This window comes from Streptococcus sp. DAT741, from assembly GCF_009866825.1.
In the GTDB taxonomy this organism is placed as follows: Bacteria; Bacillota; Bacilli; order Lactobacillales; family Streptococcaceae; genus Streptococcus; species Streptococcus ruminantium.
In genome coordinates, this window is sequence record NZ_CP019557.1 from 1498436 (window position 1) to 1613778 (window position 115343).

At 40.4% G+C, this 115343-nt stretch carries 119 protein-coding genes and 2 riboswitches (2 of these 121 running past the window's edge); of the genes, 37 read left to right on the forward strand and 82 right to left on the reverse strand.

What is annotated here, in order from left to right; genetic code table 11:
- From tpiA to BZG42_RS07065, 3 genes are all read right to left on the reverse strand, one after another.
- Positions 1–609, reverse strand: the 5' portion of a protein-coding gene (tpiA, locus tag BZG42_RS07055; RefSeq protein WP_024531540.1) for a triose-phosphate isomerase. It extends 144 nt beyond the left edge of the window; the window shows 609 of its 753 coding nt (coding positions 1–609); the start codon lies at positions 607–609; its stop codon lies beyond the left edge, outside the window.
- A gap of 334 nt (positions 610–943) precedes the next feature.
- Positions 944–1216: a hypothetical protein gene (locus tag BZG42_RS09960; RefSeq protein ID WP_178085286.1), complete on the reverse strand. Its 273-nt coding sequence runs from the start codon at positions 1214–1216 to the stop codon at positions 944–946.
- 107 nt (positions 1217–1323) lie between these two features.
- Positions 1324–2874 (reverse strand): YSIRK-type signal peptide-containing protein, encoded by a 1551-nt coding sequence (locus tag BZG42_RS07065; protein WP_155996322.1) that lies wholly within the window; start codon positions 2872–2874, stop codon positions 1324–1326.
- 293 nt (positions 2875–3167) lie between these two features.
- On the opposite strand from BZG42_RS07065, the gene BZG42_RS07070 reads away from it, so the two are divergent.
- Genes BZG42_RS07070 through BZG42_RS07080 form a run of 3 tightly spaced genes read left to right on the forward strand, consistent with a single transcriptional unit; the run spans position 3168 to position 4152 of the window.
- Positions 3168–3740: a hypothetical protein gene (locus BZG42_RS07070; protein WP_155996321.1), complete on the forward strand. Its 573-nt coding sequence runs from the start codon at positions 3168–3170 to the stop codon at positions 3738–3740.
- Between the two features lie 5 nt (positions 3741–3745).
- Positions 3746–3964 (forward strand): helix-turn-helix transcriptional regulator, encoded by a 219-nt coding sequence (locus tag BZG42_RS07075; RefSeq protein ID WP_024531544.1) that lies wholly within the window; start codon positions 3746–3748, stop codon positions 3962–3964.
- Positions 3961–4152, forward strand: a complete 192-nt coding sequence (locus tag BZG42_RS07080; RefSeq protein WP_120171993.1) for a hypothetical protein — start codon at positions 3961–3963, stop codon at positions 4150–4152. Before BZG42_RS07075 ends, BZG42_RS07080 begins: the two co-directional genes overlap by 4 nt.
- A gap of 185 nt (positions 4153–4337) precedes the next feature.
- Here the strand turns inward: BZG42_RS07080 and tuf are convergent, their stop codons facing one another.
- The 6 genes from tuf to ftsW all read right to left on the reverse strand — a co-directional run bounded on the left by tuf (position 4338) and on the right by ftsW (position 13246).
- Positions 4338–5534, reverse strand: a complete 1197-nt coding sequence (gene tuf / locus BZG42_RS07085) for an elongation factor Tu (RefSeq protein WP_024531546.1) — start codon at positions 5532–5534, stop codon at positions 4338–4340.
- Positions 5535–5656: 122 nt separating this feature from the next.
- Positions 5657–7408 (reverse strand): glycoside hydrolase family 13 protein, encoded by a 1752-nt coding sequence (locus tag BZG42_RS07090; protein ID WP_155996320.1) that lies wholly within the window; start codon positions 7406–7408, stop codon positions 5657–5659.
- A 127-nt stretch (positions 7409–7535) separates the two neighbouring features.
- Entirely contained in the window at positions 7536–8507 is a 972-nt protein-coding gene (locus BZG42_RS07095) for an anti sigma factor C-terminal domain-containing protein (protein ID WP_024531548.1), read from the reverse strand.
- A complete protein-coding gene (locus tag BZG42_RS07100; protein ID WP_120171996.1) occupies positions 8488–8991 on the reverse strand; it encodes an RNA polymerase sigma factor in 504 nt (167 codons plus the stop codon). Before BZG42_RS07100 ends, BZG42_RS07095 begins: the two co-directional genes overlap by 20 nt.
- A gap of 329 nt (positions 8992–9320) precedes the next feature.
- Positions 9321–12017, reverse strand: coding sequence for a phosphoenolpyruvate carboxylase (gene ppc / locus BZG42_RS07105; protein WP_155996319.1), 2697 nt, complete (start codon positions 12015–12017; stop codon positions 9321–9323).
- A 14-nt stretch (positions 12018–12031) separates the two neighbouring features.
- Complete coding sequence (ftsW, locus tag BZG42_RS07110; protein ID WP_024531551.1) at positions 12032–13246, reverse strand: cell division peptidoglycan polymerase FtsW; 1215 nt, start codon at positions 13244–13246, stop codon at positions 12032–12034.
- Between the two features lie 247 nt (positions 13247–13493).
- On the opposite strand from ftsW, the gene BZG42_RS07115 reads away from it, so the two are divergent.
- The 7 genes from BZG42_RS07115 to BZG42_RS07145 all read left to right on the forward strand — a co-directional run bounded on the left by BZG42_RS07115 (position 13494) and on the right by BZG42_RS07145 (position 19773).
- The gene (locus BZG42_RS07115; protein WP_155964556.1) at positions 13494–14348 is read left to right on the forward strand and encodes a glycoside hydrolase family 25 protein; all 855 of its coding nucleotides are present in this window, start codon (positions 13494–13496) and stop codon (positions 14346–14348) included.
- Between the two features lie 21 nt (positions 14349–14369).
- Positions 14370–14467: riboswitch (TPP riboswitch) on the forward strand.
- Positions 14468–14528: 61 nt separating this feature from the next.
- Positions 14529–15080 carry an energy-coupled thiamine transporter ThiT gene (thiT, locus tag BZG42_RS07120; protein ID WP_155965358.1) on the forward strand — a complete coding sequence of 184 codons (552 nt, stop codon included), beginning with the start codon at positions 14529–14531 and terminating at the stop codon, positions 15078–15080.
- Between the two features lie 265 nt (positions 15081–15345).
- Complete coding sequence (locus BZG42_RS07125) at positions 15346–16188, forward strand: DUF368 domain-containing protein (protein WP_155996318.1); 843 nt, start codon at positions 15346–15348, stop codon at positions 16186–16188.
- Positions 16188–16667, forward strand: a complete 480-nt coding sequence (locus BZG42_RS07130) for an aminoacyl-tRNA deacylase (protein ID WP_155962755.1) — start codon at positions 16188–16190, stop codon at positions 16665–16667. The genes BZG42_RS07125 and BZG42_RS07130 overlap by 1 nt, the downstream gene beginning before the upstream one ends.
- A 263-nt stretch (positions 16668–16930) precedes the next feature.
- Positions 16931–18421: a lysine--tRNA ligase gene (gene lysS / locus BZG42_RS07135; protein ID WP_120172002.1), complete on the forward strand. Its 1491-nt coding sequence runs from the start codon at positions 16931–16933 to the stop codon at positions 18419–18421.
- Between the two features lie 879 nt (positions 18422–19300).
- Positions 19301–19534 (forward strand): hypothetical protein, encoded by a 234-nt coding sequence (locus BZG42_RS07140; protein ID WP_155962759.1) that lies wholly within the window; start codon positions 19301–19303, stop codon positions 19532–19534.
- Positions 19531–19773, forward strand: coding sequence for a hypothetical protein (locus BZG42_RS07145; protein ID WP_120172004.1), 243 nt, complete (start codon positions 19531–19533; stop codon positions 19771–19773). Before BZG42_RS07140 ends, BZG42_RS07145 begins: the two co-directional genes overlap by 4 nt.
- Before the next feature lie 90 nt (positions 19774–19863).
- Here BZG42_RS07145 and BZG42_RS07150 read toward each other — a convergent pair whose 3' ends face one another.
- Entirely contained in the window at positions 19864–20928 is a 1065-nt protein-coding gene (locus BZG42_RS07150) for an LLM class flavin-dependent oxidoreductase (protein ID WP_155996317.1), read from the reverse strand.
- Positions 20929–21211: 283 nt separating this feature from the next.
- On the opposite strand from BZG42_RS07150, the gene gorA reads away from it, so the two are divergent.
- Positions 21212–22561 carry a glutathione-disulfide reductase gene (gene gorA, locus BZG42_RS07155; protein ID WP_155996316.1) on the forward strand — a complete coding sequence of 450 codons (1350 nt, stop codon included), beginning with the start codon at positions 21212–21214 and terminating at the stop codon, positions 22559–22561.
- A 198-nt stretch (positions 22562–22759) separates the two neighbouring features.
- Positions 22760–23299 (forward strand): biotin transporter BioY, encoded by a 540-nt coding sequence (locus BZG42_RS07160; protein WP_155996315.1) that lies wholly within the window; start codon positions 22760–22762, stop codon positions 23297–23299.
- A gap of 66 nt (positions 23300–23365) precedes the next feature.
- On the opposite strand, the gene BZG42_RS07165 is transcribed toward BZG42_RS07160, so the two are convergent.
- Positions 23366–23581, reverse strand: coding sequence for a YdbC family protein (locus tag BZG42_RS07165; protein ID WP_004194749.1), 216 nt, complete (start codon positions 23579–23581; stop codon positions 23366–23368).
- Positions 23582–23675: 94 nt separating this feature from the next.
- Here BZG42_RS07165 and BZG42_RS07170 point away from each other — a divergent pair, with 94 nt between their 5' ends.
- Positions 23676–23999 (forward strand): hypothetical protein, encoded by a 324-nt coding sequence (locus tag BZG42_RS07170; protein WP_024532265.1) that lies wholly within the window; start codon positions 23676–23678, stop codon positions 23997–23999.
- A 149-nt stretch (positions 24000–24148) separates the two neighbouring features.
- On the opposite strand, the gene BZG42_RS07175 is transcribed toward BZG42_RS07170, so the two are convergent.
- Positions 24149–25435, reverse strand: coding sequence for a peptidase U32 family protein (locus BZG42_RS07175; protein ID WP_155996314.1), 1287 nt, complete (start codon positions 25433–25435; stop codon positions 24149–24151).
- 180 nt (positions 25436–25615) lie between these two features.
- Entirely contained in the window at positions 25616–26545 is a 930-nt protein-coding gene (locus BZG42_RS07180) for a peptidase U32 family protein (RefSeq protein WP_120172009.1), read from the reverse strand.
- A 161-nt stretch (positions 26546–26706) separates the two neighbouring features.
- On the opposite strand from BZG42_RS07180, the gene BZG42_RS07185 reads away from it, so the two are divergent.
- Positions 26707–27021: a DUF3270 domain-containing protein gene (locus BZG42_RS07185; protein ID WP_024532262.1), complete on the forward strand. Its 315-nt coding sequence runs from the start codon at positions 26707–26709 to the stop codon at positions 27019–27021.
- A gap of 254 nt (positions 27022–27275) precedes the next feature.
- On the opposite strand, the gene BZG42_RS07190 is transcribed toward BZG42_RS07185, so the two are convergent.
- Positions 27276–28211 carry a manganese-dependent inorganic pyrophosphatase gene (locus BZG42_RS07190; RefSeq protein WP_120172010.1) on the reverse strand — a complete coding sequence of 312 codons (936 nt, stop codon included), beginning with the start codon at positions 28209–28211 and terminating at the stop codon, positions 27276–27278.
- 136 nt (positions 28212–28347) lie between these two features.
- Here BZG42_RS07190 and BZG42_RS07195 point away from each other — a divergent pair, with 136 nt between their 5' ends.
- The gene (locus BZG42_RS07195) at positions 28348–30045 is read left to right on the forward strand and encodes a M3 family oligoendopeptidase (protein ID WP_155996313.1); all 1698 of its coding nucleotides are present in this window, start codon (positions 28348–28350) and stop codon (positions 30043–30045) included.
- Positions 30046–30424: 379 nt separating this feature from the next.
- Positions 30425–33082, forward strand: coding sequence for a mucin-binding protein (locus BZG42_RS07200; protein ID WP_159780114.1), 2658 nt, complete (start codon positions 30425–30427; stop codon positions 33080–33082).
- A gap of 403 nt (positions 33083–33485) precedes the next feature.
- On the opposite strand, the gene pflA is transcribed toward BZG42_RS07200, so the two are convergent.
- From pflA to BZG42_RS07215, 3 genes are all read right to left on the reverse strand, one after another.
- A complete protein-coding gene (gene pflA, locus BZG42_RS07205; protein WP_120172013.1) occupies positions 33486–34277 on the reverse strand; it encodes a pyruvate formate-lyase-activating protein in 792 nt (263 codons plus the stop codon).
- A 123-nt stretch (positions 34278–34400) separates the two neighbouring features.
- Positions 34401–35738, reverse strand: a complete 1338-nt coding sequence (locus BZG42_RS07210) for a hemolysin family protein (RefSeq protein ID WP_120172014.1) — start codon at positions 35736–35738, stop codon at positions 34401–34403.
- 303 nt (positions 35739–36041) lie between these two features.
- Positions 36042–36596, reverse strand: a complete 555-nt coding sequence (locus BZG42_RS07215) for a class I SAM-dependent methyltransferase (RefSeq protein WP_120172015.1) — start codon at positions 36594–36596, stop codon at positions 36042–36044.
- Between the two features lie 222 nt (positions 36597–36818).
- Between BZG42_RS07215 and BZG42_RS07220 the strand changes: the two genes are divergently transcribed.
- The 3 genes from BZG42_RS07220 (at position 36819) to nadE (ending at position 39867) form a co-directional block, all read left to right on the forward strand.
- Positions 36819–37463 (forward strand): prepilin peptidase, encoded by a 645-nt coding sequence (locus BZG42_RS07220; protein ID WP_155995518.1) that lies wholly within the window; start codon positions 36819–36821, stop codon positions 37461–37463.
- Positions 37464–37568: 105 nt separating this feature from the next.
- The gene (locus BZG42_RS07225; RefSeq protein ID WP_155995516.1) at positions 37569–39029 is read left to right on the forward strand and encodes a nicotinate phosphoribosyltransferase; all 1461 of its coding nucleotides are present in this window, start codon (positions 37569–37571) and stop codon (positions 39027–39029) included.
- A gap of 13 nt (positions 39030–39042) precedes the next feature.
- The gene (gene nadE / locus BZG42_RS07230) at positions 39043–39867 is read left to right on the forward strand and encodes an ammonia-dependent NAD(+) synthetase (protein ID WP_155972360.1); all 825 of its coding nucleotides are present in this window, start codon (positions 39043–39045) and stop codon (positions 39865–39867) included.
- Between the two features lie 769 nt (positions 39868–40636).
- On the opposite strand, the gene BZG42_RS07235 is transcribed toward nadE, so the two are convergent.
- From BZG42_RS07235 to BZG42_RS07300, 14 genes are all read right to left on the reverse strand, one after another.
- Complete coding sequence (locus tag BZG42_RS07235; RefSeq protein WP_024533153.1) at positions 40637–41155, reverse strand: VanZ family protein; 519 nt, start codon at positions 41153–41155, stop codon at positions 40637–40639.
- Entirely contained in the window at positions 41152–42264 is a 1113-nt protein-coding gene (rlmN, locus tag BZG42_RS07240) for a 23S rRNA (adenine(2503)-C(2))-methyltransferase RlmN (RefSeq protein WP_155995514.1), read from the reverse strand. Before rlmN ends, BZG42_RS07235 begins: the two co-directional genes overlap by 4 nt.
- Before the next feature lie 8 nt (positions 42265–42272).
- The gene (locus BZG42_RS07245; RefSeq protein WP_155964235.1) at positions 42273–42929 is read right to left on the reverse strand and encodes a YutD family protein; all 657 of its coding nucleotides are present in this window, start codon (positions 42927–42929) and stop codon (positions 42273–42275) included.
- 130 nt (positions 42930–43059) lie between these two features.
- Entirely contained in the window at positions 43060–44109 is a 1050-nt protein-coding gene (locus BZG42_RS07250) for a SepM family pheromone-processing serine protease (RefSeq protein ID WP_155995512.1), read from the reverse strand.
- Complete coding sequence (gene coaD / locus BZG42_RS07255) at positions 44096–44584, reverse strand: pantetheine-phosphate adenylyltransferase (protein WP_024533097.1); 489 nt, start codon at positions 44582–44584, stop codon at positions 44096–44098. The genes BZG42_RS07250 and coaD overlap by 14 nt, the downstream gene beginning before the upstream one ends.
- A complete protein-coding gene (gene rsmD, locus BZG42_RS07260; RefSeq protein WP_120172021.1) occupies positions 44574–45113 on the reverse strand; it encodes a 16S rRNA (guanine(966)-N(2))-methyltransferase RsmD in 540 nt (179 codons plus the stop codon). Before rsmD ends, coaD begins: the two co-directional genes overlap by 11 nt.
- Before the next feature lie 476 nt (positions 45114–45589).
- On the reverse strand, positions 45590–46315 hold the full coding sequence (locus tag BZG42_RS07265; RefSeq protein ID WP_120172022.1) for a serine protease: 726 nt from the start codon (positions 46313–46315) through the stop codon (positions 45590–45592).
- Positions 46316–46372: 57 nt separating this feature from the next.
- Positions 46373–46759: a rhodanese-like domain-containing protein gene (locus tag BZG42_RS07270; RefSeq protein ID WP_120172023.1), complete on the reverse strand. Its 387-nt coding sequence runs from the start codon at positions 46757–46759 to the stop codon at positions 46373–46375.
- A complete protein-coding gene (locus tag BZG42_RS07275; RefSeq protein ID WP_024533101.1) occupies positions 46759–46977 on the reverse strand; it encodes a YqgQ family protein in 219 nt (72 codons plus the stop codon). Before BZG42_RS07275 ends, BZG42_RS07270 begins: the two co-directional genes overlap by 1 nt.
- 311 nt (positions 46978–47288) lie before the next feature.
- Positions 47289–47891, reverse strand: a complete 603-nt coding sequence (locus BZG42_RS07280) for a response regulator transcription factor (RefSeq protein WP_120172024.1) — start codon at positions 47889–47891, stop codon at positions 47289–47291.
- The gene (locus BZG42_RS07285; RefSeq protein WP_155964939.1) at positions 47888–48952 is read right to left on the reverse strand and encodes a sensor histidine kinase; all 1065 of its coding nucleotides are present in this window, start codon (positions 48950–48952) and stop codon (positions 47888–47890) included. The genes BZG42_RS07280 and BZG42_RS07285 overlap by 4 nt, the downstream gene beginning before the upstream one ends.
- A gap of 48 nt (positions 48953–49000) precedes the next feature.
- On the reverse strand, positions 49001–49732 hold the full coding sequence (locus BZG42_RS07290) for an ABC transporter permease (RefSeq protein WP_120172026.1): 732 nt from the start codon (positions 49730–49732) through the stop codon (positions 49001–49003).
- A complete protein-coding gene (locus BZG42_RS07295; RefSeq protein WP_120172027.1) occupies positions 49729–50607 on the reverse strand; it encodes an ABC transporter ATP-binding protein in 879 nt (292 codons plus the stop codon). The genes BZG42_RS07290 and BZG42_RS07295 overlap by 4 nt, the downstream gene beginning before the upstream one ends.
- 330 nt (positions 50608–50937) lie before the next feature.
- The gene (locus BZG42_RS07300) at positions 50938–51462 is read right to left on the reverse strand and encodes a Dps family protein (protein ID WP_024532543.1); all 525 of its coding nucleotides are present in this window, start codon (positions 51460–51462) and stop codon (positions 50938–50940) included.
- A gap of 217 nt (positions 51463–51679) precedes the next feature.
- On the opposite strand from BZG42_RS07300, the gene BZG42_RS07305 reads away from it, so the two are divergent.
- From BZG42_RS07305 to BZG42_RS07320, 4 genes are all read left to right on the forward strand, one after another.
- On the forward strand, positions 51680–51892 hold the full coding sequence (locus tag BZG42_RS07305) for a CsbD family protein (protein WP_024532544.1): 213 nt from the start codon (positions 51680–51682) through the stop codon (positions 51890–51892).
- A 51-nt stretch (positions 51893–51943) separates the two neighbouring features.
- A complete protein-coding gene (locus BZG42_RS07310) occupies positions 51944–52363 on the forward strand; it encodes a low molecular weight protein-tyrosine-phosphatase (RefSeq protein ID WP_024532545.1) in 420 nt (139 codons plus the stop codon).
- Between the two features lie 149 nt (positions 52364–52512).
- The gene (locus BZG42_RS07315) at positions 52513–52935 is read left to right on the forward strand and encodes a membrane protein (RefSeq protein WP_024532546.1); all 423 of its coding nucleotides are present in this window, start codon (positions 52513–52515) and stop codon (positions 52933–52935) included.
- Positions 52925–54724, forward strand: a complete 1800-nt coding sequence (locus BZG42_RS07320; protein ID WP_155995510.1) for an acyltransferase family protein — start codon at positions 52925–52927, stop codon at positions 54722–54724. Before BZG42_RS07315 ends, BZG42_RS07320 begins: the two co-directional genes overlap by 11 nt.
- 625 nt (positions 54725–55349) lie before the next feature.
- Here BZG42_RS07320 and BZG42_RS07325 read toward each other — a convergent pair.
- The 14 genes from BZG42_RS07325 to BZG42_RS07390 form a co-directional block, all read right to left on the reverse strand.
- Positions 55350–56003: a phosphatase PAP2 family protein gene (locus tag BZG42_RS07325; protein WP_024532770.1), complete on the reverse strand. Its 654-nt coding sequence runs from the start codon at positions 56001–56003 to the stop codon at positions 55350–55352.
- Positions 56004–56024: 21 nt separating this feature from the next.
- Complete coding sequence (locus BZG42_RS07330) at positions 56025–56582, reverse strand: ECF transporter S component (RefSeq protein WP_120172033.1); 558 nt, start codon at positions 56580–56582, stop codon at positions 56025–56027.
- 61 nt (positions 56583–56643) lie between these two features.
- Positions 56644–56843, reverse strand: a riboswitch (FMN riboswitch).
- A gap of 52 nt (positions 56844–56895) precedes the next feature.
- The gene (locus BZG42_RS07335; RefSeq protein ID WP_120172034.1) at positions 56896–57441 is read right to left on the reverse strand and encodes a tRNA (cytidine(34)-2'-O)-methyltransferase; all 546 of its coding nucleotides are present in this window, start codon (positions 57439–57441) and stop codon (positions 56896–56898) included.
- A gap of 846 nt (positions 57442–58287) precedes the next feature.
- Entirely contained in the window at positions 58288–58524 is a 237-nt protein-coding gene (gene yidD / locus BZG42_RS07340; RefSeq protein WP_120172035.1) for a membrane protein insertion efficiency factor YidD, read from the reverse strand.
- Positions 58524–59255 carry a pseudouridine synthase gene (locus tag BZG42_RS07345; protein ID WP_120172036.1) on the reverse strand — a complete coding sequence of 244 codons (732 nt, stop codon included), beginning with the start codon at positions 59253–59255 and terminating at the stop codon, positions 58524–58526. Before BZG42_RS07345 ends, yidD begins: the two co-directional genes overlap by 1 nt.
- Positions 59242–59814 carry an SMC-Scp complex subunit ScpB gene (gene scpB / locus BZG42_RS07350; protein ID WP_155996387.1) on the reverse strand — a complete coding sequence of 191 codons (573 nt, stop codon included), beginning with the start codon at positions 59812–59814 and terminating at the stop codon, positions 59242–59244. Before scpB ends, BZG42_RS07345 begins: the two co-directional genes overlap by 14 nt.
- Entirely contained in the window at positions 59798–60517 is a 720-nt protein-coding gene (locus BZG42_RS07355) for a segregation/condensation protein A (protein WP_155962801.1), read from the reverse strand. Before BZG42_RS07355 ends, scpB begins: the two co-directional genes overlap by 17 nt.
- A complete protein-coding gene (gene xerD, locus BZG42_RS07360; RefSeq protein ID WP_120172038.1) occupies positions 60517–61248 on the reverse strand; it encodes a site-specific tyrosine recombinase XerD in 732 nt (243 codons plus the stop codon). Before xerD ends, BZG42_RS07355 begins: the two co-directional genes overlap by 1 nt.
- Positions 61245–61703, reverse strand: a complete 459-nt coding sequence (gene cbpB / locus BZG42_RS07365) for a cyclic-di-AMP-binding protein CbpB (RefSeq protein ID WP_024532762.1) — start codon at positions 61701–61703, stop codon at positions 61245–61247. Before cbpB ends, xerD begins: the two co-directional genes overlap by 4 nt.
- A complete protein-coding gene (locus BZG42_RS07370) occupies positions 61700–62227 on the reverse strand; it encodes a metallophosphoesterase (protein WP_120172039.1) in 528 nt (175 codons plus the stop codon). The genes cbpB and BZG42_RS07370 overlap by 4 nt, the downstream gene beginning before the upstream one ends.
- A complete protein-coding gene (locus tag BZG42_RS07375; RefSeq protein ID WP_120172040.1) occupies positions 62200–63207 on the reverse strand; it encodes a nucleoside-triphosphate diphosphatase in 1008 nt (335 codons plus the stop codon). The genes BZG42_RS07370 and BZG42_RS07375 overlap by 28 nt, the downstream gene beginning before the upstream one ends.
- Entirely contained in the window at positions 63204–63998 is a 795-nt protein-coding gene (gene racE, locus BZG42_RS07380; RefSeq protein ID WP_024532759.1) for a glutamate racemase, read from the reverse strand. The genes BZG42_RS07375 and racE overlap by 4 nt, the downstream gene beginning before the upstream one ends.
- Before the next feature lie 256 nt (positions 63999–64254).
- On the reverse strand, positions 64255–64491 hold the full coding sequence (locus tag BZG42_RS07385) for a YneF family protein (protein WP_024532758.1): 237 nt from the start codon (positions 64489–64491) through the stop codon (positions 64255–64257).
- Between the two features lie 102 nt (positions 64492–64593).
- Positions 64594–65841, reverse strand: coding sequence for a diaminopimelate decarboxylase (locus tag BZG42_RS07390; RefSeq protein ID WP_155996385.1), 1248 nt, complete (start codon positions 65839–65841; stop codon positions 64594–64596).
- A 138-nt stretch (positions 65842–65979) separates the two neighbouring features.
- On the opposite strand from BZG42_RS07390, the gene pepC reads away from it, so the two are divergent.
- A complete protein-coding gene (pepC, locus tag BZG42_RS07395) occupies positions 65980–67311 on the forward strand; it encodes an aminopeptidase C (RefSeq protein ID WP_024532756.1) in 1332 nt (443 codons plus the stop codon).
- A gap of 52 nt (positions 67312–67363) precedes the next feature.
- Here the strand turns inward: pepC and BZG42_RS07400 are convergent, their stop codons facing one another.
- The gene (locus BZG42_RS07400) at positions 67364–68065 is read right to left on the reverse strand and encodes a Bax inhibitor-1/YccA family protein (RefSeq protein ID WP_024533137.1); all 702 of its coding nucleotides are present in this window, start codon (positions 68063–68065) and stop codon (positions 67364–67366) included.
- Positions 68066–68227: 162 nt separating this feature from the next.
- On the reverse strand, positions 68228–68968 hold the full coding sequence (locus tag BZG42_RS07405) for a TrmH family RNA methyltransferase (protein ID WP_024533136.1): 741 nt from the start codon (positions 68966–68968) through the stop codon (positions 68228–68230).
- 165 nt (positions 68969–69133) lie between these two features.
- Between BZG42_RS07405 and BZG42_RS07410 the strand changes: the two genes are divergently transcribed.
- Entirely contained in the window at positions 69134–69415 is a 282-nt protein-coding gene (locus tag BZG42_RS07410; RefSeq protein ID WP_120172043.1) for an acylphosphatase, read from the forward strand.
- A gap of 65 nt (positions 69416–69480) precedes the next feature.
- A complete protein-coding gene (gene yidC / locus BZG42_RS07415) occupies positions 69481–70392 on the forward strand; it encodes a membrane protein insertase YidC (RefSeq protein WP_024533134.1) in 912 nt (303 codons plus the stop codon).
- A gap of 161 nt (positions 70393–70553) precedes the next feature.
- On the opposite strand, the gene greA is transcribed toward yidC, so the two are convergent.
- The 8 genes from greA to BZG42_RS07455 all read right to left on the reverse strand — a co-directional run bounded on the left by greA (position 70554) and on the right by BZG42_RS07455 (position 79721).
- On the reverse strand, positions 70554–71036 hold the full coding sequence (greA, locus tag BZG42_RS07420) for a transcription elongation factor GreA (protein WP_024533133.1): 483 nt from the start codon (positions 71034–71036) through the stop codon (positions 70554–70556).
- An 85-nt stretch (positions 71037–71121) separates the two neighbouring features.
- Positions 71122–72933: an endolytic transglycosylase MltG gene (gene mltG / locus BZG42_RS07425; protein ID WP_155996383.1), complete on the reverse strand. Its 1812-nt coding sequence runs from the start codon at positions 72931–72933 to the stop codon at positions 71122–71124.
- Between the two features lie 71 nt (positions 72934–73004).
- Entirely contained in the window at positions 73005–73490 is a 486-nt protein-coding gene (locus tag BZG42_RS07430; protein WP_120172045.1) for a GNAT family N-acetyltransferase, read from the reverse strand.
- 54 nt (positions 73491–73544) lie between these two features.
- On the reverse strand, positions 73545–74876 hold the full coding sequence (gene murC / locus BZG42_RS07435) for a UDP-N-acetylmuramate--L-alanine ligase (protein WP_155964247.1): 1332 nt from the start codon (positions 74874–74876) through the stop codon (positions 73545–73547).
- Between the two features lies 1 nt (position 74877).
- A complete protein-coding gene (locus BZG42_RS07440) occupies positions 74878–75540 on the reverse strand; it encodes a hypothetical protein (protein WP_024533129.1) in 663 nt (220 codons plus the stop codon).
- Positions 75541–75731: 191 nt separating this feature from the next.
- Positions 75732–78824, reverse strand: a complete 3093-nt coding sequence (locus tag BZG42_RS07445; RefSeq protein ID WP_155996395.1) for an SNF2-related protein — start codon at positions 78822–78824, stop codon at positions 75732–75734.
- Between the two features lie 233 nt (positions 78825–79057).
- On the reverse strand, positions 79058–79381 hold the full coding sequence (locus BZG42_RS07450; protein ID WP_120172048.1) for a hypothetical protein: 324 nt from the start codon (positions 79379–79381) through the stop codon (positions 79058–79060).
- Position 79382: 1 nt separating this feature from the next.
- Complete coding sequence (locus tag BZG42_RS07455) at positions 79383–79721, reverse strand: MFS transporter (RefSeq protein WP_120172049.1); 339 nt, start codon at positions 79719–79721, stop codon at positions 79383–79385.
- Between the two features lie 69 nt (positions 79722–79790).
- On the opposite strand from BZG42_RS07455, the gene BZG42_RS07460 reads away from it, so the two are divergent.
- Together BZG42_RS07460 and BZG42_RS07465 are read left to right on the forward strand one after the other, a co-directional pair.
- Complete coding sequence (locus tag BZG42_RS07460) at positions 79791–80111, forward strand: transposase (protein ID WP_155996381.1); 321 nt, start codon at positions 79791–79793, stop codon at positions 80109–80111.
- Positions 80108–80992, forward strand: a complete 885-nt coding sequence (locus BZG42_RS07465; protein ID WP_155996379.1) for an IS3 family transposase — start codon at positions 80108–80110, stop codon at positions 80990–80992. The genes BZG42_RS07460 and BZG42_RS07465 overlap by 4 nt, the downstream gene beginning before the upstream one ends.
- Positions 80993–81050: 58 nt before the next feature.
- On the opposite strand, the gene der is transcribed toward BZG42_RS07465, so the two are convergent.
- The 17 genes from der to rsmH form a co-directional block, all read right to left on the reverse strand.
- The gene (gene der / locus BZG42_RS07470) at positions 81051–82361 is read right to left on the reverse strand and encodes a ribosome biogenesis GTPase Der (RefSeq protein ID WP_155996377.1); all 1311 of its coding nucleotides are present in this window, start codon (positions 82359–82361) and stop codon (positions 81051–81053) included.
- A gap of 223 nt (positions 82362–82584) precedes the next feature.
- Positions 82585–83298 (reverse strand): nitroreductase family protein, encoded by a 714-nt coding sequence (locus BZG42_RS07475; RefSeq protein ID WP_165437179.1) that lies wholly within the window; start codon positions 83296–83298, stop codon positions 82585–82587.
- Entirely contained in the window at positions 83295–84194 is a 900-nt protein-coding gene (dnaI, locus tag BZG42_RS07480) for a primosomal protein DnaI (protein WP_024532838.1), read from the reverse strand. The genes BZG42_RS07475 and dnaI overlap by 4 nt, the downstream gene beginning before the upstream one ends.
- The gene (locus BZG42_RS07485) at positions 84194–85342 is read right to left on the reverse strand and encodes a replication initiation/membrane attachment protein (RefSeq protein ID WP_155964995.1); all 1149 of its coding nucleotides are present in this window, start codon (positions 85340–85342) and stop codon (positions 84194–84196) included. Before BZG42_RS07485 ends, dnaI begins: the two co-directional genes overlap by 1 nt.
- 4 nt (positions 85343–85346) lie before the next feature.
- Complete coding sequence (gene nrdR / locus BZG42_RS07490; RefSeq protein WP_024532840.1) at positions 85347–85820, reverse strand: transcriptional regulator NrdR; 474 nt, start codon at positions 85818–85820, stop codon at positions 85347–85349.
- 72 nt (positions 85821–85892) lie between these two features.
- Positions 85893–87023 (reverse strand): AI-2E family transporter, encoded by a 1131-nt coding sequence (locus BZG42_RS07495; RefSeq protein WP_024532841.1) that lies wholly within the window; start codon positions 87021–87023, stop codon positions 85893–85895.
- Positions 87024–87489: 466 nt separating this feature from the next.
- Positions 87490–88179, reverse strand: coding sequence for a response regulator transcription factor (locus BZG42_RS07500; protein WP_024532842.1), 690 nt, complete (start codon positions 88177–88179; stop codon positions 87490–87492).
- A 431-nt stretch (positions 88180–88610) separates the two neighbouring features.
- Entirely contained in the window at positions 88611–90038 is a 1428-nt protein-coding gene (gene gndA, locus BZG42_RS07505) for an NADP-dependent phosphogluconate dehydrogenase (RefSeq protein WP_155996375.1), read from the reverse strand.
- 290 nt (positions 90039–90328) lie between these two features.
- On the reverse strand, positions 90329–90877 hold the full coding sequence (locus tag BZG42_RS07510; RefSeq protein WP_155964255.1) for a YceD family protein: 549 nt from the start codon (positions 90875–90877) through the stop codon (positions 90329–90331).
- A gap of 9 nt (positions 90878–90886) precedes the next feature.
- Positions 90887–91804 carry a thioredoxin-disulfide reductase gene (trxB, locus tag BZG42_RS07515; RefSeq protein WP_120172054.1) on the reverse strand — a complete coding sequence of 306 codons (918 nt, stop codon included), beginning with the start codon at positions 91802–91804 and terminating at the stop codon, positions 90887–90889.
- A 13-nt stretch (positions 91805–91817) separates the two neighbouring features.
- A complete protein-coding gene (locus tag BZG42_RS07520) occupies positions 91818–92042 on the reverse strand; it encodes a DUF4059 family protein (RefSeq protein WP_120172055.1) in 225 nt (74 codons plus the stop codon).
- A 29-nt stretch (positions 92043–92071) separates the two neighbouring features.
- On the reverse strand, positions 92072–93415 hold the full coding sequence (locus BZG42_RS07525; RefSeq protein ID WP_155996373.1) for a DEAD/DEAH box helicase: 1344 nt from the start codon (positions 93413–93415) through the stop codon (positions 92072–92074).
- Between the two features lie 78 nt (positions 93416–93493).
- On the reverse strand, positions 93494–94327 hold the full coding sequence (locus tag BZG42_RS07530; protein ID WP_156009241.1) for a hypothetical protein: 834 nt from the start codon (positions 94325–94327) through the stop codon (positions 93494–93496).
- Positions 94328–94419: 92 nt separating this feature from the next.
- Complete coding sequence (gene mraY / locus BZG42_RS07535) at positions 94420–95418, reverse strand: phospho-N-acetylmuramoyl-pentapeptide-transferase (protein ID WP_155996371.1); 999 nt, start codon at positions 95416–95418, stop codon at positions 94420–94422.
- A 1-nt stretch (position 95419) separates the two neighbouring features.
- The gene (gene pbp2x / locus BZG42_RS07540; protein WP_120172059.1) at positions 95420–97669 is read right to left on the reverse strand and encodes a penicillin-binding protein PBP2X; all 2250 of its coding nucleotides are present in this window, start codon (positions 97667–97669) and stop codon (positions 95420–95422) included.
- A complete protein-coding gene (gene ftsL / locus BZG42_RS07545) occupies positions 97669–97992 on the reverse strand; it encodes a cell division protein FtsL (protein ID WP_024532850.1) in 324 nt (107 codons plus the stop codon). The genes pbp2x and ftsL overlap by 1 nt, the downstream gene beginning before the upstream one ends.
- A 10-nt stretch (positions 97993–98002) precedes the next feature.
- Positions 98003–98953, reverse strand: a complete 951-nt coding sequence (gene rsmH, locus BZG42_RS07550) for a 16S rRNA (cytosine(1402)-N(4))-methyltransferase RsmH (RefSeq protein WP_155996369.1) — start codon at positions 98951–98953, stop codon at positions 98003–98005.
- A gap of 243 nt (positions 98954–99196) precedes the next feature.
- On the opposite strand from rsmH, the gene BZG42_RS07555 reads away from it, so the two are divergent.
- The 4 genes from BZG42_RS07555 to BZG42_RS07570 are packed head-to-tail and all read left to right on the forward strand — an operon-like array spanning position 99197 to position 101044.
- Positions 99197–99406 carry a helix-turn-helix transcriptional regulator gene (locus BZG42_RS07555; RefSeq protein WP_155964260.1) on the forward strand — a complete coding sequence of 70 codons (210 nt, stop codon included), beginning with the start codon at positions 99197–99199 and terminating at the stop codon, positions 99404–99406.
- The gene (locus BZG42_RS07560; protein WP_024532853.1) at positions 99403–99603 is read left to right on the forward strand and encodes a hypothetical protein; all 201 of its coding nucleotides are present in this window, start codon (positions 99403–99405) and stop codon (positions 99601–99603) included. Before BZG42_RS07555 ends, BZG42_RS07560 begins: the two co-directional genes overlap by 4 nt.
- 10 nt (positions 99604–99613) lie before the next feature.
- Entirely contained in the window at positions 99614–100696 is a 1083-nt protein-coding gene (locus BZG42_RS07565) for a DUF3278 domain-containing protein (protein ID WP_120172061.1), read from the forward strand.
- A 12-nt stretch (positions 100697–100708) separates the two neighbouring features.
- Positions 100709–101044: an MFS transporter gene (locus BZG42_RS07570; protein ID WP_120172062.1), complete on the forward strand. Its 336-nt coding sequence runs from the start codon at positions 100709–100711 to the stop codon at positions 101042–101044.
- A 141-nt stretch (positions 101045–101185) separates the two neighbouring features.
- Here BZG42_RS07570 and BZG42_RS07575 read toward each other — a convergent pair whose 3' ends face one another.
- On the reverse strand, positions 101186–101560 hold the full coding sequence (locus BZG42_RS07575; RefSeq protein ID WP_439709968.1) for a hypothetical protein: 375 nt from the start codon (positions 101558–101560) through the stop codon (positions 101186–101188).
- A 119-nt stretch (positions 101561–101679) separates the two neighbouring features.
- On the opposite strand from BZG42_RS07575, the gene BZG42_RS07580 reads away from it, so the two are divergent.
- Positions 101680–102108 (forward strand): NusG domain II-containing protein, encoded by a 429-nt coding sequence (locus tag BZG42_RS07580; RefSeq protein WP_024532857.1) that lies wholly within the window; start codon positions 101680–101682, stop codon positions 102106–102108.
- A 40-nt stretch (positions 102109–102148) separates the two neighbouring features.
- On the opposite strand, the gene menA is transcribed toward BZG42_RS07580, so the two are convergent.
- The 5 genes from menA to BZG42_RS07605 all read right to left on the reverse strand — a co-directional run bounded on the left by menA (position 102149) and on the right by BZG42_RS07605 (position 107670).
- Positions 102149–103105, reverse strand: coding sequence for a 1,4-dihydroxy-2-naphthoate polyprenyltransferase (gene menA, locus BZG42_RS07585; protein ID WP_165436990.1), 957 nt, complete (start codon positions 103103–103105; stop codon positions 102149–102151).
- Positions 103098–104147, reverse strand: a complete 1050-nt coding sequence (locus BZG42_RS07590; RefSeq protein WP_155996367.1) for an FAD:protein FMN transferase — start codon at positions 104145–104147, stop codon at positions 103098–103100. Before BZG42_RS07590 ends, menA begins: the two co-directional genes overlap by 8 nt.
- A 71-nt stretch (positions 104148–104218) precedes the next feature.
- The gene (locus BZG42_RS07595; RefSeq protein WP_024532860.1) at positions 104219–104701 is read right to left on the reverse strand and encodes an FMN-binding protein; all 483 of its coding nucleotides are present in this window, start codon (positions 104699–104701) and stop codon (positions 104219–104221) included.
- Positions 104702–104778: 77 nt separating this feature from the next.
- Complete coding sequence (locus tag BZG42_RS07600) at positions 104779–105768, reverse strand: polyprenyl synthetase family protein (protein ID WP_120172065.1); 990 nt, start codon at positions 105766–105768, stop codon at positions 104779–104781.
- A gap of 18 nt (positions 105769–105786) precedes the next feature.
- Positions 105787–107670: an NAD(P)/FAD-dependent oxidoreductase gene (locus BZG42_RS07605; protein ID WP_120172066.1), complete on the reverse strand. Its 1884-nt coding sequence runs from the start codon at positions 107668–107670 to the stop codon at positions 105787–105789.
- 284 nt (positions 107671–107954) lie between these two features.
- Between BZG42_RS07605 and BZG42_RS07610 the strand changes: the two genes are divergently transcribed.
- From BZG42_RS07610 to BZG42_RS07625, 4 genes are all read left to right on the forward strand, one after another.
- Positions 107955–108494, forward strand: a complete 540-nt coding sequence (locus BZG42_RS07610; protein WP_120172067.1) for a Gx transporter family protein — start codon at positions 107955–107957, stop codon at positions 108492–108494.
- Between the two features lie 236 nt (positions 108495–108730).
- Positions 108731–110080, forward strand: a complete 1350-nt coding sequence (locus BZG42_RS07615; RefSeq protein ID WP_024532864.1) for a TrkH family potassium uptake protein — start codon at positions 108731–108733, stop codon at positions 110078–110080.
- 12 nt (positions 110081–110092) lie between these two features.
- Positions 110093–110758, forward strand: coding sequence for a potassium channel family protein (locus BZG42_RS07620; RefSeq protein WP_024532865.1), 666 nt, complete (start codon positions 110093–110095; stop codon positions 110756–110758).
- Between the two features lie 67 nt (positions 110759–110825).
- Entirely contained in the window at positions 110826–112163 is a 1338-nt protein-coding gene (locus tag BZG42_RS07625; protein WP_155996365.1) for an MATE family efflux transporter, read from the forward strand.
- A gap of 185 nt (positions 112164–112348) precedes the next feature.
- Here BZG42_RS07625 and BZG42_RS07630 read toward each other — a convergent pair whose 3' ends face one another.
- From BZG42_RS07630 to glyQ, 4 genes are all read right to left on the reverse strand, one after another.
- On the reverse strand, positions 112349–112606 hold the full coding sequence (locus BZG42_RS07630) for a DUF896 family protein (RefSeq protein WP_155964264.1): 258 nt from the start codon (positions 112604–112606) through the stop codon (positions 112349–112351).
- Positions 112607–112724: 118 nt separating this feature from the next.
- Positions 112725–113081, reverse strand: coding sequence for a hypothetical protein (locus BZG42_RS07635; protein ID WP_024533148.1), 357 nt, complete (start codon positions 113079–113081; stop codon positions 112725–112727).
- A complete protein-coding gene (gene glyS / locus BZG42_RS07640; protein WP_155996363.1) occupies positions 113081–115117 on the reverse strand; it encodes a glycine--tRNA ligase subunit beta in 2037 nt (678 codons plus the stop codon). The genes BZG42_RS07635 and glyS overlap by 1 nt, the downstream gene beginning before the upstream one ends.
- On the reverse strand, positions 115117–115343 hold the 3' portion of the coding sequence (gene glyQ / locus BZG42_RS07645; RefSeq protein WP_155996361.1) for a glycine--tRNA ligase subunit alpha. The gene runs 691 nt beyond the window's last position; the window shows 227 of its 918 coding nt (coding positions 692–918); its start codon lies beyond the right edge, outside the window; its stop codon occupies positions 115117–115119. Before glyQ ends, glyS begins: the two co-directional genes overlap by 1 nt.

The window sequence follows — 115343 nt, forward strand, 5'->3', positions numbered from 1 at the left end:
AACTTCTTGACCGAAGTCAGCCGCAACGACATCACGAACTGCTTTACACATGTTTTGTGCATCGTCTTTAGTAGCCGACTTACCAGTACCAATCGCCCAGATCGGCTCATAAGCAATCACCAAAGAAGTCACTTGTTCAGCAGTCAAGTCCTTCAAAGCAGCAGAAACTTGAGCACCTACAAACTCAACTGCTTTACCGGCTTCGTAAGTTTCAAGAGACTCACCACAACAGATGATTGGAGTCATACCATTTTTGAAGATTGCGTGAGCTTTTTTGTTAATATCTTCATCCGTTTCGTGGAAGTAGTCACGACGCTCTGAGTGGCCAATAATCACGTAGTCCACTTCAAGTGCAGCAAGAGTTGCAGGACTATTTTCACCAGTGTAGGCACCGAAATCTTCAAAGTAGCAGTTTTGCGCAGCGACTTTCAAGTCTGTTCCTTTCACACCTTTCTTCATGCCTTCAATGAAAAGAGCTGGAGAACCAATAACAGTCTCAACGACATCAGACGATGGGATGTGTGCTTTTACAGCCTCAACAAATTCGCGTGCTTCTGCAGCCGTTTTGTTCATTTTCCAGTTACCAGCAATGATTGGTTTACGTGACATTTCACTTACCTCTTCTATATTTATTGTATGGTACCTATTATAGCATAAATGTGACTAAGATTAAAGATTTTCTCCACTTCATAGGCATGAAAACCATATATCACTGATTTTTACAGGATTGTTTTCAGAAAATTTTACAATATTTTCGATACATTATGAATAGTAGAAACATCCCCTCAGTTAATTTGGGGTATATCTTTGGGCAAAATTCACCTTTTATACACACAAATTCGTTTTCAGAAAACAGATTTTCCTTTCTGGATTAAATGAGAAACATTATTCCCATACTTAATATTTACTCTATAAAAGCAGCCAGACTGAGCCTTTAAACCATTCAAAATACAAAAAAGAGGAGACCGAGATTATACTGCCCTAAAAAAATTGGACAAGAAATATTATTGAGCCTTGCTTCGTCCATCAGACCGTATTCTCTCAGCTTTTTTAGTACGGCATTTTGAACACAGTCTAAACCATGTTTGTCAATCAGTCGGACCAAGTATTGTAGATGAGCTTTATTCACATCAAATTTTTGGCTGAGTTGTGGCCAAGTCCAACCTAATTGTTTTAAGTGATAGATTTCAACTTTATCGTTAGCGTTTAATGTCATAAGAAAAGCACCCCAATCGTTAGATTTTGTATCTAACTTTTGGGGGCAGTTCAGATAATTTCAAGTGTTCCTTGATTTCTATTCATATTCCAAGAAAAACTTAACTCTTAGTCTTCGCGACGACGTCTATTGAATAGAACCAGTGCTGAAGATAACAAACCTAGCCCTACTCCGACCAACATAAGCGCTGAACTTCCTTCACCTGTATTTGGCAAGGTCTTAGCTTCGCGCTTGATTTGCGAATTAGATTGAGTTCTTTCTGACTGCTCGGTCTGCTTAGAATCTAACATCCCGCCTTTCGACGGAACTAGTTTTTCAGCCTTAGCTTGAGCGGATTGCTCATCCTTAGGCTGAGATAGTTGTTCGACCTTAGGTTGAGATGGCTGCTCAGCTTTAGGTTGAGATAGTTGTTCGACCTTAGGTTGAGATAGCTGCTCAGCTTTAGGTTGAACTAGCTGTTCCCTCTTAGTTTTCTCTGAATTTTTTGTCAAGACGAGCGTAACAGTCGGAACATTTGTCTCATTCTTGTCGAAACCATCTTTACGCTCAACATGATAGTCATTACGGAAACCATCCATCAATTGCTTAATTTCTGCGGTAAGTTTTTCAGGATCTTTATAGGACGGATAGATAGTTTGTTTGACCTCCTCACCCTCTTTTGTCTGAATGACAATGAAAGTCTTATACTTGTTAAATACTAAGAGAACTCGTTCATCCTTTTCAAAGCGATCAACATATGGGTAGTCTTTACGAGAAGCCATCTCCTGCTTCAAGAACTCTTCTAAGGCTGCTGCGGTACCTTCAAAGGTTTTTGGTCCTTCCGTTCTTCCGTCAATCCCATGATAGATGGAATACTTTTTCTTGCTTAGATCATCCAATGGCTTTGATGGAGTTAGAAGTTCCTTATCGAATTTGTAAACAAAGGTAACGGTCCGTTCGCCCAGAATAATATTGCCTTTAGCCGGATCAAGACCAATATATTTTGAATCCTTAGCCTTAACTAAGTTGCCTTCATCACCAACTTCACCAACTGCATATTGCCCCTTAGAAACAGGGATATAGGATCTATTATCTTTGATAAACTCTGGAAGTCTTTTAGAGCTGACATCGTATGCAGCTCCTTTTTCCATTTTTGATACAGCTATCTCGCTGCCCAGTAGTTTGCCATCTACATCAACATGCTTGACGATTACTGAGCCGTCTTTAAAGTTTTTTGTGTAGTAATAGTCAACAACTGGGGATTTTGAAGATTCAAACTTACCTTCTTCTTTACCATCTGCTGAATCAAAAATCCATTCCACATCATTTTTATCAGTAATTTTACTATGGCGTTTATTTTTTAAATTATATGTTTCCCCAAGTTTGTCTTCAAGGGTCTCTTCGGCTTTAACTATTTGACCTGACTCATTCTTTCCTTCAAGCGGATTGTGGTCTCCATTATGGAATCCCCAGTACTTAACAGTTACTTTTCCTTTTTCAGTAGCAATTTCTTCTAGACTTGTACTGTTTTCTGCTGCTGGCTGAGTATCAGCGGATGCAAGGGGACCTGTCATCCAAAAGGCCGCGATAGTCACCGAGACCACGCCTGCACTAAATTTACGAATAGAGAAACGACTTTGTTTGGTACCATTCTCTTTTTTTTCGCTATTAGAATACATAAATACAACTCCTTTTTCATATATCTTGTCTTGCACGACGCGTACAATATTGTTAACACAAAAGCAATAACGAGATTATTCTAGCACATATATTACTCTCATTTTTACCCTTTATAAAAATACAGAGAAAAAACATACAAAACTTACATGGCATCTAGTATGATTTTTATATTGCTACAAAAATGTTATAAAAAAATAACATTTTATTTGACAACATTTCCTATATGTGATATATTTATAACACAAAAAGTTATAAATAGTTAACTTTTATAAATTATTAAGGAGGTCCTATCATGAAAAACTATAAAAATTCAGCTTTACTTGGAGTTCCAATTACCATGATTATTTTGGGTGTTGCCACTCCCAACAGTAACCCTTGGTGGATAAAACCATTGATTCTGACCATTACTATTATCTTACAACTCATTCTTTTGTCCATTCTCTTCCGAATTCAACCAAACCAAAGGCAGCAAGCATATTTTGGACTGACTGAAAAACTGTATACTTGTACCCTATTAACTACCATGGGAATCTATACCAAAGGAATTTGGGTAATCACACCAGATACCAACCCTGCTTGGCTCAAACATCTTTTTCTTGGGCTCAGTCTCCTGATCCTAGTTGGCTTCTTCCTCTACTTCGCCATCAAAAAAGTCGACGAAAAGGCTGATGATCGTTTCTATATCAATCTAGCCAAGGCAGCTTCTTTGACCCTGATTTTGGTACTGTCAAGTCTAATGGTTCTTAGTATCATTACCTTCTTCATGCCATTTAGCCTGAATGCTGGCATGGTCCTCATCTATGGAGCCACTATGATTTTCATCTTTGACATCGGTTTCTGGATTTTTGAAAAGCGTGGTGGGTGATTGGTATGGTAAAGATTGAAACCAACCTCAAAGAATGGCGAAAGAAAAAGAAAATAAGCCAACAAGAACTGGCTCAAGAAATTGGTGTGCGACGAGAAACGATTGTCCATTTGGAGAACAATCGTTATAATCCTTCTCTCGAAATGGCCCTCAGAATTGCGGAAGTCTTCGGTTGTCGGGTTGAGGAAATCTTTCAACTCAAAAAGAAAGGAGAGCCGAGATGAACAAGGTATTTATTTGCCCATTCTGTGATTTTTCAAATGCTATTCTATGCAAACAACCACATGGTTATGCTAGTATCACTCGTGCAGAAAAGAAGGTAGCCTTTAACGGTCAAATTCTCTATCATGAGATTTGCAAAGAATGTGGCACAGTTGTTCGGTCCTTTATTGAAAATCCTGAAAAATTGTAAAAGATACAATCTCCCTGATTTTACTCTGGGAGATTGTTTTCCATTCCAGCTACATCAACATCCTAAACGCAAATTTTCCCTTCTGCAATTATGAGTGCTAAAAGAAGCAGAAAAACTCCCTACCGGAAAGTAGAGAGTTTTCTTTTTGTCTGATTATAATTGTTATTTCTGGGAACTCAATCGAATTAAGCTTCGATTTCTGTAACCATACCTGAACCAACAGTACGTCCACCTTCACGGATAGAGAAAGTAGTACCTTGTTCAACAGCGATTGGGTGAATCAATTCAACGTCGATAGTTACGTTATCACCAGGCATTACCATTTCAGTACCTTCTGGCAATTTGATTGAACCAGTTACGTCAGTTGTACGGAAGTAGAACTGTGGACGGTAGTTGTCGAAGAATGGAGTGTGACGTCCACCTTCTTCTTTAGTAAGGATATAAACTTCACCTTTGAATTTAGTGTGTGGGTTGATTGAACCTGGTTTAGAGATAACTTGACCACGTTCGATTTCGTCACGTTGAACACCACGAAGAAGCACACCAACGTTATCGCCAGCAAGACCTTCATCAAGTTGTTTACGGAACATTTCAACACCAGTAACAACTGCTTTAGATTTTTCTTCTTGAAGACCAACGATTTCGATTTCGTCGTTGACACGAACAGTACCACGGTCAATACGTCCTGAAGCTACAGTACCGCGACCAGTGATTGAGAATACGTCTTCGACTGGAAGAAGCAATGGCTTGTCAGTATCACGTTCTGGTTCTGGAATGTACTCATCGACAGTGTTCATCAATTCCATAACGATGTCTTCGTACTTAGCGTCACCTTCAAGAGCTTTAAGAGCTGAACCTTGGATAACTGGAAGATCATCACCTGGGAAGTCGTATTCTGAAAGAAGGTCACGGATTTCCATTTCAACCAACTCAAGCAATTCTTCATCGTCAACCAAGTCAACTTTGTTCATGAAGACGATAAGGTGTTTAACACCAACCTGACGTGAAAGAAGGATGTGCTCACGAGTTTGTGGCATTGGACCGTCAGTTGAAGCTACTACCAAGATCGCACCATCCATTTGGGCAGCACCAGTGATCATGTTTTTAACGTAGTCCGCGTGTCCTGGAGCGTCGATGTGAGCATAGTGGCGTTTTTCAGTTTCGTACTCAACGTGTGCAGTGTTGATAGTGATACCACGTTCGCGTTCTTCTGGAGCAGCATCGATAGACGCATAGTCTTTAGGTTGGTTAACTGATGAAGGCAAGCGACGTGCCAATACAGTTGTGATAGCTGCAGTCAAAGTAGTTTTACCGTGGTCAACGTGTCCAATTGTACCAATGTTAACGTGTGGTTTACTACGATCGTATTTTTCTTTTGCCATTTTGGTAAAAGCCTCCAATAAAATATATTTTATAGATAGACAGTAGGCAATACAGTCTAACTTTACCTTACTATTCTATCAAATTGTAGCAGAATTGCAAGCATTTTCTATCGTTTTTTAATTTATCCATGTTCTACGAGGGCTACCCCCTTGGACATGAGATTTTTCTCTTGTCCATTTTCAATCAGACCATTGGCTAGGCAGACAAGGCAGCCATCGGGAAGACTGACCTGTTCTTTCCCTTGGTTAAAGTAGAGAGTAATGGACTTGTCTTCGTTAGTGTAGGTCATCCTTAATAGCCGTTCTTCAGTTGACTCCAAGGAGAATTTTCCATTCTGAATGATCGTTTGGTAGGTTTGTCGCAAATGGATGAGCTTTGTCACAAAAGCCAGCAACTCCTCATCTTGCTGTTCTTTTTTCCACGGCATAACCTTCCTACAATCTGGATCCTCTCCACCAGATAGTCCCACTTCTGTCCCGTAGTAGATACAAGGGCTTCCTACTTGAAAGAAGAGGGCAACTAAAGCCGCTTTGATCGCATTCTTATCTCCTTTAGCAGTCGTACTAATTCGCTCTGTATCATGCGAATCCAGTAGATTAAAGAGAACTTCTCTCACCTGCTGACGATAGGTAAACCGTTGGCTATTCAGCGAAGCTATAAATTCTTTGTCTGTTAACTCTCCCGTTAAGAAAAATGATTTTATTGCGCTAGCTAGTGGATAGTTCATAACGGAGTGGTGCTCATCTCCCACTAGCCACGATTGGGCACTGTGCCAGATTTCCCCAAGAATGAATAAGTCTGGCTTGATGGACAAAACCGTTTTTCTAAATTCCTTCCAAAATTGATGGTCAATTTCATTGGCAACATCCAATCGCCAAGCATCAATATCACATTCTTCTATCCAAAAGCGAGCAATATCCAGAAGATAGGCCTTTACCTCTGGATGTGCAGTATTTAGCTTGGGCATTTCCTTTTGAAAAGCAAAGGTCTGGTAGTTTACACATTCTTGTCCGTTCTTTTCTTCCACCAACGGAAAACGATCAATATGAAACCAATCGCGATAGATTGAATGTTCCCCTTTTTCGAGTACATCCTGCCATTGTTTAGACTGGTAACCAATATGGTTGAAGACAGCGTCCAGCATGACTCTCATCCCACGCTGATGAGCTTTGGAAACCAATTGTTTCAACTCTTCGTTCGTGCCAAATTGAGGATCGATCTGGTAATAATCGCTCGTGTCATACTTATGATTACTGGGCGCTTTAAAAATCGGACAGAGGTATAGACCTGTGATGCCTAAATCTTGTAAATAATCCAGATGCTCGATAATCCCTGCTAAATCTCCACCAAAAAAATCATTTGGACTTGGCGCTAGGTCTGGATTCCACTCTCTAAACGTCTGCTTTGCTTCCGATGCCTTTCCTCTAGCAAAACGGTCTGGAAAAATTTGATACCAAACTGTTCCTGAAACCCATGCAGGAACCTGACATCTGTCCAACTCATGCAAATAAGGAAGTTTGAAGCCGTTCATGAATGAATGGAGTTTCTCTTCTGAAGCGGCTAGAGGGCCACCTTCGCCATAGAGGAGTCTCTGTCCATCCCTACCGATTAGCTCAAAGATATATTGTAATCTACCAAAGTCCGTCTTAAGCTCTACTTGCCAGTAGTCAAACAGGTTATCGCTAGCGACTTTTTCCATTTCTGCTTGGTATTGGTATCCCTGTTGGTAGAAAATAAAAGGATCTCCATGATGGACACATATTGAGGTGACATCTTGAAACTTGGTTCGAAATCGAAGATGGACCTGATTCTCCTTGTATAGATAAGCATACTCTGAATCGGGACGATGGTAAAGAGCTGTTCGTTCTGTCATCTATTGCTACCTCCTAACCCATCCATTTTATCATTCTTTCACTTGTTGCGCAAACGCTTTCCTCTCTTATTCCAGCAGCTAATTTCATAGAAAAAAGCTGACCACTGCCAGCTTTTTCCTCTGTGCATCACCTATGATACGGTTGTTTTGGAGTAGAAGATCCAATACTAGATGCATATATCCATTCTGCATTTTCAAGTTGGGCAAAATCCTCTGCCTGACCTGTCAAAATAACTCCCGCAAACTCCATTTTATCAATGTCTGATTGTTTGGTAAAGTCTGTGTGACCAAACTTGTCTAAAAAAGCTTGAAGATCATTGGATAACTTGTAATCTCCAATAGACATTTTGTATTTCCCTACCAATTCTTTCATAGGTGTCAAAGCATTTCGTTCTCTTATTTCCTGTGGAGATGTATCATCTAGCTTTACAACCTGCAGCGCTTCTGCTCTCAGTCCAAATAACTGATCAATACGATCAGGCGCTTCTTGCTTAGATTGTGTACCAATCCAATACCAATTTTGCTGCAAATTTTTTGGAAGCATTTTCTGCAAATCGGCATAGCTATATCTCTTGTTAAAAGTAATCGCTACTTCTACTAGCTGATTGGGCATATCTTTAACCATCGCCAATTCTTTACTTGGAGAGTTGGCCGTGTTATCTCTGTTTGAAACATCGGTATTGAAAAATAGTGGCAATTTTGTCCAGGTTTGCCGATCATACGCACCCCCTTTTTTATAAGAAGCACCGTCCTGCGAAGGATCGTGATAGCTTCCCATCCAATCATAGTGATGTTCATAATCACCAAATGCCACAGGAATCCCTGCTAAATTTTTATGGCGATCAGCATGAACAGCCCCTGCAAACATACCAGTAGCCTTGTAGTAGTAGGTCGAATATTCGATATTTGGGTAAGCAACTTGAGTCAATAATTCATGTTCTTTATAGACTGTATTAGCATGATTAGCTGTTAACAGTTGTAAGGTTCTTATGCCGATTCCTGTCACTACCAATACTCCTATAATGGATAAACCTACCACTTTTATCAACTGTTTCTTCTTGCTTCTCTTTGCTGCAATTTCAAAAGTTTTCATCATCATAACCTTTCTTTTTCAATAATTTTGCTAGTTGTTTTCGCCCTCGATAGAGGTTGATTTTAACAAGACTCTGGCTATTTCCTAAGATATGAGCAATTTCTTGGACACTCATCTCCTGAAAATAGAATAGGTCAATGACAAGTTGGTACTTGTCTGGTAATTCTGCTACTGCCTGATAAAGGTCTTCATACCCCTCATGGTCGTACTGAACCATGGCTTGCTTACTGAAAAATTCTTTCTGTAGTAACTCATGGTAGCGTTTGTCTCTCCTGTATTTATCAATATAGGCTCTGACTGCTGAACGATAGAGCCAGGCTCGTAGTTTTTCAAAAGGAAGAACAATATCAGATTCTAGAATTTTGACCAGCACATCCTGAGCAATATCCTGACTATCTGCAAGTGTGGCGCCTGATTTTTGCAAGTAGTAGGAAATTTCCTCAGCAATGCCGATAATTTCTTTTTCATATTCATCCAGCTTGATGATAATCTCCTCCTTTCATAAATATAACGAAAGAAAATTCATTTGGTTACACTACTATTATAACTTTTTATCCTTCAAAAATAGACGAGAGCAAAGCCAAACATTCTCCCACTAGATTCCGATATCCACCTAACAGGCTGAAACTCTTCCACCGAATATACATCGTTTGAATCTTTTAGTGATAATCAGCTTGTAAAAAAACAACCTCCTAAGAAGTTGTTTGTAATGATATTAAAAAGAAACGAAAAAATAACAATGAAGATAGCTTCGGAGACCTTTGAAGCTTGGAGAACCACCAAATTAACAAAGGATAGTTTTAATTTTCATATTGGGTATTAACCTGAGTTTCGTAGACCTGTTGCTACACCGTTGATAGTGATATGGATTAGACTTTCTTGTTCCTTACTGAGTTCCCCACGACGAAGGCGACGAATCAGTTCAATCTGGATATAGTTAAGAATATTGAAGTAAGGCATACGATAATCAAGACTTGCTTTCAAGAAGGGCAGATCTGCCAAGAGTTCTTCATTTTGTTCAATTGCTAAAATAACCTCTTTTGTCAGTTGCCACTCATCTAAAATGATATAAAAGATATTTCGTACATCTTCACTTTCGCACATTTTAGCGTATTCAAGGGCAATATTCATATTTGACTTGGACAAGACCATATCCACATTTGATAGTAAGGAACGGAAAAACGGCCATGACTCATACATTTTCTGTAGCTTAGCTAAGTTATCCGATCCCTTATCGATAAAGCGTTTAAAGCTGGAGCCGACACCATACCATCCCGGCAACATGACACGGTTTTGCGACCAAGAAAAGACCCAAGGAATAGCGCGCAGTCCACCAATTTCCGTAATGGTTTTGCGTGCTGCTGGTCGTGAACCAATATTGAGACTGGACACTTCTCGGATTGGGCTTGCCGCAAAGAAATAGTCATAAAAGTGTGGATTATTAAAAACAAGTTCACGATAGATCTGGTAACTATCTAATACAATTTCATCCATAGTTTCTCGGTAACCATCAATTTCATTTGAATCCGTAATCATTTGAGTCACCATGCGATCAAGTGTCGCAGATACTAGCATTTCCAAATTGTAGTAAGCTGCATCTTTATTTCCATACTTATTTCCAATAACTTCACCTTGTTCTGTCAAACGAAGGCGGTCTTTAATAGAACCGAATGGTTGAGAGGTGATTGCATCATAAGAAGGACCACCGCCGCGACCAACTGTGCCGCCACGACCATGGAAAAAGGTAATATTAACACCGTATTCTTGACCAATCTTTGTCAATTCATTTTGTGCTTTGTAGAGGGTCCAACCCGATGATAGATAACCACCATCCTTGTTGGAATCCGAATAACCTAGCATGATTTCCTGATAATGTTTATTGCCTGCAATCCAGCGTTTGGCCAGATCAAGTTGCAGATATTGATGCATGGTGTCCGGCGCATTGTCCAAGTCCTCAATGGTTTCAAATAGTGGAACAATCTGCACACGAGCCTTATCCGTATCCACCAGTCCTACCTCCTTGAGCAAGACTGCTAATTCCAACAAATCAGACACACTCTCTGAGTGGGAAATGATGTGCTGCTTGATGATTTCCTCACCAAGTTTGTCTTTTAACTCACGAGCTGTAGTAAAGATAGCCAATTCTTTTTCCAGTTGCTCTGACTTGGGCACATGGGTTGCAGAAAGAATACGGGGATCTGTCTCCAACTGCTTCAAAAGGACATGACACTTGGCTTCCTCTGACAAACTTGAATAGTCTTCAACAATGCGAGCTGAAGCTAGTAGCTCCGCAACGCTTGCTTCGTGGATGGAAGAATCCTGACGCATATCAATGCTAGCTAGATAGAAACCAAATGCTTCAACAGCTTCCAGTAACTCCGTAAAATCACCTTTTAAAAGAGCTGCTGTTTTGTTTTCGATCAAAGACTGTTTGATAGCGAACAGGTCTGCCTTGAACTCTGCAACGTTAGCATAACGAACCTCGGAAGGTTTGCTATGAATCAAATAATCTCTTGTATTGGCTAACTTCATCTGAATATAATGAAAAGCCCGGCGATAGGGTTCATTCTCGCGATAAACCGAACTATCTTCTGACAAATCTGCGAGCATCTTGACAGCCGCTGATACATTGACAATAGAGGTCGAAAGCGAAAAATTGCGATAGAGCTTATACAGTTGCTCATCATAGTAGTTCATGATGACTTCACACTGAGTCAGAGCTGATAGTTTCAGCGTTTCCGCAGTTACAAATGGATTCCCATCACGATCTCCACCAATCCACATTCCCATGGTAATAGGACGGGGATTATTCAAAACGATTCCCTTCTCTGCAGCCAAACGCTTGTACTCACGTTGCAACTTAGTTACCGCTTTGATAAAGGAAGAATTATAATAATCCATGACATTAGTAATCTCGTTGGTAACCTTGAGTTTCTTCTCACGGATCATATCGGTCTGCATGATAATTTCGATATAGCAACGTAGCTCGTCTTCCCACTTACTCTTATTGAGCAGCCCCTTTTTCACATCACGGTAGCGACGAAGCAACTCGTGGATATGCTTGGTTAAATCTAACATAGACTGGCGTTGAACTTGAGTAGGATGAGCAGTCAGGACGGGCACTACATTCAATTTTTCAAGGATCTCAGCTGCATTTTCCTTTTGTGAAACCAGATCGATAGTCGTTGAGATTTTCCCAAGATAATCTTGTTCAATATTATTTTGATGGTTAATCTCATAGGCCAAATCTACATCTTCTGAAATGTTAATCAAAAGAGGCAATACAGCAAAATAGCGAGAAATCACTGCAAGTTCTTCATTATTTAATTGACCGATAATCTCGATTAAAGCTTGATAATCATCCCGATGAGACAGTTGAGACAATTCGAGAATCTTGGTGAAAGTCTCTGCTGGCATCATCTGTGCTGCGACCTCTTCTAAAATAGATGTCAGAATCGTCACTTCTTCCTGGATGATTTCTTTATTGTTGCAATTTTCTAGTTTGGGAATTATCATCTTCTACCTCTTTTCTATACTAATGTACGCTCAATCTCTTCCTCGATTAGTCGACGTTTCTCATTGGCATCAATATTAAGAACAAAGCCAATTCCGATAGAGATAATCAGGAGACTGGATCCTCCCTGTGAAAGGAAGGGGAAGGTTACCCCTGTTGCAGGGATAATCCCCGAAATCCCACCAATGTTGACGAAGGTCTGAATGAGTAACATTCCTGCGATACCAAGCGCCATCATGGAATTAAAAGGACTACGAGAACGGATACCAACGATGATAATCCGAATAATCAAAAAGAACAATACGGCCAAAATCAAGCTCGCTCCTATAAAGCCAAGTTCTTCAATCGTAATGGAAAAGGCAAAGTCGGTATGGGCTTCTGGCAAGTGCCCTTTTTTCTCAATCGAATTTCCTAAGCCACGCCCCAACCAGCCACCATTGCTCATTGCATAGTAAGAGTGAGTCAGTTGTAGACCGGAACCTGTTGCATTGCCAAATGGATCAAAATAAGCAGCAAATCGGCGGGCAATATAGCCAAAAAGAGGAATTTTTTCGACCGTTTCAACTCCGAAAATACGAATCGTTCCTAATATAACCGTTGAAGCAGCGACTATCCCTAAAATCGCTGTCGAAAACCAGCGATAGGCAATACCGCTTACGCTAATCATCACAATGATAATCAGAATAATAATCGTGGCATTTCCCAAGTCTGGCAAGGTGGCCACTAAGCCAAGTAAGATGAGATTGATGATCCGCCAATCAGTAAATTCTTTCGGAATCCAACTACCTCTAATCAAAGAGAGGTAATCGTAGGTCCGAATATCAGCCTGCTGCTTAGCAAATTCGTGAGCCAAGTACCAAATAACAATTAACTTCAGATATTCTGCAGGCTGTAAGGTTCCAGCGATTGGAAGAGGAATCCAGCCATGAGCACCATTGACAGTGGGAAACAGGCGAGATATTACCAATAAGAAGACCTCTGCTAAAATGACCGAATAAATGACTGCCTTCTTTCGTAGAAAACTCAACTTCATACGATAAATCGTGTAGATTGCTATCAGACTAACCACCCAGAAGCCCGCCTGGTTAATAACCGTTCTAAATGGATCCTTACCATTGATAATTTGCGTGGCACTGGTAGTAGAGTAAACCATTACTAGACCTATAACAGATAATATGAGATAGGGAATGAGTATCGAGTAATTCAACAAATGACGCTTGTCAATCTTCATTTCTAATCCAACCTTCTTCGAGTATACTGTCTATTATAGCATACTTTGCATAAAAACACTTCCCACTTTTCCAATAAGTGGTTCAAACTGTCAAACCTAATTTTTGTTTTGAAAAAGCTAAATTCTTTCCTGCTTTTATCGTGCATCCAATGACGTTTTCCTCATTTTATCTGCTCTATTTAGTTCCGCTTTCCATCTAAATCATATTTTTTTGATTTTTTTGTTATTTTAGGGTAAAATTGATGGGATGAGAAAGAAAATAAATCCGATCGTTGTCGTTGGTTTCTTCCTTTCCTTTTTTGTCCTTATTTTCGTAACCGGATTAACTGGAAATACCGTAGATAAAACGGATACAACCAATGAGACCACAACCACACAATCAAGTACTAGTACGAGTCCTAAAAAGATTAGCCCTAGCTCTAGTTACCATATCACCAATGCTCTTGAAATGAAACCGATTATTGACGTTTCAGCATGGCAGAGACCTTCAGAAATTGATTATGATGTTCTTAGTCGAAATATCTCCGGTGCCATCGTCCGTATCCAAAGCGGATCACACACTAAAAAAGAAAATACAGCTACGGACAAGAATGGTTTAGATAAGTCATTTGATACCCACATCAAAGAATTTCAGGCAAGAAATATCCCTGTAGCTGTCTATGCCTATGTTACGGGAAACAGTATTGAAAATATGAGGGAAGAGGCTCGCAGTTTTTACAAAGCAGCAAACCAATATAAACCGACTTTCTACTGGCTGGATGTCGAAGAACATACCATGAATGATATGAATGCCGGAGTGGAAGCTTTTCGTAAGGAGCTAAAAGACTTAGGAGCAAAAAATATCGGAATTTACGTTGGAACCTATTTTATGGAAGATCACAGTATCAACGTTGAAAAATTTGATGCAGTATGGATTCCTACCTATGGCGATGACTCCGGTTATTACAATGCGGCTCCCAATACTGATTTAGATTATGACCTTCATCAATATACCTCACGTGGTCGTGTCAATGGTTTTGATAAGCATCTTGACCTGAACATTGTTACCACCTTGAAGGATCCCAATCAGATTTATAAAAAATTATTTACAATACCGGAATAAAATGTTACAATTTCACTAATTATATACACAAAGGAGTGCTTCGGCTGAGATCGCTTGCTAGCGAAATCCTCGAACCTGATCTAGTTAAAACTAGCGTAGGAATTGTGTGCTTACAGGATAATACCATACTCTGATCATAAGCGCTCCCTTGCCAACAGTTTATAAAGGAGTGCTTTTACTATGTCCCAATCAAAATTACGTCTTTTGGCTGAAATAGCTATCTTTTCTGCTATCGCTCTTGTCTTTGACAAATTCCCCCTCTTCACCATGCCACAAGGTGGCTCTGTCTCTCTAGTCATGCTTCCCATTCTCCTTCTCTCTCTGCGCCATGGTCTATCAGTTGGGGTTCTTTCTGGAGGAATCGTTGGAACCATTCAGCTATTTTACGGTGGTTACTTTTTAAATCTCTTTCAAGTTTTTCTCGATTATGCCTTATCCTATGCAGGAATTGGATTAGCAGGTCTTTTGACACACACTTTGAAAAAGCAAAAAACGTTGCCCCATGCTAGCCTTGTTATCACACTTGCTAGTGTACTAGGAGGAAGCATTCGCTTTTTAGCTAATTTCCTAGCAGGAATAATCTTTTATGCTGACTATGCCCCGGCAGGTCTTCCTGTCTGGCTCTATTCTTTCCAGTACAATATCAGCTATATTCTCCCTTCAGCAGCCATTGCTTGCATTCTGCTGATCCTGCTTTATAAGGCTAGACCAAATTTTTATAGCCTTTCGTAAATTTTTTAGACGACTTACCTGCTAGATTCCTTCTAACAGGCTTTCTTTTTTCAGCTATTTATCTTACTTTATGCTATAATATAAGAATTATCGTCATTTGATCTACCTTTTAACTTGCCTTGCTTGATTGAAGTTGAGAAAGGGGTTAATGGCCCCTGACAAACACACGAACCGGCTCCATTTCCCCCTTTCAATAGTGTTACTGTGATCATAAAAGGTATAAAAAGTCAACAAATGACTGTACAAATATATTTTGGAGGAAACTATGGCTTCTTGGATTTCAAGAATAATGAAAGGTATGATTATCGCCCTTGGATTTATACTGCCCGGTGTTTCTGGAGGTGTATTAGCAGCTATCCTAGGAATTTATGAACGTCTTATCAGCTTTCTAGCAAACATTCGCAAGAATTTTAAAGAGAACTTTCTCTATTTTGTTCCTGTTGGAATTGGTGGGGTCTTAGGAATTGCTCTCTTCTCCTTTCCAGTGGAGTTTCTCTTGCAACACTTCCAAGTACCAACCCTATGGGCGTTCGCAGGAGCTATTGTAGGAACGATTCCTAGCTTACTGAAGGAATCTATCACAAAGAGTAAACGCGATACTATTGACTGGATGTGGCTCATTGGAACCTTTATCGTATCTGGCCTTTTGCTCTATAACTTAAGTGATTTGGTGGGAACTCTCCCTGCCAACTTTGCAAGTTTTGTTTTAGCCGGTGCCTTGATTGCCTTAGGTGTGCTGGTTCCAGGACTCAGCCCATCAAATCTTCTCTTGATTTTAGGAATTTACACCCCCATGCTCAGTGGCTTCAAATCTCTTGATTTAATCGGCACCTTCCTACCGATTGCTATCGGTGGAGGACTTGCAATGATTGCTTTTTCAAAAGCAATGGACTATGCTCTCAAAGTTTATCATTCACGAGTCTATCATTTTATCATCGGTATCGTTTCTTCCTCTACCCTCTTGATTTTAATTCCACAAGTGGGCAACAAAGAATCGATTTCCTATGCTGGGACTGACTTTGAAATCTGGATGATCTCCCTTGTCCTCTTTGTCTTGGGAGCATGGTTGGGATATTGGATGAGCAAATTAGAGGAAAAATACAAGTAATGGCAAAGAAGGTTACTATCAAAAAAACCTTAGTTGACCAAATTTTAGACAAGGCTAAGATCAAACATGATAGCCTTGTTTTAAATGCCCTTGAAGGCCAACTACCACAAGGAATAGAAGAAAAGGATATTTATAAAACATTAGCTCTTATTGGTGATAAAACAGGACCAATTATTGGCATTGTTCCTATTACCGAACGCTTGTCTGAGAAGAAATTAGCTAAGATTTCCGGAAATAAAAAGGTCAACATGATCCCTCAAAAGAATTTGGAAAAAATAACGGGTTATGTCCATGGAGCTAACAACCCCGTAGGTATCCGCCAAAAACATAATTTTCCTATCTTTATCGACCTATCCGCTTTAGAATCAAAGCAGATAATCGTATCAGCTGGAGAAATTGGTCGTTCTATCCGAATAGATAGTCAGGTCTTGGCTGACTTTGTAAATGCAAGTTTTGCCAATATCATTGAAAGAGAATAACTTTGAAATGGATTATAACGCTCAATTGAAGTCGAGTTCGTGATAATTCTCGCAGTTCACCATTTAATTATTTTTTCTTAACAGGACTGCTACTATCACTTAAAACCGTTAATACTGCAAAGATCTTAGATGATGCCATGACAAAAACAGTAGGTTAGTAGAACTATCTGCTGTTTTTTCCTATTCTATTCGGTATTTATGCTGATTTTTTACGGGTTCTATGATAAAATAAAAAGAACAGACTTTGGAGGAATGAATTTTTTATGTCAACTGCACATTTTGAAGAATTAAATGACCAACAGATTGTCCGCCGCGAAAAAATGACGGCCCTTGCTGAACAAGGAATTGATCCATTCGGTAAACGTTTTGAACGGACCACAAATTCTGCTGAGTTAAAAACACAATACGAAGAAAAAACAAAAGAAGAATTGGAAGAGCTAGCTAAAACTGCTATCATTGCTGGTCGTATGATGACTAAACGTGGTAAGGGGAAGGCTGGTTTTGCCCATATTCAAGATCGTGAGGGACAAATTCAAATTTACGTCCGTCAGGATGATGTTGGTGAAAAAAACTATGAAATCTTCAAAAAGGCTGATCTAGGAGACTTTATCGGCATTGAAGGTGACGTAATGAAGACAAACATGGGAGAATTGACAATCCACGTCCATAAATTAACTCACCTCTCTAAAGCACTCCGCCCATTGCCAGAAAAATTCCACGGTTTGACAGATATTGAGACACGCTACCGTAAGCGTTACTTGGATCTGATTACCAACCGTGAGAGCTTTAACCGCTTTGTAACCCGCTCCAAAATTATCTCAGAAATTCGCCGTTATCTTGATGGTCTTGGTTTCTTGGAAGTTGAGACACCTGTCCTTCACAATGAAGCTGGCGGTGCTGCTGCTCGTCCATTTATCACCCACCACAATGCTCAAAACATCGATATGGTGCTCCGGATTGCAACCGAGCTCCACCTCAAACGGTTGATTGTCGGTGGTATGGAGCGTGTCTATGAGATCGGTCGCATCTTCCGCAACGAAGGAATGGATGCAACTCACAACCCTGAGTTTACATCTATTGAAGTCTACCAAGCCTATGCAGACTATCAAGACATCATGGATTTGACAGAAGGCATTATCCAACACACTGCTAAAGCGGTTATCGGCGATGGTCCTGTGACCTATCAAGGTACAGAAATTGCTATTCACGAGCCATTCAAGCGTATCCACATGGTCGATGCCATTAAGGAGCAAACTGGCGTGGACTTCTGGCAAGAGATGAGTTTTGAAGAAGCAAAAGCCCTCGCAGCTGAACATCATGTTCCTGTGGAAAAACACCATACAGAAGTTGGTCAGATTATCAATAGCTTCTTTGAAGAATACGTGGAAGCTACCCTTATCCAGCCAACCTTTGTCTACGGACATCCCGTAGCGGTATCACCACTTGCTAAGAAAAATGATGACGACCCCCGCTTCACAGACCGCTTTGAGCTCTTCATCATGACCAAAGAATATGGAAACGCCTTTACTGAATTAAACGATCCAATTGATCAGTTAGAACGCTTTGAAGCACAAGCTAAAGCTAAAGAACTCGGAGATGACGAGGCAACTGGTGTCGACTACGACTACATTGAGGCACTTGAATACGGTATGCCACCAACAGGTGGACTGGGAATCGGTATCGACCGTCTCTGCATGCTCCTAACCGATACAACAACCATCCGGGATGTACTCTTGTTCCCTACGATGAAATAACAATCACCTCCTCAGAAGATTTTCTGGGGTGGTTTTTTTACGCTTTCAAGGAACTTACTCTTCATCCCTCTGCCCTTCGGTTTCATCCGCGATGTCTTGCACCCGCTACTACATCCTACAATCTAGCTTGGGATGAAACCGTTCATTTGCTTGAAAATATCTAAAAATGAGCTATCACCGATTGAAAAGAAATGTTTCCACTCTCCAGTAACACATAAAAATAAAAGATTTATCGTGACTCACTGTCACCCCTAAAACACTAAGACCGACATACTTGCGGCTTGCCAGAAAAGAATATGCATCAAAGGAGCTACAAGACAATCTATCCCTAACATACTATGGCTTTTTCTGCCTGAAAAATACCCTCCCTAAATATACTCTGAATAGATTGTAAAAATAAGCTATTTCACGAATGTTCCGTTTTAGCTGAATTTTCTGATTTTTTTGTTGACAACACTAATCATTTTGGTTATAGTGAACATATTAAAAATTAGGAGGTGGTCGTATGAAAAAAATCTTTTACTTTAATAACTATTTATACCGTGGTCGCACCATCTTCAACTATTTGTACGTACCGAAGGCAGAATCGAATTTCATTTAAAACATCAGGCAACTCGTGATGGAGGAACTGGAGCTTCCTATATTGATCTGAGTCTTTTTACGAATAAATATGGAAAAACTCCTTTTCAAACAAATACTGGTCCATTCAGTAGTCCAAGAAAGGATTCTTCGCAAAAAGATTACGCAGTGAATACTTATCACGGAACACATGGCGGAAGTCACTGGAAGTTGTACAATAAAAAAGGGAACCCTGTCGGTACATATGATAAAACAGGAGTATACATGCGACCATAGTAGACTTTTTAATGAGGATTATTTATGAAAAAATACCAATTACGAGATTTTGAAATCTTTATCTCAGACACTCTCTACCCAATCTATGATGGTCATGAGGAGATTGTCGTTATCTTCCCTGACCACTCCTCTGTCTGCTGCAATGTGAAAATCTCTGAAAAGGGGACTCTATTAGTCGATACATTTTGGGGAGTTGACCACATCGTATCAGGTACGACCGTTCACATTTACTATAAGGATGAGGAGATGGAACAATGAAGCAATATAAATTTAGAAATTATACAATCCATACTCACCCTGATTTGATTGTTGTCATCGGAAATGATGAGACTGACTTAATTCTCTATACCAACCGAACCGATTACGCATTATTGGCCTGGCTATCTTGGCAAGAAGAGAACGAGAGTGTGCACATTGTCAACCGATGGAAATTAACCTTTGAACATGATACCAATCATAATATCTACATCCACTACAATCCAGACTATCATTACTAAATAAAAAACGAGTTCGACTATCATGGTCGTACTCGTTTTCTTTCTTCTATTCCAATTCTGATTAGAGCGCCTCATCGAAAAACCAGAAAATCAAGCTTTTAATGCCTTCTCTTCTTTCTCCGCAAAGTAATCTCTAACAATCGGTGCGACTTCTTTGCCATAGAGTTCAATAGCACGAAGTACTTCTTCATGTGGCATTGAGCCAATTGGCAAATGGAGGAAGAAACGATCCAAATCAAGTATCTCTATAGTCTTAATGATTTTGGCTGCAACATGCTTTGGATCTCCAACGATAGTCGCTCCCTCATCTGTTAACGAATAAAGGTATTGTGCCTTGGTCATCTCACTCCAGTGGGGACGATCCTTAGCAATATTATTGGTTACAACCTTAGTTGGATGAAAATACTCTTCTACTGCCTTATCATGGTCATCTGCAATCCAACCCCAGGAATGAGCCGCCACCTTGATCTTTTCAGGAGCATGTCCAGAATTACGAGCAACCTTGCGATAGGCATCAGCCAAGGGTTTAAAGCGTTTGGCACCAGCACCAATAACTGCATACACAATAGGCAGCCCCTTTTGAGCAATCTTAATCGTTGATTCCACATTGCCACCTGTTGCTATCCAAATCGGAAAATCTTCCTGCACAGGACGAGGATAGACGGGCTTGTTATCAACAGACTGGGTAAAATGTCCATCCCACTTGAGATTGGTTTCCTTGTCGATTTCCAGAAGCATATCTAGCTTTTCATCAAAGAGTTCTTCATAGTCATGGAGATCATAGCCAAACAATGGGAAAGACTCCGTAAAGGAACCACGACCCGCCATAATTTCTGCTCTACCATTTGACAAGGCATCGATAGTAGTATATTGCTGATACAGTCTCACAGGATCCATGGAAGAAAGGATGGAAACTGCTGATGTTAACTTGATGTGGTTGGTATTGACAGCACCGGCTGCCAGTACAATCTCAGGTGCTGAGATCGCAAAATCTTCCCGGTGATGTTCACCAATTCCATAAACATCCAATCCCACTGCATCCGCTACTTCAATTTCCTTGACTAATTGTCGAATTCGTTCTGCATGGCTGTAAGTATCCCCTGTTTTTTCAAGGGGTGTCGTTTCTCCAAATGTTGATATACCTAATTCTACCATACCCTATTCTCCTTTGAGTAAGTTGTTCTATCTAATTACTCTTTCATCTTATCCCTAATTAGTAATATAGTCAACCCATCTGCTCATCATCTAAAAACATTGACTTAAACATTTTTACATCATCCAGAATAATTCGCTCAGAAAACTAGCTAAAAGGCTAAATAACTGGATGGAATCTTCAGTTTCCTTTCTTAAAACTTATTATAGTTAACGTAGCAGATTTTTGATTGGGAGATAAAAAAACGATACAATGAAGTATATTATCCATAATTGGAGGGAACTGATGAGAGAATTTGATATTATTGCCATTGGTGGGGGAAGCGGCGGCATTGCCACTATCAACCGTGCAGCCATGTATGGTGCTAAAGCCGCCCTTATAGAAGCTAGTCACCTTGGTGGAACCTGTGTCAACCTTGGTTGTGTTCCGAAAAAAATCATGTGGTACGGGTCCCAAGTTGCAGAAACAATTGCACACTACGGACCCGAGTACGGTTTTACCAGTCAAACAGTAGAATTTGATTTTGCAACCTTGCGGAGAAATCGCGAGGCATATATCGAACGCTCCCGTACCTCCTATGCCACTACTTTCAAAAATAACGGAGTTGAGGTCATCCATGGATTTGCCAAATTTGTGGATGCCCATACCATAGAAGTAAATGGTGAATTGATCCGTGCGAAACACATTGTTGTTGCTACAGGAGCGCAACCAAACATCCCTGATATTCCAGGAAGCGAATTAGGGATCGTATCTGATGATGTCTTTACTTGGGAAGAGTTACCTTCATCTATAGCAATTATCGGTGCAGGATATATTGCTGTAGAGATGGCTGGTCTTCTTCATGGTCTCAGTGTTCAAACTGACCTCTTTGTCCGTGGCAATCGCCCTCTCCGAAATTTTGATACCTATATCGTTGAAGCTTTGATGGAAGAAATGGAACGAACAAACCTGCCACTCCACACCGGAAAAACACCTGTTAGTCTCAAAAAAATAGATGGCGATCTTATCCAAATTACCTTCGCAGATGGTAGCACTCATACTGCTCAACATGTCCTCTGGGCAGTCGGGCGTAAACCAAATGTTGGCAAGCTCAATCTTGAAGCCGCCGGTATTAGCCTAGCTCCATCCGGTCATATTGCTGTTAACGAATACCAAGAAACGATTGTATCTGGTATTTACGCCCTCGGGGATGTAACAGGGGAAAAGGAGTTAACCCCAGTAGCCATCAAGGCTGGTCGCCTCTTGGCTGAACGGCTATTTCATCACAAGCCGACTGCTAAAATGGATTACACAACCATCCCTACCGTTGTCTTCTCTCACCCAGCTATTGGTACCGTAGGTCTAACAGAAGACGAAGCAATAAAACAGTACGGTAAAAGTCAAGTAAAAGTTTATACTTCTGCTTTCACTTCCATGTACACTGCTTTGGAAAACCATCGCCAGATGGCTAAGTTCAAATTAATAACTGTAGGTGAAAAAGAACAAGTCGTAGGGCTACACGGTATCGGTCATGGGGTCGACGAAATGATTCAAGGCTTTGCTGTTGCCATTAAGATGGGGGCCACAAAAGAAGACTTTGATGCGACTGTTGCCATCCATCCAACTGGATCGGAAGAATTTGTTACTATGCGCTAAAAGAAGAAGGCCAGATGATATATCTGAGCCTTGTTCTTATATAGCATAAACAAACTATTACCTTTTCAAGATGATGTAGCAATAGACCTGATGTATAGAAAAAACTGTAGAATTGTGACAGCCGATAATCTCCCATTGACTTTCTTCTCTATCCTCACTATAATTTTGTTAACCAATAAAATTATAAAGGATAACAAAATGACAAAAACATCTACTAAATCTCTCGTTTACATCGCTATCGGAACTGCCTTGATTGCTACTTTTTCTCAGATTAGCCTATCTATTGGACCGATTCCCTTTACCTTACAAACTTTAGCGATTGGATTTATTGCCTGTCTTTACAAGCCCAAAGAAGCCATTGCTAGTATCGGACTCTATCTAACATTAGGGGCTATTGGATTACCTATCTTTGCTGGTTTTTCAGGAGGTTTTGCAGCCCTAACGGGACCTACTGCTGGTTTTTTGTGGGGCTTCCTGCTTTATGCTACTATTACCTCCATGATAACAAAGATAACTTCTGATCCTATAAATATTTTTCTAGCTTGTCTATTAGGAACAGCTTCTTGTTTTGCACTAGGGTGCTTGGTCTTCAAAATCATTTCTGGCGCTAGCTGGTCTGATACAATTACATGGACAATTCTACCATTCATTCTTCCCGATTTGCTGAAAATTTCTTTAGTAACGATTTGTCACCGTTTGTCTCGACCTATTATCAAAAAAGAAGCCTACTTCTCCTAGGCTTCTATTTTTTGATTTCACTTCTGTCCTCTACTAAAGCAAGCAAATTTCAGAATGGAAAGCATATTATTTGTTAGCAAACGCATCCAAGAGAACCTGAAACTCTTCATTGCTGAGTGTGATTCCCTTACCCATCTTGGTGTGATCTGGACTCCAAGTGCGAATATCATACTTAGCTGGTGCACCATTGAAAGATACACGATTAAGCTCCTTGGTCCATCCCTTATCATTTTCAGATAAAACCAACAATTTTTCTTCAATTTCAAATGTAAATTCCGCCATTTGTTTTCCTCCTTCACTTATCTATTCGAAAAAGACTTGTCATTTCGATAAAAATTGGATAATATGATTATATCAAGTTTGAAAGGATTATGCCATGAAGAGGTTTTTGGAAGTCATTCTAGAACAGATACATATCTTTTTAGGAAATGACAAAGCTCCTAAACCTATTGAGTCAGATAGTAGGGAAGAGATAAAAAACAATCTGGAGTTGGCCCTCTACAAGAAAGCTGCCATCCATGTCATCTACAGTAATCGTAGTTTTACAGGTGACATTGTGAAGTACGATACAGATCAGCAACGGATCATTATGAAAAATTTCAAGCGGCGTGTTACCAGTATCATCAACATCGAAGACATCAAAAAGATTACTCTCGTCCCGGAAAGTGTGAAAACTTCTCAAAAGCAAACAAAAGGCTGACCATCCAGCCTTTTTATTGTAGTGTTTTCATTCAAACAAGTTTATATGTCAAACATAGACGAAAAAACTAAGTCATCTCTTCTAAGATTCATCAAAGTTAGTTAACTAACTATCGTTTCAACGCTCACAAAATATCCGTAGAGTGCTTATTACGCTCTAATAGTCAAAGACTGTCCATCTTCTTGATAGAGGTTAATCAGACCTGACTTGCAAGCGCGAACCATATCACCTGGATGGATTTCACGGTCTAACTTGATCGTCAAAAGTTCCATCGGCTTATTGGCTCGCTCAATTTTTTCACCTGTTGAATCATGCAAATCCTGAATAGTTGTCTCAAAGTGACGGAAACCTGGACCATAAAACTCAACTTGATCCCCTTCGTTGATTACATTTCGTTGACGGATAGTTGCTGTCATGGTTTCCTTATCAAAAGCTACCACTTCTGCGATAAACTTATATTCAGGAATCTTACGACGAGCACCAAAAAGCTGCTCGTTTTCACTCGGTGGGCTGTAGTAAAAACCAGTTGCCAATTCACGCTGAGCCACTTTCCACATTTCATCAATCAAGTCTTGCTTGATTGCCTCAAACTTCTCAGGACTTTCTAGATAAGCATCAACTGCTGCCTTGTAACAATTGGTTACGGTTGAAACATAGTGGACAGACTTCATACGCCCTTCGATTTTCAGACTATCCACTCCATTTTCAATCATATCTGGAATATGATCAATCATGCACATATCCACCGCAGACATGGAGAACTCCTCTGGTATTTCTCCCTTGATGGAACGACGTTCTTCACCAAAAGGTAGGTCATAGAGATTGTACTTCCAACGACAGGATTGAGAACAACCACCACGATTGGCATCACGCTTACTCATATGGTTAGAAAGTACGCAACGTCCTGAATAAGAAATACACATAGCACCGTGAACAAAAGCTTCAATTTCAACATCTGTTCGTTTGCGGATTTCAGCGACTTCTTTCATCGTCACTTCACGAGCTAATACAACACGGGTCAAGCCAAGCTCTTTCCAAAATTCAAAGGTTTCATAGTTAGTAGATGAAGCTTGTGTGGACAAGTGGATTTCGAGTCCCGGAGCCTCTGTAGCACAGATGACAATCAGTGCAGGATCTGATACAATCACAGCATCTAGACCCATATCTCGTAATTCTCGAAACCAAGCTCCAGCCCCTTCTTCATTGCCTTCATGAGTCACCATATTAGCAGCCACATAGACCTTTGCACCACGAGCATGGGCATATTCAATCCCCTCCCGCATCTCATCCATACTAAAATTTCCGGCTCTACTACGCAAACCATAGGCCTGCCCCCCAACGAAGACAGCATCAGCACCATAATCAATGGCTACCTTCAATTTTTCCAAAGTCCCAGCAGGTGATAAAACCTCCGGACGTTTTAATGTTTTTGACATGAGTAAGAATCTCCTCTATTTACAAGATAGATGTGATAATATTTCAACGCTTTTCGAGATTTGCACACTTGAAAAACTAGGTAACACCCATAGATATTGTCGTCCCCCTGTTTCTCAAAGAAAACAACAATTTTGTACCGCTAGTAATAAAATAATTTTTTAGATAAATAGCAGGCTAAGCTATTTCACTTTGTTTCTATCAAATTCATAAAAACCTGTATCTAGACCACGCTCAACTGGGTGGAGTCTACGAACTTTTTCATCTAAAAGAAAGGCTTGATCGTAAGTAAACTCACCTTTTTCTAACAAGTCCCGTGCTTGGACAAAAAGTTTAGCAATCTCAACAAAATTCTGGCCAGGACAGTAAATACCATCCAATTTCCAATGGTGGTAACCATGTTCATAGAGTTCTGAGAGTTTTGTCATCATATCAATATCGTTGTTAATGAAGATATGAGTGCCATGCTTGTCCTCAAAAATTGAATAGTGGCTATCTGGATCGCTTGGTTCTGCTAAAAATAAACCACGCTCGCGAGACAAATCTGTCTCATCTGCCTTTGTAAAATTATAATAATTTTGCAACAAGGTTCGTTTGGAATGATGAATGACAGAGGCACCATAAACCAAGATTTCAGCTGGAATTTCCAGATTTTTAGCAATATCAAAAAGTTCTTCCGAGGGAATTTCCCTTGCTAAAACTGCTTCAACAGCTCCATGATCTTTCCAAAAGTTAATTTGGCGACTAGAGGTTACAAATACAGAAGTATCGTAAATCAGCTTAAAATTGTAACCGTCTCGTTTATTGACATAGAAAATGCCCGTATCACCAACAACTAAATAGTCAACTTTAATCTCACGCATCCATTCCATAAATGGTTTGATATGATCCATCATATCCTGATGCATAAGAGCATTAGCTGCAACAGTCAGTTCCTTGCCTTCACTATGAACGAGCTCTGCTATTTCCCTAAGCTCATCATAAGTAAAATTTGTCGGAATACGGAGTGCATGGTCTGCTTCCCCCACATAAATACGGTCAACACCTGCTGCTAACAACTCCTTTACTTGTTCAATACTTTCAGCGGTTGCTGTAATGATAATTTTTCCCATAAAAGTAATTATATCAAAAAGAAAAATATCTGATAAGGGACGACTTGTATTTTAATGTTCAGACTTTTCTAATCTATCCCCTTGTAATCTTATTGTAACAAAAATGTCACAAAACTTCATCAATGTTATGGTATCCTTTAGAGAGCAGAGAAGGAGACGATATGGCATTAAGACATCATCAGTCCCATGAATACCAGTACGAAGAGTATATCCCGAAAGAGAAACAAACTAATTTTCAGACCTATCAAGCAAGAAGCACTAACAAAGAGCGTATAAAAGAGCTATTGTTTTTTGTTAATATTGTTTTTTTTAGCCTGATAACGGTCATTGCTAGTTATGTTTATTTATCAATAGGCATACCTGTTTTTGTCGCTCTCATATTAGCAAGTACAACGGGCTTTCTTGGACTACGTTTGGTTCAAATTGGACTTAAAAAGAAATCATCTAGGCTTACTCAAGTGCGTAAAAGGAAATAAAATAATAAAGGCAGAGAATCATGATCCTCTGCTCTTTTTATTTGTCGCAGGACTGTTTCATCCTCCATCACTTTCCCTCAATCCCCTGTTCAGCCTATGCAGTTGGCGTTTATCTCCTCGGTTATTCCAATGACAGCACAAGAATATCAATACTAATAAAGTATCCTAATCTGTATATATTGCAGGAATTACAAAAACAAAAAGCACCCGCAGGTGCTCCGAATCATCTTTCTGCTTGCCTGAGATTAGAGGGATTACCCATTGAAGGCATCTGTCAACTGAGGAACAACTTGTTTCTTACGCGAAACAGCACCTGCTAGGAAAGCATGATTATTTTCCAATTTGAAATTAAAGGCTGCCTCAACCTTATCCATATTACTACCAAGCGCAAGAATCTCAGAGTTTGAGTTAACAATATCTGTAATCATCAACACAAAGTCTGAGTAGCCATTTGCTGCTGAGGCTGCGGTCATTGCAGATTCGATTTCGGTCTGACGCTCCAATACCTCTGCAATATCCACAGTATTGACCTGAGCAACACGGACATCATTTCCGTTCAATCCAAAAGTCTTTGCATCAATATCAATCAATTCTTCAGCTGACTTGCTAGCAAGATTTGTACCTGCTTTCAATAATGCCAAACCGTATTCCTCTAGATTTACTCCTGCTAATTCTGCTAATTCTGTAGCTACCTGTGGATCAGAAACATGGGTAGTCGGTGATTTTAACAAGAGAGTATCGGAAACCAAACCGGATAAAAGGAGACCTGCCACTTCTTTTGGAGGTATTACACCATTTTCCTTAAAAGCACGGTAAACAATAGATGATGCAGAACCGACCGGCTCCAAACGCATATAGAGGGGATTAGCTGTTTCAAAGTTTGCGACACGGTGATGGTCAATAACAGCTGCCACTTCAACTTCATGGATGTCTGCAATGGACTGCTGAAATTCGTTATGGTCTGTCAAGATAACTTGACTAACACCTTCTGCTTTAGCAGTTTCTACCACGCGCGGCATATCTACACCAAAGTACTCAAGAGCAAAAGTAGTTTCTTCATTTGGTGTACCGAGTGCCACAGCTTCAGCATCGCGTCCAAATACCTCACGCTCCAAATAAGCCCATCCGTATGACGAAGCAATGGCATCTGTATCAGGATTTTGGTGACCAAAAACTAACAATTTAGACATGTCTACAACCTCATTTTTCTAATAATCGTATCCATTTTACCACAAATAAAGGGACTTGTGAACATGAATGGGTCGAGATTTGCCAAACGTTTTCAAAAAGAGTAAGATAGTAGGTAACAATGCAAAGGAGACCTATATGAAATTTTCTGAATACACCTATACTCGTCCAGATTATCCTGTGATTAAAGAAGAATTTACTCGCTTAATAGCTGATTTGGAAGTTGCTACAAGTCCTGAAACTACCAGATCCATCATCTTGGATATTACAAAAATCCTCAATCTAGTAGATACTCAATACAACCTCTGGATGATTCGTCACTCGATTGATATGAATGATGAGTTTTACAACGAAGAGACCAAGTTTTGGAATGACTATTCTCCCCTTTTCGAAGAATTGACAACCAACTACTACTGTGTTATTACCAAAACGCCGTTCAAGACAGAGCTAGCTGACATCTTGCCGGAAACCTTCTTCAAACAGGCTGAAAACAAGCTTAAAACTTTCTCATCGGAAGTTATTCCTTTGTTCCAAAAGGAAAATCAGTTGACAGATGAATACAGCAAACTCATCGCTGGTGCTGCCATCGAATTTCAAGGTAAGACCTACAACCTTTCTCAACTCAGCCCGTTTGGACAATCAACTGATCGCGACATTCGCAAGGCAGCATCTGAGGCTAGCACTGCTTATTTCGTTGAAAAAGAAGCTGATTTCGATCGAGTATATGACGAACTGGTGAAAGTCCGTACCGAAATTGCCCATACTCTTGGCTTCAAAGACTATGTGGAATACGGCTACCTGAAGATGAATCGCTTTGATTACAACCGTGATATGGTTAAGGTTTACCGAGAGGAGATCCTCAAGCATATCGTTCCAATCGTTCAAAACTTGCGTGAACGCCAAGCCAAGCGCTTGCAAGTACCAAGTTTGAAATACTACGATCTTAATCTTGAATTCCTCGATGGCAATGCTGTGCCACAAGGCGATCCCGATTTCATATTGGATCAAGCTCAAAAGATGTATCATGAACTATCGGCAGAAACTGGTGAGTTCTTTGACTTCATGGTTGAGCACGAGCTGCTTGATTTGGTTGCCAAAACAGGAAAAGACAGCGGTGGCTACTGTACCTACATTCCAGATTATAAGAGTCCGTTTATCTTCTCAAACTTCAATGGAACAAGCGGTGACATTGATGTCTTGACCCACGAAGCTGGACATGCCTTTCAAGTGTACCGTTCTCGTTGGATTCAAAGTCCAGAAGTAGTTTGGCCGACCTATGAGACCTGTGAAATCCACTCTATGTCTATGGAGTTTATGACCTGGCCATGGATGGAGCGTTTCTTTAAGGAACAGGTAGATAAGTATAAATTCAGCCACTTGGCTGGTACCCTTCTTTTCTTACCGTACGGTGTTTTGGTGGATCACTTCCAGCATGAAGTGTATGAACACCCAGAAATGACTCCTGCCGAACGCAAAGCAACTTGGGCTCGCTTGCAAGCTCAATATCTGCCAGATCGTGACTACTCTGACTCAGAAGCGCTCAGTCGTGGTATCTTCTGGTATCGTCAAGGCCACATCTTTGCTAGTCCATTCTACTATATTGACTATACGCTTGCACAAGTCTGCGCCCTCCAATTCTGGAAACGAACTCAGGTGGATCATGACGAAAATGCCTGGGAAGACTACATCCGTATCTGCGATTTGGGCGGAACCAAGTCTTTCTTGCAAGTGGTTGCTGCTGCAAACCTCCAATCTCCATTTAAAGAAGGAGCGCTTGAAAGTACAGCTCAAGCTGCCGCAAATTGGTTGGCCGCTGTAAACGACACTGCTTTCTAAATTCTAGTATTGACACATCCCTCAGACTCATGTTTGAGGGATATTTTCTTGTCATATACTCTGTAAAAAATTAAGGAGACATGCCATCAATCCCAAATTATCTCCCAAATAATTTTAATTTTCATTGAAGAGTACAGATGCAATATATGAGGAAGAAATATTTCACTCAATGATTCATACTATACAGATAGCTTAAACGACCAGGATACTGAAAACAATATACGATAATCACTTCTCCTACCCTATGAATAATATGCATGTATAAAATAACTTGATAAATCAAAGTTTTTTACTTGACATTATATATATATATATATAATGGGGATTGGTCAAATTTATCTAATAAGTTGACCAATAAAAAATAAGGAGACTTGTTCTTATGTTTTTCAATAAAAAAAATAGCCAACAAAAAAATTGGCGAATGATAAAAAAAGGAAAATTTTTCTGTTATGGCTGTACCCTCTTGTTAGCGATGGGGAGCTCACTAATCCTGCCAAGTGCAGAAGTTGCTGCATTAACAGAGGATGCCGCTGTAGAAACAGTTAAAACAGCAACCACAGAGGATGAACTCCCCACTGCTTCAACCGATCAATCGCTTGAATCAGATAAACTGGATAAAAGTGACCGAACAGAACCTGTGCTACGTTCATCAAATACCACTTTGGAATCTTCCACTACAAATCAAATTGCGAATGTTTCTGCAAAAATCGAGGTTACTCCTGGTTTAGTAGGTGCTGCTAGTCGCACCAAAGCAACTCTCAATTTCGATATTGTCAATCCTTCAAGCCAAGGTTCTCCCATAGTTATTGAATACAAAAATGTCAATACCACCATTTCTGACGGAGACCTCATCTATGATAATAAGGTAATCGGTACAGTAACATCTACTGTCGAAAGCAACATTCCTACAGATAGTAAAATGACAGGAGCTGAAACATTAGCACCTGAAGATAGTCTCTATAAAACGATTGTAACCATTACCTTAAATAATAATGCAGACAAGTATGCTACTGACCATCTCCCAATTTCTTTAAAAACAACTGCTTCAACTCCTCAAGCTGTAAAAGCACTGACTGCAAATCGTTCGTATGAAATCCCAGCTTCCATTAGTATCAATGGAAAAGAGGAAACAACCGTAACCGTACCGGTTCGAGAACTGGTTGTTCGAAACTTAGAAGTTGGAGATCAGACAAAAGTTTCTGCTGGATATACTATCACAACTGTAAATGGAAAAGTCACTGCTCGCTATCGCTCAGTCTATATTATCCCTGGTACGACAGGATTACAAAATGGTGATATATTAACCATCAGTAAAGGACCAACTATTCCTTTTGATAACGACTCAGCTGTCATTGGTTCAGCCTATATATTACAAGGTGGAGCTGAAGAAATGGTTCCTGTAGGAGATAGTGGTGTAGCTTACAAGCAAATGACTAGCTCTAGTGTTCGCTTAGTTTTACAATCCGTAGATGCTAAAACAACTACTTACCGTGTTTATGGTACCCTCGATCCAAAATACAATTCGTATGAATGGACTATCCTCGGTGTTCTGCCAAAACTTAACGCACAATACGATGGATACAATGGCTTAAAAACATTTAACGATTTGCATGTAACTTTAACACGTAAGGGAGAAACTGTCTATGAAACTTTCAATGCTAGCGAAGGGGACCGCGTCAACGTTAATGGTACAGCAGTACTTGTCTCCACAGAGGGACTTAGCTCGGTTTACACAGAATACTATTTAGATGGAAAACCAATGCCAGAAGTTTCCCGAGACCTTATTTTATCCAAAGTTGCTAAGGGAATTGACTACACAGCCCAAATTAAGGAGTTTGACAACTACGAGTATGTGGGACCACTAGAAGATTCCGCACCAATCACAGGAAAAAGTGCTGACACTGATTTAGTAGTAAAATTAAATTACAGGGCCAAGATAGAAGAATCAGTAGACTCAAAAGAAGTAACTCGTATCATCAAGTATGTGAACGAAAACGGCGACGAAGTAGCTCCATCTGTCACCCAAAAAGCAGTCTTCAATCGCAAAAGGATGACCAATAAAGTCACTGGAGAGAAAACTTACGGAAATTGGGAAACAGAAAAAACAGTGTGGGAAGCAATAAACACCCCTGTCCTTGAGAACTACACAACTACTCAAACAGAAATTGCGGAAAAAACTGTATCACCAGACAGCACAGATAGTGTAGAAACTGTGACATATTTGCCAACAAGTTCTCAAACAACAGAAAACAAAACGGTTAGCAGAACAATTAAGTATGTGGATAGAGATGGAAAAGAAATTGCACCAAGTACTACACAAACCGTAAACTTCACACGAACAGTATCCACAAATGATGTTACTGGAGAGAAAACTTACGGAAGTTGGAAAACAGAAAAAACAGTGTGGGAAGCAGTAAACACCCCTGTCCTTGAGAACTACACAACTACTCAAACAGAAATTGCGGAAAAAACTGTATCACCAGATAGCACAGATAGTGTAGAAACTGTGACATATTTGCCAACAAGTTCTCAAACAACAGAAAACAAAACGGTTAGCAGAACAATTAAGTATGTGGATAGAGATGGAAAAGAAATTGCACCAAGTACTACACAAACCGTAAACTTCACACGAACAGTATCCACAAATGATGTTACTGGAGAGAAAACTTACGGAGATTGGGAGACAGAAAAAACAGTGTGGGAAGCAGTAAACACCCCTGTCCTTGAGAACTACACAACTACTCAAACAGAAATTGCGGAAAAAACTGTATCACCAGACAGCACAGATAGTGTAGAAACTGTGACATATACACTCACTAAAGCTACTACAGCTAAATCACCAACAACTGAAGAAGAAACAATGCCAACAGGAACTGTAAGACAGCTAACCAAGTCAACAACTTCTGAATCACCTCTGAAACTTCCTCAACTGCCTAAAACTGGTGACGAAGTTTCTAATCTAAGCATACTAGGCACTACTTTGCTTGCTAGTTGCTCATTTCTTCTTATTAAGCCTAAAAAAAGACAAGAAGATTAGGAATTGAACCCAGATTTTTCTCATTATATCAAAAGTAAATATGGAAACTAGACGGTAGATAGGACTAAGACTCTTTAAAACGGTTGACAAAATCGTACTTTAATGTTTGGAGAGCAAAGTAAAATCTGAATAGCAATGTAAAAAGCGAACCACTAAGAATTCTGATGAACAGAAAACTAAGTGGTTCGCCTTTCTTATTCCTTCGATTTACTATTCGAGGCAATGTACTGTAAGCTACTAATCTACAAGGGAGCAAACATCATAAAGCATAGGAATGCAGTTAAAAACAATATCCGTCCAAACAATCTCAAATTATTGTCAATTTATTAGGATGTCCCATGTCTTTAGAGATCAAAAGAATATACCGCCACCTCAATAAATATATTTTTTTGATAGATTATTCTCAACCTTTAATCCGATTTAAATAGTCCTGATAGGTCTCTGTTTCCATCAAAGCTTTGGCATTCTCAACGCGATCCTTTGTAGGAGGCTTCGTCCCTTCTAATGGATAAGGTCTTCCTAATTCTCGCCACTTAAATTCACCAAGATTGTGATAAGGTAAAACCTCAAAACGCTCCACATTGTTCAACGTTTTGACAAACTTTCCTAATTCGATTAAGTCTTGGTCTCGATCTGTCAAATTTGGAACCAATACATGGCGAATCCAAACAGGTTTACCAATATCCGATAGATAGCGCGCGCAATCCAAAATCGTTTTATTGCTATGTCCCGTCACAATCCGATGTTGTTCCGGGTTCATTTCTTTAATATCAAGAAGCACTAAATCTGTCACTTCCATCAGACGGCTATACTTTTCTAAGTAGCGCTCTGTCTTACGAAAGGTCAAAGCACAGGTATCCAGAGTTGTATGAATCCCTTTTTCTTTTGCAAGAGTAAAAAGAGCAATTAAAAAATCGATCTGGATCGTCGCTTCGCCACCAGAAACCGTAATCCCCCCTTCTTTCCCCCAGAACATGCGAAAACGCAAAGCCTCATTGAGCACATCTTCTGCGGTCCGTTCCGTTGCCGATGGATTGACCAAGTCCCACGTATCCGGATTATGGCAATACTGGCAACGCATGTGACATCCTTGCATAAAGACAACAAAACGCACCCCTGGTCCATCGACAGAACCAAAACTTTCTGTTGAATGAACCAATCCTGTGACCGTACGATAATCAACCTCTGTCATAATCTCATCCTTATCACTTAATAAAACTAGTATAACACAAAAGCGTAAACGCTCCTATCATTTGCTTTCATATCTGCTTTTCATTGATTTTTTCAGAAAGATGCAAAGCGAAAAAGACTAGCTTCCCTAGTCCTTCTCTGTTTCTTCCTCCTCAATCGGTGTCATCAGGATCTTTAACTTGATAACACGACCATTCTTCACCTTATCATTGACGAGGACTAAATGGTGCCTCTTACTGTCTACTTCAAAGGAAACTTTTTCATCCTGACTCGGAATCGTCCCAACACCAGTCAGATAATAACCAGCAATGGTATCCACATTATCACTTTCTAATTCCATATCAAAATGTTCATTGAAATCATTAAGGGTCATACTCCCTTGAACAATGTAGGTGTTCTCAGCAATTTCACGGACAAAGATCTCTGTTTTATCCGTTTCATCATCAATTTCTCCAACGATTTCCTCCAGCAAATCTTCTAAGGTAACAAGACCAGCGACACCACCATATTCATCTAGCAAAATCGCCATCTGATTTTGAGTGTTACGTAAAGCCTTAAGCAAATCATCTACAAAAATTGTCTCTGGTACAAAAAGCGGTTCCTGCATTATTCGGCGAATATTCAATTGGTCAAAACCAACGGTAAAGGCTTCTGATAATATTTTCTTGGTATGTATCAGACCAATAATATTATCCTTATCGCCATCATAAACTGGAATCCGTGAAAAATTCTGTTTGAGAATAGCTGTTAGAATCGTCTCTATATCATCTTCGACATCCACCATGAAAGCATCTGTTCTTGGTACCATCACTTCTCGTGCCATCAATTCATCCAATGAAAAGATGCCTTGTAGCATTTCGATTTCTTCAGCATCCAAGGTTTGTTCGCTTTTGGTTAAAATGTACTCGATTTCATCCCTAGTCATCTGCTCATCCGCATCATCAAAGCTCATTGGAGTTATACGACTGATGAGATTGGTCGCAGCAGAAAGGAGCCAAACAAAGGGGCTCACAATCTTGCCCAAGAAAATGATAACCGGCGCTGTAACGACTGCCAGATTTTCTTTCATATTCATAGCAATCCGTTTTGGATAGAGTTCGCCAAGAACGATGGAGATAAAAGTCAACATAGCAAGTGCCAACCAATAACCTGCTGTCTGAGCAGTTGAGGAACTTCCTAGCCATTTTGCAAATACAGACCCCAAATCATTGGCTAAGCTAGCACCAGAAAGAATCGAGATAAAGGTGATACCAACTTGGATCGTTGAAAGAAAATTATTTGGATTCTCCAAAACTGCGACTAAGCGAATATACTTTTTTTCCCCTTCTGCTGCCTTTTGTTCCACCCTTGAACGATTGAGGGAAACCAAGGCCATTTCTGAAGCCGAAAAGAAAGCATTGAGCAAGGTCAATAGTAAAAGCAATAAAATCTGTAGTTGAATGGTCTGACTACCAGGGTCTTCCATGATATTCTCCTAAAAATAAAGTTGTCTAATCTTTTGAAATAGAATGAACTGCCGATATTTTTCGACTAGTCTTATTCCGGTTATGCCAGTATCTAGGAAAGCAAAAAATCCAGTTTTAGTTTTGATCTCTTCCATTCCTCTCTAGACTGTTCAAGCTAACCTAATAGCTATTTTATTTGGCTATAACATTTCTATTATATCATAAATCATCAGAACTAGTCCATTTCTGACTAAAAATATATAATTGATACAAAACGTGGAATATATTTATCTACTGAGTTACGAATTACATCAATATCCATTTTATTTTGAGCTGATTTTTAATCTCTCTACCATCACCAAAAATGGAGGTGTGTTGACTTGGTTGAGTGGTTTATAGAGCATGGCTGTAAAAACAGTCTGATCCAGTTGGCTAACAAAATCAAGCACAGCATCCTTCTCCACTGCTCCACCTTCATGTCCATAATAGATCATAATAGCTAGACGACCACCCACCACTAGACGGTCAAGAATCTTTCCAATAGCCTCTAAGGTGGTTGCAGGCAAAGTAATAACAGATTTATCTGCAGATGGTAAATACCCCAGATTAAAAATAGCCGCTTTGCACTCATCTACATACTGATCAACAGTTTCATGTCCAGCTAGAACTAATTTGGCATTTGTTAAACCTGCTTGTTCTAGCTTTGTAGCTGTTGTGGTCAAGGCCTGTTGCTGAATATCAAAAGCCACTACTTTTCCTGCTCTCTGTGCTAAAAATAAGGTATCGTAGCCATTTCCCATCGTCGCATCAACCGCTAAATCTTGGGCTGTCAAAATCTCATCTAAGAAAGCATGGGCCATATGTAGGGGTCTGAGCATATTTTTTCCTCCAAAAAAAAAATATTTTTATTTGACGTAAAATTAAATCACAAGCTAGTATAACACAAAAGAGAGGGAATTGGGGATGAGTACCATATTTCCTAACCTTTCGCTAGCTACCACACCCAATTCTAAGTTTCTACCAATCTGCTTGTTCTCGTGAGTTTAAGCAAATTCTATCAGTTCTTTCAATTTTCCGTCCATCTTTACGAATAAATAAGCATGAAGACATTTATCTTATTTTTCCTCGGAGCTTCTATCGGCTCCTTTCTGGGACTGGTGATTGATCGCTTCCCTGAATATTCCATTATTGCACCGGCCAGCCATTGCAATCATTGCAAGAGACAGCTCAAGGCCTGGGACTTGATCCCTATCCTGTCTCAATTATTGACAACATCCAAGTGCCGCTACTGTAAAGCAGCGATTCCCTATTGGTATCTAGGATTGGAATGTCTATCTGGTCTTTTTGTTCTGCTCTGCCATCTACAGTTCCTATCCGTATTGGAAACTGTCCTGCTAGTTGGCGGACTGGTCCTGACCATTTACGATATTAAATATCAGGAATATCCCTTTGCAATCTGGCTGTTTTTTACTTTCGTCGGACTGGTTCTCTCTCAGCTCAACTGGCTTTTCTGCGGCTTTTTGCTCCTAGCTTATCTGACGGAAAAATGGCAATGGAAGATTGGCTCCGGTGACTTCCTCTATCTGGCAAGTCTGTCCCTTTTCTTTGGCTTTATGGAAATACTCTGGATTGTCCAAGTCAGCTCCCTTCTAGGACTAGCTATCTTTTTCATCTTTAAACCCAAGTCTCTACCCTACGTACCTTTTCTTTTTTTAGCTAGCATTATCATCAACCTATACCTGTAAATCGAGCTTGTCTCGATTTTTTTGGTATAATAGAACACATATTAGGATTCAATAAGCACCAAAAACGAATGAACTTCATTTTATAGAAACAAAAGGAGAAAAACAATGACACAATTCCAGGATGATAGCCTAACCCTGCACACCGATCTTTACCAGATCAACATGATGCAGGTTTATTTTAACCAACGCATTCATGATAAACATGCAGTATTTGAAGTCTACTTCCGTTCACAACCTTTTAAAAATGGCTATGCTGTCTTTGCGGGATTGGAGCGCGTGGTTGACTATCTCAACAATCTCAGCTTCAGCCAGACTGATATGGACTATTTGACAGACTTGGGTTATCCACAAGATTTTCTTGACTACTTGGCAAATTTGAAAATGACCCTGACCGTCCGCTCTGCTAAAGAAGGAGACTTGGTCTATGCCAACGAACCAATCATGCAAATAGAAGGTCCTTTGGCCCAATGCCAACTGGTTGAGACAGCCATTTTAAATATCGTCAATTATCAAACTTTAATTGCTACTAAAGCCCGTCGTATCAAGGCTGTGATAGAAGATGAGCCTTTGATGGAGTTTGGTACTCGTCGTGCCCAAGAACTGGATGCAGCTATCTGGGGAACTCGAGCAGCCTTTATCGGTGGTGCTTCTGCCACTTCCAATGTCCGAGCTGGAAAACTGTTCGACATTCCTGTAGCAGGCACTCACGCCCATGCTCTGGTCCAAACCTATGGTGATGACTATAAAGCCTTCAAAGCCTATGCAGAAACCCACAAAGATTGTGTTTTTTTAGTGGATACCTACGACACTCTTCGCATAGGCGTTCCCGCAGCCATCCGCGTTGCCAAGGAAATGGGAGATCAAATCAACTTTAAAGGCGTTCGCATTGACTCTGGGGACATGGCCTACATTTCAAAAAAAGTACGTCAACAATTGGATGATGCTGGTTTTACAGACGCAAAAATCTATGCTTCCAATGATCTTGACGAAAACACCATCCTCAACCTGAAAATGCAAAAAGCAAAAATTGACGTATGGGGAGTTGGAACCAAGCTCATTACTGCCTATGATCAACCAGCCTTAGGAGCTGTCTACAAAATTGTCTCTATTGAAGATGAAGATGGAAATATGCGCGATACCATCAAATTGTCCTCTAACGCTGAAAAAGTATCCACACCAGGCAAAAAGCAGGTTTGGCGAATCACGTCTAAAGAAAAAGGAAAATCTGAAGGCGACTATATCACCTTTGCCGATACAGATGTGACCCAGATGGATAGCATCTATATGTTCCACCCAACCTATACCTATATCAATAAAACTATTGAGCATTTTGAAGCGCGGCCACTTCTGGTTCCTATTTTTGAAAATGGTCAGCAAGTTTACGACCTTCCAAGTCTAGCTGATATTCAAGCCTATGCTAACCAAGAAATTGACAAGCTCTGGGATGAATATAAGCGCGTCCTTAATCCACAACTCTACCCAGTTGACTTGGCTCAGGATGTTTGGGATAACAAGATGAACCTTATCAATCGCATTCGTAAACAAAGTCAGACCAAGTCTATCTAACGAAAGGTACTATATGACATTACAAGAAATCATTATAAAAGAACTAGGTGTCAAGCCTCAAATTAACCCTCAGGAGGAGATTCGCCGCTCTATTGATTTTCTAAAAGATTATCTAAAAAAACATCCATTTTTAAAAACCTATGTTTTAGGAATTTCTGGCGGGCAAGACTCGACCCTTGCGGGGCGCTTGGCTCAGTTAGCCATGGAGGAAATGCGAACTGAGACCGGCGACAATGATTACCAGTTTATTGCTATCCGCCTTCCATATGGTGTGCAAGCTGATGAGTCTGATGCTCAAGCTGCCCTTGCATTCATTCAACCAGATGTCAGTCTAACCATTAACATTAAAGAGCCAACAGATGCTATGGTAGGAGCTGTCAATACCAATGGTCTAACCATGTCTGATTTTAACAAGGGAAATGCCAAAGCTCGCATGCGAATGATCGCCCAGTATGCTATTGCTGGCGAACGTAAAGGAGCTGTCATTGGAACCGATCATGCTGCTGAAAATATTACTGGCTTCTTCACCAAACACGGAGATGGCGGAGCCGATATTCTTCCTCTCTATCGCCTTAACAAACGCCAAGGTAAACAACTATTGGCCGAACTCGGTGCTGAGGCCAAGCTCTACGAAAAAATCCCAACCGCAGATTTGGAAGATGACAAGCCAGGCTTAGCTGACGAAACCGCTCTGGGAGTTACCTACAACCAAATTGATGACTATCTTGAAGGAAAAACTATTGACCCTCAAGCTCAGACCATCATTGAAAGCTGGTGGAAGAAAACTGCCCATAAGCGCCACCTTCCCATTACTATCTTTGATGATTTTTGGAAGTAAACTTGGTCAGGAAAAGATAAACTCGGTCGGTACATTTTACATACAAAAGCGATCATCCTCTCCTATTCACAGTTAATAGTGCCTTATAAAAATGACCTGCCCTAGATAAATGGACAAGTCATTTTTTATTTTCTAAGTATTTACAAATTCCGCAAAAGGAGCTTACAAACTACAATCGTTTCGGCATTGCCTCATTTGCAACTAGGTAACATCAAGCAAGTACTAGCCTACACAAGGCGATAATATGAAAAATCCCTCGCAGGCTTTTCCCGCGAGGACACCAATGGATACGGTACCACCCACTTATGAACCTTGACTAGAAAGATCCATAGGTTTCTCCTTAAAAAGGAGGCGCACGATAAGGGAAAGGTGTGAGGACCGAATTCTCAGTGTTTCGAGTTCTTCGAACCAAATTTGCTTACCCAAATCTATAACTCTTAGAAATGGATACAACTGCTCATTTGGCTTCAGCTTATTTCATAAACTCTTGCCATCTAGTTACACCAACCACAGGTTATCTATAGACAATCTATTTATTACTTCTACTGATTATATATGATTATACGTTAGAAAAAGAAAAAGGTCAAGTTATTTTTTGAAATTTTCTAAACAATTTGAAAATTCAGTTCATTTTTTCTGATAATCCTTGACTAAAAGATTCAGTACTATCTTCTGCTTGCTTAAAAACTGACAATTCGTAAAACTTATAGGTGGAAGCCTCTCCACAAGTCCTAAGAACTTATGACTTGAACACTACAAACCATCAAAGTTATTTCGAAAATCTACCGCGTTGCATTATCCATTTATAAGTCAGGTAGGCAAGAACTCCACCCAATGTATTTGTCCAAAGATCATCTACTTCAAACACACGTTGGGCATCAATCAAAAGATCCAGAAGCAATTGCATGCACTCGATAAAAAGGCTGATGCAAAAAGTATAAATAGTAACTGCTCGAAGGCTCCGCCATTTTTCCCATAGAAATAAGAGTAAAAAAACCAAAGGGAAAAGGAGGAAGATATTTGTCATATTTTGTAGAACAATCCAGCCAAAATTGGTTAGACTATCTACCTTATCACCATTGATGATACTATTGAAGGGAGTAGGCAAGAAGTAAAGTCGGCCAACCTGAATAATTCCTGGTGTGGAAAAGTCCTTGTACTGAGGGTACAAGTTTTGGGGAAGAAAGCAAAGTAAAGCAATAGCCAGAGCGTAAGCTCCAGCTAAAGATGTACAAGTCCAGTTTCCTAGCTTAGTCAGACTACCATCTGCCTTAAAGAATCGTCTCATGCTCTGATCCCCGCCTTTGCCTTGGCTGCAGCGATACGAGCACGCATCTTTTCACGGTCCTTTTTAAGCGTATTGGAACGTAGTTGCCCACAAGCAGCATCAATATCCGTACCGTGTTCTTGACGAACGACGCAGTTCACACCATTTCTCTTGAGGCGATCATAGAAAGCATTCACACGCTCAGGAGTTGAACGACTATACTGGTCATGCTCACTAACAGGGTTATAAGGAATCAGATTGATATAAGATAACTTACGGATATTCTTCGTTAAATCAGCCAATTCCTGAGCTTGTTGCACTCCGTCATTGACCTCATTGAGCATGATATATTCAAAGGTCACACGGCGGTTGGTCACCTCGATATAGTCTTCAATCGCCTCAAATAAGACTTCAATTGGAAACTTACGGTTGATGCGCATGATACTGGAGCGCAAGTGATTATTTGGCGCATGAAGAGATACTGCCAAATTGACCTGAACTCCTTCACGAGCAAATTCACGGATTTTTGGTGCCAAACCGGATGTTGAAACCGTTATATGACGGGCACCAATCGCCAGTCCCTTATCATCATTAACCACACGTAAGAAGGTCATAACATTGTCATAGTTATCAAGCGGCTCACCAATTCCCATCACGACAATATGACTCACACGTTCATGTTGATTTCGCTCATCCAAATATTTTTGCACCAACATGATTTGAGCAACAATCTCACCGCTATTTAAATCACGCTGCTTTGGAATGAGACCAGAAGCACAGAAAGTACAGCCAATATTACAGCCCACCTGAGTCGTTACACAGACTGATAAACCATAATGTTGGCGCATAAGAACAGTTTCAATCAGCATACCGTCCGGCAATTCAAAAAGGTATTTCATCGTACCATCTTTTGATTCTTGGGCGATCCGTTGCTTGAGGGGATTGACAACAAAATGCTCTTCCAGCTTCTCAATCAAGGACTTAGGTAGATTGGTCATTTCTGCAAAAGATTGAACACGCAAGCGATAGAGCCATTCCCAAACTTGAGCAGCACGAAATTTCTTTTCCCCATTTTCTAACATCCAATCGACAAGATTGGCTTGACTAAAAGCATAAATTGATGGTTTCATATTTCTCCCTATTTTTGTCGGATGACAAAGCTACGCTTAGCCTCATTCATCTCACGCTTATCTTGTTTGCGATCACGTTTCTGGAAACGCTCCGCCTGATTTTGCTTCGCATTGTTGGATTTTTTATCACGGTAAACAGTAAAGTGACGAGACTGATCCGTTTGCTTCCCTTGTTGTTTGCTTTTTTTCTGCTTCTCGCTGCGACTATTTCTATTCTCTTTTGGTCCAACGGAATCCGTCCACTGCTGATTATGATTGCGGCTACGATTCCGGTTACGCCTGCGACGTGGTCTTTCTTCCACTTCTACTGGCAATTCCTGTGGATTCGGATTTGCTAAGACAAAATAGGCACAACCAAAATTACAGTATTCTGTCAAATAATCATCTAATCGGCTGATTTTTAAATCATGCTTTACGTTTTTATCATCTTTATAAAAACCCTTTAAGCGCAGCTGATCATTACCCCAATCGCCTACGATGTAGTCAAACTTGAGCATGAGTTGTGAAAAACGTTGACCAAAGATTGTCTGATCAAAGGCTTCTTTATAATCTTCTAACAAGTCTAATTCAATATTTTCGGCTACAACCTTGTCTCCGACACGGGCAAAGCTTGGACCTGGATATTTATTATAATTATACATTTCAGGTAAAATCTCTTTTTTCATTTGTCCTCCTATCTATGGAATGTTTATACTTTTGTTCCTAACCTTATCATTATAACATGATTCAGATTGAAATGCTTCTGCTTTGACATTTAGGAGAAAATTCTGACAGTTATAATAAAAAAAGAGCGACTTACTCGCTCTTTGTCTTCTTAAGATAATCAATAGCGTCTTGAACAGTCTGGACAGGGACAATTTCAATATCCACACCCGCCTTCTCAGCGGATTCTTTCGCTTCTTCATAATTGGTCTTGGCATTTGGATTCAGCTTCAAAATGGCTTCATCAACTGGATTATTTGGAACAAAGAAGATACTTGCTCCCGCTTTAGCCGCTGATAAAACCTTTTTATCTGCTCCACCAATATCTCCAACCTTACCATATTTTTCTATGGTACCCGTTCCTGCAATCATCCGTCCATCGCGCAAATCAGGATCTGCCAATTGAGTATAGATAGCTAAAGTGAACATCAGTCCTGCACTTGGTCCACCTATATTACCTGTTTGGAAATCAATTGGAACTGAGCTTTGAACCTCCGTATGATCAACAAGACCAATTCCAATACCATTCTTACCATTAGCTAATTTGATAATCTTACCCTTGGCCGATTTTTCTTCCCCATCGCTGATATAGCCAACTGTAACATCACTGCCCAATTCTAAACCACTAACATACTTGATTAAATCTGGTGATGATTCAAAGGTTTTTCCGTTGATACTAACAACTGTATCAGCAATATTAAGAATACTTTTAAAAGTAGAATCTTCTGCCAAGTTGAGAACATATACGCCAAAGAACTTCATATTCGCTTCTTTTCCTGCCAAGGTTAACCCTTGGTATTTGGCCATATTCTGTGAAGTTTCCATGTAGAAGCGAGCGATACGGAAGTACTCTGCACTATTGGCACCACCTGCCATCTCTTCAGCTGATCGCACACTTGTATGCGGGTCAAACTGGGCTGCTAACAGTTGCAAAGCTGTAGCTTGCTGAACAGACACATAAGTAAAATTGTAAGATCCCTCTTTCTCGTCTACTTGATTATTTACTGTTAATACTTGACGAATATCAGCAGCTCCTCCAGGACTTTCTAGATAATAAGGTAGGGGAACAAAGACAGTAAACCAAATCAAAAGAGTTCCTAAAACAATGGATGTGATTAAGAGTAGTTTTCTATTTTTTTTCATTCTTTTTTATTTCCTCACTAACAAAAGATGGTACATAGGGACTAATATCTTGTTTGTACTGTATCAGCTCACGAATTTGACTTGAAGAGATATTGCGATATTGAGGCTTTGAAATCAAATAGATTGTCTCAATATCTGGCGCTAACTGATGATTAAAATAGTCAAAATTAGCTTCATATTCTAGATCAATGCTATTGCGCAGACCACGTACGATATGGGTGACACCTCGTTCATGAGCCATATCAACAACCAGTTGCTGACCTGCCAAAAAAACTTCTATGTTTGGACTTCTCTCAAAGACTGTTTGAAGATGGCGCAAACGCTCTTTCCCTGTAAATAAAGAGACTTTATTAGGGTTGAAAAAAATACCGACATAGAGCTTGTCAAAAAGACCACTAGCTCGTTCAATCATATCTACATGCCCCTTGGTAATTGGGTCAAAGGAACCCGTGAACATTCCAATCTTATCTGACATACACTGTCACCTTACTAATTCCGTAAATTTTTTCCTTCCAAATACCTAGCTCTGCTATTTCCTCCGGAAGAGAAACCGCCTTATCCGTCTCACAAACCACCATGACATCTTCTGATAAGAGCTGGCGCTGACAAAGTTCTGTCACCATGACTTCAATCTCCTGTTCGGCATAAGGAGGATCTAGAAAAACCAAGTCAAACGGACCTTCCAGACTGGATAAGGCCTGACTTGCCTCCATAGCCAAAAGACGAAATTTAGTTTCTTCCTTTGTCATAGCGATATTTTCACGAATGATGGCTTGCGCTCGACGATCCCGCTCGACTAGAATTGCTGATGCCATCCCCCGTGAAACTGCTTCGATAGATAAACTACCACTCCCTGCATAAAGATCCAAGACATGACCGCCATCAAAGTAGGGACCAATCATATTAAACATGGCTCCACGAACCTTATCTGAGGTTGGTCTTGTTATTTTGCCGTCCAAGGTTTTTAATCTTCTTCCACCATAACTACCTGATACAATTCTCATAAAGATTATTATAGCAAAAAATAGAGATAACTGCTAAACCCAAGCATAGACTTCTTACTAATTCCTAGAGAAAGGAAAGCCTTTCTTTTGTGAAGCAACTGTCAACAGTTTTTATTTATACAACATTGGACAGATGACTAATCTCAAACTTGTCCTTGTGTAGACTGATAGCTAGATAAGGATAGATTCGGAAAACGATTTTATGGAAGTTTTGAAAGGTGAGAGTAGGAATATACTCCGGATAACTGGAGACAGTTATTTACCTAAAAAGTTGAGGCTAATAATTTGAGGTAATGACGGATTAAAACTGAGCTACAAAGTAAGAGAATAAGATGCTACGGCTAAAATCCACAAAACAGTTTCGTCTTGTCTCAGCATTCTGTTTTCTAGGCTATTGCTACCTTCTTACTCCTTGAACTAGTTATTTATTTAAAAGAGCAAGACCGGATTAAAAGTTCAGTCTCGCTCTTGTGTTATTAAGGATTATCCGTTGTTATATTTGGATCTGTCAAGTGTTCAGTTTCTGATGTTTCGCTCGTTTGGGGCGTGGTCTCTGTCTCAATTGAAGCAGAAGAATTTACAGACTCCTCCGCCGGTGCCGTTTCGCTGGACTCTACCGGAGAATTTGTACTAGTATCTGATGAGTTGATTTGCTGCTGATTCTCTGTAGTAAGAGGTGGTTGTTGCCCACGGTAGGTATTCTGAACTGGTACTGAGTAGGAACCTTGGCGACGAGTTTCTTTCTCAGAAGCAGTCGTTGATTGCTCGGTTTCGCTTTCAGCAGTTTTTTTCTGTTCCTCTAACTTTTTTGCCGCTTCTGCTTTAGCCAATTCAGCTTTTAGCTTAGCTTGCTTTTGGCTATCTGTTTGCTGGCCGACCAGCTCTTTTACTTGATTAATCCGTTTTTGCAACGCTTCTTTCTTACTTACATCCTTTAATTTATTTACAGCAAATTGAGCTTCAAGTAATTTTTCCTCAGTCTGTGTACCTTCTAATACGATTACAGCATTCTCAGCTTCTTGGATTAAGGTATCTGTGGCTTTTTTTTGAATGGTGGGGGCTTGCTGAGCAATAGTCGATTCGCCGCTTGAGGTTTGAGACTTCTTATGCCAGCTAACTGCTAGGCTAATCAATAAGACGAGTCCCATAAAAGAAATGATACCAATCTCAGTCCACGACAATCTTTCAAACTTCTTTTCCATACTTTTGTCCTTATCTGTCCTACCATTTATGAAAAAACGACTATCCAGCAACCATTACTACTTGGCAGTTTTCACTTTGCCATTCCAACCGTTTAAGCCGTAACTCAAGATATAGATTTCATTAAAGCCTTGTTTTTTTAGATGAAGAGCCGCAGGTGTCACCAACTGACCACGATCATTTTCATAAATTAAAACTGGTTTGTCCTTACGAAGAGCTGCTGTACTTTGTTTTAATTGCTGATAAGGAATGTTGCGGGCTCCCAAGATATGTTTTCTACGGAATTCATTAGGATCACGCAGGTCAACTAACTGACCTGCATGAATTTTTTCCGAAAACTCAGCATTATCAATCACTGTAGCTGCTCGATGCAATCTCCAGTAATTAAATCCCATCCATGCTCCCAACAGAACTAAAAATACTAAAATCATCCACAATGTTTCCATCAATGCCTCTCCTTCGATTGTTGATACTCTAATTCTAAACGATGCTCTCGTCTCAAGACAAGATCGGCTTCCATGTATTCTAATCGCTCCAACAAACCAGCCTGATAGACTCGATTAAGCTCTATCTGCATCATCTCAATATCGTAGAGGCGATTTCCCATGTAGACAATAATTCCGAAGCGCTTGAGCAACTGCTGCACATCATAAAGTCTTTTCATAGAAAAATTTTAGCAAAATATCAGGATTTTTTCAATACAAAAATAAACGTATATGGATGAATCCAAATACGTTGAATGCCTTACTAGCTGATATTATCTTCAACTTTTATAACAAAGAAAATAAAAGAAACGGTCCGTCCTAAGCCAGCTCCTCACTCTTTTATCTTTATTGTCAAAAAATAAAAAAATTTTAGAAAGGCTGTTATTTCAACAGTTCTAAGAATGTAATCCATTGATAGCTTACGATTTTATCAACTTTGACAGGACTTGTCTGCATGCAGTTGAATGGCAATTCGTATTTCCAATAGCCTCTATTGGAGCCACCCATTTTCTTTTGCAACTTTAGTGGCAGCAATGCGGTTTTCCACGCCTAGTTTAGATAGAATACCCGTCATGTAATTACGAACAGTCCCATTGGACAGGTAAAGCTGGTTTGCAATTTCCTTATTGGACAATCCATCCGCCACCAATTTAAGCAAGTGAGTTTCCTGCTTTGTCAAAGGACTACGCTGGGTTAAGAGGATGTCCATCAACTCTGGAGAATATTCTTTCCTCCCCGCTAGGACTGTATCAATGGTCTGCATGAGATCCGAAATCGAGCGCTCCTTGAGTACATAGGCATCAACATCTGCTTTGACTGCTCGCTCGAAGTAGCCTGGTCGTTTGAAGGTCGTCATCATGATAACCTTGACGGGTAGGGCTTGATCGCGCACCCAATCCAACACATCCAATCCCGTCTTTTCCGGCATTTCAATATCTAAAATCGCCACATCAACCTGCTCTTTTTTCAAAATAGAAATGGCTTGATTCCCATTTTCAGCCTGTAAAACAGCTGCCACCGTATCCTGAAAACTCAGGAGCTGACAGAGAGCGTCTCGCAACATCGACTGGTCTTCTGCAACCAAGATTCTCATTCTGATGCCTCCTCGATCGGTACTCGAATGGACAGGCGAGTAGGATTAGAAAGAGAAAGAAAATCCAACCTTCCCTGAATCGTTACCAGCCTATCTCTAATAGTATGTAATTCATTGCCTTTGAGTTGGGTAAAGCCAATTCCATCATCTTCGTACTTCAAAATAAGTCCCTGTTTCTCTCGTTCAAAAGTCAGATAACACTTACTGGCTTTGCTGTGTTTAAGCAGATTATTACCCAGCTCCCTTAACACCATAGCTAATTTATTCTGGACAAGCATACTCAACTGCTCTGCTATTTCCCTATCAAAAACGACCAAATCCACTCCTGCCAAGGCTAGCATCTGCTGCAAGATCTGCAATTCCTCTGCTATTGTATGTTGCTTAAGAGACTGAACAATCTGGCGAACATCAGACATAGAATCTTTTGCTAGGGTTTGAAGGTCGGCTACTTCTTTTTTAGCCTGTTCCACCTGATGGTGTTCCAAGAGAGTCCGAACTAATTCCGCCTTGACCGACATCATAGCAAAGACATGCCCCAATGTATCGTGTAGATCTTGACTGATACGATTACGCTCATTTTCAGCAAGTAAAAGATTGATAGAGGCATTTTGCTCCTGTAATCGCTTTTTCATGGCCTCTCGCTTAGCCTCCATCCGTTCAAATAACAATAAGGCAATACCGAAAAAGTGAAGGACAAAAATGAAAGCACGAATCTCAAAAACGACAGGTCCAAAGGAGGCCCAAAGCAAAATAGCTACCAATAACGCCGTATAGGAAACTGTTCGGTAAGACCATCTATCCTCTTTATAGTGCCAGGCAAGCATATTAGATAGGTTAAAGAGAAAGAGGGAAAATTGCAGATTACTACCAAAACTCATAACGGCAATATAGCCAATCATATAAAACCAGGCCAGCATAGAATAAAGTTTGTGGTTAGTATAAAAGAGCGAACAATAGAACAGAGCAAAGAGAATCGTTGATACCACTATTAGCACTGCATTAGGAGAATACTGAGAATAGTAAAGAGGAAAATAAAGAAAGATCATGCCTACAAAAAACATGGGCGATATCTTTCTCTTCTCAAATATAGTGAAAAATTTCATAGAACCTCACTTGACTTGGCTCTTTCTACTGAAAAAGAGAGCTATTACTAGAAAAATTATCGCATATCCTAGTACAATAAGCAAGGACTTCCATAAAAATTCACTGTTCTGAGCATAGGTGACTACTAGCTGATTGACATGGTAACTTGGTGTTAATCTACAAATCTTTTGTACCCATTCTGGAAAAGTATGGACAGGCATCCAAGAACCTCCGAGAATTGCTAGAATAAAATAAAGCAGATTACTCACTACAGACATGGTTTGTTCTGACTGGATTTGTGCCAAGAGTAAGCCAATAGCTAGAAAAACTACCGAGGTTAAGAGAAGGAGAATTGCTGACACACTCCATCCCCAAACGGATAGTTTCACCTTTTTGATTAGGCCTCCAACCGCAAAAACGATGAAAATAGACATAAGAAAACAAAGAAAGACTCGATAAAGCTTAGATACGTAGTACTTCCATGTGGATAAAGGAGAATGCTGAAGAAAAACTAACCAACTATTTTTACGATCCTCCGCTAACATCATAGGAAAAGTAAAGAGGGCAAAGCCTGACATAGAAAAATTGGTCATCGTCAACATATAGGATTGGATAAAGTTTTTTTGCATGTTGGGATCATTAAATTGCACTATTGAGGAAAAGATGAGGAAAAAGATGACTGGCATCCCTACCGAAAGTAGGAAGGTTCCCAAATCCCGTTGTAATTTAATGCTTTCAATTGCTAACAGAGCTTTCACTTTTCTTCCCCCTTTGTTTCATCAAATAGACTGTTAAGCAAGGTCTTATTCTGCACTTCCAAATCTGAAATCCGGCAACCGGCTTTCTGTAAGCCAGCCCAAACTTTCTCGATTTCTCTCGTTTTAAAGCTGACGGTATCCTGTTTATAGGTCACTTCTCTAATATCTGCCAGCTTCTTTACGACACTTATAAAAGCAATTGGCAAGGTCACTTCCTTTTCTCGTTCCTCGCTCCGCATAGCAAATGGTGTCGTATCACGCAAGAGCTTGCCCTGATGCAAAACCAAAATCCGTTCTGCTGTATGCTCTACCTCTTCAATGTAGTGACTAGTATAGAAAATAGTTACTCCTTGCTCCTTGAGCTCATGGACTATCTCCCAAAAACGTCGACGAGTTGATGTATCCATACCTGCTGTTGGTTCGTCCAAGAAAAGCAGTTTGGGCTTGCCAATCAAACAAATCACAAAAGCTAGGAGTCTCTTCTGACCACCTGATAGCTTCCCAGCTAGTTGATTTTTTTGTTCTGAGGAAAAACGGAGCAAGCTGTCAATTTCCTCATTTGTCAAACTATCCTTATAAATGGCTTGAAAAAAACGAAGTAATTCCTTTACTTTCAAATCCGTTGGAATAGCATTGTCTTGAGGCAAAACGGCTACCCTTTCCCTATTAGCTTTAGTTTGTGGATCCTGACCAGCTAGTAAAACCTGTCCTCGGGAAACTTTCTTATCACCCAAAAGACAAGATAGGAGCATTGTCTTACCAGCACCATTAGGACCAATCAAAGCAACACATTCTCCGCTCCTAACTTCAAAAGAAATATCGGACAAAATCGTCCGTCCCTTGATAACTTTTTCTATCTGACTTACACTAATCATCCAACTCTCTCCTTACAGATTATGCTAGCAACCAAACTGATCATAAGGCCGGCTGGCACTGACCAAAACAAACTATCAACAATAAAAACTCCATTTCCAAATAAAGTACAGGAAGTATAAATCAAAATAAGCGCTACCGTAAAATAGAGTACCACCCCAAAAACTGTCCTCATCACTCTCTCCTTACATACCTGATAGATTCTACACGTTTAGTATAATCTAGCCGTTCAATCTTCACTAGAAACCTTTGTCATGACTTGAAATGACAAATGTCACATGAAATGATAGCATAGAAAAAAGAGCCATTTCAGACTCTTTTTCATCTATTTCCTACAATTCAGGTGCTTGACCGAGTTCTGCTTGAAGCATCCAAATATGCTTTTCAATGCTAGCCTTCGCAACATTAAAGATGTCATTAGTCACGCTGTCACCCTCGTCATCACTAACATCAAAACCTCGTTGGAACAAATCTGCCAAATAGCGGAAAACTGTCACCACACGCTCAAGCTGTTCTTCCAAAGATAAGTTGTAATCCCCCGGTACTTCCTTAAGCTGACTATTTTCACTAAATTCCTTGAGGGTTGAGAATGGAGCACCGCCTAGTGTAATCAAACGTTCACTCATCTCATCAAGGTAGCCGTCTACTTCATCCATATATTCATCCATCTTCGGATGCCAAATCATGAAGCCACGACCACGCATGTACCAATGAACTTGATGAAGAATAGAATGAGCGACAGATAAATCAGCTACAGCCTGATTGAGAACCGCCTTGGAATCAACCAATGCTGCTGACTGACGCGGGCTAAAAGAAGCAATTTCTGCTGGAGATTGGTAGTAATTTTGTTTCATTATTCATCACCCTTTTCTTTATTTATAATTATTATAAATAAAAAAATAAAAATTTGCAAGCAATAGCCATCAGGTAAGACATCAAAATATATATCCTCCCTGCATGCAAACGAATCACTTGCCATATTAGCTTATATGAGTTACACTACTAACATAAGTAATATATGGTTTTCCATCTCACGAAAATCATCACACCCGTCTATTGAGAAGGAGGGATTTTATGTCAGAAGAAAAATTTGGCGCAAAACTAGAACAGCTAGCCGGCTCCGTAAAAGAAGGAATCGGTAAACTGACAGGCGATAAGGAAATCGAAATGGAAGGACTTGTCGAAAAAGGAATTGGTAAAGCAAAAGAATTAGTAGAAGATGCAAAAGAAGGCTTCGAGGGGGCAGTGAAAGGTATCAAAAATGCCCTTGATAAAGAAGACAAATAACTAGATAGGGTGACTTCGGTTGCCTTTTCTTCTGCAAAGAAAGGATACATCATGAAGAAAATTGTTTTTGTTTGTCTAGGGAACATCTGCCGTAGTCCAATGGCTGAGTTTGTCATGAAGCATCTGACAGATCACTTCCATGTTGAAAGTCGCGCTACTTCCGGTTGGGAACATGGAAACCCCGTCTACCCTGGTACTCAAAAAATTTTCAAAAAGCATAACATCCCCTATGATGCAAGCAAAACCTCACAACAAATAAGTCAAGCAGATTTTGAACAATTCGATATTATCATCGGAATGGATCACAATAATGTTCTTGACTTGAAAAAAATGGCACCCGACTCTGCAAAAAGTAAAATTTTCCAATTCGCAGAAAAATCCGTCCCTGACCCTTGGTACACGGGAAACTTTGATGAGACCTATGCCATGGTGACAGAAGGGTGTAAAAACTGGATAAAGAGATTGAAGTAGGTTAGCAATTTTAAGATTCTTTGCGTAATATTTTTGTAATATTTGTAAAAAAATGGTAAACTAATCCTGACTGAACTGACAATTTCTTGCTGTATGCTAAGTAGAACTGATGAAATCAGTCAATCTAATCCTATCGAAAGTTGAAAACTATGAAAGAGTTCAAATTACCTAGTCTCAATAAACAACAGATTAGTAACTATTTTACCCGGCAGAGACTCGAAATACTCGCCCTCCTCGTCATCTTATTCTGCGCTCTCTCCGTTTTTACAGGACGAATCGGAACGAAGCAGGCTATGACTTTCCATAATGGTGCCCTGCGCTATAACGGCTACCTTGTTGCTAATAAAATGAATGGGCAAGGAAAGTTGACATTTGAAAATGGAGATGTCTACGAGGGGCAGTTTAAAAATGGGATTTTCCATGGTAAAGGAACCTATACATCCGCAAACGGTTGGGTGTATACCGGAGAATTTAAAAACGGCTATGCAGAAGGTAAAGGCAAACTGACAACCGAAGGACAAGCCACCTATGAAGGAATATTTAAACAGGGGATTTATCAATATGAGAATTAAATGGTTATCCGTTATACGCGTTATCGGGCTAGTCTTCGTCTTGCTCTATCACTTCTTCATTAAATACTTTCCAGGAGGCTTTGTCGGAGTTGATCTCTTCTTCACCTTGTCTGGTTATTTAACCACTGCCCTTCTCATTGATGAGTTTGCCGAGTATAAAAAAATTGATTTGGTAGGCTTTCTCAGAAGAAGATTATACCGCATTCTTCCTCCCTTGATCCTGACGATTCTTCTGGTCCTACCTCTATCTTTGCTCATTCGTTCTGATTTTAGGGCAAATATTGGTAGTCAGGTCGCAGCAGCTCTTGGTTTTATGACCAACTTCTTCGAGATTCTATCTGGTGGTAGCTATGAAAATCAATTTTCTCCTCATCTCTTTGTTCATACTTGGACATTAGCTATTGAAGTACAATATTATCTTATCTGGGCTGGTTTAGTCTGGTATTTGGCTCGTATTTCTAAAAATATTGGTCAATTCCGAGGAACTATTTTCTTGACCTCAGTTAGTCTATTCTCATTAAGTTTCCTTACCATGTTCATCTCTAGTTTCTTTGTGGATAACTTCTCGTCCATTTACTACTCTAGTTTTGCACATACTTTTCCCTTCTTCCTTGGAGGTATTCTGGCAACGATTACTGGCATCAGCCATACAACCAGCTCCTTCCATCGAAAAGTTCAAAAATTGACCCCTAAAAGAACATTGGGACTATTCGCTGGTGGGGTAGGGGTAGAGCTTATTCTCCTCTTCACGCTCCGATTTAGTTCTATTTGGACCTATCTCATCGGTTTCCTCCTATCCAGCCTTGCGACAGCTACCATGATTTTTGCTGCCCGTGTACTCCATGAAAAAACGCAAAAAGTCAGCGAACCAAGAATCATTCTTTTCTTGGCAGCTATCTCGTATGGTATCTATCTCTTTCACTGGCCACTGCTTGTCATCTTTACCCAGTTGATGAGTACAGGTATAGCCGCTATCTTATCTTTAACTTTCTCTATAATCTTTGCAGCGATTTCCTTCTACGTTGTAGAACCCTACATTGCAGGAAAAGTTGGAATGGTCTTTAATCTTCCCCTGGATCTCAGACCTTACAAAAAATGGGTGACTGGATGTTTAGGAATATTTACTGTCATCGGTCTAGGAGTTTGTTTATTTGCTCCGAAATTAGGAACATTTGAGCAAGAAAGCCTCATCAGCAATCTTTATCAAGCCCAAACCCAGCTCAACACCACTCGTTCAGCAGCTGAAAATGCCAAAGCTACAAGTTTTGAAATCCAAAAAGGGGTGACAATTTTCGGCGATTCTGTCACGGTTCGGGCAAGTACTGCCCTTCAATCTGTCCTTCCTGATGCACAAATTGACGGAACTGTCAGTCGCAATCTAACTGAAATTGCCCGTTTAATTCACCTTTACAAACAAAATAATAATTTGAGAGAAACCATCGTTGTATCTCTAGGAACCAACACTTCTGAGAATTATAAAGAACTCTTGGATCAACTAGTCAAGGAATTTCCCAAAGGACGCCGCTTGATTTTTGTGACTCCTTATGATGGTAACTTTGCACCAGATAATTCCATTGCTTACAAAACAGGACAATATGAAAAAGAACTCGCAAAAAAATATGAATATATTTCGATTGCGGACTGGTATCAAGTAGCAAAAGACAACCCTCCAATCTGGTACAATACTGACTTGGTTCACTTCAATCTTGAAACCAATGGTGCTGAACTCTTCGCCCAAACCATAAAAAATGCAATTGATGCTGTTGCACAAGGACCTATAAAGAACTAAAATACTTGTGCACCATCGGATACAAATGATGAAAAACGAACAACTGTATTTTTTGCTAATCAGCATGTTACGGTTGCTCGTTTTTTGGGGAAGAAAGATCTGTTTTTTGCTCTGACTTAGCTATCTTCAGCTTCCCCTTAGATGATTTGAGTTGTTCGTGGGCATTGTTCAATAAGGACATCAAAAGTAAAGACAAACGGTTACTCTTCAGCACAAAATCAGCATGCAATGCAATGGGCAGAGAGTGAAAAGGGGAAAACTAGACAGCCATCAAGCATTTGCTCCATAGGTAGAAGATAACTGAAGCGATGAATATAAACTCATTGGTTTGCTCCTTTATCTATATCAGCTATATTTGAAGCAGTTTTAGCTATACCTAGCTATCATACTTCAAACAACACTTAGACTGCCATTTCTTGACAAGAAAAAATGAGGTTGGGACAATGTCCAATCTCATATATAAAAAGCGAACAAACCAAGATTCTGATTGTCAGAAAACTAGTTTTGTTCGCTTTTTTGTTCAATTATAAATCTAAAGGACTTGATAATTGAGATTTTCAAAATTGAAAATCTTTTTGTCCCAAGCTCATTTTATATCAATATAGCAGCAACACAGCTACTGTTCCTATTTTTGCTTACTTTGGAAACGCCATTCAAAGCGTTTTTGATCATAAAATGGGTACATGACTTGTAGAAGAGCCAAAGCCAACAACCAACCAGCAACAATATCTGTTGGATAGTGAACACCGATATAAATACGGGATACCGCTACTAGAATGGCCAAAAAAATTAAGCTTGTCTGAAAAATTGTTTTGATCAATCCTTTCTTCATTCGTTGATGGATTATCATAACAACTGCTCCTGCAATCATCATGGTTGATGCAGTGTGCCAACTGGGAAAGGAATAGCCAATGGTATCAATAAGCCAGTTAATACTCGGGCGTGGTCGCTGATAGACATATTTCAGAGTAGTTGATGCTACTCCAACAGCCGCAAAGCTGACCAGAAGAAAGTAAGCTTCTACCTTCCATTTCCTGCAATAATAAAAATAGGCAGCTACCATCAGACTAATAGATAAGATAATTACAACATTCCCTAAAACAGTGATACTTGTCCAAAACTGAGTCAATCCACTAGGTAAATTTCCGCGAATAGCAGATTGGATAGTTGAGTCAAAACCTGTCAAAGTAGTTGGATAAAATTTTGCTACATAGCCTAAAATAACAAAGGCCAGAGCAAAAAAGGAAGCATTTCGTAGATGGATTTGTTTATTTTTCATGGATATAACGTCTTACAAAGATTAAACTTTCTTTAAAATAGGTCTAGCTGCTTTGTAACAGAGATAAAATACTACCGAAAGTAAAATTCCCTGTAAGAGATTAAAAGGAAGTACCATAAGCAAAAAGTAGTTACTCAAGCCTAAGATTTGTTTAATATCAAAATTTGCAAATGCGGCATAAACAGGGATGGCATATACATAGTTCAAAATCAACATGACCAGAGTTGAGCCAAGTGTTGCAACAACAGCTGCCTTTAAATAATTTTTCAACAGCTGATCCTTTTTCCAAAAATATGCTACTGCCAAAATAAAGACAGACATCGCTGCAATATTCATCGGCAAGCCAATGATGGTTGATGGTCCTTGATTATTCAAGAGCAACTTAAGTAAGGTTCGCATCAACAAGATGACAAAACTTGACTTGGTGTCTAAAATAAGCAGACCAAATAAAATTGGTATTAACGAAAAATCCACTTCCAAGAAATTAGCTATTGGAATAAGAGGAAATTTCAGGTACATGAGCAGAAATGATACTGCTGAGAGAATGGCGATAATCGTCATTTTGCGTATGTTTGTCATAAGGGATCCTCCAATTTTTTAAAATTGAAGAAGGCAAAAAAAGTAAGTAAAAAACTTACTACTTCGTCTTCTCCCATCCAGACTATACTGTCGGTTGTGGAATCAAACCACATCTGCTTTCGCTCGCGGACTGCCAACAATCCATTTTATTACAAGGCTATATTCGCTCCTCTTGATATATCTCAATCACTACCTAGCCTTATGATAAAATACTCATCTTACACCGCCGGTCGGGAATCTCACCCTGCCCTGAAGACTACTTTATCATATCAAAAAAGCCTTGCAAATGCAAGGTCTTGAGTGCTATTTGGTCTTATTTGAGCTTGTCTTCCTTATAGGTATGAACTAGATCAAGTCCAGTAAATTGTTGCTGGCGAAGAGCCTCGTAAACAATCATACAGACTGTATTGGAAACATTGAGGCTACGAACATGCTTATCATTCATAGGGATACGGATAGTTTTTTCAGGATGATTACGCATGAAATCCTCTGGCAATCCCTTATCCTCGCGTCCAAAGAGAAAATAGTGAATACAATCATCATTGTAGACTTCATCCGAATAGGTTTTAGCTGCAAATTTGGATACCAAGTGAACCGTTCCCTGCTTGCTGGCATAATCCATAAATTCCTCTATATTCTCATAAAAGCGGACATCTAGTTTGTCCCAATAGTCAAGTCCAGCTCGTTTCATCTTACGGTCATCAATAGGAAAACCCATAGGCTTGATAATATGCAGAGGACTATTCGTAGCCGCACAGGTCCTTGCAATATTCCCTGTATTTTGAGGAATCTGTGGTTCAAACAAAACAACATGATTCTTGGCTGTTTCTTCTTTATAGTACAATTCTTCAATATTCATAACAGTTTCTCTCTTCTATCCAGACAAAAAAATAGCCACGCTGCCCGGAGTCAAGCTCAGCAAACAGCATGGTGAATGAGGATTCATTCACTTAACTCACAACAGGTTTGAGTTAAATCAATGAAATCATGGTATTATTGTAGCTTAAAAAAGACTGAAAATCAAGAGTTTTCCTCTATTTTTTGACATTTTCATAAAAATTTTTTATCAACTCTTCATTTCCTTCTATTCTGCTGTAATTCTTATTGAGATGATTAAAAACTATCTTGTCTGATTAAGATAGAGCAATGGAGTTTAAAGCCAATATTTAGAAACGAAGGTACTGACTTATATCTAGAATTTTCTGATACGAACTGCGTTCATTTTATCTCCAACCTCCAACAGTCTATCCTCAGACTGACTTGACACGAACTGCATTCATTTCATCTCCAACCTCCAACAGTCTATCCCCAGACTGACTTGACACGAACTGCGTTCATTTTATCTCCAACCTCCAACAGTCTATCCTCAGACTGACTTGACACGAACTGCATTCATTTCATCTCCAACCTCCAACAGTCTATCCCCAGACTGACTTGACACGAACTGCGTTCATTTTATCTCCAACCTCCAACAGTCTATCCTCAGACTGACTTGACACGAACTGCATTCATTTCATCTCCAACCTCCAACAGTCTATCCCCAGACTGACTTGACACGAACTGCGTTCATTTTATCTCCAACCTCCAACAGTCTATCCCTAGACTGTTGGAGCTAATGTTAACAATACATCGAAGGGCTATGCAGGCTCTAAAATCGTCAAAGATAGCCTGTCTAATATCCACAAAAGCAAGCCTAACCGAGTTGCTACTGCTTGTTTCTTTTTAAGCTAAATGTATCTGGTACCGGGTCTTCCCCACCATCTGCAAAAGGATGACAACGAGTAATACGAGCTAGTCCCATCAAAAAGCCTTTGAGTCCATGCTTTTGTAAAGCCTCAATCATATAACTTGAACAAGTCGGTCGGTAACGACAGGAAGGCGGAAAGAGAGGAGAAATGAATGCTTGATAAAATCGAACCAGCCCAATTAGAAGCCTAGTCATCACTTCTTGACTGGCTTAGTAACAGCCAGTGTATGGAGCTTACTAATATCTTTTTTATTCAATTTTCGATACTCTCCAGGACGCAAACCAGTTAAATCCAGATTCCCAAAACGAGTTCGGGATAGCTTGTCCACTTGTAGACCTACGGCCTCAAACATCTTTTTAACCTGATGATTACGACCCTCATGAATGGTTAATTCTACAACTGATCGGTTCTTAACAAGATCTACTTTGATAATGTCATAGATTGCTGGCTTGGTCTTCTTACCATCAATGACTACACCGCGTGTTAGGGGACGAAGAACTTCTTTATTAGCGATTCCTTTGACACGTGCCAAGTAGACCTTATCAATTTCATTGCGGGGGTGAATCATCTCATCTGTAAAATCACCATCATTAGTCAAAATCAAAACACCTGATGTGTCCCAGTCTAAACGACCTACTGGATAAATCCTCTCTTTGACCGTCGGTAGCAAATCCACCACTGTCTTTCTTCCCTTATCATCGGTCACACTGGAGATAACACCACGTGGCTTATTGAGGAGATAGTAAACTTTTTCTTCATTATAAATCGGCTGTCCTTCTACTTCCACCTTATCACCTGATTTGATGATGGTAGCCAGCTCTCGAATCACTTGCCCATTGACAGTCACAAGACCTTGTTTGATGAGTTCTTCTGCCTTACGGCGACTGGCTATGCCTGCATGGGCGATAAATTTATTTATTCTCATTTTCTAACTCATTTCTTTCTAAGAATAGCTCTGTTTCTTCTTGAACTAGGTCTAAATCAGATACATCTGGTAGCTCTTCTAAGCTATTCATTCCCATGTAATCCAAAAAATACTCCGTCGTGACATATAGATTTGGACGCCCCAAAACTTCCTTTTTACCATTTTCACGAATGAGACCAAAAGTTTGCAACTTACTAATCGCTCCACTAGAATTGACCCCTCGAATATCATCTATTTCAACCCGTGTAATAGGCTGTTTATAAGCAATGATGGACAGGGTTTCCAAAAGAGCTCGTGACATAGTTTGGTTGATAGGAGTTTTAGCATAGGTACGCAAAAGATTAGCATATTCTTTTTTTGTCACTAGCTTGTAACGATTAGAAGACTCTAAGAGAGACAGACCAGATTGATGATCTGCCATATATTTCTCACTGAGTTTTTCCAGTTGCTGAACCACCGCTGTCGGCTGCAACTCAAGTATCTCTGCTAGATTACGCAGGGTCAGTCCCTCTTCTCCCGATACAAAGAGTAAGACTTCTATTTCAGCTAAGCAATTCATTTTCACTCCTTACTAGGTAAATATCTCCAAAAGCTTCCTTTTGTTCTAAAACAATTTCATGAACTTTAACCAATTCTAAGGTTGCCAAGAAAATAGTAATAACTTCATTGATATTTTGACTGGTTTGAAAAAGCTGCCGCAATTCCAAGCGTGACTGACTTTGAAAATAACCACGAACAAAGTCCATCATATCCTCAATCTTGTACTCATCACGAGCAATGGTCGTATGTGACTGACGCAGACTGGCTTGTTTTTCTGCCATAACCTTTGAAAATGCTAAAAAAATATCAATAACTGTCTTATCCTGAGCTAACTTGATGTCATCATACACCAAGTCCAACTTTGCTTTTGAAAAATAATTGGCCCGTTCATCATGTTGCTCACCCAACTTCTCACTGAGTAGCTTGAACTTTCTGTATTCTTCCAGTTGGTCTAAAAGATCCATTTCTGGATCATCTTCCAACTCTGTCTGCTCCACCACTTTTGGTAGCAGTCTCCTGCTCTTGATCAGCATTAACTGGCTAGCCATGAGCATATACTCCCCCGCTATCTCCAAGCGCATAGCTTGTAGAGTGGCAATATAAGCCAAGTATTGCTCAATAACCTCAGTAATCGGAACCTCATAGATATCCATTTGGTATTTGGATACCAAGTGTAGTAGGAGATCCAAAGGTCCTTCAAAGTCTTTTAATTTAATATCCATTATCTAAATTTTTCCAAACTCATGCTTGTTTTTAATCCTAATTGCTTGGCAATTTGATCCAAAGACTGACCTTGTTCAAGTTGGGCCAGAATATATTGCTCTCTCAGTTTTTGAGCTGTCCAGCTTGCTTTACCAATTGATTGAACAAATTCTGTCAACCGATTAAAAAACCACTGGCGCGAGTAGGTGTTCCCTTTTTTATCGAATAGGTAATAACCAGACAAGTACCCACTCAGATAAGGAATAATTTCTCTCGGCAAACTAAGGACCCTCTTACTACTTCCTTTTTGTACGGTCAAAACCTGAAATTCTAGATTGATATTCTCACTAGTCAGCCCTGCTATTTCGCCTGGTGTTAGTCCAAGAAGAGCCATCAAAAGGGCAATGCGTTGACCATCTAGCCAGGAAGTTTCTACAAATAGGAGAGATAGATCTTCTTTTTCCGCTCGCTTTCTGACACTAGCTGGCTCAACCACGGTCTGTAATTTATAAAATTGATCAACCTGCCCTGTCTCATAAAGAAAATAGAGAAATTGGTTGACAGCAGATCGTTTTCTTTTTTGAGCAGCTGGTTTCAAACTCATTAAGGATTGTTGATAAAGTAAAAGTGATTGTTGATGAATATCTCCTTTTACCGTTGCGACAAATTGTTGCAAGTCATAAGTATAGGATTTCTGACTATTCAAACTCACTTTTTTGTTCTGGATAAATGCTTCAATGGCCTGATTCATTTTTTTCCTTCTTTTGATACGAGGGGAAAGTTATGCAAGAGTGCATTGATGGTCTTTAAAATAGATTTTCGAGTGATGATTCCTATGAACTCTCTATTTTCACCCAAAACAGGCAAGAACGATTGATCAACCAGCTTACGCATGACCTCAGTTAACTCGTAATCAAGACCAACTGTTTCCTCATCCGTCCTTGCAATCAAGGAAATATCCTTATTCAACTCATCATCTGTCAGCTCATTCTCAGCCTGATACTTGATAATCTCTGTCAAGCCGATGGTTCCAAAAAATTGACCTTCTTCCGTTACTACAGGTACCCGCGAGTAAGTCATGTGACTAAGTAAAAGTTTAGCGTGATCAATGTTATGGGTATCAATAATCACCGCTAACTTATCCGCAGGTGTCAAAAAGGTTTCTTCTTGTGCCAGTAAAAATTGTTCAAATTCACGTGCAATCATCTTGAAATATCCTTTGTCAATGCTGGGTAAAGCGTGTGTTGTCGATCGTAATAGTCTACATGAAAGTGATCTGCATAAATCGTCACAAGAGCATAAAGACACTCCTTAACCAATCCTCTAGGTTGGCTGATTGAGCCGGGATTGAGAAAGAGAGTCTTACCGCGCATTTCTGCATCCGGCACGTGTAAATGCCCGTAGAGACAGATATCTGCATCCACCTCCTGCGCCCAGTAATCCAAGCGTTGCCAACCATAGTTAATTCCAAAAAGATGACCATGCGTTTGGGCAATGGTAAGATCTCCCAACTTGGTAATCAGTTGGTCTGGATAACCACCCAAATAATCACAGTTACCATTCACTACTTGAATACCTTGCCAAAGTGAATCTTGACTGTCTAGCTCTGAATCACCATTATGAAAGATAGCGTCCACCTTACCGAGGTAATAACTTTTAATCTCTTCTACAATCTTTCTATCTCCGTGAGAATCACTCATGACTAGAATTGTTTTGCCTGCTCCTGCCATACTGGAAATGCCTCCACTAATTTTTCTAATGCTTGTGCACGATGGGAAATACGATTTTTTTCTTCCAAGGTTAATTCTGCCGAGGTCTTACCCGTGTCACCGACTAAGAAAAGTGGATCATAGCCAAAACCATTTTCACCACGCAAGTCCATTCCAATATACCCTTCCCAATCCGCTTCTACAACCAAACTTTCACGATTTGGTGCAGCCACTACAAGAGTGCAATGAAATTGGGCTGAACGATCCTTGTGTTCAAAGACCATGGCAAGCTCATGCAAGAGTTTGGCATTATTGAGTTCATCAGTCGCTTCTGGACCAGAAAAACGTGCTGACCACACTCCCGGCAAACCACCTAAGGCATCCACTTTAAGCCCCGAATCATCCGCCAAGACGACCTTTCCTGTCAGAGCTGCTATCGTCTCAGCTTTCAGTCGAGCATTTTCCTCAAAAGTCATGCCTGTTTCTACCACATCTGGTAGATCAGGATAGTTGTTCAGATTTTCCACCTGATAACCAAAACTTTCAAAGAATTTACGAAACTCCTTTGTCTTTCCTTCATTTTTAGTCGCAATCAAAATCGTGTCACCAACACCAGCCAATCCCTTATCCTGACCAAAGAACGCTCTCATATTAGCACCAGTCTTAGGGAGATGAACCAAGAGCAGCCTATCTCCTTCCGTTACAAGAACAGCTCCCTGGTGCTGGACCACCTTAAACTGACGGTGATTCAATTCATTTAGCACATCAATTGCAAACTGAATGAGTTTAAAGGCAGACTGAAGTTTAATAACTTCTATCTGTACACACCGATAATCATCTTCTTCATAATTGGCTGGAACGAGTTGTTCTAGAAGATGCCCCAGTTGATTGATTTCTTGCTCTCTACCTGTGTTACCAAAACTGGCAAATAAATTAGCAAAATAAGCCTTACCAATAAACCAATTGTGCTCATCTCTATATTCATAAATTTTTTCTGTCATAGTTCTACATGCTCCACATGAATATCAATTCCCATCCAGCTTTCAGCAATTTCCTTAAAAGCTGCTGGACTAGCTGTTGTATAAAAGGTATGCTGGATATTAGACTCTGTCCGACTGCGATTGAGCTGAAAATAATTGAGTAAGACGGAAATATCCCTCGCACATTCAGCTCCACTATCAATCAATTGAACATCCTTGCCCATGGCATTCTGTATAATGGGACGAAGCAGGGGGTAATGAGTGCAACCCAAAACCAGAGTATCCACCTTCCCAACCAAGGGACGGAGTGTTTCATAAACGACCTTTTTAGCTAAACTAGATTGGTGACTATTAGACTCCACCAAGGGAGCAAATTTAGGACAGGCTAAACTTTCTACCTGCGTTTCCGGTGAGAGGACCTGAATTTTCTCACGATAAATATCCGATTGAATCGTCATGACCGTTCCAAGCACACCAACTTTTCCAGTCTTAGTAGCTTTGATGGCTGCTGAAGCACCGGGGAGAATGACCCCTAAAACAGGAATATCAAGTTTTTCCTTGATTTCTTCCCAAGCTACTGCTGTTGCAGTATTACAAGCAAAGACAATCATTTTCACATTCTTCGTCAAAAGAAAGTGAACCAATTGCCAAGTGTATTCTCTTATTTGTTCTGCCGGCCGTGGACCATAGGGAGCTCTAGCCGAATCACCGATATAAACAATTTCTTCATAGGGAAGCTGGCGCATCAGCTCACGCGCAACAGTCAGCCCCCCCACACCCGAATCCAAAAAACCAATTGGTCGATTATCCATAGTGCTGAGAATAGTCAAAAACTGACTAGCCTTTCTTTTCGTACTCAAAAAAGGACATGGGAATGAATATCCCAGTCCCAGTTTGTTTATGCTCTTTGAAAATCAAACTCACATACTGCTAAGAGATTCGATGAACATTTGCTCAAGTGGGAAGAGCGCAACTTACTGTCTTAACACTATGCAAACCATGTTCGTACTACTTTCTACCTTCAACAGCCCCTCGAACTATCGAAGGCAGCTTGATTTTCATTGAAGATTATTTTTTCTTTGTTGCTACTTTTTGCTGACCTTTAATTTGGCGGAGAACCTGCTGTACCTTAGCTTCACTTGGCTTTTGACCCATTTGGGTCATCATCAAACGCAAGGCATTTTCATCCAAGATCGGCTTATCAGCAATGTAGTTCTCAACTTGTTTGCGTGATAGGTAAATCCCAAGGGCCACACCACCCGCAAATGCTAACACAATAAGTAAAATAGCTAAACCTAAATTCATCTGTCAATCTCCTGACTCTTCTAAATAGTGTTCAGTTGGTATTGCTCAAGAGCAATCTTTCACTATATCCATTATAACAAAATCCCCATTCTTTTCCAACACTTACCTGTCAAAATCAAAACCATAAATTGTCGCAAAGTAATCCTCCGGAGTTTCAGCGCGACGAATCATACGGGCTGTTCCATCCTCCTGCAAAAGAATCTCTGCTGAACGCAGGCGACCATTGTAATTATATCCCATAGAAAAGCCATGAGCACCACTATCGTGAATAACCAAGGTATCTCCTACTTCTGCTCTTGGCAATTTACGATTGACTGCAAATTTATCATTGTTTTCGCAGAGAGAGCCAGTTACATCTACAAGTTCTAGCGGCGCCTCTGGATGCGTAATGTTGGTAATATGATGATAAGCCCCATAAAAAGCCGGACGCATGAGATTGGCTGCAGAGGCATCAACACCTACATAGGTTCTGTAAGTTTTCTTACGATGAAGAACTTTAGTAATTAGATGTCCATGTGGTGCCAGCATGAAACGTCCCAACTCCGTAAAGATTTTTACCTGTCCCATACCGACTGGAGCTAGAATTTCTTCATAAGCTTTGCGAACACCATCACCGATAGTCGCAATATCATTTGATTCCTGATCTGGATGATAGTTGACACCGATTCCACCCGACAGATTGATAAAATCCAGAGTCACACCTGTTTCCTCACGAATTTCCAGTGCTAACTCAAAGAGCTGACGTGCCAAGACTGGGTAATAGTCATTGGTTACTGTGTTGGATGCTAGAAAGGCATGGACACCAAATTCCTTGACGCCCATATTCTTTAAGTCTCTGTACCCTTCCATCAGTTGGTCTTTGGTCATACCAAATTTTGACTCCTCTGGATGATCCATAATATCTGTACCAAGAGAGAAAACACCTCCGGGATTGTAACGGAGACAGACTGTTTCAGGAATACCTGTCACATCTTTTAAAAAATCAATGTGTTCGTAAGCATCTAGGTTGATGATAGCACCAACTTTTCTAGCATAGACAAACTCTTGCGCTTGCGTATCATTTGAGGTAAACATAATATCTGTAAAGCCCAGTTTTTCACTCAAGAGGACTTCTACATCCGTAGCACAATCAACGCCACATCCTTCTTCCTGAAGAATTTTCAAAATAGCAGGAGTCGGAGTCGCCTTGACGGCAAAATACTCCTTAAAGCCCTTGTTCCAGGAAAAAGCTTCATGTAAAGCGCGTGCCTTTTCACGAATCCCCTTCTCGTCATAGAGATGAAACGGGGTCGGAAATTGATTGGTAATAGTTTCCAACGCCTCTCTGCTAATAAATGGTATCTTGGCCATCCTTTTTACCTCATCAACATATTTTTCCTATTATATCATAAATAAGCTAGGAATAGTATCCTGATAACTCCATCAAACACTTGCAAAAAAAATTACGAGCGCTATAATATGAATAATATTAACAAAAAGGAGGTCGCTATGTCGACATTAAATCGTGAATTTACAAAGCGTTTATACGCTGATTATCTGGCAAACTCAACTTTTCAAGCAACTGAAAATGCAGTGAGCCACAACGGCTTATTGAAGTCCTTGGAAACACGTCAAAGTACTATTGATAATGACTATGTATTCTCAATTGATCTTACTAACGACGCTGTATCAAACCAAAAGGCTTCTGGGCGCTGTTGGATGTTTGCTGCACTCAACACTTTCCGCCACAAGCTCATTTCAGATTTCAAACTGGAGAACTTTGAATTATCGCAGGCTCACACGTTTTTCTGGGATAAATATGAAAAGTCCAACTGGTTCCTAGAACAGATTATCGCTACTGCCGATCAAGAAATCGGTAGTCGTAAGGTAAAATTCCTCCTCGACACCCCTCAGCAAGATGGAGGTCAGTGGGATATGGTTGTTGCACTTTTTGAAAAATATGGCGTTGTCCCAAAATCTGTTTATCCCGAATCCATCTCATCAAGTGCCAGTCGTGAACTCAATCAATATTTAAATAAATTGCTCCGTCAAGATGCACAAATTCTACGTAATCTACTTGCAGGCGGTGCTTCTTCTCAAGAAGTTCAAACTAAAAAAGAAAACCTCTTACAAGAAATTTTTAACTTCTTGGCTGTCAATCTCGGACTCCCACCACAAACATTTGATTTTGCTTACAGGGATAAGGAGAACGTCTACCATCGTGACACCAACATGACGCCTCAGGAATTTTACAATAAGTATGTTGGTTTGAAATTATCTGACTACGTATCTATTATCAATGCCCCAACTTCCGACAAACCTTACAATCAATCTTATACCGTCGAGCTGTTGGGAAATGTTGTCGGGGCACCAGCAGTCCGTTATCTCAACCTTGATATGAACCGTTTCAAGGAACTAGCTATTGCTCAGCTTAAAGCAGGAGAATCTGTATGGTTTGGATCAGATGTCGGTCAAAGTAGCAATCGCCAAACAGGTATCATGGCTACTAATACCTATGACTTCTCTTCCAGCCTGGGTATTCACTTCCATCAAGATAAGGCAGGCAGACTGGACTACTCTGAAAGCTTGATGACACACGCTATGGTTCTGACTGGTGTTGACTTGGATGCAGATGGCAATCCACTAAAATGGAAGGTAGAAAATTCCTGGGGTGACAAGGTTGGTGATAAAGGATATTTCGTCGCCTCAGATAGCTGGATGGACGAGTACACCTATCAAATCGTCGTTCGTAAAGAATTCCTCACTCCGGAAGAATTGACTGCCTATCAGGCACAACCTCAAGTCTTAGCACCTTGGGATCCTATGGGGGCTCTGGCTTAAAAACTAGATATAGAAAAAAGAGGCGTTGCCTCTTTTTTCTAGCTATTATTTACTAATCTCTACTCAAGCCACCAAAAATACGAAGAAGATTGAGGAAGAGGTTGATGAAATCAAGATAGAGCTGGAGAGCCATAGATACAACCCATCCTTGCTCAACATGACCACCTGTCTGATCGAAAACCTGACGAATTCGTTGGTTATCATAGGCAATCAAACCTGAAAAAACAAGAACAGAAATGATGGACATAAAGAAACTCAAACCTGAACTACGGAAGAAGATATTAAGTACACTCGCAATAATAATACCCCAAAGAGCTGCACGTAGCGCCTGAGCCATACCAGAAAGATTTTTCCTAGTTGTCATACCAATCACAGCCATAATAGCGAACATAAGAGCTGCTGAGATAAAGGCCAACACAACTGTTTCACTCGTATAAAACATCAGTACCATACTGATTGTCAAACCATTAGTCACCGAATAGGCTAAAAACATAGGGAAAGCCATAGGACTATTTTTAGCAGCCATCGTTGAAGCTGAGACAACCAAGGCAAGTTGTCCAATCATGATAAGCATCAACATAATTGAACCACTACGCAATAATGCAAAGAGAAAACTTTGAAAAACGGTTACAGTCAAAAAAGAAACAAGGGCCGATAAACCGATTCCCATAGCAACTACGCCATAGATTTTCCCAAAGAAACGGTTTAGCGCAGTGTTATCCACCTGATTGATAATAAATGAATCATTATTCATAACATTCTCCTTTAAACTATATTTATAGAAAATGAAAGACCTCGTAGCCCTTCCATCGGTGCAGTGGTAACGAGAGTCAAATCCAGCCATCCGATACGGAGGGCCTTATTCTCTACTCCCTAACCTCATTGAGTTATTATACCACATTCTAGCCCAATTCACTTAAACAAAACTAAACATCAAGATTCCTGCCGCAATGGCCACATTTAAGCTCTCTGCCTGCCCCGGCATAGCAATATGAACCAACTGATCGGCTTCTTGAACTACAAAATCAGAAACTCCCTGACCCTCATTGCCCATCACAAGCGCAAAACTGGATGTAGGTGTTAGCTTTTTGTAGTCAAGAGACTGACTTGACAGAGTAGTTGCTAGTACTTGTACCTGATTGGTCTTAAGATTGGAAACGATCGCTGCCATCGGCAAGCGGTAGACCGGCAAATGAAAGTGACTTCCCTGCATGGAGCGCAACACCTTCATATTGTAAATATCTGCCGATTTATCTGTCAAAAATACTCCATCAAATCCAGCCGCATCAGCAGTCCGAATCATGGTCCCAACATTACCCGGATCCTGAACATCTTCCAAAATCAGGAATTTCCCAATTAACTGATCAGGTAATTCCTGACTAGGTAAAGCTAACTGGGCTAAAACGCCTTGGGGTGACTTAGAATCCGCCAAATCCTGCATTATTTCAGGACTAACAAAAGTCACATTGGACAAATCTGCAACCCGATCAGCATATTCTTCCAAGACCAAAATATGCTCAATCTTAGCTCCTGCTGCTAGAGCTTCTTCCAACAAATGCCACCCTTCAATCAAATAGGAGGTGGTACGGTATTTTTTCTGTTGTAATTTCCTGACCTGCTTAACCAAATTGTTGGTCTTTGAGCGAATAATTTCCATAACTGCCCCTTTTTCTTTTACTCTTCAGGAAAAATTCAAGCACTACTATAACTAAGTAAATGATCTTGACGCAGTGGACACGCCATAATCTACCAGAAGGTATCTTGAAGAGTATTACCCAATCATGATATAATAAAGTACAATTCTTGTCAAAAGGAGAATCTTATGCGAAAGGTAAAAATGATTGCTTCTGGTCGTGTTCAAGGCGTTGGCTTTCGCTGGTCTGTTCAATTCCTTGCAACAGAAATCGGAGATATTTATGGTCGCGTGTGGAATAATGAAGACGGAACAGTCACTATTCTTGCTCAATCGAATCATTCAGAGAAACTCAGCCATTTCATCCATGAAATTCGTAAAGGACCTTCTCGAATGTCTAAGGTCAACTACTTAGATATTACACTAGCCAATTTTGAAGATTACCATGATTTTCAAGTTAGCCATAGATAAAACTTGTATATTTCCCATAAAAAAAGTAAAATAGAATGTATATTGTAAAAAAGGAATGTATCATTTTGAAAAAGAATAAACGAATCCAGTTACTGGCGCTAGCCTTATCAACACTTGTATTTCTATCAGGATGTGTGCAGACTGATAAGCAAGGAAATCCTGTCGGCTTTGTTTGGGATTTCTTCGGACAACCAATGTCTTACTTCATAAAGTTCTTTGCTGAAAACCTAGGATTGGGCTTCGGTCTTGCCATCATCATTGTCACTTTAATTGTGCGTCTCATCATCATGCCGCTAGGTATTTATCAATCTTGGAAGTCTACCTACCAGTCGGAGAAAATGAACTACCTCAAACCGATCTTGGGACCTATCCAAGAACGAATGAAAAACGCAAGTTCTCAAGAAGAACAATTAGCTGCCCAGCAAGAGTTTTTTGCAGCTCAAAAACAATACGGTGTCAGCATGTTTGGCGGACTGGGCTGCCTGCCACTCTTAATGCAAATGCCATTCTTCTCAGCTTTGTTCTTTGCTGCTCGTCATACACCGGGAATTAACAACGCAGACTTCCTTGGTATAAATCTTGGTACTTCCAGCCTTGTTTTAACTGTTATAGCCGGTCTTCTCTATTATGCCCAATCACTCCTGATGCAAGTTGGGATGGATGAAGAGCAGAAAAAGCAAATGAAGCATCTAGCCATTATGAATCCGCTTATGATTGTCCTTTTCTCATGGTCATCACCAGCCGGTGTTACGCTCTATTGGGTTATCGGTGGTATTGTTGGACTAGTGCAACAAGCTCTCACAAACTTCATGCTCAAACCACGCATCCGTGCTAAAGTTGAGGAAGAATTTAAAAACAATCCCCCAAAGCCTTACAAATCAAACATGAAAGATGTAACTCCAAAGACTTCAGCTATTATTGAAGAAAAAACATCTAAAAAGAGTAAGCGCAACGCTGGTAAGCAACGATCCAGATAAACGATTCAACCATCCAACTGGGTGGTTGTTTTTTATGCCCGAAATAAACAATTATTTAGAAATCACTACCTACATAAATAAACAAAGATATTACAACTAAGAGATGATTCCTACGCTTTTTCATAAATAAAAAAAGAGAGCCTTGTTGACCCTCTTACACCCTATTTTGTTTTTTCGACACTTACTATCTTCACATCGTAGCTACCAGCAGGCGTTGCAATCGTTACAACATCACCGGTCTTTTTACCAATCAAGGCATGACCAATTGGACTTTCATTTGAAATCTTGTTGGCAAAAGCATCTGCTCCTGCTGCACCGACAATATGATAAACTTCCTCTTCTGTTTCGCCAACTTCTTGAACGGTGACCGTCTTACCAATCGCTACTTCATCTGCCGCTACTGCGTCACTGTTAACAATCTCTGCATAGCGAATTTTAGTTTCAATTGTAGAGATTTGTCCTTCAACGAATGCCTGCTCATCCTTTGCTGCTTCGTACTCAGAGTTCTCTGAAAGGTCACCATAGGAACGTGCAATTTTAATGCGTTCAACAATTTCTGGACGACGAACAAGTTTAAGTTCCTCTAATTCTTTTTCTAATTTTTCTTTTTCTTCCAAGGTCATTGGATATGTTTTTTCTGCCATTTTTATTTCCTTTTCTTTTAATTATATTTTCAAGAAAACAAAATTATGTGGTAAACCACATAATTTTGTTTTAAAAAGTTATATATCACTGTAAATGTGCATTGACATATTTAGCGACATTCTGGTTATGTTCCTCAATATTATTTGCAAAATAAACCTTCCCAGTTGTCACATCAGCTACGAAATAAAGATAATCCGTTGAGTTGGCATTAAGTATTGCCTCAATAGCTGATAAGCTAGGACTATCAACTGGACCAGGCATCAAACCAGGTTTCCAGTAAATATTATATGGAGACTCGATAGAAGTATCAATTGCTGCATCTTCTGCTAAGGTTGTTTCTTGACCGAGCTTACCTTGTGCATACAAGAGAGCAATATTTGACTGCAGAGGCATTCCTGAGTTTAGACGGTTCAGGAATACACTTGCAATATTACGGCGGTCTTCATCTTTAGCCCCTTCCTTTTCAACTAAGGAAGCGAGAGTTAGAAGTTCATTGACAGTCAAGTTTTTCGCGGCAATCGTATCGTAGTGTGGTTTCAGACGAGCATCCATCGCAGCAATCATCTGCTCAACCAACTCTTCCATTGTCGTATCTTCTGCATATTCATATATAGCAGGGAAAAGATAGCCTTCCAACTGGTAAAGAACTCCACTATTAGCTGCTGGGAGACTAGCAAATAATTTCGGATAAGCAGCAACCATACGATTGATAAAATCTTGATTGGTTACGGTCGCCATAAATTGTTCAGCGGTAAATGGTGTCTTCTCGTTTTTATTTCCCGTTTTGGTATTCACAGTAACCGCACGAGCAATTTGCTTCAGTGTGTATCCTTCAACAATCAAAATCTTGCCTGCGGACTCTTTTTGAGGTGTTGGTGTACCACTTTCTTGCAAGGCTTTGGCAATGTCATCAACAGACATACTTTGTTTCAAATTATAGAAACCGCTCTGGAAGTTATTGTAGCTCTTAATCTTGGAGTAATAATTGAAGATGGTAGCATTTTTTATCAACTTATTATTAACCAAAATCTCACCAATTTCCAAAGTTGAAGAACCTTTTGGAATTTCTACCGAAATAGCTTTCGTTGCTTTAACATCCACTGGTTCTAAACTAGATTTTACCCAGGCATAGCCAATAAATCCAGTCATTAAAACTACTACTACGATGATAGACATAATGATAGACACAATCCGCTTTGCGGCCTTGTCTTGTTTTTTTCGGCGTTGCTTGCTCATTCTATGCGATGACTTTCTTCTAGATTGGGTAGGTAGCGGCTGTTCCTTTGTTTCAGGAACGCTAGCTAGTGCCTTTGCTGCAATAATCGTTTCGTCCAATGAAAGAACACCGGTATCGCCTGTAACTTTTGACACATCCTCCGTAGGAAATTCTAGGAATGTGTCTTCTAAGACAGGATGTCCCTGAATAGGTGGCTCAACATTTTGAGAAACTGTATCACTTGACGGTGCTTCGTTAAATTCAGCAGCATTGGCCGCCACAAGATTTCTCAGCTTTTCTAGATTTCGCTCCACCGTATCTTGAGGAACTGGGCTTGAAACGTTTGCTTTTTCATCAACAAGAGATGCCGTATCAATTGTTGCTTCTGAACCCTTTTCTTCGAAATGTCCCCCAGCTTTTTTCGGTTCTCGATCTTCTTCTGCCAAGTAGGAATCAGAAAAGGCCAGACTATCTATCTTGACAGAGCCGCTCTCTTTAATCATTTCTTCATCTTCAGCGACAGTTGCCTGAAGCTCATTGATAACTTCTGCTTTTTTATCAACAAGGACTTCTGCTGACTGCTCTGCCAAACGATTCACCTTCAATGCTTCTAAATCACGTAAAATCTGATCACGGAAACTTGAAGACTGCGTGTTTTTTTCATTCGTATCCTTTGTCACGCTTTCACTCCTTTCACACAGTTAATGTATATTATATCTCAAAGAAGGGTGAATTGCAAGAACTTCCCTTTCTACAAGGCTTTCCAGTACATATCATACCAGATTTGACCCCCAAATTGTGACAAAGAAGGTCCCCTGTCTTCAAATTGATTCATCTCATAATAGCGCACTAAGTAATCCTTACAAGTTAGGGCAATCCCTTCAAATCCTGCTACAACAGCTACTTCTTTTAAAGCGGCTAAAAGCAGAGTTCCCACTCCTTGTCCTTTGTAAGAATCAGCTACAGAAAGACTTGCAATAGCAAGGTGCTTCCCTACAGGCAAAGTGTCTGCTGTCAGATAGAAAATATCATCTGTGACAACCGATGAATCTGACGGACACGAAAGAATAAAGCCAGCAAGCTCACCATCATTTTCCATAACGAGACAGGTCTGATCAAGACGATGGACATAGGTTGATAAAATGGATACAGCAATCTGCTCTTCAGCAGGAAAATTAGCCTGTTCTAGTGCAATCACCTGTTTCAAATCCCAAGGTTGGACAAAACGAATTTCCATATTACTCCCTCATATAGCGGAAAAACAGGGGCCATTGGCCTCCGTCTTTCTTGCTTATTGTACATTATTGGTAAGGTTTGACAATAGTTGTTCAAATGAATATTCATAGGACTGAATATCCCCAGCTCCCATAAATACATAAACTGCATTATCATGATCCAAAAGTGGTGATGTATTCTCAACGGTCACCAAGCCACCCTTTTTAGTGATTTTTGCTGCCAAGTCTTCCACTTTAACCTGCCCATTATCTGTTTCACGCGCCGAACCGTAGATTTGTGCTAGATAAACTGCATCCGCCCCATTCAAGGCCTCAGCAAATTCATCCAAAAGGGCAATAGTCCGAGTAAAGGTATGTGGTTGGAAGATAGCAACCAGCTCCTTACTAGGGTATTTCTGACGAGCAGCATCAATCGTTGCGATGATTTCTGTTGGATGATGAGCAAAATCATCAATAATCACGGTCTCATTGACAACTTTTTCAGTAAATCGGCGTTTTACCCCTCCAAAAGTCTTCAAGTGCTCTGCAACCAATGCCAAATCAAAACCAGCAATGTACAGATTAGCAATTACAGCGGTCGCATTCATCACATTGTGCTTGCCAAAGGTTGGTATCTGGAACTCTCCCAATTCTTTTGCACCGTAGCGAAGCTTAAACCGCGAACCACTTGTAGAGGGTTGCAAATCATAGGCAACAAAGTCATTGTGCTCTTCTAGGCCATAGTAGTAGATTGGTGCATTGGCTGTAATACGGCGAAGCTGCTCATCTTCTCCGAATACAAATAGACCTTTCTTCACTTGTTTGGCATAATCATTAAAGGCATTAAAGACATCTTCAAGGCTGGTAAAGTAGTCCGGATGATCAAAGTCAATATTGGTAATAATACTATATTCAGGATAGTAAGGCGCAAAATGGCGCTCATACTCATCTGATTCAAATACAAAATATTGTGCATTAGCCGATCCACGACCAGTTCCATCGCCAATCAAGAAAGAGGTATCGGTAATATTGCGCATAACATGAGCCAAGAGACCTGTCGTAGATGTTTTTCCATGAGCTCCTGCCACCCCTAGGCTGGTAAAATCTTTCATAAATTCACCAAGAAACTCATGGTAGCGTTTATAAGCGAACCCCTGTGTATCAGCATAGGCAATTTCCACATTGTTATCGGGACGAAAGGCGTTACCTGCAATCAATTCAACATCTGCTGTGATATTTTTCTCATCAAATGGCAAAATGCGAATCCCCGCTTGCTCAAGTCCTCGCTGAGTAAAGTAGTATTTATCCACATCACTTCCTTGAACCTTGTAGCCCATCTGGTGCAACATAAGAGCAAGTGCACTCATTCCTGATCCCTTAATCCCAATAAAATGATAGGTTTTTGTCATGTCATTCCTCTTCTATATGTGTCAAATTCAATTCTTGTGCCACTTGGCGGTCTCGCTGCTGTCTACGTTCAGGGTAGTTGTAAACCTGACTCTTTTTCAAGAAATCGTAAGAATTTTTCTTTACAGCCTGTTCTTGCCCCCTATCTTCTTTTTTCAAAGAGTACACTGCGGGCATGTCTGCCAAGATATAATCTGTCTGGCGGAGCTTGTCCGCCAAACGTGTCAATCGTCCTACCACTGGCTCAGTAGCTGGCACAACTGGTGGCTTGACCACAACTTTAGCTGGAGCAGGCTTCTCATCCCTTAGATAGGTAGCAGAACGCTTTCTCTTCAGATCCTCTCTAGCTTGCTCACGAGCTAATTGTCCTTGAGTCTTCAATGGTGAGGATTTTGATTTGGTAAAATTCTGAAGACGTTCCTTACGCGAATAATGGCTCGGTTTGACCTCAAAAAGAGGCGGTAAGAGCTCGTCTTCTGTCTGCATCACTGGCTTTGACTGCACAGCTCTTCCTGAATCAACAGACCGGATGAACTCCTTTTCCTGATAAGGTCCCCTGATATTGCTAATCAAGTCACTCTCATCATATAAACTCATAACTGGATTTTCTCCAACCAGTACTTCGTTGTCTGCAACTAGCGGAAATCTATTTTCTTGTCGAATCATAAGTCTTCCTTTCAAACTCTTATTATACCATATTTAGCTTTAGTTTGCCTAATACCCTCTGAAAATAAAGACTACACACTGTCACATAAATTCGTTAGTTTTCAACGAATCAAAGTATGTTTTATCTTATCCAGCTCGCAATCTATTTTACATCACCTGATAGTGTGTCTATGCTAAAGAAAATCGACAAGCTAATCAACACCTAAAATATCTCGAATGTCTTCAACCGTCAAATTAGCACGACTTTCATTTCCATCAAGAACCGTCTTGACGAGATTCTTCTTATTCTCTTGCAGATCTTGAATCTTTTCTTCAATTGTTCCCTTCGTAATTAAGCGATAGCATTCGACTGTATCCATCTGTCCCATCCTATGAGCACGACTGATAGCTTGTACTTCAACCGCTGGATTCCACCAGAGGTCAACGAGAATAACGGTGTCAGCTCCCGTTAGATTGAGACCGACCCCTCCAGCTTTTAAGGATATTAGGAAAGCATCCCGACTTCCTGCATTAAAAGCCTGTGTCATTTCCTGACGCTGCCGGGCAGATGTTGAACCGGTCAAGATATATGATGACATCCCCAAATCATCCAACTGACTCGCAATGTGCTCTAACATAGTTTTAAACTGTGAAAAAATCAATACCCGGTGTTCTCCATCTTTTAGCTGTAGTAGGAGCTCTTTTAGGCTGTTGAGTTTACCACTCTCCCCTCGAAAATCATCCATAAAAAGGCTAGGAGTGTCGCATATTTGCCGCAGACGAGTAATACCGGATAAGATTTCAATTTTACTTCGATTGATTTGGGCATCGTCTGCCCCCGCTATCCTAGCCTGCATTTGCTGAAGTTGTGCTAGATAGACAGCCTTCTGCTCATTCGTTAATTCATTGAGTACATTGACTTCAATCAAATCTGGCAATTCTTGAAGGACGGTTTCCTTTTGACGTCTAAGGACAAAAGGCTGAATGGCTCGCGCAATCTCTTTGGCACTTAATTTACCAAAGGCGTGCTTGGTTGGCAACAACCCCGGTAGAACAATTTGGAAAATGGACCATAATTCCGTCAGATGGTTTTCAATTGGTGTGCCCGAAAGGGCAAAACAGTTGCCAACCTCAAATTCCCGCAATAGCTGAGCGATTTTAGACTGGGCATTTTTCATAACTTGAGCCTCATCTAAAATCAGATAATCAAACTGTTTTTGCTTATAAAGGGAAACATCCTGTCTGAAGGACGGATAGGAAGTGACCATAATTTGGTGTTTTGCTGCAATCAAGGCCTCCCGTTGTTCCTTGGTTCCGTGAACAACTACCACATCTAGGTTGGGTGCAAACTTCTTGCATTCATCCTGCCAATTGTAGATCAAACTTGAAGGAGCCAAAATCAGAACCTTGGAGTCTTCTGTTAGGCGGCTGGTCAAAAAGGCGATTGCCTGTAGGGTCTTTCCTAATCCCATATCATCTGCCAGAATTCCCCCAAAACCGTAAGTGTCTAGCATGGAAAGCCACTTGACACCTGTCTGCTGGTAGTCTCTCAAAGGAACTATCACATCTAACTCAGGCAGAGGAAAATTATCTGGATTGGCCAAATAGGCCGCCATTTCCTGAAATTCCTTGGAAAAGCTAACCTGCTCAAAACCGGATAAAGATTGAGCTAATTGATAACCAGCCAAGGCGTGAACCTGAACTTGTCCTTGCTGACCAAAACGAGCTCGTAAATTGAGTAACGTTTGACTGATTTTCTTTGTTTCTTCATCGAAAACCAAAACTCTACCGCTTGAGCTGGTATAGTAATCCTCTTGATTCAATAAAGCTATGATGGCCTGGTCAATCTCTGCTTGCTCAATACCAGATAGATCAAAAGAAATATCCAAGAGCGAACCGTTGCGTACCACCTCTAGCTGTGGCTTGGCTTCAATCAATAAGGATTGAACAGCTTCTGCCAGATATACCTGTCCCATCTTTTGTAAAATAGGCAATTGCTGATGGAAAAACGGATAGAGCTCCTGCTGACTAAGCGCTGGTCGCTGGGCAAGGTATTTGCCACGAAAACCAGCCAGGCTAATAGCTTGATGAATCGATTCCAAATGCTGAAAATGACTAGCAAAAGGAAGCCGGGCTAAATCTTCCTCACTTCTTACCTTACGACCTGCAAAATCCAAAACCAATTGTAAGGTCAGGCTACCATTTTTCTCCATTTCAATATGGAACTCTGGTTCAAAGTCATGTATGATAAAACGCTTGGGCGCCTTAACGGTTCCGACTGTCTGCAAATCCAGCAAGCTAAGCGCCAAACGATCTTGATCTTGGAAATCTACTTGGACTTTCTTTAGGCCTGATTCGGTCGGAACAAGCTCAGACAGGTGGCGAATGAGAGTTTCCTGTTGGCGATGAACACTGTAAATCACACCATCCATCAGAAGATAACGTCCCTGAAAGAGCGAACGAATTGGTTTCTCATGAATTACCATCTCAATCATGTGAGTGTGAACAGTCACTTCAAAATGATAAAGCCCTGCCTTCGCCGTCAAAGGAAGAACCATTAAAGAATGATAGGTCTGCTGCTGGCAGGTGAAAGCAAAACCTTCCAATTGACATAGCAAACCGAGCCCCTCTTCAAAATAAGCCTGTGGAAGACGAAAATGCCGACCAAAGTGGATGAGAATGTTAGAGTCTAAACTAGCTTTTTCTGGCACCAAGGTCCAAAGAAAATCCAAAACTGCCTGACTGGATTCATCAAAATTCTCATAGAAAATCTGCTCATAATAGTTTTTCCCAATTTGGTACTGTCCACTGATTTTAACCAATCGTAGGAAGGCACCGATGTCTCGAATAATATACGAACGCTTATCTGGCAAGCGGATAATCTTTAAAGTCCAATCAATCTGGCGTTCATAAAGAAGGAGACTTCCCTCAACTGATAGCCGGTATTTGATACCTATTTCCGGTTTTGGACGCAAAATCTCATCCAAAAATAGACCACCAAAATAGGTTCGACGGACGGTTTCTTTATGATTTTTCCCCTCTTCTTTGAGAGATTGGCTCATATTTTTTCCTGAAGCATCATTTTTTAAAAAATATTCCGTGGCAGCTAGATGTTGACAGTAGCCCTTATTTTGGAACAACTGACAACTACACTGTAAATCACTGTCCTCATCTCCATAAACGAATCGTTCACCAGCAATGTCCAGTTCCATTTTCCCCTTCTCACTACGAAGGACTGTCAAGTGACCCGCCTCGTACAAATCAATTCCTTCTTGGCGAATCCGCCCCGGCATCATACGACTCATCCAAACTCCTTTCACCAACGCTAATCTCATAAATAATTATCTTTTCATTATAGCATATTTTTGGATTCAACAAAAATCAAATCAATTTAAATCTCTATAGCTGAAAGGAATAATAAGGCAAATGGGGACAGGGGAGACCCATTTCTCAGTCTCTAAAACTCCCACTGATCCGGTCAGTGTATGTGATATAAATCATTTTGACAGATGCTCTGTCTAAACACAAAAATACCAGTTCAAGACTGATGTTCTGGCTTACTTTTCCAATAATAGACTGTCACTTGCCACATTTTTCTCATTCGCCTAATTGTTCTCCACAGCCAATAAATAGCAACAGGAAGGAGAACCATAGCCATAGTTACCGTAAATAATTCCTTTCTTTTGAGGAAGTCGAAAAACAAATAGACAACTAAAAAGCCTATAAGAACCATGCACATGACATTAAATAAAATCCCTAGCCATCCCAACCAGTAGCGCACTCCGAAAGGTGGATGTTTTCTTTCGTCAAAATCAGGCAACTCCATCAACAACTCAAGAAGTAGCTCTCCTAAAATCTGCATATCACTCTCCATCCCTCATGTTTCGGTAGTATTGAGTTCGTCTTATCAGAATTTTTATGGTATGCCAACTCATAAACGTGAGACCAACCGCTACTCCTACAAAAAAGAAAAAGAACCAAACCAATTTCCGTTCAAGCTGATTATAGACCATGATGGAAGCACCAGTAAAAACAAGAAAGTAGGAAAGCAAGGTCAAGCCCATAAGCCAGATCCCTGAAAAAACACTTAACCAATAACGAAAACCAAAAGGCTTATATTCAGTAGCTTCATAATGAACTAAACGGAAGATAGCAGATGATAGCAGAATCAGTAAAATACGCCAAATAGAATTGTTCATCATGTTAGAACCTCCTTAATTTATTATAGCAAATCAAATAGGGATAATAAAGAAAAAGGAGGTTCTTTTCTCATGGCTAAAAAAGGAAGTAAATTTACAAAGTATCCACCTGAATTCAAAATACAAGTAGTCGAGGACTATCTTAGTGGGAAAAGTGGTGGTATGGACTCAATTGTAAAAAAGTATGGCTTGAAATCAAACAATCAAGTCCTCACATGGACTAGAAAATATCACGAAAATCCACAATTGCTCCACCAAGATTTAAGAGGTGCTAAATCAACTGGTCGCCCAAAATCAACCAATCTTGATGAAATGACAATAGAGGAACAGAATGCCTTTCTTCGTATGGAGAATGCGATTTTAAAAACCTTAAGGACTCTCCTCAGAAAGTGAGAAGAGTCCACCTTTATCAAGTCGTTGAACAATTAAAAGAACGTTATTCCATCTCCCGTTTATGTGCCTATTTGGGTTTCCCTAGGTCATCATACTACCTCTGGTTAAGCAATGGAAAACCTGAACACAAGCGGTTTAACCCTGACCTAGCACAGGTCATTACAGCTGTTTTTAATGAGACTCAGAAAGGTTATCGTTTCATTTGTTATCAACTGAGAAGACACTATCAACTTTCCCCTAATCCTAAAACTGTCTTGCGCTATATGCGTATTCTTGGTCACCAGTCTCCTATTCGGAAGAAGCGGTATCACTCCTGCACGCAACGAGAGATAAATGAAAAGGCAAGACACGTCCACTACAACGTGCTTGCCCGAAACTTTAAAGCAGAACGTCCTCTCCAGAAACTAACAACGGATGTCAGTTATGTTTACCACAAACAGGGAAGGATGTTCCTTAGCGTCATAAAAGATTGTTATGACAACTCTATTCTAGCATATACTCTTTCAGATTATAACGATAATCAGCTCGTTTTTGAAAACTTAGACCTCGTCTTCAATGAAAATTGGGATGCCACACACATTTGTGTCTTGCATTCTGATCAAGGTTTTCAGTACACCAACCAACTTTATCTCAGAAAACTAGATCAGTATGGTGTTACGATTTCCCATTCTGGAAAAGGGAATTGTTATGACAATGCTTCTTGTGAAAATTTCTTTTCCCATCTCAAGAGTGAGTCCTTACGACTCTTTCCTCCTAATAACAGAGATGAACTCAGCCAACAAATTAAAGAATACATGGACTGGTATAACTATGATAGACCACAAGAAATATTAAAAGGTATGACTCCTATGGAATTCAGGGAGTCATACCTTACTAACTAATATTCTTTTTTACACTGTCTATTTTAGACGGGGCTTGACAAGGTCTCCCTCTTTTTCTTTATTTCCGTTTACGGGCAATAAGATGAATAGGGGTTCCCTCAAAGACAAAAGCCTTGCGAATTTGGTTTTCCAGGAAACGCATGTAGGAAAAATGCATAAGTTCTTCTTCATTGACAAAGACTACAAAAGTTGGCGGCTTAGTAGCAACCTGTGTCGCATAAAAAATCTTGAGACGCTTACCCTTATCGGTCGGAGTTGGATTGATAGCAATGGCATCCATGATGACATCATTCAATACTGCTGACGGGATACGAGTATTCTGGCTTTCACTGATAGCCTTTATCATCTCTGGTAATTTGTGTAGGCGTTGCTTAGTAAGTGCTGATACAAAAATAATCGGTGCGTAAGACAAATATTGGAACTGATCACGAATATCATCTTCCCAACGCTTCATTGTATGGTTGTCTTTTTCAAGTGTATCCCACTTGTTAACCACAATAATTATACCTTTCCCAGCCTCATGAGCAAAACCAGCAATCCGCTTGTCATATTCACGAATACCTTCTTCTGCATTGATCACCATCAGTATAACATCCGAACGCTCAATGGCACGCATAGCGCGCATAACAGAATACTTCTCTGTATTTTCATAAACCTTGCCAGACTTACGCATACCCGCTGTGTCAATCATGGTGAACTCTTGACCTTCTGAATCTGTAAAATGCGTATCAATAGCATCACGGGTCGTTCCAGCTACAGGCGAAGCAATCACACGCTCCTCGCCCAAGATAGCATTGATCAAACTTGACTTACCAACATTGGGACGTCCGATTAGACTAAACTTGATAATATCTGGATTTTCCTCCACCTCTTTGTTCGGCAAGTTTTCAATGATTGCATCCAGAACATCCCCCGTACCAATACCGTGGACGGAAGATACAGGATACGGATCCCCAAGACCGAGTGAATAAAAATCGTAAATCTCATTTCGCATCTCAGGATTGTCTACCTTGTTAACCACAAGGATGATTGGCTTGTTGGTCTTATAGAGAATACGAGAGACATACTCATCAGCATCCGTCACACCTTCTTTTCCTGATACAACAAAGACGATGACATCCGCCTCATCCATAGCGATTTCCGCCTGGTGCTTGATCTGCTCCATGAAAGGAGCAGCAACGTCATCAATACCTCCTGTATCAATCAAAGAGAACTTACAGTTGAGCCACTCACCAGTGGCATAGATACGGTCACGGGTCACGCCTTCTACATCTTCTACAATGGAAATACGTTCACCCGCGATACGGTTAAACAGTGTTGATTTACCAACGTTGGGACGTCCAACGATAGCAATAGTTGGTAGAGCCATAGCTCCTCCTCTTCTTACATTCAAATTTTATACAATCAGCCACCCATCAATGAGCAGCAACAATTCTCATTCGACCTAAACTGTTATTACCTCAACTTATTTTCAGCATTAGTCTCCACAATAGAGGAATTATCGGACATCTAAAAAAGATAAAGCGACGTTTTGTCCAATAAATGCCTGATAACTAGAGTTTGCTAATCCAATGAGATACTCAAATCGTCTACTACAAAAGTTTGTTTTTCTCTAAAATAGCACGTGTTTCTGGCTGCTCTGCTTGTCCAAATTGCATTACCATTCGCTCAGACCAAGTTTGTGCCTGGCGTGCTCCTGCGTAAGCTGTCTGTACACGATTATAGGCTTCAATAGCTTTCACACCTTGCTCTATATATTCTTCTTGAAAGACAATAGAATCTGCCTCCAAGCGCGGTTTAACAGGATGATTTTGAGCTGGACATCCCAGAGCAATACAAAAAATCGGATAGGTATAATCTGGCAGGCTAAATAGCTCTGCTATATCCAGAGCCTTATGACGAATCATGCCGATAAAGACCCCTCCATAACCTAGACTTTCTGCTGCCAAAAGGGCATTTTGTCCTGCTAGCGAAGCATCAACCGATGAAATCAAAAGGTTTTCCGTTCCCTTAGCGTCAAAATTCGCTCCATGCAACTGAGCTGCCTTACTAGCACGGTTGTGGTCTCCAACAAAAACCAAAATAGCCTGAGCCTGCAAAATAGCTGGCTGGGGTACTAGATTATAAAGAGACTGCTTTTTAGTTTCAGACTGAACCACAATGATGGAATAAGATTGCAAATTCTTCCAGCTAGAGGCTGCCCGCCCCGCTGTGATAATCATGTCCAAATGCTCCTTCGAAATCGCTTCTTCTGTAAAGCGCCGAACTGAGCTATGGGACAACATCAAATCAATTGTTTCATTCATCGGCGATTATTTCCCTTCAAATGTAAATCTCGTGCTAGATAGCGAATACGCTCCATCACACGCTTGGCTTGCCAAGTTTCATCTCCAGACTTTCCTGATGCGAAGTGTCGTTCCAACTCTATAAGTGAAAAATTAGAGGTGAAAAAAGTCGGCAAATTTTCCTGCATACGATACTGGAGGATGACCTGCAACACGTCATCACGAACCCATGGACTATGCTGTTCTGCACCAATATCATCCAAAACCAAGACTTGAGCCATCTTGATTTCATCAATTCTTTCCTTGACAGAGCCATCTTTAATGGCATTTTTAATATCCACCACAAAGGTAGGATAATGAAGCATGGTGGTAGACTGAAGATGGGTCTTGGACAATAGATTGGCCAGATAAGCCATCAAGTAACTCTTTCCTATTCCAAAATTGCCATAGATATAGAGAGCTTTCGGTTTTTCCTCAAAATGCTTCACAAAATCTGTAATCGCCAGCATTACCTCAACTCGATTTTCATCGTTTTTATCAATATCTGCGACAGTAATATTCTTGAGGCTCGCTGGCATATTGATTAGCTGAATACGGTTCTTAATAGCCTCTAATCGGCGATATTCGACCAATTCCTCTGTTTCAAGATAAGAAACATCTGCATAACCCTCGTTCATAATGAGCACAGGCTGGTACCCTTTAGCAATATAAGCTTCGTCCTGTTGAACAAAAAGGTCCCGCTGACTAATATATTCCAAAAATTTTGAAATGGATAGATTGATTTCCTCTTGGGTCAAGCCTTCCTTTCTGATAAAAGCAGCTACTTCTGCATCATTCACAATCTCTTGATAGAGTTGCTGGTAGGATTTGGGATTGCTATAATTAGCTTGGGGTAGTCGATCTTGTACTGATTTCATCAGCCACCTCCTTTGGTTTCCATTTCTTCTAATTCACGATAAAGAGCAGCTAGCTTTGCCTGGCCTTCTTGCGTTTGTCCCTGCTGAACTTCTTCCTTGCTCCATTCGGGGATATTTGTCTTTTGTGGTTTGCTCACTCTGGTGGCCTGGCCTGCTTTCAACTCTCTCAGATAAAGAACTGCTGCTTCCGCACTAGCAAGGCCTTTGTAAGAAAAGTCATTGCCCAACTTCATGGCATATTTTTCATTTAGGTTGGCAGAATCCACCTTGTTAAAAGTATAAAGTAGTAAGACATTGATGACCTCATCTAGTAATCCCAGATTGGCTAAGTCTGTCAAACACTTCCGCTCTGCCATTGTCACCGCTGCCCTTCTATGGTCTTTAAGAACTGAAAGAAAGATTAGACTAGATTTAGCCTTGGCCTCCCGAACAATGGCTTTTTCTTTTGCCGTTAGACTGCCATTTTCTAAGGAAAAAGATTGGCGTGACTGCTGCAACCGTTTGGTTGAGATAGTTTGACCGATAGCTGTCGCCTTCGCCTGACGATAGGTTTCCAACCAAGTCCACCCTGCCTGCTCTGCTATGTAACTAAGAGCGATAATATCCTCTGTTTCATTTTGAAAAAGAAGCTTATCTCTAGCCATTAGAGCCTTAAAGGCTGACCAATCAAAATCAGGTTGGCTCTCATAAATAGCTGGTACTTGTCCGTCCAATGTAAAAACATCAGAAAAGGCTTTAGAGATATTTTGTTCCTGATTTGGTAACTGATTCATCAACCTCTCTAGACTCAGTTCCCCAATTCGTTTTGCTAATAAATGCTTATACAAAGGCTTGGCTAGAAAGCTTTTAACTGACAGAGGAGCTTGCAGCGAAAGTCCTATCAAATCATCCAACTGATAAAGTTCCAAGAGTCCCATAGCAGTCAGAATATCCAGAGCCTGCTCCAGCCGATTCATCCCCAAATTCATATGATTAAGGATGCTAGTCCATTTGTAACGTCCCTGTCCTTGATCTGCAAAGCTATAGAGATGGTAATAAAGAGCTAGAGCATCAAAGCCAATAATGGGCTGGTAACAGCGACTGAGACTGATAATATCTGGGGTAAAAGAACTGGTTTTGATATAGGAAAATAGATCATTTGGCTTCATGATATCAACCCGATTTCACCTTACTACCTTTGGAAATCATCTGTTTGAGCAGATTTTCCAATTCTTCCACATCCTTGAAGGAACGGTAAACTGACGCAAAACGTACGTAGGTAATCTCATCCAGCTCAACCAATTCTTCCATCACCAAATTCCCGATTACATCAGACTCAATTTCATTGTCCCCTTGGGCTCGAACTTTCTGTTCGATCCGACTAACTACTTCATCAATATCATCAGTTGACACAGGCCGCTTTTGAGCAGAGCGAATAATTCCATTGAAAATTTTCTCACGAGAAAACTGCTCTCTTGTGCCATCCTTCTTGACAACAACTAAGGTTTTTTCTTCAATCCGTTCATAGGTGGTAAAACGCTGACCACATTGATCACAGGAACGGCGACGACGAATGGTATTGCCATCTTCAGCCTGACGACTATCAATGACACTTGATTTCAAACTCTGACATTTTGGACAACGCATACTCTTACTCCTACATAAACTTTATCAACTCAGTATAGCACAAAAATACTAAAATTAAAAGAAAGCGAGAAACTACTCGCCTTCCAAATTCATTTCATTTTGTTTCTTCAATCGCATGGTAACCCACTCTCGTATTAGACGGTAAATAACTGCAAAGATCGGAGTAAAAAAGATCATTCCTAATAGACCAAATAAATTACCACCTATGAGAGCAGCAGCTAAGGTAAACAGGGTTGGTAAACCAACAGACTGTCCAACGACACGAGGATAGATGACATTTCCTTCGATCAATTGAATCAATTGGAACAAAGCAATTGACCACAGAGCCAGCAAAGGATTTTGCACCGCAACAAAAAGAGCACTAATCAAACAAGCTGACAAAGGACCGATATAAGGAACAAAGGATAGGACACCAGCTAAAATACCTGCCATACTAGCGTAAGGTATACCCGAAAAAGAATAACTCACAAAAACAAGAGTTCCGATAATGCAGGCTTCGACAATCTGACTCATCAAAAATTTATCATAGGTATCAACGATCACTTCACCAATATAATTCACAATCTTAACTGCCTTTGCTGGCAAGATAGCTTGTAAAAATTTTCTAGCCATATTTTGCAAATGCTCCTTGCTCCCCAGAATGGCAAGAGTGAAGAAGAAAGCGATCACCAATGTCATTGTATTTGAGAAGAGACCTGTCACATTAGAAACTAAGCCAGATAGGATTGGAGTAACCAAACCAGAAATAAAGGTCAGATTTTTTAATTGATTCAGAAAACCAATGATTTGATCCCCAATTTTGCCTGACAAAAGACCATTAGAACCCAAAAAATTTGTCAGGGCATTCACTGATTTTGGAATCGCAGTGCTGCTAACCGAAACCAACTCCGATACAGTCGTTACCAAGGTAGGAAGAACGATAACAACCAAGACTGTGACAATCAAGGCAAAACTAATGAGAACTCCAACAATGGCCAAGGAGCGCTTAGACTTCTTGAGGAAAGTAATTTTCTCAAGCTGATCCTCTAATTTCTTCATAGGCACGTTGAGAATAAAAGCAATGATGGCACCAATAAACAACGAATTCATACTACCGAGTAACTGTTGAGCAGCACCGTAAATACTTGACCAATTTAAAACTGCTAGTAAGGTGACACCAGCTAACACTATCAATATAACTTTTTCCTTAAATGATGAGTTCATATCTTTTCCCGTCCCTATTTACTAGACACTATTCTATCACATGCCAATAGAAAAAGAAAGAAACTAGAGTTCAAATGTAAAAAGTTACCGATAGTCAAAATGTCCTCTACTGTTTGCTTTCCCCTTATATGTCACAAGACCTCCCCAAAGAACGAGCAGGAGAAAATCTTTTCTTCAGTCTATATCACAAATGTAATAGCATCAATAGGAAGATGCATGTCATAGATGCAGCAAATACCTGAGAATAAGCAAATCTTTCGAGATTTTTATGGTACTTTCAACCAGCCCTAGCACTTACCCTTATCATCTAATCATGAGAGGGGGATCTCAAATGTGATTCCAAACTAATGCTTGAAAAGGTGACTCGAAAATACCATCTCTGGTTGCATACATTTTCGGACGGTCAATTCAGTATTTGTGTGACCGCACAATAAAAGACTCCGCTTCAGAGTCTTTTATTCTTCATTTAATCACGCATGGCATAGCCAACACCGCGAACTGTTTTGATATAAGACTCCTGATTGGGTAAGTCTAATTTCCCTCGTAAATAACGAATATAAACATCTACTACATTCGTTTCAGAGGCAGCTTCATATTTCCAAACTCGCTCTAAGAGCTGCTCCCGACTGACCGCTTCAGGACTATTCATCAAGGTTGCTAGTAAATCGTATTCACGGCGGGTTAGATTGATTAACTCATCCCCACGCGTTACCGTCCGATTTTGAAAATCAACCTTTAAATCCCGATAAGCAGCGTGCAAATGAACCTGCTTGCAGTGATTATCAATAAAGTCTCGACCACGAAAAATAGCGGAAATTTGCTCTACCAAGTCACTGATAACAAAAGGTTTCACCACATAGGATACAGCATAGGCCAATACTTCCTCACCATGCTGGGACACATCCGCAGGATCCATTGCTACAATCATGACCGTTGCAGGCTTCATTGCCAGCAACTCCTTGGCTAATTCCTTACTAGACATATCTGATAGCTGAAAACTCATCAGAATTAAGTCAAAATCTGTTTCATGAGCCAAAGACAGGGCTTCCTTTCCGGTTGACACATAGTCCACAAGGTAATCCTTTTTTTGCAATTCCATAGAAACAAAATGCGATAGATTGCGCTCTTTTCCAGCAATCAAAATTTTCTTAGCCATTGCTCATCCTTTTTTATTCTTTAAAACGGGCTAGGAATCATACCATGACCAGAAAGATAGGCGCTCACACACCTATCTATTCTTACTACTCAGTCAAAATCAATAATAAACGCTCCACTCATTTTTTAATTGTTGAAACACAGTCAGCTATTCATAGTTGGATATACACTACTCTAATGGAGTGGACTAGTAGGCCAATCAAACACTTCCATCAGCATAACCTGATACTAAAAATTGAAATCGCCCCCTTAATCTCCAGCGTCTAAACTTGAGGAAGTAAGGAGACAATTCTCTAGCCTACTCCTTTGACAAAGTCTAAGAGACTATTGATGATAAAAATGAAGGGAGAGACATTCCATACACTTGTTTCAAATGAACAGCTGAAATTCTGCACTAAAATGAGCATTCATACTGTTGATTTTCAAAGAGTATTAGTTTGATTCACTATACCAGTCATAGTGGAAGATACCCTCTTTATCCTTACGGTTGTAAGTATGGGCACCGAAGTAGTCACGTTGTGCCTGAATCAAATTCGCTGGCAAGTTTTCAGCACGGTAACTATCAAAGTAAGTAATTGCTGCTGAGAAGGTCGGAACAGGAACCCCTGCTTGAACTGCTAAGGCAACTACATCACGGACAGCTTGCTGGTATTTAGCTGTAACATCAAGGAAGTATTCATCCAAGAGTAAGTTTGCCAAGTCCTCATCACGACCATAAGCATCTGTGATTTTTTGCAAGAAGCGAGCACGGATAATACAGCCGGCGCGCCAGATTTTTGCAATCTCTCCAAATGGCAAATTCCAATTGTTTTCTTTAGAAGCTACGCGCAATTGGGCAAAACCTTGTGCATAAGACATGATTTTTGAAAAGTAGAGAGCTTGACGGATTTTTTCTACCAACTCAACCTTGTCACCTTCGTAGGTAAATGGAGCTGGCTTTGGAAGAATCTTGCTAGCTACCACACGCTCCTCTTTATACGTAGAAATGTAGCGAGCAAATACTGATTCTGTAATCAATGACAGTGGCACACCCAAATCCAGTGATGATTGACTCGTCCATTTACCTGTCCCTTTGTTACCAGCAGCATCTAAAATATAATCAACAATTGGACCATCTTGTCCCTGATCGTCTTTGCGTTTTAGAATGTCTGCTGTAATTTCAATCAAGTAACTGTCCAATTCACCTTGATTCCACTCAGTGAAAATAGTTGCCATTTCATCAACAGATAACCCCAACAAATGTTGCATAAGATCATACGACTCAGCAATCAACTGCATATCGCCATACTCAATACCATTGTGCACCATCTTCACATAGTGACCCGCTCCATCTGGACCAATATAAGTCACACAAGGTACGCCATCCTCTGGAGCCTTTGCTGAAATTTCTTCCAAAACATCTGCTACCAATTCATAGGCTTCTTTTTGACCGCCAGGCATGATAGACGGACCTTCAAGAGCACCTTTTTCCCCACCAGATACACCTGTACCGATGAAGTTGATACCTGAGTTTGCCAAATCTTTTGAACGACGGATCGTATCTTCATAGAAGGTATTACCACCATCAATCAAGATATCCCCTTCATCCAGATGCGGTAAAAGAGCTTGGATAGTGGCATCCGTACCGGGTCCCGCTTGAACCATCAGCATAATGCGACGCGGTTTTTCAATGGAAGCTACAAAACTCTCCACATCATAACTTGGAATCAAGTTTTTTCCTGGATTACTTGCAATAACATCCTCTGTTTTGTCCGCAGAACGGTTATAAATGGCTACTGAGTAACCACGTGATTCAACATTAAGCGCGAGGTTACGTCCCATAACAGCCATACCCACAACACCAAAATTTGCTTTTGTCATTCACTTACTCCTCTAGTTAATATCTCTTTCATTATACATTGAAAATTGAAAATCGACAAGAATTTTCTGATAATTTAACCACTTAATAATCAATAAAAATCAAAAATTGACCGATTCCTGACTACCAGGAAATTGTTGGGATTCAGAGATAAAGCGAACAATGTTCGCTTTCAAGTTAAAAATAGAACTCCACCACTCCCTATTTCTCAAGTAGGAAACCATCCAATTCACCGGAACTAATACCACTAAGGTAGGAAATCCTGTCCTGTTTTGACTTTCACAAAGTTAAACTATTTAGACTCTTCCTCATCCTCAAATAGTCCCTGCAATTGAGCAAAAGGACTATTGGCTTCTTTTTTCTCCTGTGTTTTTTGATGGAAAGTCTCTTCTGTCATCAGCACCCAAGACCGCCCAGAAGGTAGGTTTGTTCCTGCCTCTTCTTCTGGTGTCAAAACCTTGATTGGGATATTAAGCAAAATGTTATCCGCTACACTTTCTTCCAAAACAATGCGATCCTCTTCTACCACAAGAACCATGTCCTCATCAATCAAATCCTGTTGCTTGAGAATAGCTTCATTTGCAACAAATATCTCATTTACCTGCTGTACTTCATTCAATACTACAGGTTCTAAGGATCGACTAGAAGCTAGTGTAATATCATAAGCCATCCGATAATCTAGGAAAAAGAAACCCGATTCAAAGCGGATATTCCCATTCACCTGAACAGGAGACAGACCTAAAATCTCCCTGTTTCGTCCTTGCAATTCTTCCTGCAAGTCCAAGGTTTTATCAAAGGAAATTCCTTCTGGAATCCTCTGAATATCGTAAATATGAAACATACTACTCCCTTATTCACTTAATTCTGTAACGTAATTGTAAACCTCTTGACCAGCAACTGCTCCGTTACCAACTGCTGTAGCGATTTGACGAAGTTGGTTTTGGCGAATATCACCGATAGCATAAATACCTGACTTCTCAGTTTCCATCTTTTCATTGGTCACAATCCAACCAGCATCATCAGTGATCCCCAGATCGCCAACACTGTCTGTCATCGGATCAAGACCGACATAGATAAATACCCCACCAAAATCAAGCTCAGTCACTTGCTCAGTCTTAACATTCTTGATGACTACACTTTGAACACGCAAATCATTGCCCTTGATTTCTTCTACCACACTATCCCAGATGAAGTTGATTTTTTCGTTGGCAAAGGCACGATCTTGGATAACTTTTTGTGCACGTAGTTGGTCACGGCGGTGAACAATGGTTACAGATTCTGCAAACTGGGTCAAGAAAATAGCTTCTTCTACCGCAGAGTCTCCCCCACCAACAACCAAGAGTTTTTGCCCTCGGAAGAAAGCACCATCGCAGACAGCACAGTAAGATACCCCGCGGCTATTGTAGGTATCCTCACCCGGAACACCCAACAGACGATGTTTTGCTCCCATCGCTAGAACGACTGTTTTAGTTTCCAAAATACCATCTTCGGTCACTACTTTCTTGATTGTCCCCTCTTCTTCTATGCGAACCAAGGTGCCAAAGATATGATCTACTCCAAATTTTTCAAGAGGTTCAAACATTTTTTCAGCCAGAGCCGGACCAGAAATATGGGCATAACCTGGATAATTTTCAATTTCAGCGGTATTATTCATCTGACCGCCGTAGATGCCACGTTCTAACAAGGCTACTTTCAAATTACTACGACCTGCATAAAGTGCTGCAGTCATCCCAGCAGGTCCTGCTCCAATTACAACTGTATCGTACATATTATCCTTCTTTCTATGCTTTTAGCATTAGCAAAATTCCCACTATCCCAAAAGCTACAATGGGAATCGTCATTACATCAATCATCAGTAAGTCAAACAAGAAATCTTGCCGCTCTTGCAAGGTTTTATCCACACCTTTTGTCATCCGTAGAACAAACCAGACTAGACTGGCAGAGATGATTAACAAAGAAGCCAGCAATAGACCTTGCAAATAAAAACTTAAAATGTTTTGTAACATTTATTTTCCTCAATTATCTTAAAATCACCTTAAAAAGTTTGGCGCTTAGCCTTTCGCTCTGCACGACCTTTGGCACGCGCTTCAATCCGCTTGGTCTTGCGACGTTTTTCATCCACTGCCCATTGGATTTTCTTTTTATAGCCAGGTTTGATTTTTTTCTTTTTCTTCTTGACCAGTCCAATCATTTCTAAATCCAACTTCTCATGAGATTTTTCACGATTGACACGACGGTCTCGATCATAGGTATCAACAAACTCACCGTTTTTCATTTCTTTTGGTAGAAATGCAATATTGAGTTTTTCCAACTCCCGAATATCGGCATCATCACTCGGTTGATAAAGAGTAATAGCGATACCTGATAAACCATTACGACCCGTACGACCGACACGATGGACAAAGAAAGAAAGATCTTGCGGAATAGCATCATTGATAACATGGCTGACACCTTCAATATCAATCCCACGAGCAGCTAAATCTGTTGCCACGATGTATTGATAATCCAAATTCTTAACCTGATTCATGATGCGCTTGCGTTCACGTGGTGGAATGTCTCCATGAATCTTGGCAACCCGCAAACCATTTGCTATCAGATAGCTATGCAACTCATCTGCACGGGTCTTAGTATTGACAAAAATCATAGCTAAATATGGCTGCATTAGCTTGGTAATTTCTAAAATTTGTGCATTTTTATCACGACCTTTGGTTGAAATTAGCCAATTCTCAATGGTATCTGAGATAACAGTACGAGTTTTGATTTGTTCCATGACTGGATTGAACAAATATTTCTTCAGGAAAGGCTGCAATTTCTGCGGAATAGTGGCTGAGAAAACCAAAAATTGCAGATTTTTAGGCAGACTGCCCGCAATCTTATCTACAGTTTCTAAAAAGCCCATATCTAAAGTCATATCCGCCTCGTCCACCACGAAAATACCTGCCTTATGGATAGCAAGGTCACCTGATTTGACCAAATCATAGATACGCCCTGGTGTCCCAACAACAATGTGGGGCTGACTAGCTTGAAGCTTGTCAATTTGACGATTTTTATCCGTCCCACCGACATAGTTGGTCACCCGAACTTCCGTCTCAGCATGCTCAGCAATTTGACGAGCAGCTTGATAAATCTGAGTCGCCAATTCACGTGATGGTGCTGTAATAACAGCCTGAACTTGGTCCAATTCCTCATTTAATTTTTGGAAAATCGGGATCAAGAAGGTATGGGTCTTACCCGAACCTGTTTTTGATTCCCCTATCAAGTCTCGCCCTGACAAAACAACAGGAATCAATTTCTCCTGAACTTCTGTCGGCTGGACAAAGTTAATTTCTTTCAAAGCCTCCTGAATATAAGGCTTGAGTTTCATATCCGTAAATTTCATAGTTTCCTCTTTAGTTGTATTCCCTCCATTATAGCACGATTTAGGTGGACAAGCAAAAAGGACGGATACCCGTCCTAATCAACTCTCGCTTGCTTCAGTAAATTCTGCCTCAATAATTCCAAGTTCCTTCTCTTCTTCCAAACTTGCTTTAAAGGCCTCAGTGAGTTCTAATTCGCCATCAAAATCACCATTTATTTTTTTCACAAATGTGTCTGCCAACATCCCTCCCATGGGCTGGAAGGTAAAATAGGTCAAACCTCCTGAAATCAGACCACCCAAAATAGGGACTGCATTGGCAATGGTCTTCTCAACAGTCTTTTTGGTAATGTTCACACCAATCACTGCGGCTACCTTTTTCACCAAGGGATACCAAGTTGTCTTGGTCAAGGCCTGCATAGCTACTTTTTTACCGATATTAGCTCCGACTGTCTTGGATACTTTATTGAGAAGAACTGCTGAACCACCTGCTCCAAACATGACACCAATGTAGGCAATAATGCGGATTTGAACCTCTTCTGAAATTTCCTTCCCTTCACCAACAAATAATTCATCTTCACCAAAAAGATAAGCGATTTGTTGCGACAAATTCAAGGCAAAACCAAAATACTGAGCTATATCAGCAGTACCTGCCGCCACCGCTGTAAATGGATTCCCCGGTAAACCAGCTGCGAAAGAAATCAAAGATGTTTTCGTAGTCATATCATTAATGATTTTTTCAGCTTCCTTACGCAAAGCTTTTGTAGTGAAGACCGCCGTTGGCCCATCCGCAATAATTTTATCTAGATAGGGACTATCTTTAAAACGAGTCTTCAAAAATTCTTCCCGATTGACTTTAACCATAGGAAGTTGACTAGCAGCTGTCATGGTTTGAATAACCACTCCATATAACTGTTCTTGACTGAATTGTTCCATTTTTATCCTCCACCAATTCTCTCTCTATTTTACCCCCCCCCCGACCATATTTGTCAAGGTAAAAAAACAGCATTTCTGCTGTTTCTGACATTTTATAGATAAAGAATAGCTAGGGTAATCAAGCTCATGATGAGACCGACTGACCAGAGGAAAAAATCAACTTTCCACTCGCTCCATTTTTCAGCTTTTCCGGTCAAACCTCCGAGCTCTAAATGGTGATGAAAGGGCGTCATACGAAAGATACGCCGGCCTTCTCCAAAACGCTTTTTAGTGTACTTGAAATAAGAAACTTGTAGCATAACAGATGATGTCTCAATTACATAGACCAGACCGATGAGAAGGAGGGTCCATTCTTGGTGAAGAACCATAGAAATCGTTGCCAGCATCCCTCCTAATGCCAAACTTCCCACATCTCCCATGAAGATTTTGGCCGGCTTACGATTGTAGGTAAAGAAGCCCAAAAGACTACCGATCATGGTGAGACAGACTAAAAGAATATCATACTTTTGCTCATTGTAGGCGATAATAGAGTAGGTTAACAGACTAATAGCTACTGAAATAGAGGCCAAGCCATCAATTCCATCTGTCAGATTGACCGCATTTGAAAAACCGACCAACCAAAAGAGTACAAATGGAAGGTAAAAAATTCCCACGTTTATCATATAGCCAAACACATTAAGCTCGCCACCACCTGCACCTTTCATGTGAAGGAAGTAGAAAACAACACCGCCTAAAATCTGTAAAGCTAATTTTTGCTTAGGACTAAGCCCCTCGTTAATCTTGCGGAAGATTTTCAAAAAATCATCTAAAAAGCCGATAAGACCATACAGGGCTAGAATGAAGAGAACTGCAATGACCCCTCCTGTCAACAACTGAGAGAAAGTAGCAAAGACAAAACTGGTCAGAACAGCAACAACCAAAAACACCGTTCCTCCCATAGTGGGAGTTCCAGCCTTAAATTGATGTTGTTTGACATCTTCGTGCATCTGCTGGCCTTCAATACGCTTGGCCTGATAAAAAGTAATAAAATGTGGAATAAAGAGAACTGTTGCAAAAAAAGCAACCAATCCAGACACAAGTGCAAATTGCATGTTAATCTCCTAATGTAACTGTAATTTTCTTGATTTTTTTCAGCTTTGTACCAATCCCAACGCTCTGTTTCACAACTTTTGAACCCGAACCTTTATAGGTCACTTCAATCCCGGTCCATTCAGCAAAACGCTCCATATTCTCTTTGGTGACTGCATATAAATCTGGCATCTCCTCAAATTTATTGGTCAATAAGAGAAGTTGTTGATTGGCTGCAATCGTACTTCCTTTTTCTAGCGAAACCTTTTTAATCTCGGATCCGTTTCCTAAAATAACTGGTTGAACGAGGTAACGACGAAGTTCCTCAGCGGATGTTCCCGGATCTTTTCCGATAAGATCTGGTAATTTGTATTCTGTTTCAGTAGTGACTCGAGTTAAAGCCGGAGCAGGTGCATTAAGATTTAAGTTGTCCTTCAGGAGCATCGCTTCTTTCAGAGTTGGATTGATAATATCTCGCCATGATAGGACATTCAAAACTTCCGGCTGACGAATCGTTACATACATGATAAATTCAGGATTTTCTGCAGGAATCATGGCGACTACCGAATTGATATAAGCGCCCTTAATATAGCCTCGACCGTCTTCGCTGGCAATTTCCGCTGTTCCCGACTTAACTGCAATATCATAACCGTCCACCTGAATGGCTGGAGCATGCAAATCATGAGAATACAGGGTTCCATAGATGGGATCCGTTCCCACATTGATCATATAGCGAAGTGTATCATCTGCCGCTTTTTTAGAAACAGGATTCCCCACTTCCTCTTTGGAAGAAACTCTGGCTGTACCGGTGTTGGGATCGTAAAGTGCTGAAATGAATTTAGGTTCCAGCATGACTCCACTATTAGCAATAGAAGTGAAACTACGAATCATCTGAGCCTGATTGGCAGAAATACCTTGGCCGAAAGATGACATGGCGATGGAAACGATGTTATCCTCTGGTACCATCCCCGGTGCCTCATCTCCCATCCCAAAACGTGTTGGATAACCAAATCGGAATTTTGTCAGGTAATTGAGCCACTTCTCATCGCCCATCTGCTGCTGCAAGAGGGTCATCCCAACGTTACTTGACAAAGAAAAACCCTGAGCATAATTGAGGGTAACAGCAGAGTAACCCGCATTCAGTGTCCAGTCGTTAATTTTTGCATCTGCAATGGTGTATTCATTGTTGGTATAATAAGCATTTGGATTAAAGGTTCCATTATCAATAGCTGAAGCCACTGTCAGCACCTTCATTGTCGAACCTGGTTCAAAAGCTTCTTGGTACAAGAGTGACCGCTCCAATAATCCTTCTTCTCCCAATCCTTCCTTGGTATCTGAATCATAACTTGGACGCTGGGTGGTTGCCAATATTTCTCCCGTCTTAGCTGAAATGAGGGTAGCGTTGGCATAACGTCCCTTAGCATTATTGAAGAAAGTATTCATATTTGTTTCAAGGGAACGCTGCAAGTCCGCCGAAATAGTTGTGTAAACATCCTGTCCATTGACGGTGTCTCTTTCAACTTTTTCTGTTCCCGGCAGGATACGCCCTTGACTATCTTTTTCATAAATAACCTTGCCATCTTGACCAGCCAAAATACTATTCAAATAGTATTCCAAACCACTCACACCTTGCAAGCTATAACTTGCATCTTTATTCTCGATTAAGTTTGCCAAGCCCACAAAGATAGAAGCAAAATTCCCATTTGGATACATCCGACCAGGACTAGCATTGAAGGCAATCCCTTCAATACCCGCAGCCTTCATCTCTTCTTTGATGTTCGTCATGGTACTGTAAGAAATATTTTTTCCTAAAGTTCCAAAATAAACCTGTTTTAAGTCCGGCTGGTTTAGCTGTTTATTAACGTAGTCCGTCTCCATTCCGAGGTGTTTCTTCAAAACATCTGCTACTTTGCTGAACTGAGAAGATTGGACATATAAAATCTTCTTCTGCTCTGACACATACTTTTTGTCGATGATGGCATATATAGTATAGGTTGTCGAATCTTCAGCAATCGGAATCCCTGTGCGATCGTATATAGTCCCACGTTTAGCTTGTACAGTCACTTCACGCTGATAAACAGCCTTTGCTCTTTCTGATAAAGCCACTCCAAACTTACTGTCCGTACCAATAATGTAGGCAAAATTGATTAAAAAGAGAAAAAAGACGAAAACCGTCAAAAGAAGAAGGCTTTGTCCTACTCTCCGACGATTTTTTGACGGAACATATCGCTTTCTCAAGACATACCGCAAGAGTTTATTGTTTTTTCTGGGCATTATTCGGCTACTCCAATATTGTCATTATTAAAAGTTAATCCAGCTTTTTTAGCAATTTCCATCAAGCGAGCGGATCGTGTCAATTCATTGACCGCTTGCTTAGCATCATTGATTTCAATCTGCTTTTGATTGATTTCTTGATTGACCTTAGCCATCTCAGACTGGAGCTGCAAGAGCCTAGTCTGCATGAAAATAACTCCAATCGCAAGAGCGAGACCGGATAAGACGATACTTGCATAGAATGCTTTTTCCACACGTGTAAAGGTCTTGATTTTATCACCAATCACTCGCATAGTGGCTTCCCTACGTTTTTCTTGCAACATAGACTTTCTCCTACTTGTGTATTCTCTTTGCTACACGCAATTTAGCTGAATGAGCGCGATTGTTAGCAGCCATTTCTTCTTGACTCGGTAAAATTGGCTTACGATTCACCAACTCCAGTGGAGCCTTCAAGTCATCTGGAATAAAGGGCAGTCCCTTGGGAACAGTAATAGTACTAGCTTCCTTAAACAACTGTTTCGTCAGACGATCCTCCAAAGAATGGAAGGTGATGACTGAAATCCGTCCATCTAAAGCTAGTAAATCAATAGCTTGCTGGATAGACTCATCTGCTGCACCAAGCTCATCATTGACCTCAATACGAATAGCCTGAAAAATTTGCTTAGCTGGATGCCCTTTCTTTTTGAGTTCCTTAGCTGGTTTGGCCGATTTGATAATAGCCGCCAATTCTGTCGTAGTTTCAACTGGCTTAATCGCACGCGCTTGTTGAATTTTACGAGCTATTTGCTTGGAAAACTTATCTTCTCCATACTTGAAAAAAATCCGCACTAAGTCGTGGTAGTCATACTTATTTACCACATCATAAGCTGTCAAACATCCATCACGATTCATCCTCATATCAAGAGGAGCATCTTGTTTATAGGAAAAACCACGTTCCCGCTCATCAAGCTGAGGGCTAGATACTCCCAAATCGTAACAAATCCCATCGATCTCTGTCACACCAAATTCAGCTAAACGTGCCTTGAGGTGGCGAAAATTATCCTTGATAAAAGTAACCTGACCTTTTTCGATATAGGGAGCCAGTCGAACATGAGCATGATCAATGGCTGCTTGGTCTTGGTCAAAGGCGTAGAGGTGTCCTCCATCTGTCAATTGACTAAGCAGGTACTCACTATGCCCTGCTCCACCCAACGTTGCATCCACATAAGTTCCACTCGGTTTAATATCTAGCATATCCACTGTTTCATGTAACAGAACAGTCGTGTGATTAAATTCCTTAGTCATATCTTTTCTATTGTACCACAAAATAAAATAAAAAGTTGTTGCAATCTTTTTACAAAAACAATGTCAAATATAGTTGACATAATGAAGAAAAGCATGTATAATAACGTTGCGAGCAGATGTCAAATATACTTGACACCTCAATCCTTCTGCAACAATCCGCCAGATATAACAGATAAGAAAAAGGGCAGCTACCTTCTTATTTTTTCAATGTATCACATATATTAGACATAAAAAGGAGGACACATGAACCGTGTCAAAGACTACCGACTGCGCTGTGGACTTTCCCAACTAGACTTAGCCAAGACTATTGGCGTATCCAGGCAAACTATCAACATGATTGAAAACAACAAGTACAACCCCTCGCTAGACCTCTGTATCAACCTAGCCAAAGCTTTACAGACCGATCTCAATAGCCTTTTTTGGAATGATATAGAAAGGAAAAAATTACCATGAAAAAGAACACACGTAAAGCTCTCATCTCTACCCTTATTTTTATCCCGCTCTTTGTCCTCTTTCAGCTTTGGGGCAATAGCGGAGCAGAAATCTTGCACACCATCAGCCAAGCAAAATTTTGGCTACAATTGCTGATTGCTGGGACCATCTACTTCTTAGGCTTTGTTTACATCTTACCATTGTTCGATCAAAAATAAGGAGCTGCTTATGAAAAAAGAAACCTTTCAAGATAAATTAATCAAACGATTTTACGGTATCGCAGGGCCCTTGGATGAATTTCGCCAAAAAGAAGCCTTCCGACTAGGCAATACCTGCTTTATCCTGCTCTTTTGGGGCACCATGGCTCTTACCCTACTGGCACTCGCTCTATCCAAACGCTACCCAGAAGTCGTTGCCTATGGCTACCCCGTTACTCTGCTCCTAGCCTACCTATCTGCTAGTACCTACATAATGTTTAAACTCCGGCACAGTCAACTGGACAGTTTAGATGTAGAGGAACTGACTACCAAGGAACAGAAACAACTCAAGGGAGCAAGTTTCAAATTCGCCCTCTATTTCACTACCGTTATGTACATTTGGACTGTTGTTTTTGGTGCCTGGATGGAGGGACTCAATCCTCTCGACCATCTATTTGACCTCCGAAAATTCCTAGCAGCCTGTCTAGGAGGTATTTTCACGGGCATTGCTATCGAAATCACGCTTCGCAAGCGCATGAAAAAAGCAGAACAACTGACTATCAGCTCTGCTATTGCCAAAGAAGAACCCAAGTGGATCCAGAATATGATTAAACGTTTTTATGGTATCCGCGGTCCTTTAGACGAATACCGACGGGCCGAGGCTGATGCTATCGGCGGGCAGGGCTTTATCTACTACTTCTACTTCCTAGCTCTTGGAAATGCCATCGCCTACTTCCTAGCCTACCGCTATCCTGTGGAGGTGGCGGCCTACTATCCAATAATCATTGCCTTCTTCAGTATTATCCTAATTGGTATCGTTAATATGCGCACCCTCCATGCTGACCTGCCTCAATATGACGTGGACGAACTGAGCCCTGAGGAAAGACAAGGACAGACCCTCAATCCACTCTTTTGGGGACTGGGAGTTGCCCTGCTATCTAGCCTCTTTGCGGGGCTGGCAGACCTCTTTAGCCTCCAGCTTCCCCTACTGGCTTCCATCTTCCACGTAAAATCCCTCCTCTTCGGTGGCATGATGGGCCTCTTTGCCAGTCTAGCCCTGTCTGCCCTTGCCTATCTGCAAAAACTGGAAGCAGATAGTACTAAGAAAAGATAAGGGTACGAATGTATGAATAAACCACTTACACCTAAGCAAATCAGCCTATTTTTTGTAGCATTCTATAGCCTAGCCTGTGCCTTTGCTCTCTATTCCTATCTGGTAAAAGAACCATTTACAAGCATCTTCTTACTCAACTTTCCAATCATTCTCTGTAGTAGACAATGCACAAACAAAGAGGAAAGACACTATTTTTTCATTCAGAACAGCTTTGCTGTTGTTGCTCTGGTCATTACCTACGGTATTGGTATTTGGTTGGGTTCTGTAAAGCCACTCCTTCTCATCTTCCCAGCTCTTTTTGCTATTTATCTCCTCTATCGCTTTTATTTTCAAAAAGATCAACGATAGGAAGTAAAGATGGAAAGTTGTCCGCTAGCATTTATCACGCAGAACTCTATCTTCTACATGTTTTGCTTACCGTTCTGACAGGTACTCTTGTATTTCACTAACTGTTAATTTTCTCACCTGAGTATTGACATATTCTCTATATTATTTAACAGAAAAGACAGGCTTCATATCCTCACAGGTCTTCCCTTTGTTCTTTTTTAAGTACCGTTGCAAATCTTCAATGTCTGCAAAAATTTTATAAGAAATTCTACCTTTTTCATTTTTCAATTCGTAAATACCACAAGACTTTTTCATACTATAATCAGCGGTACGTAGATAAAATGTTGCGATTTCTAATGATTTGAATGGAAAATTCCATCGCTGTAATCCTCGACTCGGATCACGCTCAATGCAAATACAGCGACCACAAGAACCACAAATATATTGAGTATGATTTTCCAAACAATCCAAGGGGTTAAAAAGTGGGGTTACCCTATTTTTGTCAATATAACATTCCGTACACATTCCTAATCCCACTCTCCTTTCACACCGTAGTCTTCTATCAAAATGGTACCATTTTCCATAAGCTTTTTCAAAAATAAATATACAAGTCCAGCATTTACAAAGACCGACTTTTTCTATAAAATAGAGAGTATATGATATTCAAAACCATTTTCAAGCAACTCAAGCCCTTCGATTACATTTTAATTGGACTGACAGTCCTTTTATCGTTTATCCCTGCTATTTTTACCTATACCCATCTGACAGTGACCAGTAATGAAACAAGAATCATTGCCTATGTCCGCGTGAACGGACAAGTGGTTGATCAGTTTGAACTATCCCAAACAACTCCTCATCAAGAAAAGACCTATTATCCAAATGAAGGTCAGTACAATATTGTCGAAATAGATGGCGAGCGCATTCGGGTTAAGGAGGACAATAGTCCTGACCAAATCGCTGTTATGACCAGCTGGATCAGCAAGCCCGGACAACTGTCTGTCTGCTTGCCCCACAATCTTCTTATCGAGGTTAAAGCTATTGGTGGAAAAAACAGCAATGAGGAAGAATTGATTTTACCACTATAAATATAAAAATAAGGCACAGTTGTCTAACTGTGTCCTATTTTTATAGAATAATTGCTAAAACCAGCACGAGCAGATAAATTCCCGCAAAAAGAACAAAGCTTTTTACTGACTCGACGAAGGTTTCTCGTTTGATTTGCTTTTTCAAGTAAATTGTGAGACTCTTATAGGCTGGTAAAACACCGAGTAAACCAAATAAAGCCCAGATTGGCAAGAAACCCGTCACACAGTATAAGAACAACAGAACCCAAGGTAGACTAGCCAAGAAAAAGTATAATTTCAAAGCATTTTTCTTCCCAATATAGTAAACCAAGGTATAGCGGTGATTGCGAACATCCTCTTCTAAATCACAGGTATTATTAGCCAGCATGATATTAGCAATGAGGGTGACTAAAGGCAAGGACATGAAGAAAATTTCTAAGAGTCTGGTCCAAGAAAAGTGCAAACTCATCCATTTTCCGCTCAGATAACTAGACAAGAGCAAATCAGGTTGCTGAATAAAGACTGATAGGAAGAAGATACCAAACCCCATTGTCACACCTGAGAAAACTTCTCCTAGAGGCATTCTGGATAGAGGAATCGGACCAAAGGTATAAAAGATACCAATGAGAAAACAGACAGTTCCAAGGGGCAGGAGTAACCAGCTCGTCCGCCAAACGAGGATAAGTGAGACAATAATAGAAAAGACCAACAAGCCCAGTACAATCCCAATCATCTGTCGAAATTCAAGCGAAAACTTTCCGATAACATTGCTTTCTTGACGATAAGCTTCGTCCTTAGCCTTATGATAATCCATACTATTATTGATGGCGGTAGTACACATATCAAAGCTAAGAACAGCCAACACAAACAAAAAGGTATTGAGCCAGTTAAAGGTCTGATAACGATAGACCGCCCACAGAATTCCCAATGTCATAGGAAAAACACTGGCCACTTTTGTTTTGATTTCAACGAATTCTAAAAATACAGGCAAACTAAGACCACTAATTGATTTATTCATTGGCAAGACGATACTCCTTGTTGCTTAATGTAAAACGTTCTTTCAATCCATCACTTAGATGGACCCCCTGTTTTTTATCAATGAAGACCGCTTCAACTCCATCCATTTGGTTGATAAAATGAAGACCTTTTTCTACACCGAGCAAAAATAGTGTTGTGGATAAAGCATCTCCTTGGATCGAAGTTTTTGAAAAAACAGTGACTCCTGAAATATCATTTTCTACAGGATAGCCTGTCTTTGGATCAAGAATATGGTGGTATTTAACCCCGTCAACTTCTACATAGCGCTCATAAATACCAGAGGTAACAACGGAATGACAGGTTCCTGGCACAGAGCCAACCGTGGTACCACGGACCTGATCTGGATCTTGAACTCCGACATTCCAACCATTTTGAGTCGTTGGCGAATCTCCCATAACAACCACATTGCCACCAAGATTGATAACCGCAGTCGTAATCCCTTTACTTGCAAATAATTCTCGAACCTTGTCTGCAATGTAGCCTTTGGAAATTGCTCCCAACTCTAAAATCATGCCTTTCTTGATAAAAACCGTCTTCTTTTCCTTATCAAGGGTAATATTCTGATAGTTGATAGAAGGGAGAGCAGCTTTTATCTCCTCATCACTTGGCTTACGCGCTGCTTTATCTCCAATCTTCCAAAGATTACTGATAGCACCGATAGAAATATCGAACAAGCCCTGACTTTCTTTACTCATTTGGATAGCTTTTTCGATAACTTCAAAAGTACGTTCATCTACTTCTACAGCTTCTTTTCCCGCTGCTTGGTTGATACGATAAACATCTGCCCCCTCTAAATTTGTTGATAGCAGACTCTCCATCTCTTTGATGTAAGCAATGGCCTTTTCCATCGTCTCGTCTTGATTCTCATGATAGATGCTCAATTGCACAACCGTATGAAGAAGACTCTCACTGCGTGTCAAGGGATTTTTTACAAGAGGTAACCCTTCTGTTTGTTTCCTTCCACAGGCAATCAGTAAAACGATCAATGTCCCAATAAACAAAAGACTCACTATTTTTTTCAATGATTCCACCTTCAAAAAATAAGAAGACACAGTTGCCAAACAAGTGCTCCTGTGTCTTTTCTGTATTGACCTTATTTGTCAAGTTTTACAGTTTCTGTTTTTCCTTCTGCAGCAGCTTTAAGAAGGGCTTCTGTACTCTTCTTAAAATCTTCAGAAGTATGAGTTGCACCTGACACAACTTCAACAGCTGATAGTTCTTGTTTTGCTACTAAGGCAGCATTCAATTTTTCAATTGCTTCACCAGCCGAAACACCAGCCTTGTCCTTCATGTTTTTATTGTATTCTTCATTAGTTGATTTAAGGCTGCCATCTTCAGCTTGGTAATCAAATTTTGATTCACTGATTTTTCCGTCTTTCACAGTCAATGTGTGAACAATCTTGTAGCCGTGCTTATCCTTACCTGATTCAGATTTGTAAGTTCCATCTTTCAATACTGCTGTTTTAGCAGCTGAAGATGGTGTTGAAGCAGCTTCCTTCTTAGAACCACAAGCAACAAGTGTCAAAGCAGCACCAAGAACTACCAAACTTTTCAACACGATTTTAGTTGTTTTCATGACAACACTCCTTTTATAACATAAATAATTTTCTATATATAATAATATACCGAATATATCAAAATGTCTAGTATTTTTTAAAAATAATGACTAAAAATAGTTTCTAATAACTCTCGCAGCGAATCCTGAGATATCTTGGGCATTCTATCGAGAAAATTTGTCATTTTTTTCAAATAAGCCACCATTAACTGCTCTGTTCTTGCTATAGCTTGTGTAGCAAAAATCTTCTCAGCCAGCACTTCCAAACCCTCGACAGTTGGCTGGTGAATATAGGCTGTTAAATTCTGGCGAATCGCTTTATCTTCTCGTAGAGCAAACAAAAGTGGGGCAGTATAGATACCATTTTGAATATCCTGTAATCTCGGCTTGCCAGATTGACTTTCAACTAATTGGTAATCAATCAAATCATCTCGTAATTGAAAAGCCATGCCAAGCGCTTGTCCAGAGCGAAAGGCTAGATTACTGTTCTTCTTGGATTGTCCAGGAATAAAACTTCCTAATTGACAAGCTAACCCGAATAGAAAGGCTGTTTTCCCTTGAATTTGCTTCAGATAAGCTTTCATGGTCATATCTGCATCAAACTGATTAAGCAACTGTAAGAGTTCACCACGCAGGATAATCTCCATTAGCTTATCATTACCCACATTGAAATCCTCCTGCGAAAGCTCTTGTAAACGCAGACCTTTTTCCAACAAGCGTCCCGAATAGGCTAGGAGATAATCTCCAGTATAGATGGCAATACGATTGGAAAATTGCTGATGGACTGTTTCTACACCTCGTCTCCTCCCTGCCCCATCAATGACATCATCATGGATAAGAGTCGCTAAATGTAGGACCTCCAAATGGGCAGCAAAGTACAATTTAGATCGACTAATCTGTCCCTCTATCATCTGGGCAAAGAGCAGACAAAGGCCAGCACGCAGGTATTTGCCCGGTGCCTCTACATACTCAACAATCTTTCTCTTAACTGCTGGATGCAAAACCATCATCTCTGATAATATGATGGCTTTAACCTCTTCCAACCCCCTTTTAGTGTCGGGATAGGGGCTCCAAATTTGATGTACCACTAGCTTTTTAATTTTCCTTTATTTTTTATCCTTTATACGATAAATATGCTTGGGTTTCCCATAAATTTTCCTATCAAGAAAACGACCAAGCCATGGCATTATCCAATAGTCCAATCCAAAGGCTCTACCTGCACCATTCATAAGAGAGATAGCCGCAGGAATAAACCAGATATTTACCCAGTAGAACATGCCTGATAAACTAAACATAACGACCAAGGCAACCGTTGCCGCAGACACAATCCAAACAAAGGCACCGACAATCAAAGCCAAACCAATACCAATTTCAGCTATGGTCATGAATTTTTGCATAAAGAGTGCCACCTCTTGGTTTGGCATAATAAACTCCATGATAGAGGCAAACCAGTCAGGCATCTTGTCAAGTACAGCCATCGGTGTCTCACCATAAGCGTAACTCAAACCAAAGATTGGTTCTGCTGCTGTCGTTGCTGCCTGTGATGCACTAGAAACTGCTTCTGCCGCCGAAGCACCAGATACTGGATCCGCCAACCATGGGAATGGAAAGACGACCTTATCACCAAACCATGAAGTTGTTCCAAACAGACCAAAGGCTTTCTTTATACCCTCATAAAGCCAAACGGATCCATACAACACACGAAGTGGAACTGACCAAAGCAGGTTTCCTTTACCTGAAGTGTGACCGCCAAAAATATTCCGTTTATTCTGAATATCAAAAAATTCATGGCGGACATAGGAGCCCATATAGAAGAAACTCCGAATAGTGAAGAAGTACAGCAAGTTAACCATGTGTTTGACAGCCATTGCCATGAAACCAGACAGGTGGTACTTATCCATCAAGAATGCAACACCATAGCGCGCACCGATAGAAACCATAAAGCCATCGTATTTCCCTTTGTAGCTATGCTTCTCACCACCTTTTATAGCAGCGATAATATTGCTGGCTGCTGTGTGTCCAGTTTGCTCAGCAGCTTGAACGATTTGCGGAGTTGGTTTGCCTTCTGATTCTTCAAAGTAGACCAAGTCACCTGCCACATAGACATTTTCCTTACCCTTAGCTTCCATAAATTCATTGGCAACCAAACGCCCTGCTCGTGCTCTTTCAATTCCGAATTCACTAGCATCCGTGTTGGCTTGGACACCGGCTGTCCAAATAGAAGTATAAGTAGGGATATGGCGACCTGATGAAAGGGTTAGGCTATCTTCTTGGATACTAGCAACACCATCACCAAGGACCAACTCAACACCTTTTTTCTCCAGATACTTACGAGCTTTAACTTGCTCCTTTTCTGTCACCATAGCCAAAATGTTTGGCGTTGCTTCTACTACCTTGAGTGAGAATTCTTTCGGATCTAATTTGAACTCCCGCGCCAAGATTGGCACCCAATCAATCAACTCACCAATCATCTCAATACCGGTAAATCCAGCACCAATAACAGTAAAAGTCAACAAGGCACGTCTCTTGACTTCATCATGTTCACGCATAGCCCGATAGCAAGCGTCAACAATGTGCTCATGCAAGCGCTCTGCTGCTTCAATAGACCAGAGAGTAAAGCCATGTTCTTTAACACCTTTTACACCAAAATCATTGGCCTCACCTCCCATGGCAAGAAGTAAGTAGTCAAAGTCGAGAGTTTGATGTTCAGCGACCACCTGCTTTTTATCATAGTCGATTTCAACAACCTTATCGGTTACCAACTGTACTTTTGGATACTTTTTAAAGATACGTTGGAGATCATACTTGATGGCATTTGCTTCCACACGTCCAGCAGCTACTTCATGTAACTCTGTCATATAAGTGTGGAAAGAGTTCTTGTCAATCAAGGTAACTGTTACATCTTGGTTCTTTTTAAATGTCTTTCCTAACAAGCGTGCTGCTGCAATCCCTGCATAACCAGCACCAACAACCACAATATTTTTTGTCACAATGTTTCCTCCTTGTGAAAACCAAAACAATTTACATGTTCCCATTATAACCCATTATAGGGACCTTGACAAGGAAAATTCAATAATTAGTAATATACATGCGGACGAAGCTTGCCATAGCGAGCAAAAACAAGTATGATAGTAGAACAGATATTCGACTAGAAAGAGATAACCAATTGAAAGAGAGTTGGATGCACCGCTGTTGAATTGCCTAGACTCAGCCTTGCTTACTCTTTATTCCTTGCTTGAAGGTTATTTCAATTGATTATAACACCAACTTTATCATGAACTCCAAACGTCAAACCCTTAATTTTATAACCATGTTGGCAGCGCAGGCAATCGTCATCTCCTTGGTGGAGCGATTGATTACACCACCTCTTGCTTTTGCACCGGGGGCAAAATTAGGACTAGGAAATCTTATCAGTCTTATTGCCATCTTTACCTTACCTGCTAAAGATAGCGTTAAAGTTGTCGCACTTCGCCTACTTATTTCAACCTTTTTGGGTGGAACTTTTTCAACCTTCCTCTATGGCTTTGCAGGGACTACTCTTAGTTATGTAGTGATGCTAGCTACCAAGCAACTTGGCCCTAAACGAGTGAGTCCCATTGGAATCTCCATTCTGGGTGGTATCTTGCACAATCTCGGACAACTCTTGGTTTTCGCTATCATCGCACGTTCCCTATTTGTCTTAAACTATCTTCCTATTCTGGCCTTCACAGGAATTTTATCAGGACTCATCGTTGGATTAGCTGCCACCTACCTTCTCCAAAAAGTCGGACCTCTCCGCCACTACCATAAGCAAATACTAGCTGAGTGGAAGTAGCTTCCAACGGCCTACTTTATTGATAACTCTAGCCGCCAGTTTTTCATCAATTGATTGACACTCAAACTGGCTATATCAACTGAATTCCAGAAAGGCTGCTCCTTTTATCACAACAATCTACTTTTCGTACACTTCGTAAAAGAAAAAATCTACTCCTTTGCTTGTTTGTCCCTTACATTTTCTTTCTTTTATGCTACAATAGCTTCATCTTTATTTTTTTAGCAAAGGTAGAATGTATGTTACCATTTAGAATGAAACTTTCTCCTAGTCAACGAATCATTGTTAGTTTTTTATTTGTGATTCTGACAGGATCTGTTTTACTAAGTCTTCCCATCTCACAGATTAGTACTTCTGCTGCAACCTACTGGGATCACCTATTCACTTCTGTCTCTATGGTTTGTGTAACTGGACTCTTTACCAAGGCCGTTGCTGAAACCTATTCGACATTTGGACAGATCATTTGCATGATGTTGATCCAAATTGGAGGGATGAGCTTAATCGGTTTTATCGGTCTCTTTGCCCTGCGGGGGGGACGAAAGATGAACTTCATGAATATGGCAACCCTACAAGAAGCATTAAATCGTTCTGATACCAAATATTTTCGTAGCTTTCTCAAATCAGCTTTTGGTTTTACCTTAAGCATTGAAGCCTTCGGCGCCCTGCTACTTTCCTTCCAGTTTGTTCCTGAACTCGGATGGGCGAAAGGAATATTTACTTCTATTTTCGTAGCTATCTCAGCCTTCTGCAATGCAGGTTTTGACAACTTGGGCACAAGCAGCATGGGGCAGTATGTAGACAATCCATTGATAAACTTAACACTAGCCACTCTCATCATCATGGGAGGTTTAGGATTTTCCGTCTGGTTCGACTTTCAAACACAAATTGGTCAAAAACGTAGCCTATCTAAATTGGGGTTTCACACAAAAGTCGTTCTAGGCTTGACAGGTACTATTCTAGTACTCGGCACCTTATTGACCCTACTCACCGAGTGGAACAATCCTTCCACCATCGGAAATCTATCATTTGGCCATAAGATTCTAGCAAGTTTTTTCCAGACAGTTACCATGCGAACGGCCGGTTTTGCTAGTATTGACTATACCAAGGCCGAACCCATCACCCTTCTTATCTACATTTTCCAAATGATGTTGGGAGGGGCACCTGGTGGTACAGCAGGTGGTATTAAGATTACTGCCTTCCTAACTCTGGTACTCTATGCACGCAGCGAAATATTAGGTTTGCCTCATACCAATTTCATGAGTCGAACCATTGACAATCTCAGTATTCGTAAAGCCTTTGCAACTTTTTCTGTATTTCTCCTCATGTTTATCATGGGACTTTTTGCACTCGCTCTTACAGACCGGCAACAACCGCTTCTCTTTGTAATATTTGAGGTAATGTCGGCACTAGCAACCGTTGGAGTAACAGCCAATCTAACCCCCAATTTAACCATGGCAGGTCAAGCTATTATCATGGCTCTCATGTTCTTTGGACGCATCGGTCCTCTATCTATCCTTGCTAGTCTTTCTGCTCGGAAGCTGTCTAAAAAAGAAAGTCTACAATACGCAAAATCATCCATGCTTGTTTAAAAAGGAGAAATTATGTCAAACTACACTATTGGAATTCTCGGCTTAGGTGTTTTCGGTACCACTATCGCTAAGACCTTGCATAATTACGATTGTAATATCATTGCCATTGATAACCACGAACAACAAATCAATCACCTCGAGCCCTTTCTAACACGTGGTGTCGTTGGTGATATCACCGATCGTTCTCTTCTTAGGGCAGCGGGAATTGGAAACTGTGATGCAGTTGTTGTTGCCACAGGTGAAAATTTGGAATCCAGTGTTCTTGCAGTCATGCACAGCAAAGTTCTGGGAGTTCCAATGGTTATCGCTAAGGTGAAAGGGACAACCACAAAAGAAGTTCTTCTGCGTGTGGGAGCCGATAAAGTGATTTCACCCGAACGTGAAACTGGTATTTCTCTCGCCAAACAATTACTTCACAGGGATACAACCAGTCTTTTTGAATTAGATGGCAATGTTTCCATCGTTGAATTCCATCCACCTGTTAAATGGATTGGAAAAACATTGGGTGAATTAAAACTACGCCAACATTATAAACTCAATATTATTGGTTTCCGCAACAATGAAACTCAAGAATTGAACATCCAGCTAACACCTGATTATGTCTTCAAAACCAACGAACTGATTCTAGCTGTTACAGACCACAATACTGTTGATCATTTTGAAGACTTGACCAACTAAAATAAAAACAAGCCTACTAGAATTTTTCACCGGTAGGCTTGTTATTTCTTGTACTTAAGGAGAATTTATGAATGATTTAACCAAAGGAAAACCGATTATCGTTATCTTGCGTTTTACCATCCCATTACTGGTTGGCTCGTTTTTCCAACTAGCCTATAATTTTTCAGATTCGATGATTGTCGGACACACCTTAGGAAAAGAAGCTTTCGCAAGCGTTGGAACAGCCGGCAGCTTGATATTTCTAATTATCGGTTTCGCACAAGGATTGATGAGTGGATTAGCTATTGTCTCCGCCCAACGATTCGGAGCCAAAGATACCATTGGACTACGGAGAAGCTTTGTCCATGGACTTTTTTACTCCACACTAGTCAGTCTTGTACTTACAGTTCTATCGCTTGCCTTTTTACGCCCAATTTTGGAGCTACTACAGACTCCAATGAACTTGATTGAATACTCCCAGAGCTTTATGTCTGCCATATTTGGTGGAATGGTTTTCACTATATTCTATAATTATTTATCAGCAGTCATCCGCAGTCTAGGTGATTCCATTACCCCTTTAATTGCTCTAATCATTGCTTGCTTTATCAACATCGCCCTCGATTTCTTCTTTATTTTGTATATCGGTTGGGGCGTTTTTGGAGCCGGTGTTGCTACAATCACTGCTCAAGCAATTTCTGTTCTCTACCTCCTCTATCACATAAAAAAGAACATTCCTTACTTCCATCTCACCAGAGACGATTGGAGATTGGACAAGGAGAATTTGAAAAAGCATGCTCAGATTGGTTTTCCTATGGGGTTCCAAGCCAGTATCATCGCAATCGGTGCCCTCACACTTCAAGCCATGCTCAATCAGCTTGGTACAGATGCGATTGCGGCTCAAGCCATTGCTAGTAAAACCGACCAACTCGCTATGCTCCCCATGGTCAATCTTGGTCTAGCTGTTTCTACCTTTACTGCACAGAACTACGGAGCCAGATACTACGAGAGAATACTTGAAGGGCTCAAACATTCCCTCTGGATTGATATTGCTTGGTCTATTTTCTACGCCATCTTATTGATTACTTTTCACTCCTTCTTCGCCGGCTTATTTTTACCAAACGCCAGTAAAGAAGTCTCCTCTCTCGCTCTGACTTACTTTATCATCAACGGAATTTGTTATTGGATTCTAGCGATTCTATTTGTTGTTCGCAGCTTTGTTCAAGGCTTGGGGAAAGGCTTCATTCCAACCTTAGCTGGTTTTGGCGAATTGATTATGCGGGCTGGTGTAGCAATTATAGGACTTCATCTCTTTGGCTTTTACGGTGTTGCGGCTGCTAATCCCGCAGCTTGGATTGGCAGCGTCCTCGTCCTTATTCCAAGCGCCATCATCTTGGCTAAGAAACTAAAAAAAGGAGAGGCCGTCTGAGTCCCTTATATAACGAAGAGCTTGGGACAATAGTCCAATTTCATATATAAAAAGCGAACAAAAACAGTTTTCTGACAATCAGAATCTTGGTTTGTTCGCTTTTTTTGTTCAATTATAGATCTAAAGGACTTGATAATTGAGATTTTCAAAATTGAAAATCTTTTTGTCCCAGACTCTTTTTATATTTAAGAGTTCGGATCATCCAAGCTCCGCCCGTGTAACCCCTTTTCTCGTTGAACTTGACGAAGTTTTTCAGGTGTGACATCGTTTCCTTCTTCATCCACGAGCTTAATTCCTTCAATGTGATGACGAATGGCACGACGATACCCTTCAATATACTCCTCACGCAACTTTGCTTGCTCCACTTTTTCTTCTGATGTCAAAGTACCTGCTTTTTTCTTCTTAGCTAATTCATTGATACGATTGATTTTTGCTTGTTCCATATAAGATACAAAGGGCGTTAAGGACGAAATAAGAATAGGAGTTTTCCACCGTATCATTTATACGAGAAAAAACATCTCTTTTATACAGTCCTTAGCCCGTGTTCAATTCCTTTCTCTACTACTTTAATTTCGTAAATTCCACACTAGTAGTTGTTCCAAGTGTTCCCGTTGAGGCTACCTGTTGGAAGGAGATACGATTTTCCTCTATCTTCTTAATATGGAAAGTAGCCCCACTAGAATCCGTTAAAACCCAGCCTTCTTCATTCTGAGTCAAACTTGCTCCTTCTGTTAAAACAGTATCTCCACCAGAAATAATCCATCCTTTTTCAGACTCCTTAAAGGTGTAAATAACCGACCACTCCTCACTCTGCCAATTCCCCTCTAACCAAGCTGTCGAAGAAGTTTTGGAAGTACAAGCTGCTATTATTAAAATGCAGACTAAAATACCAAACAGTTTTACGATTTTCTTCATCATTACTTACTATTCAAGAGGTTGAAGACTGCGACCGCTTCTGCCTTTTCAGCCAAAGCTTTCAGGATCCCCAAGCGATTGGCTTTGATAGCTACATCATCCGCCATTACCATAGTGTTATCAAAGAAAGCAGCAATGACTGGACTAAGAGCAAAGAGTTTATCCAAGTTCCCAATCATATCTTCTGTCAATTCCAGACCAGCAACTGCTTCAGCCAAAGCTCTCTCCTCATCATTTTCAAAAAGAGCTTCATCAATCATGATCGTCTCAGCCTTTTCAGCCAAGTTGAAGACCCGTGATAGGTTTTCCACAGCCTCCTTATAGCTTGCTTCACCTGATTTTTGGAAAATAGCAGAGCTGGCCGCTAGTTGCAACCTAACCACATAGGTCGAGCTGGCTAACACAGCCTCACGAATATCTTTCGGAATAGCACTATCCATCATTTTCTCTACACGCGCACGGATAAAGTCCATAACCTCAGTCTGATGAGCATAGCTCATGCTGGCAAAATTCAAGCTATACAACTCAGCAATCAATACATCCAATGGAATTTCCCAACCAAATGCTTCTAAGATGCGCACAATACCTTGGGTAGCACGACGGAGAGCATAAGGGTCGTTTGATCCTGACGGAATCAATCCAACTGAGAAGAAGGAAAGCAAGGTATCGAATTTATCAGCCAGGGCCAATACCGCACCAACCCTACTTTCAGGAAGATTCCCCTCGGAAGAATTCGGTAAGTAATGCTCACGAATAGCTGCTGCTACCACTGGATTTTCCCCTGCAAGAAGAGCATACTTCTCCCCCATGATGCCTTGTAATTCATCAAACTCACCGACCATACCAGTCAAAAGATCAAATTTATAAATATCGGCCGCACGTGCCAAATCTACCTTCTCATCAGCGGACAAGTCAGCCAAGTCTGCTAGTTTAGCTGCAATCACCTTAGTGCGTTCCATGTGTTCATAAAGCGAGCCAATTTTTTCATGGAAGGTCACAGCTTTCAAACGATCTACCAAATCTTCAATTTTGAGTTTTTGATCTTCACGCCAGAAAAACTCTCCATCTTCCAAACGAGCAATCAGAACCTTCTCATTTCCCTTGATGACATTATCAAGATACTGATCATTGCCATTACGAACAGAGATAAAGTTTGGCAAAAGCTTACCAGCCTTATCACGTACAACAAAGTAACGTTGGTGGTTTTTCATTGAAGTCACCAAGACCTCTTCTGGAACTTCCAAATACTTGGTATCGAAAAAGCCCATAAAAGCAGTTGGATACTCGACCAGGTTCAAAACCTCATTCAGAAGATCCTCGTCAACTTCAACAGTAACATTATGTTCTTCTTCAATGTTCTTGATTTGTTCCACAATCATGCCTTGGCGTTCTACCGGGTCTGTAATGACAAACTGCGCACGTAAATCTGCCTCATAAGAATCTGCACTTACGATCTCTGTTTCTTGACCAAGGAAACGATGCCCACGACTGATGCGACCTGATGAAATCCCCAAGAAGTCCATCTCAAGTACCTCATCATCTAACAAAACTGTCATAGTATGAACAGGACGAATATAGGCAAACTTGTTAGATGCCCAATTCATGCTGACAGGGAAGGTCATAGCCTTTAAAACCTCTGGAATCCCTGCTAAAACTTCCTTAGCTGGCTTTCCAACCTCGTGCTTGGTCACATAGACATATTCTTCACCTTTAATATTCTCAAAACGGATATCTGCTGTTGTCAGCCCCTTACCACGTACAAAACCTTCTGCTGCTTTGGTAAAGTTTCCATCTGCATCCAAGGCAATCTTCTTAGCAGGTCCCTTGAAGTCCTCTGTCAAGTCTGTCTGTTGATCAGCCAAACCACGGACACGAACAGCCAAACGGCGTGGTGTTGAAAATGTATCAATTGTTTCAAAAGACAGACGATTATCTGTCAAAAAGGTAGCCATACGATCACACAATTGCTGCATGGCCGGGGTTACGATATAGGCAGGAATTTCTTCCAAACCTAACTCAACAAGTAAATTTTTAACCATTATTCTGCATCCTCCTTTAGTAATTCTGCTCGTGTTGCTGCATCCAAAAGTGGGTATCCCAAGCGTTTGCGCTCTTCTACAAAAGTTTTAGCAACGACACGGGCAAGATTACGGATACGGGCAATGTAGCCTGCGCGTTCTGTCACAGATACAGCTCCGCGGGCATCTAGCAGGTTAAAGGTATGTGAACACTTGAGAACATAGTCAAAGGCAGGATGAACAAGAT

Bases quoted from the DNA above. Each gene is read 5' to 3' on its own strand.
- BZG42_RS07235 (WP_024533153.1), bottom strand. From the start codon at position 41,155: ATGAGACGATTCTTTAAGGCAGATGGTAGTCTGACTAAGCTAGGAAAC.
- BZG42_RS07070 (WP_155996321.1), top strand. From the start codon at position 3,168: ATGAAAAACTATAAAAATTCAGCTTTACTTGGAGTTCCAATTACCATG.
- BZG42_RS07410 (WP_120172043.1), top strand. From the start codon at position 69,134: ATGCGAAAGGTAAAAATGATTGCTTCTGGTCGTGTTCAAGGCGTTGGC.
- BZG42_RS07280 (WP_120172024.1), bottom strand. From the start codon at position 47,891: ATGAGAATCTTGGTTGCAGAAGACCAGTCGATGTTGCGAGACGCTCTC.
- BZG42_RS07185 (WP_024532262.1), top strand. From the start codon at position 26,707: ATGGCATTAAGACATCATCAGTCCCATGAATACCAGTACGAAGAGTAT.
- BZG42_RS07140 (WP_155962759.1), top strand. From the start codon at position 19,301: ATGAAAAAATACCAATTACGAGATTTTGAAATCTTTATCTCAGACACT.
- BZG42_RS07460 (WP_155996381.1), top strand. From the start codon at position 79,791: ATGGCTAAAAAAGGAAGTAAATTTACAAAGTATCCACCTGAATTCAAA.
- BZG42_RS07580 (WP_024532857.1), top strand. From the start codon at position 101,680: ATGATATTCAAAACCATTTTCAAGCAACTCAAGCCCTTCGATTACATT.
- racE (WP_024532759.1), bottom strand. From the start codon at position 63,998: ATGGATAATCGACCAATTGGTTTTTTGGATTCGGGTGTGGGGGGGCTG.
- trxB (WP_120172054.1), bottom strand. From the start codon at position 91,804: ATGTACGATACAGTTGTAATTGGAGCAGGACCTGCTGGGATGACTGCA.
- BZG42_RS07570 (WP_120172062.1), top strand. From the start codon at position 100,709: ATGAATAAACCACTTACACCTAAGCAAATCAGCCTATTTTTTGTAGCA.
- coaD (WP_024533097.1), bottom strand. From the start codon at position 44,584: ATGTCAGATAAGATTGGAATGTTCACGGGTTCCTTTGACCCAATTACC.
- gndA (WP_155996375.1), bottom strand. From the start codon at position 90,038: ATGACAAAAGCAAATTTTGGTGTTGTGGGTATGGCTGTTATGGGACGT.
- BZG42_RS07180 (WP_120172009.1), bottom strand. From the start codon at position 26,545: ATGGGAAAAATTATCATTACAGCAACCGCTGAAAGTATTGAACAAGTA.
- BZG42_RS07270 (WP_120172023.1), bottom strand. From the start codon at position 46,759: ATGGAAACATTGTGGATGATTTTAGTATTTTTAGTTCTGTTGGGAGCA.
- BZG42_RS07400 (WP_024533137.1), bottom strand. From the start codon at position 68,065: ATGAATAATGATTCATTTATTATCAATCAGGTGGATAACACTGCGCTA.
- murC (WP_155964247.1), bottom strand. From the start codon at position 74,876: ATGACAAAAACCTATCATTTTATTGGGATTAAGGGATCAGGAATGAGT.
- BZG42_RS07560 (WP_024532853.1), top strand. From the start codon at position 99,403: ATGAAAAAGAACACACGTAAAGCTCTCATCTCTACCCTTATTTTTATC.
- BZG42_RS07090 (WP_155996320.1), bottom strand. From the start codon at position 7,408: ATGACAGAACGAACAGCTCTTTACCATCGTCCCGATTCAGAGTATGCT.
- BZG42_RS07530 (WP_156009241.1), bottom strand. From the start codon at position 94,327: ATGGAACAATTCAGTCAAGAACAGTTATATGGAGTGGTTATTCAAACC.
- BZG42_RS07430 (WP_120172045.1), bottom strand. From the start codon at position 73,490: ATGGAAATTCGTTTTGTCCAACCTTGGGATTTGAAACAGGTGATTGCA.
- pbp2x (WP_120172059.1), bottom strand. From the start codon at position 97,669: ATGCCCAGAAAAAACAATAAACTCTTGCGGTATGTCTTGAGAAAGCGA.
- BZG42_RS07370 (WP_120172039.1), bottom strand. From the start codon at position 62,227: ATGGCAGGAGCAGGCAAAACAATTCTAGTCATGAGTGATTCTCACGGA.
- BZG42_RS07565 (WP_120172061.1), top strand. From the start codon at position 99,614: ATGAAAAAAGAAACCTTTCAAGATAAATTAATCAAACGATTTTACGGT.
- BZG42_RS07295 (WP_120172027.1), bottom strand. From the start codon at position 50,607: ATGATTAGTGTAAGTCAGATAGAAAAAGTTATCAAGGGACGGACGATT.
- BZG42_RS07245 (WP_155964235.1), bottom strand. From the start codon at position 42,929: ATGAAAAAAGAGATTTTACCTGAAATGTATAATTATAATAAATATCCA.
- BZG42_RS07305 (WP_024532544.1), top strand. From the start codon at position 51,680: ATGTCAGAAGAAAAATTTGGCGCAAAACTAGAACAGCTAGCCGGCTCC.
- BZG42_RS07440 (WP_024533129.1), bottom strand. From the start codon at position 75,540: ATGATTCGACAAGAAAATAGATTTCCGCTAGTTGCAGACAACGAAGTA.
- BZG42_RS07315 (WP_024532546.1), top strand. From the start codon at position 52,513: ATGAAAGAGTTCAAATTACCTAGTCTCAATAAACAACAGATTAGTAAC.
- BZG42_RS07525 (WP_155996373.1), bottom strand. From the start codon at position 93,415: ATGAAATTTACGGATATGAAACTCAAGCCTTATATTCAGGAGGCTTTG.
- BZG42_RS07625 (WP_155996365.1), top strand. From the start codon at position 110,826: ATGAATGATTTAACCAAAGGAAAACCGATTATCGTTATCTTGCGTTTT.
- BZG42_RS07195 (WP_155996313.1), top strand. From the start codon at position 28,348: ATGAAATTTTCTGAATACACCTATACTCGTCCAGATTATCCTGTGATT.
- BZG42_RS07145 (WP_120172004.1), top strand. From the start codon at position 19,531: ATGAAGCAATATAAATTTAGAAATTATACAATCCATACTCACCCTGAT.
- BZG42_RS07265 (WP_120172022.1), bottom strand. From the start codon at position 46,315: ATGGAAAAGAAGTTTGAAAGATTGTCGTGGACTGAGATTGGTATCATT.
- scpB (WP_155996387.1), bottom strand. From the start codon at position 59,814: ATGAATTGCTTAGCTGAAATAGAAGTCTTACTCTTTGTATCGGGAGAA.
- BZG42_RS07210 (WP_120172014.1), bottom strand. From the start codon at position 35,738: ATGGAAGACCCTGGTAGTCAGACCATTCAACTACAGATTTTATTGCTT.
- ftsL (WP_024532850.1), bottom strand. From the start codon at position 97,992: ATGTTGCAAGAAAAACGTAGGGAAGCCACTATGCGAGTGATTGGTGAT.
- BZG42_RS07445 (WP_155996395.1), bottom strand. From the start codon at position 78,824: ATGAGTCGTATGATGCCGGGGCGGATTCGCCAAGAAGGAATTGATTTG.
- BZG42_RS07390 (WP_155996385.1), bottom strand. From the start codon at position 65,841: ATGGCCAAGATACCATTTATTAGCAGAGAGGCGTTGGAAACTATTACC.
- thiT (WP_155965358.1), top strand. From the start codon at position 14,529: ATGTCCCAATCAAAATTACGTCTTTTGGCTGAAATAGCTATCTTTTCT.
- BZG42_RS07080 (WP_120171993.1), top strand. From the start codon at position 3,961: ATGAACAAGGTATTTATTTGCCCATTCTGTGATTTTTCAAATGCTATT.
- BZG42_RS07615 (WP_024532864.1), top strand. From the start codon at position 108,731: ATGTTACCATTTAGAATGAAACTTTCTCCTAGTCAACGAATCATTGTT.
- BZG42_RS07630 (WP_155964264.1), bottom strand. From the start codon at position 112,606: ATGGAACAAGCAAAAATCAATCGTATCAATGAATTAGCTAAGAAGAAA.
- BZG42_RS07325 (WP_024532770.1), bottom strand. From the start codon at position 56,003: ATGAAAAATAAACAAATCCATCTACGAAATGCTTCCTTTTTTGCTCTG.
- BZG42_RS07330 (WP_120172033.1), bottom strand. From the start codon at position 56,582: ATGACAAACATACGCAAAATGACGATTATCGCCATTCTCTCAGCAGTA.
- rsmD (WP_120172021.1), bottom strand. From the start codon at position 45,113: ATGAGAATTGTATCAGGTAGTTATGGTGGAAGAAGATTAAAAACCTTG.
- BZG42_RS07115 (WP_155964556.1), top strand. From the start codon at position 13,494: ATGAGAAAGAAAATAAATCCGATCGTTGTCGTTGGTTTCTTCCTTTCC.
- menA (WP_165436990.1), bottom strand. From the start codon at position 103,105: ATGAATAAATCAATTAGTGGTCTTAGTTTGCCTGTATTTTTAGAATTC.
- BZG42_RS07285 (WP_155964939.1), bottom strand. From the start codon at position 48,952: ATGTTTTTTGTAGGCATGATCTTTCTTTATTTTCCTCTTTACTATTCT.
- BZG42_RS07215 (WP_120172015.1), bottom strand. From the start codon at position 36,596: ATGCTCAGACCCCTACATATGGCCCATGCTTTCTTAGATGAGATTTTG.
- xerD (WP_120172038.1), bottom strand. From the start codon at position 61,248: ATGAATCAGGCCATTGAAGCATTTATCCAGAACAAAAAAGTGAGTTTG.
- BZG42_RS07595 (WP_024532860.1), bottom strand. From the start codon at position 104,701: ATGAAAACAACTAAAATCGTGTTGAAAAGTTTGGTAGTTCTTGGTGCT.
- BZG42_RS07310 (WP_024532545.1), top strand. From the start codon at position 51,944: ATGAAGAAAATTGTTTTTGTTTGTCTAGGGAACATCTGCCGTAGTCCA.
- BZG42_RS07160 (WP_155996315.1), top strand. From the start codon at position 22,760: ATGACAAAAACATCTACTAAATCTCTCGTTTACATCGCTATCGGAACT.
- yidD (WP_120172035.1), bottom strand. From the start codon at position 58,524: ATGACTAGGCTTCTAATTGGGCTGGTTCGATTTTATCAAGCATTCATT.
- rsmH (WP_155996369.1), bottom strand. From the start codon at position 98,953: ATGACTAAGGAATTTAATCACACGACTGTTCTGTTACATGAAACAGTG.
- lysS (WP_120172002.1), top strand. From the start codon at position 16,931: ATGTCAACTGCACATTTTGAAGAATTAAATGACCAACAGATTGTCCGC.
- BZG42_RS07450 (WP_120172048.1), bottom strand. From the start codon at position 79,381: ATGCAGATTTTAGGAGAGCTACTTCTTGAGTTGTTGATGGAGTTGCCT.
- BZG42_RS07250 (WP_155995512.1), bottom strand. From the start codon at position 44,109: ATGAAAAAAAATAGAAAACTACTCTTAATCACATCCATTGTTTTAGGA.
- BZG42_RS07485 (WP_155964995.1), bottom strand. From the start codon at position 85,342: ATGAAGCCAAATGATCTATTTTCCTATATCAAAACCAGTTCTTTTACC.
- BZG42_RS07150 (WP_155996317.1), bottom strand. From the start codon at position 20,928: ATGGTAGAATTAGGTATATCAACATTTGGAGAAACGACACCCCTTGAA.
- BZG42_RS07075 (WP_024531544.1), top strand. From the start codon at position 3,746: ATGGTAAAGATTGAAACCAACCTCAAAGAATGGCGAAAGAAAAAGAAA.
- BZG42_RS07095 (WP_024531548.1), bottom strand. From the start codon at position 8,507: ATGATGATGAAAACTTTTGAAATTGCAGCAAAGAGAAGCAAGAAGAAA.
- cbpB (WP_024532762.1), bottom strand. From the start codon at position 61,703: ATGATTGCACGTGAATTTGAACAATTTTTACTGGCACAAGAAGAAACC.
- BZG42_RS07620 (WP_024532865.1), top strand. From the start codon at position 110,093: ATGTCAAACTACACTATTGGAATTCTCGGCTTAGGTGTTTTCGGTACC.
- BZG42_RS07200 (WP_159780114.1), top strand. From the start codon at position 30,425: ATGTTTTTCAATAAAAAAAATAGCCAACAAAAAAATTGGCGAATGATA.
- BZG42_RS07170 (WP_024532265.1), top strand. From the start codon at position 23,676: ATGAAGAGGTTTTTGGAAGTCATTCTAGAACAGATACATATCTTTTTA.
- BZG42_RS07555 (WP_155964260.1), top strand. From the start codon at position 99,197: ATGAACCGTGTCAAAGACTACCGACTGCGCTGTGGACTTTCCCAACTA.
- BZG42_RS07225 (WP_155995516.1), top strand. From the start codon at position 37,569: ATGACACAATTCCAGGATGATAGCCTAACCCTGCACACCGATCTTTAC.
- BZG42_RS07510 (WP_155964255.1), bottom strand. From the start codon at position 90,877: ATGTTTCATATTTACGATATTCAGAGGATTCCAGAAGGAATTTCCTTT.
- pepC (WP_024532756.1), top strand. From the start codon at position 65,980: ATGTCGACATTAAATCGTGAATTTACAAAGCGTTTATACGCTGATTAT.
- BZG42_RS07125 (WP_155996318.1), top strand. From the start codon at position 15,346: ATGGCTTCTTGGATTTCAAGAATAATGAAAGGTATGATTATCGCCCTT.
- dnaI (WP_024532838.1), bottom strand. From the start codon at position 84,194: ATGAAATCAGTACAAGATCGACTACCCCAAGCTAATTATAGCAATCCC.
- BZG42_RS09960 (WP_178085286.1), bottom strand. From the start codon at position 1,216: ATGACATTAAACGCTAACGATAAAGTTGAAATCTATCACTTAAAACAA.
- gorA (WP_155996316.1), top strand. From the start codon at position 21,212: ATGAGAGAATTTGATATTATTGCCATTGGTGGGGGAAGCGGCGGCATT.
- greA (WP_024533133.1), bottom strand. From the start codon at position 71,036: ATGGCAGAAAAAACATATCCAATGACCTTGGAAGAAAAAGAAAAATTA.
- tuf (WP_024531546.1), bottom strand. From the start codon at position 5,534: ATGGCAAAAGAAAAATACGATCGTAGTAAACCACACGTTAACATTGGT.
- BZG42_RS07220 (WP_155995518.1), top strand. From the start codon at position 36,819: ATGAAGACATTTATCTTATTTTTCCTCGGAGCTTCTATCGGCTCCTTT.
- BZG42_RS07495 (WP_024532841.1), bottom strand. From the start codon at position 87,023: ATGAACTCATCATTTAAGGAAAAAGTTATATTGATAGTGTTAGCTGGT.
- BZG42_RS07335 (WP_120172034.1), bottom strand. From the start codon at position 57,441: ATGAATATTGAAGAATTGTACTATAAAGAAGAAACAGCCAAGAATCAT.
- ppc (WP_155996319.1), bottom strand. From the start codon at position 12,017: ATGATAATTCCCAAACTAGAAAATTGCAACAATAAAGAAATCATCCAG.
- der (WP_155996377.1), bottom strand. From the start codon at position 82,361: ATGGCTCTACCAACTATTGCTATCGTTGGACGTCCCAACGTTGGTAAA.
- BZG42_RS07405 (WP_024533136.1), bottom strand. From the start codon at position 68,968: ATGGAAATTATTCGCTCAAAGACCAACAATTTGGTTAAGCAGGTCAGG.
- nrdR (WP_024532840.1), bottom strand. From the start codon at position 85,820: ATGCGTTGTCCAAAATGTCAGAGTTTGAAATCAAGTGTCATTGATAGT.
- BZG42_RS07190 (WP_120172010.1), bottom strand. From the start codon at position 28,211: ATGTCTAAATTGTTAGTTTTTGGTCACCAAAATCCTGATACAGATGCC.
- BZG42_RS07175 (WP_155996314.1), bottom strand. From the start codon at position 25,435: ATGTCAAAAACATTAAAACGTCCGGAGGTTTTATCACCTGCTGGGACT.
- BZG42_RS07275 (WP_024533101.1), bottom strand. From the start codon at position 46,977: ATGAAAAGACTTTATGATGTGCAGCAGTTGCTCAAGCGCTTCGGAATT.
- mraY (WP_155996371.1), bottom strand. From the start codon at position 95,418: ATGCAATTTGCACTTGTGTCTGGATTGGTTGCTTTTTTTGCAACAGTT.
- BZG42_RS07500 (WP_024532842.1), bottom strand. From the start codon at position 88,179: ATGGCTAAGAAAATTTTGATTGCTGGAAAAGAGCGCAATCTATCGCAT.
- nadE (WP_155972360.1), top strand. From the start codon at position 39,043: ATGACATTACAAGAAATCATTATAAAAGAACTAGGTGTCAAGCCTCAA.
- BZG42_RS07375 (WP_120172040.1), bottom strand. From the start codon at position 63,207: ATGACAGAAAAAATTTATGAATATAGAGATGAGCACAATTGGTTTATT.
- BZG42_RS07320 (WP_155995510.1), top strand. From the start codon at position 52,925: ATGAGAATTAAATGGTTATCCGTTATACGCGTTATCGGGCTAGTCTTC.
- BZG42_RS07475 (WP_165437179.1), bottom strand. From the start codon at position 83,298: ATGAATGAAACAATTGATTTGATGTTGTCCCATAGCTCAGTTCGGCGC.
- BZG42_RS07355 (WP_155962801.1), bottom strand. From the start codon at position 60,517: ATGGATATTAAATTAAAAGACTTTGAAGGACCTTTGGATCTCCTACTA.
- rlmN (WP_155995514.1), bottom strand. From the start codon at position 42,264: ATGAAACCATCAATTTATGCTTTTAGTCAAGCCAATCTTGTCGATTGG.
- BZG42_RS07520 (WP_120172055.1), bottom strand. From the start codon at position 92,042: ATGTTACAAAACATTTTAAGTTTTTATTTGCAAGGTCTATTGCTGGCT.
- BZG42_RS07610 (WP_120172067.1), top strand. From the start codon at position 107,955: ATGAACTCCAAACGTCAAACCCTTAATTTTATAACCATGTTGGCAGCG.
- BZG42_RS07345 (WP_120172036.1), bottom strand. From the start codon at position 59,255: ATGAGAATAAATAAATTTATCGCCCATGCAGGCATAGCCAGTCGCCGT.
- BZG42_RS07635 (WP_024533148.1), bottom strand. From the start codon at position 113,081: ATGATGAAGAAAATCGTAAAACTGTTTGGTATTTTAGTCTGCATTTTA.
- BZG42_RS07165 (WP_004194749.1), bottom strand. From the start codon at position 23,581: ATGGCGGAATTTACATTTGAAATTGAAGAAAAATTGTTGGTTTTATCT.
- glyS (WP_155996363.1), bottom strand. From the start codon at position 115,117: ATGGTTAAAAATTTACTTGTTGAGTTAGGTTTGGAAGAAATTCCTGCC.
- BZG42_RS07455 (WP_120172049.1), bottom strand. From the start codon at position 79,721: ATGATGAACAATTCTATTTGGCGTATTTTACTGATTCTGCTATCATCT.
- ftsW (WP_024531551.1), bottom strand. From the start codon at position 13,246: ATGAAGATTGACAAGCGTCATTTGTTGAATTACTCGATACTCATTCCC.
- BZG42_RS07130 (WP_155962755.1), top strand. From the start codon at position 16,188: ATGGCAAAGAAGGTTACTATCAAAAAAACCTTAGTTGACCAAATTTTA.
- BZG42_RS07385 (WP_024532758.1), bottom strand. From the start codon at position 64,491: ATGAATTTAGGTTTAGCTATTTTACTTATTGTGTTAGCATTTGCGGGT.
- BZG42_RS07065 (WP_155996322.1), bottom strand. From the start codon at position 2,874: ATGTATTCTAATAGCGAAAAAAAAGAGAATGGTACCAAACAAAGTCGT.